The 108,996-nt window shown below is 68.1% G+C and carries 82 protein-coding genes and 3 pseudogenes (1 of these 85 running past the window's edge); 44 read left to right on the top strand and 41 right to left on the bottom strand.

All coding sequences use genetic code 11. The annotated features are described in order from the left end of the window. Positions 1-236 (top strand): annotated as a pseudogene (locus SAZ01S_RS01385) (hypothetical protein); the annotation flags it as partial. A gap of 81 nt (positions 237-317) precedes the next feature. Here the strand turns inward: SAZ01S_RS01385 and SAZ01S_RS01380 are convergent. From SAZ01S_RS01380 to SAZ01S_RS01365, 4 genes are all read right to left on the bottom strand, one after another. Further along, positions 318-587 (bottom strand): hypothetical protein, encoded by a 270-nt coding sequence (locus SAZ01S_RS01380; RefSeq protein ID WP_084579258.1) that lies wholly within the window; start codon positions 585-587, stop codon positions 318-320. Positions 588-598: 11 nt separating this feature from the next. After that, the gene (locus tag SAZ01S_RS01375; RefSeq protein WP_084579256.1) at positions 599-1,546 is read right to left on the bottom strand and encodes an ATP-grasp domain-containing protein; all 948 of its coding nucleotides are present in this window, start codon (positions 1,544-1,546) and stop codon (positions 599-601) included. Continuing rightward, on the bottom strand, positions 1,543-2,436 hold the full coding sequence (locus SAZ01S_RS01370; protein WP_084579255.1) for a hypothetical protein: 894 nt from the start codon (positions 2,434-2,436) through the stop codon (positions 1,543-1,545). The genes SAZ01S_RS01375 and SAZ01S_RS01370 overlap by 4 nt, the downstream gene beginning before the upstream one ends. A 90-nt stretch (positions 2,437-2,526) precedes the next feature. Next, positions 2,527-4,398: a M6 family metalloprotease domain-containing protein gene (locus tag SAZ01S_RS01365; RefSeq protein ID WP_084579253.1), complete on the bottom strand. Its 1,872-nt coding sequence runs from the start codon at positions 4,396-4,398 to the stop codon at positions 2,527-2,529. A 301-nt stretch (positions 4,399-4,699) separates the two neighbouring features. Here SAZ01S_RS01365 and SAZ01S_RS01360 point away from each other — a divergent pair. Beyond that, positions 4,700-4,935 (top strand): annotated as a pseudogene (locus tag SAZ01S_RS01360) (hypothetical protein); the annotation flags it as partial. 21 nt (positions 4,936-4,956) lie between these two features. Here SAZ01S_RS01360 and SAZ01S_RS01355 read toward each other — a convergent pair. The 4 genes from SAZ01S_RS01355 to SAZ01S_RS01340 form a co-directional block, all read right to left on the bottom strand. After that, the gene (locus SAZ01S_RS01355) at positions 4,957-5,310 is read right to left on the bottom strand and encodes a response regulator (RefSeq protein WP_167693026.1); all 354 of its coding nucleotides are present in this window, start codon (positions 5,308-5,310) and stop codon (positions 4,957-4,959) included. Next, complete coding sequence (locus tag SAZ01S_RS01350; RefSeq protein WP_245824485.1) at positions 5,279-8,638, bottom strand: CheR family methyltransferase; 3,360 nt, start codon at positions 8,636-8,638, stop codon at positions 5,279-5,281. Before SAZ01S_RS01350 ends, SAZ01S_RS01355 begins: the two co-directional genes overlap by 32 nt. 83 nt (positions 8,639-8,721) lie before the next feature. Continuing rightward, complete coding sequence (locus SAZ01S_RS01345) at positions 8,722-9,279, bottom strand: PAS domain-containing protein (RefSeq protein WP_084579251.1); 558 nt, start codon at positions 9,277-9,279, stop codon at positions 8,722-8,724. A 135-nt stretch (positions 9,280-9,414) separates the two neighbouring features. Then, entirely contained in the window at positions 9,415-11,310 is a 1,896-nt protein-coding gene (locus SAZ01S_RS01340) for an NPCBM/NEW2 domain-containing protein (RefSeq protein ID WP_084579249.1), read from the bottom strand. A gap of 117 nt (positions 11,311-11,427) precedes the next feature. Between SAZ01S_RS01340 and SAZ01S_RS01335 the strand changes: the two genes are divergently transcribed. Continuing rightward, positions 11,428-12,954: a tryptophan halogenase family protein gene (locus SAZ01S_RS01335; protein WP_084579247.1), complete on the top strand. Its 1,527-nt coding sequence runs from the start codon at positions 11,428-11,430 to the stop codon at positions 12,952-12,954. Here the strand turns inward: SAZ01S_RS01335 and SAZ01S_RS01330 are convergent. Further along, positions 12,951-14,315: a cation:proton antiporter gene (locus SAZ01S_RS01330; protein WP_084579245.1), complete on the bottom strand. Its 1,365-nt coding sequence runs from the start codon at positions 14,313-14,315 to the stop codon at positions 12,951-12,953. The two genes, SAZ01S_RS01335 and SAZ01S_RS01330, sit on opposite strands and share 4 nt — an antisense overlap. 197 nt (positions 14,316-14,512) lie before the next feature. Here SAZ01S_RS01330 and SAZ01S_RS01325 point away from each other — a divergent pair, with 197 nt between their 5' ends. The 3 genes from SAZ01S_RS01325 to SAZ01S_RS01315 are packed head-to-tail and all read left to right on the top strand — an operon-like array spanning position 14,513 to position 15,520. Further along, on the top strand, positions 14,513-14,731 hold the full coding sequence (locus SAZ01S_RS01325; protein WP_084579243.1) for a type II toxin-antitoxin system Phd/YefM family antitoxin: 219 nt from the start codon (positions 14,513-14,515) through the stop codon (positions 14,729-14,731). Continuing rightward, a complete protein-coding gene (locus tag SAZ01S_RS01320) occupies positions 14,732-15,220 on the top strand; it encodes a PIN domain-containing protein (protein ID WP_084579241.1) in 489 nt (162 codons plus the stop codon). It begins immediately after the preceding gene. Between the two features lie 51 nt (positions 15,221-15,271). After that, the gene (locus tag SAZ01S_RS01315; RefSeq protein WP_084579239.1) at positions 15,272-15,520 is read left to right on the top strand and encodes a glutaredoxin domain-containing protein; all 249 of its coding nucleotides are present in this window, start codon (positions 15,272-15,274) and stop codon (positions 15,518-15,520) included. A gap of 35 nt (positions 15,521-15,555) precedes the next feature. Here SAZ01S_RS01315 and SAZ01S_RS01310 read toward each other — a convergent pair whose 3' ends face one another. Continuing rightward, positions 15,556-16,245, bottom strand: coding sequence for an alpha/beta fold hydrolase (locus SAZ01S_RS01310; protein ID WP_084579237.1), 690 nt, complete (start codon positions 16,243-16,245; stop codon positions 15,556-15,558). Positions 16,246-16,456: 211 nt separating this feature from the next. On the opposite strand from SAZ01S_RS01310, the gene SAZ01S_RS01305 reads away from it, so the two are divergent. The 3 genes from SAZ01S_RS01305 (at position 16,457) to SAZ01S_RS01295 (ending at position 19,357) form a co-directional block, all read left to right on the top strand. Beyond that, positions 16,457-16,726, top strand: a complete 270-nt coding sequence (locus SAZ01S_RS01305) for a hypothetical protein (protein ID WP_084579324.1) — start codon at positions 16,457-16,459, stop codon at positions 16,724-16,726. Between the two features lie 196 nt (positions 16,727-16,922). After that, entirely contained in the window at positions 16,923-18,236 is a 1,314-nt protein-coding gene (locus tag SAZ01S_RS01300) for an MFS transporter (protein WP_084579235.1), read from the top strand. After that, a complete protein-coding gene (locus tag SAZ01S_RS01295) occupies positions 18,233-19,357 on the top strand; it encodes a glycoside hydrolase family 68 protein (RefSeq protein WP_084579233.1) in 1,125 nt (374 codons plus the stop codon). Before SAZ01S_RS01300 ends, SAZ01S_RS01295 begins: the two co-directional genes overlap by 4 nt. On the opposite strand, the gene SAZ01S_RS01290 is transcribed toward SAZ01S_RS01295, so the two are convergent. After that, complete coding sequence (locus SAZ01S_RS01290; RefSeq protein WP_084579231.1) at positions 19,354-20,379, bottom strand: LacI family DNA-binding transcriptional regulator; 1,026 nt, start codon at positions 20,377-20,379, stop codon at positions 19,354-19,356. The genes SAZ01S_RS01295 and SAZ01S_RS01290 overlap by 4 nt on opposite strands. A gap of 152 nt (positions 20,380-20,531) precedes the next feature. On the opposite strand from SAZ01S_RS01290, the gene SAZ01S_RS01285 reads away from it, so the two are divergent. Then, the gene (locus tag SAZ01S_RS01285) at positions 20,532-23,018 is read left to right on the top strand and encodes a TonB-dependent receptor domain-containing protein (RefSeq protein ID WP_084579322.1); all 2,487 of its coding nucleotides are present in this window, start codon (positions 20,532-20,534) and stop codon (positions 23,016-23,018) included. 60 nt (positions 23,019-23,078) lie between these two features. Here SAZ01S_RS01285 and SAZ01S_RS01280 read toward each other — a convergent pair whose 3' ends face one another. Next, complete coding sequence (locus SAZ01S_RS01280; protein WP_084579229.1) at positions 23,079-25,148, bottom strand: M13 family metallopeptidase; 2,070 nt, start codon at positions 25,146-25,148, stop codon at positions 23,079-23,081. Positions 25,149-25,292: 144 nt separating this feature from the next. On the opposite strand from SAZ01S_RS01280, the gene SAZ01S_RS01275 reads away from it, so the two are divergent. Next, entirely contained in the window at positions 25,293-25,682 is a 390-nt protein-coding gene (locus SAZ01S_RS01275) for a nuclear transport factor 2 family protein (RefSeq protein WP_084579227.1), read from the top strand. 9 nt (positions 25,683-25,691) lie between these two features. On the opposite strand, the gene SAZ01S_RS01270 is transcribed toward SAZ01S_RS01275, so the two are convergent. Further along, on the bottom strand, positions 25,692-26,636 hold the full coding sequence (locus SAZ01S_RS01270; RefSeq protein WP_084579319.1) for an NAD-dependent epimerase/dehydratase family protein: 945 nt from the start codon (positions 26,634-26,636) through the stop codon (positions 25,692-25,694). A 95-nt stretch (positions 26,637-26,731) separates the two neighbouring features. On the opposite strand from SAZ01S_RS01270, the gene SAZ01S_RS01265 reads away from it, so the two are divergent. From SAZ01S_RS01265 to SAZ01S_RS01260, 3 genes are all read left to right on the top strand, one after another. After that, entirely contained in the window at positions 26,732-27,637 is a 906-nt protein-coding gene (locus SAZ01S_RS01265) for a LysR family transcriptional regulator (protein WP_084579321.1), read from the top strand. 47 nt (positions 27,638-27,684) lie between these two features. Then, positions 27,685-27,846: a hypothetical protein gene (locus tag SAZ01S_RS23900; protein ID WP_167693025.1), complete on the top strand. Its 162-nt coding sequence runs from the start codon at positions 27,685-27,687 to the stop codon at positions 27,844-27,846. Between the two features lie 105 nt (positions 27,847-27,951). Next, a complete protein-coding gene (locus SAZ01S_RS01260) occupies positions 27,952-30,363 on the top strand; it encodes a TonB-dependent receptor plug domain-containing protein (RefSeq protein ID WP_139809876.1) in 2,412 nt (803 codons plus the stop codon). A gap of 124 nt (positions 30,364-30,487) precedes the next feature. Here SAZ01S_RS01260 and SAZ01S_RS01255 read toward each other — a convergent pair whose 3' ends face one another. Next, the gene (locus tag SAZ01S_RS01255) at positions 30,488-31,204 is read right to left on the bottom strand and encodes an alpha/beta hydrolase (RefSeq protein ID WP_245824475.1); all 717 of its coding nucleotides are present in this window, start codon (positions 31,202-31,204) and stop codon (positions 30,488-30,490) included. A 410-nt stretch (positions 31,205-31,614) separates the two neighbouring features. Further along, positions 31,615-32,559 carry a polysaccharide deacetylase family protein gene (locus tag SAZ01S_RS01250; RefSeq protein WP_084579223.1) on the bottom strand — a complete coding sequence of 315 codons (945 nt, stop codon included), beginning with the start codon at positions 32,557-32,559 and terminating at the stop codon, positions 31,615-31,617. 144 nt (positions 32,560-32,703) lie between these two features. Here SAZ01S_RS01250 and SAZ01S_RS01245 point away from each other — a divergent pair, with 144 nt between their 5' ends. From SAZ01S_RS01245 to SAZ01S_RS01215, 7 genes are all read left to right on the top strand, one after another. Further along, entirely contained in the window at positions 32,704-34,104 is a 1,401-nt protein-coding gene (locus SAZ01S_RS01245) for a M20/M25/M40 family metallo-hydrolase (RefSeq protein ID WP_084579221.1), read from the top strand. Positions 34,105-34,231: 127 nt separating this feature from the next. Beyond that, the gene (locus SAZ01S_RS01240; protein ID WP_084579219.1) at positions 34,232-35,143 is read left to right on the top strand and encodes an ABC transporter ATP-binding protein; all 912 of its coding nucleotides are present in this window, start codon (positions 34,232-34,234) and stop codon (positions 35,141-35,143) included. After that, positions 35,140-35,892 carry an ABC transporter permease gene (locus SAZ01S_RS01235; protein WP_084579217.1) on the top strand — a complete coding sequence of 251 codons (753 nt, stop codon included), beginning with the start codon at positions 35,140-35,142 and terminating at the stop codon, positions 35,890-35,892. The genes SAZ01S_RS01240 and SAZ01S_RS01235 overlap by 4 nt, the downstream gene beginning before the upstream one ends. Beyond that, positions 35,889-36,983 carry a sensor histidine kinase gene (locus tag SAZ01S_RS01230; RefSeq protein ID WP_139809874.1) on the top strand — a complete coding sequence of 365 codons (1,095 nt, stop codon included), beginning with the start codon at positions 35,889-35,891 and terminating at the stop codon, positions 36,981-36,983. The genes SAZ01S_RS01235 and SAZ01S_RS01230 overlap by 4 nt, the downstream gene beginning before the upstream one ends. Further along, the gene (locus SAZ01S_RS01225; protein ID WP_084579213.1) at positions 36,980-37,591 is read left to right on the top strand and encodes a response regulator transcription factor; all 612 of its coding nucleotides are present in this window, start codon (positions 36,980-36,982) and stop codon (positions 37,589-37,591) included. The genes SAZ01S_RS01230 and SAZ01S_RS01225 overlap by 4 nt, the downstream gene beginning before the upstream one ends. 60 nt (positions 37,592-37,651) lie before the next feature. Beyond that, on the top strand, positions 37,652-38,044 hold the full coding sequence (locus tag SAZ01S_RS01220) for a DUF4174 domain-containing protein (RefSeq protein ID WP_084579211.1): 393 nt from the start codon (positions 37,652-37,654) through the stop codon (positions 38,042-38,044). Between the two features lie 123 nt (positions 38,045-38,167). Continuing rightward, positions 38,168-39,013, top strand: a complete 846-nt coding sequence (locus SAZ01S_RS01215; protein WP_084579209.1) for a hydroxypyruvate isomerase family protein — start codon at positions 38,168-38,170, stop codon at positions 39,011-39,013. 42 nt (positions 39,014-39,055) lie between these two features. Here the strand turns inward: SAZ01S_RS01215 and SAZ01S_RS01210 are convergent, their stop codons facing one another. Continuing rightward, positions 39,056-41,113 (bottom strand): M13 family metallopeptidase, encoded by a 2,058-nt coding sequence (locus SAZ01S_RS01210; protein ID WP_084579207.1) that lies wholly within the window; start codon positions 41,111-41,113, stop codon positions 39,056-39,058. 141 nt (positions 41,114-41,254) lie between these two features. Between SAZ01S_RS01210 and SAZ01S_RS23470 the strand changes: the two genes are divergently transcribed. Together SAZ01S_RS23470 and SAZ01S_RS01200 are read left to right on the top strand one after the other, a co-directional pair. Further along, positions 41,255-42,337: a helix-turn-helix domain-containing protein gene (locus SAZ01S_RS23470; RefSeq protein WP_167693024.1), complete on the top strand. Its 1,083-nt coding sequence runs from the start codon at positions 41,255-41,257 to the stop codon at positions 42,335-42,337. A 91-nt stretch (positions 42,338-42,428) separates the two neighbouring features. Beyond that, positions 42,429-43,928 carry a DUF4403 family protein gene (locus SAZ01S_RS01200; RefSeq protein ID WP_084579315.1) on the top strand — a complete coding sequence of 500 codons (1,500 nt, stop codon included), beginning with the start codon at positions 42,429-42,431 and terminating at the stop codon, positions 43,926-43,928. Here SAZ01S_RS01200 and SAZ01S_RS01195 read toward each other — a convergent pair. Then, positions 43,899-44,996, bottom strand: coding sequence for a lactonase family protein (locus tag SAZ01S_RS01195; protein WP_084579205.1), 1,098 nt, complete (start codon positions 44,994-44,996; stop codon positions 43,899-43,901). The genes SAZ01S_RS01200 and SAZ01S_RS01195 overlap by 30 nt on opposite strands. An 88-nt stretch (positions 44,997-45,084) precedes the next feature. Between SAZ01S_RS01195 and SAZ01S_RS01190 the strand changes: the two genes are divergently transcribed. Beyond that, on the top strand, positions 45,085-46,065 hold the full coding sequence (locus tag SAZ01S_RS01190) for an SDR family oxidoreductase (protein WP_084579203.1): 981 nt from the start codon (positions 45,085-45,087) through the stop codon (positions 46,063-46,065). 22 nt (positions 46,066-46,087) lie between these two features. Here SAZ01S_RS01190 and SAZ01S_RS01185 read toward each other — a convergent pair whose 3' ends face one another. Beyond that, on the bottom strand, positions 46,088-48,040 hold the full coding sequence (locus SAZ01S_RS01185) for an energy transducer TonB (RefSeq protein ID WP_084579201.1): 1,953 nt from the start codon (positions 48,038-48,040) through the stop codon (positions 46,088-46,090). Between the two features lie 97 nt (positions 48,041-48,137). On the opposite strand from SAZ01S_RS01185, the gene SAZ01S_RS01180 reads away from it, so the two are divergent. From SAZ01S_RS01180 to SAZ01S_RS01170, 3 genes are all read left to right on the top strand, one after another. Beyond that, positions 48,138-48,539 (top strand): TlpA family protein disulfide reductase, encoded by a 402-nt coding sequence (locus SAZ01S_RS01180; RefSeq protein WP_084579199.1) that lies wholly within the window; start codon positions 48,138-48,140, stop codon positions 48,537-48,539. Between the two features lie 114 nt (positions 48,540-48,653). Next, positions 48,654-50,321: a DUF1800 domain-containing protein gene (locus SAZ01S_RS01175; protein WP_084579197.1), complete on the top strand. Its 1,668-nt coding sequence runs from the start codon at positions 48,654-48,656 to the stop codon at positions 50,319-50,321. A gap of 11 nt (positions 50,322-50,332) precedes the next feature. Beyond that, positions 50,333-51,700 carry a DUF1501 domain-containing protein gene (locus SAZ01S_RS01170; RefSeq protein WP_084579195.1) on the top strand — a complete coding sequence of 456 codons (1,368 nt, stop codon included), beginning with the start codon at positions 50,333-50,335 and terminating at the stop codon, positions 51,698-51,700. Here SAZ01S_RS01170 and SAZ01S_RS01165 read toward each other — a convergent pair. The 4 genes from SAZ01S_RS01165 to SAZ01S_RS01150 form a co-directional block, all read right to left on the bottom strand. Then, the gene (locus tag SAZ01S_RS01165) at positions 51,697-54,027 is read right to left on the bottom strand and encodes a glycoside hydrolase family 95 protein (protein ID WP_084579193.1); all 2,331 of its coding nucleotides are present in this window, start codon (positions 54,025-54,027) and stop codon (positions 51,697-51,699) included. The genes SAZ01S_RS01170 and SAZ01S_RS01165 overlap by 4 nt on opposite strands. Positions 54,028-54,059: 32 nt before the next feature. Further along, positions 54,060-55,598: a glycoside hydrolase family 43 protein gene (locus SAZ01S_RS01160; RefSeq protein WP_174596065.1), complete on the bottom strand. Its 1,539-nt coding sequence runs from the start codon at positions 55,596-55,598 to the stop codon at positions 54,060-54,062. Further along, a complete protein-coding gene (locus SAZ01S_RS01155; RefSeq protein WP_084579189.1) occupies positions 55,598-57,244 on the bottom strand; it encodes a glycoside hydrolase family 43 protein in 1,647 nt (548 codons plus the stop codon). The genes SAZ01S_RS01160 and SAZ01S_RS01155 overlap by 1 nt, the downstream gene beginning before the upstream one ends. Before the next feature lie 153 nt (positions 57,245-57,397). Then, positions 57,398-58,108 carry an alpha/beta fold hydrolase gene (locus SAZ01S_RS01150; RefSeq protein ID WP_084579187.1) on the bottom strand — a complete coding sequence of 237 codons (711 nt, stop codon included), beginning with the start codon at positions 58,106-58,108 and terminating at the stop codon, positions 57,398-57,400. A 92-nt stretch (positions 58,109-58,200) separates the two neighbouring features. On the opposite strand from SAZ01S_RS01150, the gene SAZ01S_RS01145 reads away from it, so the two are divergent. Genes SAZ01S_RS01145 through SAZ01S_RS01135 form a run of 3 tightly spaced genes read left to right on the top strand, consistent with a single transcriptional unit; the run spans position 58,201 to position 61,165 of the window. Then, the gene (locus SAZ01S_RS01145) at positions 58,201-60,258 is read left to right on the top strand and encodes a hypothetical protein (protein WP_245824473.1); all 2,058 of its coding nucleotides are present in this window, start codon (positions 58,201-58,203) and stop codon (positions 60,256-60,258) included. After that, on the top strand, positions 60,255-60,758 hold the full coding sequence (locus SAZ01S_RS01140; protein ID WP_084579185.1) for a TadE/TadG family type IV pilus assembly protein: 504 nt from the start codon (positions 60,255-60,257) through the stop codon (positions 60,756-60,758). The genes SAZ01S_RS01145 and SAZ01S_RS01140 overlap by 4 nt, the downstream gene beginning before the upstream one ends. Beyond that, positions 60,755-61,165: a TadE/TadG family type IV pilus assembly protein gene (locus tag SAZ01S_RS01135; protein ID WP_084579183.1), complete on the top strand. Its 411-nt coding sequence runs from the start codon at positions 60,755-60,757 to the stop codon at positions 61,163-61,165. Before SAZ01S_RS01140 ends, SAZ01S_RS01135 begins: the two co-directional genes overlap by 4 nt. Positions 61,166-61,206: 41 nt before the next feature. Here SAZ01S_RS01135 and SAZ01S_RS01130 read toward each other — a convergent pair whose 3' ends face one another. After that, positions 61,207-62,325, bottom strand: coding sequence for a collagen-binding domain-containing protein (locus tag SAZ01S_RS01130; protein ID WP_084579181.1), 1,119 nt, complete (start codon positions 62,323-62,325; stop codon positions 61,207-61,209). 727 nt (positions 62,326-63,052) lie between these two features. Here SAZ01S_RS01130 and SAZ01S_RS01125 point away from each other — a divergent pair. From SAZ01S_RS01125 to SAZ01S_RS01115, 3 genes are read left to right on the top strand one after another with little or no spacing between them, the layout of a single operon-like run. Beyond that, the gene (locus SAZ01S_RS01125) at positions 63,053-63,382 is read left to right on the top strand and encodes a hypothetical protein (RefSeq protein WP_218017990.1); all 330 of its coding nucleotides are present in this window, start codon (positions 63,053-63,055) and stop codon (positions 63,380-63,382) included. Positions 63,383-63,384: 2 nt separating this feature from the next. Further along, positions 63,385-64,434 (top strand): multidrug transporter subunit MdtN, encoded by a 1,050-nt coding sequence (gene mdtN / locus SAZ01S_RS01120; protein WP_084579179.1) that lies wholly within the window; start codon positions 63,385-63,387, stop codon positions 64,432-64,434. Further along, positions 64,421-66,253: an FUSC family protein gene (locus SAZ01S_RS01115; RefSeq protein ID WP_084579178.1), complete on the top strand. Its 1,833-nt coding sequence runs from the start codon at positions 64,421-64,423 to the stop codon at positions 66,251-66,253. Before mdtN ends, SAZ01S_RS01115 begins: the two co-directional genes overlap by 14 nt. Positions 66,254-66,257: 4 nt before the next feature. Here SAZ01S_RS01115 and SAZ01S_RS01110 read toward each other — a convergent pair whose 3' ends face one another. Beyond that, on the bottom strand, positions 66,258-67,073 hold the full coding sequence (locus SAZ01S_RS01110) for a hypothetical protein (RefSeq protein WP_084579176.1): 816 nt from the start codon (positions 67,071-67,073) through the stop codon (positions 66,258-66,260). A gap of 192 nt (positions 67,074-67,265) precedes the next feature. Here SAZ01S_RS01110 and SAZ01S_RS01105 point away from each other — a divergent pair, with 192 nt between their 5' ends. Further along, a complete protein-coding gene (locus tag SAZ01S_RS01105; protein WP_084579174.1) occupies positions 67,266-70,028 on the top strand; it encodes an ATP-binding protein in 2,763 nt (920 codons plus the stop codon). A 76-nt stretch (positions 70,029-70,104) separates the two neighbouring features. After that, positions 70,105-70,626, top strand: a complete 522-nt coding sequence (locus SAZ01S_RS01100; protein ID WP_174596064.1) for a hypothetical protein — start codon at positions 70,105-70,107, stop codon at positions 70,624-70,626. A gap of 15 nt (positions 70,627-70,641) precedes the next feature. Here the strand turns inward: SAZ01S_RS01100 and SAZ01S_RS01095 are convergent, their stop codons facing one another. Both SAZ01S_RS01095 and SAZ01S_RS01090 read right to left on the bottom strand, forming a co-directional pair. Further along, a complete protein-coding gene (locus tag SAZ01S_RS01095) occupies positions 70,642-71,604 on the bottom strand; it encodes a 3-hydroxyacyl-CoA dehydrogenase NAD-binding domain-containing protein (protein WP_084579172.1) in 963 nt (320 codons plus the stop codon). Between the two features lie 126 nt (positions 71,605-71,730). Continuing rightward, a complete protein-coding gene (locus SAZ01S_RS01090) occupies positions 71,731-73,290 on the bottom strand; it encodes a TolC family protein (RefSeq protein ID WP_084579170.1) in 1,560 nt (519 codons plus the stop codon). A 219-nt stretch (positions 73,291-73,509) separates the two neighbouring features. On the opposite strand from SAZ01S_RS01090, the gene SAZ01S_RS01085 reads away from it, so the two are divergent. Both SAZ01S_RS01085 and SAZ01S_RS01080 read left to right on the top strand, forming a co-directional pair. Next, positions 73,510-74,952 (top strand): carboxylesterase/lipase family protein, encoded by a 1,443-nt coding sequence (locus tag SAZ01S_RS01085; protein ID WP_084579168.1) that lies wholly within the window; start codon positions 73,510-73,512, stop codon positions 74,950-74,952. An 84-nt stretch (positions 74,953-75,036) separates the two neighbouring features. After that, a pseudogene (locus tag SAZ01S_RS01080) lies at positions 75,037-75,598 on the top strand (IS5 family transposase). Between the two features lie 95 nt (positions 75,599-75,693). Here SAZ01S_RS01080 and SAZ01S_RS01075 read toward each other — a convergent pair. Continuing rightward, on the bottom strand, positions 75,694-78,729 hold the full coding sequence (locus SAZ01S_RS01075) for a TonB-dependent receptor domain-containing protein (RefSeq protein ID WP_084579166.1): 3,036 nt from the start codon (positions 78,727-78,729) through the stop codon (positions 75,694-75,696). Positions 78,730-79,311: 582 nt separating this feature from the next. Here SAZ01S_RS01075 and SAZ01S_RS01070 point away from each other — a divergent pair. The 4 genes from SAZ01S_RS01070 to SAZ01S_RS01055 all read left to right on the top strand — a co-directional run bounded on the left by SAZ01S_RS01070 (position 79,312) and on the right by SAZ01S_RS01055 (position 86,701). Next, positions 79,312-82,059 carry a TonB-dependent receptor gene (locus tag SAZ01S_RS01070; RefSeq protein ID WP_084579164.1) on the top strand — a complete coding sequence of 916 codons (2,748 nt, stop codon included), beginning with the start codon at positions 79,312-79,314 and terminating at the stop codon, positions 82,057-82,059. A gap of 258 nt (positions 82,060-82,317) precedes the next feature. Further along, on the top strand, positions 82,318-85,098 hold the full coding sequence (locus SAZ01S_RS01065) for a TonB-dependent receptor (protein WP_139809870.1): 2,781 nt from the start codon (positions 82,318-82,320) through the stop codon (positions 85,096-85,098). A 93-nt stretch (positions 85,099-85,191) separates the two neighbouring features. Then, entirely contained in the window at positions 85,192-85,695 is a 504-nt protein-coding gene (locus tag SAZ01S_RS01060) for an RNA polymerase sigma factor (protein WP_245824472.1), read from the top strand. After that, positions 85,688-86,701, top strand: a complete 1,014-nt coding sequence (locus tag SAZ01S_RS01055) for a FecR family protein (RefSeq protein ID WP_139809868.1) — start codon at positions 85,688-85,690, stop codon at positions 86,699-86,701. The genes SAZ01S_RS01060 and SAZ01S_RS01055 overlap by 8 nt, the downstream gene beginning before the upstream one ends. Before the next feature lie 27 nt (positions 86,702-86,728). On the opposite strand, the gene SAZ01S_RS01050 is transcribed toward SAZ01S_RS01055, so the two are convergent. The 8 genes from SAZ01S_RS01050 to SAZ01S_RS01015 are packed head-to-tail and all read right to left on the bottom strand — an operon-like array spanning position 86,729 to position 95,427. Beyond that, complete coding sequence (locus SAZ01S_RS01050; RefSeq protein WP_174596063.1) at positions 86,729-87,349, bottom strand: ParB-like protein; 621 nt, start codon at positions 87,347-87,349, stop codon at positions 86,729-86,731. After that, positions 87,346-88,983 carry a SulP family inorganic anion transporter gene (locus SAZ01S_RS01045; RefSeq protein ID WP_245824471.1) on the bottom strand — a complete coding sequence of 546 codons (1,638 nt, stop codon included), beginning with the start codon at positions 88,981-88,983 and terminating at the stop codon, positions 87,346-87,348. Before SAZ01S_RS01045 ends, SAZ01S_RS01050 begins: the two co-directional genes overlap by 4 nt. A 49-nt stretch (positions 88,984-89,032) precedes the next feature. Then, positions 89,033-89,989, bottom strand: a complete 957-nt coding sequence (locus SAZ01S_RS01040; RefSeq protein WP_084579157.1) for a DUF1861 family protein — start codon at positions 89,987-89,989, stop codon at positions 89,033-89,035. 34 nt (positions 89,990-90,023) lie between these two features. Continuing rightward, positions 90,024-91,082: a glycoside hydrolase family 130 protein gene (locus tag SAZ01S_RS01035; RefSeq protein WP_218017989.1), complete on the bottom strand. Its 1,059-nt coding sequence runs from the start codon at positions 91,080-91,082 to the stop codon at positions 90,024-90,026. A gap of 22 nt (positions 91,083-91,104) precedes the next feature. Next, positions 91,105-91,956, bottom strand: coding sequence for a carbohydrate ABC transporter permease (locus SAZ01S_RS01030; RefSeq protein ID WP_084579155.1), 852 nt, complete (start codon positions 91,954-91,956; stop codon positions 91,105-91,107). After that, positions 91,953-92,834: a carbohydrate ABC transporter permease gene (locus SAZ01S_RS01025; RefSeq protein ID WP_084579153.1), complete on the bottom strand. Its 882-nt coding sequence runs from the start codon at positions 92,832-92,834 to the stop codon at positions 91,953-91,955. Before SAZ01S_RS01025 ends, SAZ01S_RS01030 begins: the two co-directional genes overlap by 4 nt. Continuing rightward, positions 92,831-94,117, bottom strand: coding sequence for an ABC transporter substrate-binding protein (locus tag SAZ01S_RS01020; RefSeq protein WP_167693023.1), 1,287 nt, complete (start codon positions 94,115-94,117; stop codon positions 92,831-92,833). Before SAZ01S_RS01020 ends, SAZ01S_RS01025 begins: the two co-directional genes overlap by 4 nt. Further along, positions 94,114-95,427, bottom strand: a complete 1,314-nt coding sequence (locus tag SAZ01S_RS01015; protein WP_139809866.1) for a hypothetical protein — start codon at positions 95,425-95,427, stop codon at positions 94,114-94,116. The genes SAZ01S_RS01020 and SAZ01S_RS01015 overlap by 4 nt, the downstream gene beginning before the upstream one ends. A gap of 120 nt (positions 95,428-95,547) precedes the next feature. On the opposite strand from SAZ01S_RS01015, the gene SAZ01S_RS01010 reads away from it, so the two are divergent. The 3 genes from SAZ01S_RS01010 (at position 95,548) to SAZ01S_RS01000 (ending at position 100,546) form a co-directional block, all read left to right on the top strand. After that, a complete protein-coding gene (locus SAZ01S_RS01010) occupies positions 95,548-96,621 on the top strand; it encodes a LacI family DNA-binding transcriptional regulator (protein ID WP_084579147.1) in 1,074 nt (357 codons plus the stop codon). Further along, on the top strand, positions 96,618-97,703 hold the full coding sequence (locus tag SAZ01S_RS01005) for an ABC transporter ATP-binding protein (RefSeq protein WP_084579145.1): 1,086 nt from the start codon (positions 96,618-96,620) through the stop codon (positions 97,701-97,703). Before SAZ01S_RS01010 ends, SAZ01S_RS01005 begins: the two co-directional genes overlap by 4 nt. A gap of 152 nt (positions 97,704-97,855) precedes the next feature. Continuing rightward, positions 97,856-100,546 (top strand): TonB-dependent receptor, encoded by a 2,691-nt coding sequence (locus tag SAZ01S_RS01000; RefSeq protein WP_084579143.1) that lies wholly within the window; start codon positions 97,856-97,858, stop codon positions 100,544-100,546. 63 nt (positions 100,547-100,609) lie between these two features. Here the strand turns inward: SAZ01S_RS01000 and SAZ01S_RS00995 are convergent, their stop codons facing one another. The 6 genes from SAZ01S_RS00995 to hcp form a co-directional block, all read right to left on the bottom strand. After that, complete coding sequence (locus SAZ01S_RS00995; protein WP_084579141.1) at positions 100,610-101,743, bottom strand: hybrid sensor histidine kinase/response regulator; 1,134 nt, start codon at positions 101,741-101,743, stop codon at positions 100,610-100,612. Next, positions 101,730-102,305: a chemotaxis protein CheB gene (locus SAZ01S_RS00990; protein WP_084579139.1), complete on the bottom strand. Its 576-nt coding sequence runs from the start codon at positions 102,303-102,305 to the stop codon at positions 101,730-101,732. Before SAZ01S_RS00990 ends, SAZ01S_RS00995 begins: the two co-directional genes overlap by 14 nt. Next, entirely contained in the window at positions 102,302-103,141 is an 840-nt protein-coding gene (locus tag SAZ01S_RS00985) for a CheR family methyltransferase (RefSeq protein WP_084579303.1), read from the bottom strand. The genes SAZ01S_RS00990 and SAZ01S_RS00985 overlap by 4 nt, the downstream gene beginning before the upstream one ends. Beyond that, the gene (locus SAZ01S_RS00980) at positions 103,138-106,581 is read right to left on the bottom strand and encodes a response regulator (RefSeq protein ID WP_084579137.1); all 3,444 of its coding nucleotides are present in this window, start codon (positions 106,579-106,581) and stop codon (positions 103,138-103,140) included. The genes SAZ01S_RS00985 and SAZ01S_RS00980 overlap by 4 nt, the downstream gene beginning before the upstream one ends. A gap of 138 nt (positions 106,582-106,719) precedes the next feature. After that, a complete protein-coding gene (locus SAZ01S_RS00975) occupies positions 106,720-107,418 on the bottom strand; it encodes a GAF domain-containing protein (RefSeq protein ID WP_084579135.1) in 699 nt (232 codons plus the stop codon). A gap of 122 nt (positions 107,419-107,540) precedes the next feature. Next, a protein-coding gene (gene hcp, locus SAZ01S_RS00970; protein ID WP_084579133.1) for a hydroxylamine reductase crosses the window boundary here: on the bottom strand, positions 107,541-108,996 show its 3' portion. It continues 185 nt past the right edge of the window; 1,456 of the gene's 1,641 nt are visible here — the last part of the coding sequence; the start codon falls outside the window, past its right edge; it ends in the stop codon at positions 107,541-107,543.

The raw sequence follows: 108,996 nt of genomic DNA, 5'->3' as shown, positions 1-108,996 counted from the left end.
GGAGAACGAAGATAGGTTCTTCTCCGTGCAGGTTGGTATTACTGGCCGTGGGTGCCACTGCCGTCATGCGGCACATCAAGGGCACGCCTACGCCAATGGCCGACTGGATCCGGAAGCGCAGCGAGAAAAAGCCCTTCCGCGGGGTATCCGTGGCGTTTTCCAACGAACTTGCCCGGATCGCGTGGGTCTTGCTGACCGGCAAGGAGCCTTATCCGCCGCATCATTTGGCGGCCTGACGAAACACAATCGCGCTTGAACTGGACCTGACTCCTCGCATCGACTCACGCGGCGCGTCGCCGCGCCCGGTCCAGCGCCGATCAATCCTCGACGAAGGCGACTCCGGGGCCTGCCATCCGGACCCTCCAACGGACGGTTCCGTCGGGAGCGGTAGCCGCCGCGCTCCCCTCGCGGGCGAGGAATGTCAGCTCCTCGCCGACCAGGCGGGCGAACATGTCCGGCCATTCGCCCTGCCGGCAGCTCTCGGCGATCCGTACGGTCAGCCTGACGAAGCCGGGACGATTTGCGTCGCGCTCGCGCCCGCGAAGGGTACCCTCGATCACTGCATGATTTTCGACAATCTGTACCATTGGAGTATCCATCAGGCGGCCGCCCGCGATGTCTCGGGCGCCAAGTGACGCACGATCGCGTCAGATATAGGCAGCCCGCTTTCCTCCTGAAAGTAGCTGTAGCCTGGCGAGGGGTTGACCTCGAAGCAGAACCACTCGCCGGAAGGGGTGCGGCGCAGGTCAACGCCCGCGAACCCCAGGCCGAGGTCGCAAGAGAGCGCGACGCATCGTCGGGCGACCTGTTCGGGGAGCGTGAGCGGGCGCATTGTCGTCGTCAACCCGTCGCGGACAGCGTAGCGGTAGTCGATTGCATCAGAGACGATCTCGGCGGCATGACAATCCTGCCCGACGACATGGACCCGTACGTCGGTTCCCGGGACAAGCGCTTGGAACTGCGTGGGCAACGCGCGCAAGGCATGGGGCTGTGGTCCGCTGGACGGGCTCCATTCGCGCACGATCGAGCGCACGCCGCTGACCGATTTGTAAATAATCCGACCATGACGCCGCCAGAAGGCGAGCATAGCTGCCGGATCGTTGGTGATGAGCGTTTCGGGAACCGCGAACCCGGCGCGGCGAATGATCTGCGCCTGAAAGGGCTTGGACGTGTTGCTGCCCATCGCCGCCGGGCGGTTGAGGACTGGGCAAGGCGCAACATCCAGCAATTCGTGCAGCAGCGCGAGCGCTGCGACTATCCTGCGGCGGACCGACGGGTCCGGCGCACCTCGCCCGTCGGCCCGGGCCTCCGGCAGCACGGCGGTCTCGACAAGCCGGGCATAGATCCCGGAGAGCCGGTGCAGCGGAACTTCGGCGCCCGCAAGCCACAGCGTGCCGCCGATCCCGTTTGCGCCGGTTTGCAGCTCGATATCAAGCTGTTCGGCATGGCGCTGGTTGCAAACCAGATGCGGAATCCCGAGGCGCTCGGCCGAGTCGATGGCGAGCGCGAGCGGTCCTTCTGAAGGGATTCCGGCGAACAGGATCATTGTGAGCCTTCCGTGCCCACCACTTCCAATGCGGTACTGCAGTCACCCACGCTCCGCAGCAGTCGATCGGCGATTCCCGTGATGCTCCCGAGTCCAAGCTGCGGGGGCATCGGATCGGCTGCCATGAAGCGCCAATCCGCGTTGCCGAACCGCCCAAGCTCGACTGCCAGGATGTCGGCACCAACCGACTGCGCCAGCCGGCCCGCCGCGCTAGAGAGAGAGGTGGGCACGTGCGCCGACTCGGGCGGGGGGTGAGCGATGCCGCCGACGACCTCGATCCGGATGACCTCGTCGGGTACCGCGGCCTCGCCATATGGGCGGTTGAGCCCACCCGCATCCCACGCCGGATCGGCGAAGAGGGGCACGAGATCGCGACGCTCGACCATGCCTGGGAGCCGCCCTTCGCCCGCTGCGTGCCGGCGGCGGCGTGTGCTGCTCCCCGTGCGTGCCGGCGCTACCGCAAGCCCGGCCGCCTGCGCTGCCGCCAGCCACTGCCAGGGCCGTAGCGCAGGCCCGGCAAGCCCGCTTGCGGTCGCGGCGTTGATGCAGCAGTCGGTCGGGCCGGCGAGCCAGCTCATCAGCAACGCATGGAACTCGGCTCGGGCATAGTCGCGATCGGCCATAGTCATGCGGGTGAAAAGTAGGGCAGGTTCGTAGCGAAGACGATTGAGGACCGCGGTGCGCGCGCCGCGCAGCGCCCTGCCGGCACCGTCGCGCACTTCCGTTTCGGCGCCGTCGCTCCCGACCCGATGACACCAGTGCGCGGCAGCGAGGTCTTCGAGCCGCGCGTGCCGGATCGAGAGCGTCGTACTGCGGGCGCCCAGCATTTCCGCCACTGCGACGAGCACGGGGTCAAATGCGCTTCCGAGCAGAAGGATATCGGGTGTCATCTGGATGCGGCCCCTGCCAGAGCTTGCGCGAGGACTCGCCAGGCCCGCCCCCGCCCCTGCAAGCGAGGGGGGGGGGGCGGCTGGTGGGGTTCAGCGGCCGGTGTCGAACAAGCGCTTGGCGCCCGGCGTGCCTGCCGACATCTCCTGGTGGATCGCCTGGTCGGGTTCGGCAGCCAGCGCGCCGTGGCTCAGGTCCGGCCGAAGCTCGGCACCGATGAATGGCTTGTCCGGACCCGTACCCGCCAGCGCGCTCTCGAGCGCGGCGACCCGTGCGGTCAGTTCCGCGATGGTCGACCCGCTCTCGGGATTGCCGGGCAGACCGGGAAGCTTGTCGGTCGGCTTGTTGTTCTCGACCAGCGTCTTGTCCGGAATTTTGTCGGCTGCGATGCTCTTGTCGACCGGATGCTTCTCGATCGAATCCTTGTGCAGGTCCTTCGCTAGCTCCTTGTCCTTGTGGAGATCCTTGACGATCTCCTTTTCCTTTGTACGGTCCTTGAGATCTTTGCCGAGTTCCTTGTCTTTGTGGGTGTCCTTGGCATCCTTGGCGAGAGACTTGACCGAACATTTCACCTGCATGTTGACAGTCATCACCGAGCCGGCGGCGGGAATGCCGGTCACCGCCACGCAGGTCGTCGCACCGGCGTAGGATTTCGAGTTCGGGGTTGAGGTGGCGTTGAACGCGGTCTTTCCGGTGCTGCCCGGCCAGCAATCGCCAGCGTCGCCGCGATTGTGGTTCAGTTCCAGATCGCGTTTGCCGTCGGCCTGCATCAAGGCGACCCAGTAGTGATTCTCGTCCCTGTTGCTCGTTTGGTTCTCGTCGACATGCCAGATGAGCAGCCCGCTGCCGGGCAGCGACACGTCGAAATCGCCGGTTGCCTCGCGGTTCTCCACCAGGAAGTATTCCTTCCCCGCGGCGCCGTCCTTCCACAGCCGGTGGACGGTGTGGCCGGCCTTGACGTCCTGCACCGCGACCGATCCGTTGGCGGTGCGGTTGTCGACGGCGACCCATCCCTGGTTGGCCTTGCACCAGGCCGAGGGATGGACCGGCTTATCGCCGCCACCGCCCCAGCTGCCGGACGCCATCAGGCACCAGTTGCCAATACCTTCCGAGGAATAGTCGGTATCATAGAGATCGGGGAAGCCGAAAAGCAGGTGCCCGAGCTCATGGGCGCAAACGCCGATCCTACAGTCCTCGGGGACCGTGAGGTAGCCGTAGACCTTGGTCGAATCGACGCTGCGCGCCCCACCCTCTATCGTCCACTTGTGCGACCAGATATCACCGGGGTTGCTGTTCGTCTCGGCGCCGGTTCCGGCATGCACGACGATGAAAGCATCGACATAGCCGTTCCCGTCGTTGTCGAACGGGGTGAAGTTGACGCTAGGATCGGCCGCCTTGAGCGCATCTAACGCCATTGTCTGGGCGTTGGGCGCGACGTTGCCGAGCCCCGATGCGCCGTGCGAGTAGGCCGCCAGCGTCTGCGGCATGCGGAACGGTCCCACGACGTCGCCCTGGACGTCGACGAGATTGTTGGTGACCTCGCGATAGTACTCGCGCACGCTTTTCTGGGCGCCGCCTAGGCCGAAGAAGAGATCGCGGAAGTGGGCCTGGTTCTGGGTCATGTGCTTGTCGGAGAAATCGACGAGGACCACGATGACGCGCAGCGTGCCGCGCAGCGGCGCGCGGTCGGCCGCAGCGGAGCGGATCACGCTCGGCGCCGTCCCGAGCGGGAAAGCATCGGGCGGAACGATCACGCCATCGTTGAGCCCCAGGATGGTCGGCTCGGCCGCTTTCAGCATGAATCCGGCGGGGAAGCCGCCTGTTGCATTCAGGCTGGCGACGGCCTTCTTGATCTTCTCTCGGAGATCGGGATGCGGGGCGACTGCGCAACGCTCCCCGTCGTCAGAAGCCGCAGCTGCGCGGAGAATCGATGCATAGTCATTAAGAAGAGAAAGTCGTTCCATCGCAAGCTCCTGTGGCAAGAAGGCGCGACCGGGTTTGATTTTCTCATCGTAAATGGAGCCGTAGTTCGCACTACGGCCAATATTATACGAGTCTATAACGACTCGGCTTGACCGACGTGAGCTTACATCATGGGAAGATGCAGTCAATCCTGGCCCGTGCATTGTTCTGGAAGCGATGGTGCGCGTCTGTAATGCCGCAATCCACACAACGCGCATCGATCGGGTACGGTAACTCTCGCTTAAAGGTCTAGGTGTTTGGTCGCAGCATGTGATGGTGTAGATTTATTGCCATCGCAGCGGGATGGACAGGACAATCAAGAAAGCGACCACCAAGACCTTCCATTACGCATCGATCCAGGAACTGCGGCGACACGTCACGGACCGGCTGATTGCCTACAACTTCGCCAAGCAGCTCAAGGCTTTGAAGTTCAGGACGCCCTATGACGCCTCAACGCGCTATGGAAATCAAAGCCCGCCATCGCATGCTGGCACCAAACACTTGGACAGGGAGCCGCAACCCTGTCGTCGACGGTATGACTTGATTGCCCGCAGCGATCCTCAGCCGGCGAGCACCTTCTCCACCGCCGCCCGCAACGCGCTGGGCGAGCAGGGCTTGGAGCATACCTGCGCCTGCGGATAGCGACCGCGCAGCGAGGTCGCGTCGGCATGGCCCGAATGGAAGATGATCGGCACCCCGGCGTCGCGCAGCACGTCGGCGGCGGGGAAGACTTCGCCGTCGGTCAGGCGCACGTCGAGGATCGCGCAGCCGGGGAGGTGGTCGGCAACTGCCTGCAGCGCGTCGGCGACCGAGACATAGGGGCCATCCACCGCGAACCCTGCCTCTTCCACCACGTCCTGTACGTCGAGCGCCACGAACAGCTCATCCTCGATGAGCATCACCGTCTTCGTCATTCGCAAGCACTTTCGCGGGCAGATGGATGTGAATGGCGAAGACCTTGTCTTCCGCCGTACGCGTGACCGTCACGCCGAGCTGGCGCGACGAGGTTTGTACCAGAACCGTGCCGAAGCCGGTGCCGGTTGCAACCGAAACGGGCCGATCTCCGACCTCGCGCCAGTCGAGACGCACGCCGTCGGCCGCGGTATCCCACGTGATCGAGAGTTCCCCCCGAGTTGCGCCAAGCGCCCCGTATTTGACTGCGTTCGTCGCCCATTCGTGCAGCATCAACGCAAGCGGCGACAAACAGGTCCGATGAATTTTCACCGCCGGGCCTTCGATGCGGATCTTCGCGTGGTGCTGGTACGGCGCGAGCGTCGTCGCCACCAGTTCCGCAAGGTCGATCGACTGCAGCGCCCCGGCGGGGGCGGCGAGCGAATGCGCCCTCCCCAGCGCCGCGATGCGCTCGCGCAGATCGTTCGCATAGCGGCCGACATCGTCATAGCTGCGCGCACCGGCCGAGATCATGCCGCTGACGATTGCAAACAGGTTCTTCACCCGGTGGTTCATCTCGCGCAGCATCAGCTCGCGGGTTTCGGCCAGCTTGTACTCGGGGGTGACGTCGATCGAGACGCCGACCAGCCGGCGCGGCCCACTGTCGCCCACCAATCGGCCAAAGGTCTTGATGCGGCGGACATCCTCGCCATCAAGGATACGATAGCTGATCTCGAGATCGTGGCCTTTGGCGATCGCCTCCGCCAGCGCGGTTTCGAACAGCGGCCGGTCGTCGGGATGGAGCCGCGCGAGCCGCGCCTCGGGATCGTCGGCCGCCACTTCCGGGCCGATGCCGAGTACCGCACGGGCATGGGCGTCGGCGACCGTCTCACCGGTGTCGACGCGATATTCCCACACCGCGATGCCGCCGGCCTGGATCGCCATGTCCATCCGCTCGCGCTCGGCCGCCAGCGCGCGTTCGAGCGACAGCGCGTCGGTGATGTCGGTCAGCACCAGCGTCGCGCCATCGGTGCTGCCATTCTGCGCGCGATAGGGCAGGGTGCGCATCGATAGCGTGCGGCTGCCGTCCTGGGTGCTCACCCGCCGCTGCAGCGGGCCCGCGCCGGCGATCACCGCGCGGGCATCGGCGAGATAGTCGCTATCGGCGAGGCGGCTGGCGACATCCGCCAGCGGCCGGCCGCGATCGCTCGGCTGGAGCGGGAACAGCGCGGTCGCGGCGTCGGTGAAGCTGCGGATCCGCAGCGCGCCATCGAGCACCACCACCGCCAGATCGGTCGATTCGAAGAAGTTGCGCAGATCCGAATTGGCGACGGTGAGCTGGTCAACCTTGCTCTTCAGCTCGTCGTTGACCGTGGACAGCTCCTCGTTGGTCGACTGGAGCTCCTCGTTCATCGACATCATTTCTTCGTTGGAGCTCTTCAGCTCCTCGTTCGCGGTCTCCAGTTCCTCCACCGTGGTACGCAGGCGGTGGCGGGTGACGCGCAGCTCGTCCTCCAGCGCATCGAGATGGTCGTCGCCGGCATCGAGCTCGGAGGCTTCGTCGTCGAGCGCGGGGCGAAACGGTGCGGTCTCGCGGAAGACGAACAGCAGCGTGCCGTCGGGCAGGGGGTCGCACACCACGTCGATCTGCTGCACGCCATATTCGGATTCCACGGTGACGTCGCGGGCGACCACCCGCTTGCGCTGGTCGCGGCCGGCACGGAGCAGCGGGCCGAGCACGTTGCGCAGCCCCGGGCGCGCGAGGCCGATCGCGCTCGAGCCGCCGGTGCGGGTGACCGGAAAGTCGAAATAGCGGCCCAGCCGGCCATAGGCGGCGAGGATCACACCTTCCTGATCGAGCACGAGACTGGCCGGCGCGTAGCGATCGACGAGCCGGCGGACCGCCGCGGTCTCCTCGCCGGTGGTGCGGCCGCTGTCACGCCGGTGCGCGCCGTCGCGCGGGCTGCGCGCGCGCCCGTTGCCGGGCAGGTCGATCGGGTAATTGGGCGCGCCGGGCGAGCGCTGGAAGATGCGCGCATAATGGTCGATGGCGGGGAACAGATGGTCGAACCGCCCGATGCTTTCCGACGGGCCGAGGAACAGATACCCCTCGGGCCGGATCGCATAATGGAGCAGCGGCATCACCGATTGCTGCAGCCGATCGTCGAAATAGATCAGCAGGTTGCGGCACGAGACCAGGTCGATGCGCGAGAATGGCGGATCCTTGACCAGGCTGTGGTTGGAAAAGCGGATCATGTCGCGGATCTGCGGCGCGATCGTGAACCGTTCGGCATGGGGCAGGGTATAGCGCTCGCGCATCGCCGGCGGCAGGTCGACCAGCGCCGAGGCAGGGTAGATGCCGTTGCGGGCGATCTGCAGCATCTGCTCGTCGATATCGGTCGCGAAAATCTGCACGCCGTTCGGCGACTGCCCCAGCTTGCGCGCCGCTTCGGCGAACAGCATGGCGATGCTGTACGCCTCCTCGCCCGAGGAGCAGCCGGGCACCCAAATGCGGATATCCTCATCGCCGTTCCAGCCGCGGACCAGCGGCTCGATCACTTCGCTGCGCAGTCGTTCGAACAGGTCGGCATCGCGGAAGAAGCGGGTGACGTTGATCAGCAGGTCGCGGAACAGCGCCTCGCATTCGTCGCTGTCGGTCTTGGCGCGGGCGAGATAGGCGCGCCCGCTGGCGATGCCGAGCACGTGCATCCGCCGCTCGATCCGCCGGATCAGCGTGGTGCGCTTGTAGCCCGAGAAATCATGCCCGATCGCGTTGCGCAGCACGCGGCAGAGTTCGTCGACATGATCGGCGACCAGCGATGCCTCTTCCTCCTGCGCTGCGTCGCCGCCGCGATGGAAAAAGGCGTGGAGGCAATCGAGCATCTCCGCCGGCGGCTTGACGAAATCGACCAGGCCGGTGCCGACCGCGGAGAGCGGCATGCCGTCATAGCGCGCGCTTTCCGGCGTCTGGACGAGGCACATGCCGCCATGTTCCTTCACCGCGCGCAGCCCGATCGTGCCGTCGGCGCCGGTGCCCGAGAGGATCACGCACGCCGCATTGCCCTGCTGGTCGGCAGCAAGCGACAGGAAGAAATCGTCGATCGGCCGACGCAACCCACGCGGCTGGGCGAATTCGGTCAGCTCCAGCCGGCCGCCGCGGATCGCGAGGCCATGGCCCGGCGGGATGATATAGACCTTGTCGGCCTCGATCGCCTCGCCGCCTTCGCACTGGAGTACTTCGAGATTGGTCTGCCGGTCGAGCAGCTGCGCCAGCATGCTCTCATGGTTCGGGTCGAGATGCTGGACGATCACGAACGCCATGCCGGTCGGCGCGCGGGCAGGGGCCAGCATGTCGCGCAACGCCTCCAGTCCGCCGGCCGACGCGCCGATCCCCACCACGGGCAGCACCGCGGCGCCGATATCGGCGGGGGCGTTCACAGGAAGCTGCTCGTATCGAGATCGGCGAGCGTCATCTTGGCCTGCGCAATCGTCGCGGCGGTATTGGCGATGGTGATCAGCGTTCCCTCCACCGCGATCCCGCTTTCGGCAACCACCGGCGCGAGGCGGGCGATCGTCTGGCCCAGCGCCGCATCATAGTCGGCGAGCCGTTCGGGCTGCGAACGGCTGATGTCGAACTGCGAGGCGAAGATATAGCGCACCTCGCCGGTGAGCGCGCGCAGCTTCGACATGTAGAGCAGGTTGACGAAGGGCACGCCGTCCTTGCGGAAATTGACGAGCGCCGTGCGGACATTGGCCTGGGCATCGTCGCCGAGAAAGGCGCGGAGGCGCGCGCGTGCCTCCCGGTTGTCGCTGGCGCCCTGGAGGAATCGGCAATTCTGCCCGGCGATCTCGTTCGATGCATAGCCGGTGAGGTCGCGAAAGCGCTGGTTGGTGAGCAGCAGCGGATTGTCGCCCGCCGCCTCACCAAGCGACAGCGCGACGGGCGAGCTCTCGAAATAATCGCGGAGCGCGGGGGGAAGTTGCGGGGTCATGTCTGCTCGTGCCTCGATAGGGAAGCAGAACGACCTGTCCCGAAAACTGATCCACGATAGGCCCGATCCCGCGTCGAGACAAGCCGACACCGCCGCACTGGGGGCGCTTAGTAGTTGATTTCGCTATCGTTATGATCAGCGGTGCAAGGCTGCGTCGCCCCAGACCACCGGCAGCCGCTCATTGGCCGCACCGGTCGACCGCGCCACCAGCTCGACGAGCTTCACACCGGCGATGTTGGCGGTCAGCGGCTGGGCAGGGGCGCCGCGCCGCACGGGCTTGCTGGTGGCGAGGAGCCGGCGGTCGCCATAGACCTGGAAGGTGACGCCGCGCGCCGCATCGGTCGCCGAGTCATCGACGCCGACCGAGACGGTGAACTGGCGATATCCGGCGTTGCGCACCTCCAGCCGCGAATTGGCGAGGACGCCCAGGCCCGCGGTGAAATGCTTGCCGGCCACCGCGAGCTCGCGGCCATAGGGCGTCGCATCGGCCTGGGCGCCGCCCCAGCCGGCATAGAGCGGCCGCTGGCCGGCGCCCCGCGTGCCGCTCCACGACACGATCGCGCGGTGGATGCTCGGATCGGCCATCGGCGCGGTCACCCCGTCCACCGCCGGGTTCACGCTGCCGGGCAGTTCGGACAGATAGAAGCCGTCCGCCAGCAGCCGCGATCCGCGAGCGCGGAACACCAGCGTCTCGTGCGGCGCGAGCCGGAACTTGCGCTCGCCCTGAAAGCTGGATCCGGCGCCGGTCCACAGATCGGTGAGCGTCACCGCCGCATCGCTGCGCAGCTTCAGATGCTGGGCGGTGAGGATCGCCTCGGTCGGGGCGGCGGTGCGGTTGAACAGCGCGACCGCCTTGTCGCCGTCCGCCAGCGTCTTGACGAGGATCTGGAAATCGTCGGTGTCGAAGGCGAGCACGGCCTGGTTGCCGGCCGGATCCTGGTCGATCGCGATCAGCGCGGCATTGCCGAAAATGTCCATCAGCGCTTGCGGGGTGGCGCGCAGGTCGGCGCCGATCAGCAGCGGCGCGGACACCATCGCCCAGAGCGCAAAGTGCGAGCGCGCCTCGGTGAGATGATCGGCGTCGAACTCGCCCTTGCCGATGAACAGCATGTCGGGATCGTTCCACGAGCCGGGATGGGCGTAGAGCGGGCGGCGCGCGGCGGTATCGAAATTGGTGAGCAGCCGGGTCCAGTGCGGGGTGATGTCGTCGCTGGTGCGCGAGATGTTCCCCACATCCTTCGCCCAGCTGCGCACGTCGGCCGAGCCCCAGATGCACAGCGACAGCAGATAGTCGCCGTCCGGATCGGCGCGGACCAACGCCGCTTTCACCTGTTCGAACATCGCCCGCACCGCGGGAATGTTCGAGCGGTTGACGCTCTCCAGGTCGAGGATCGGCGCGAGCGCGCGGTAGCGGCCGGTGCGGACCAGCGGGCTGTCCTCGCCGTAGGCGCGCAGGCCGCAGCCATCGATCTTGATATAGTCGAAGCCCCAGTCGCCGAAATAGAGCGCGATATCCTGATCGATATGGCCGTAGAGCCCGACTTCGCGCTCGGTGACGCTGCCGCGCGGCAGGTTCGGCTCGTTGGGGCCATAGGCCTGGGCGCAGGTGTTGCGGCCGAGATCGGTATAGATGCCCGCCTTGAGCCCCATCGCGTGGAGCCGGTCGGTGAACGGCTTGAACGAGGTGGCGCCGTCCGGCGTGGCGGCGGAGGGAAACTTGTCGGCGCGCACCAGCATCCGGCCATCGGCGCGGCGATGGTCCCACCAGCCTTCGTCGAGGTTGATGTAGCGATAGCCCTTGGCGGCGAGGCCGGTGTCGACGATCTTCCGGGCCGAGGCGAGCACCTTCTCTTCGTCGACATCGGTCGCGAAGGCGTTCCAGCTGTTCCAGCCCATCGGCGGCGTGGGCGCCCGCCCGTCGGTGTTGGCGGACCAGCGGCCGGTGGGCGCGAGCGGATCGCGCGGAGCGGCCTGTGCGCTCGCCGAAGCCAGCAGCAGCGCCATCATGCCCGCCAACGCCTTGATCGCCATGCCTAGCATCTCCCCTCGTTTATTTGTCGGACTAACCGGGCCGATAGCGGCGAGGCAAATGCTTTCGCACCGTCTACGACCATTGCCCCCCGCTGCGCCGCGCCGTAGCTAGGGCGCATGAACCCTGTGCGGCGGATCCTGATCCTGGGCGGCGGCACCGCGGGCTGGCTCACCGCCGCCTATCTCGCCCGCTATCTGGACATCGCCCATCAGCGGCGGTTCGCGATCACGCTGCTCGAATCGCCGGCGCTCGGGATCGTCGGGGTCGGCGAGGGCGGTTTTCCCACCATCCGCGAGACGCTGCAGTTCCTCGGCATCGACGAGCGCGAATTTGTCCGCACTGCCAGCGCGACGTTCAAGCAGGGCATCCGCTTCGACGACTGGCTGCATGCGCCGGGTGCGGACGGCAGCCGCCACCGTTTCCTCCATCCGTTCGAAGCGCCGTTCCACACCGAGGGCGCCGGGCTGGTGCCCTATTGGCTGCTCCAGCCCCCGGCGACCCGCCCGCCCTTTGCCGAGGCGATGACGATCCAGAACCGGGTGGCGGCCGCCGGGCGCGCACCCAAGCGGGCCGACGAGCCGGGCTTTGGCGGGCCGCTCACCTATGCCTATCATTTCGATGCGGTGCGGCTGGCGCAGCTGTTGCAGGATCGGGCGATCGAGCTGGGGGTGACCCATCTCGAGGGCGAGGTCTTCTCGGCCCATACCGATGACGAGGGCGCGATCGACCGGATCGAGACGCGCGAGCATGGCAGCCTGCAGGCGGACCTCTATATCGATTGCTCGGGCTTCGACGCGGCGCTGATCGGCAAGGCGCTGGGCAGCCCGTTCACCACCGTGCGGCATCAGCTGTTCACCGATCGCGCGCTCGCCTGCAAGCTGCCCTATGGCGATCCCGATGCACCGATCGAGACCGCCACCATCGCCGCCGCGCATGCGGGCGGCTGGACCTGGGACATCGGCCTGCAGCATGCGCGGGGAATCGGCTGCGTCTATTCCTCGGCGCATCTCGACGACGATCGGGCGGCGGCGATCCTCGACGCGCATCTCGGCGGCGTTGCGCACGAGGCACGGCTGATTCGCTTCGAGCCGGGCTATCGCCGCGCGCCCTGGGTGAAGAATTGCGTTGCGGTGGGCCTCTCCGGCGGCTTCCTCGAGCCACTGGAGGCAACCGGCGTCGTGCTGATCGAGGCGGCGGCGGCAATGATCGCCGAGCTGTTCCCCCATGCCGGGCCGGTCGATGCGCCCGCCGCGCGGTTCAACGCGCTGATGACGGCGCGCTACGAGCGGATCGTCGACTTCCTCAAACTCCACTACTGCCTCAGCCGTCGCGAGGAGCCGTTCTGGCGCGACAATCGCGATCCGGCGACCATCCCCGACACGCTCCGCGCGCTGCTCGACCAATGGCGCCATCGCCCGCCGAGCCGGTTCGACTTCCTGCTCGACGTCGAGAGCTTCGCCTTCTTCAACTACCAGTACATCCTCTATGGGATGGACTTCCGCACCGACCTCTCGGGTGCCCGCGACGGGTTTCCGCATGCCGACGCGGCGGCGCGCCAGTTCGCCCGCATCCGCGGCTTCGGAGCACAGGCGGTGGCGGACCTGCCCGCGCATCGCGAGCTGATCCGCCAGCTGTCCGGCTAGACCGTCGCCAGCTGGCCGTCGATCGCGTCGAGCTCGCCGCTCGCCCGTGCCTTGCGGCCATAGACCGCCTCGAACAGCGGGGTCGCCATCACGGTGGTGACGATCGCCATCAGCACCAGCATCGAGAACAGCGTCGGGCCGATAATGCCCTTCTGCAGGCCGATATTGATGATGATCAGTTCCATCAGCCCGCGCGAGTTCATCAGCGCGCCGATGCCGAGCGCGGTGCGGTTGTCCTCGCCGGCCACGCGCGCCGCCGCCCAGCAGGCGCCGAACTTGGCGAGCACCGACACGGCCAGAATGCCGAGCGCGATCAGCAGCAGCGACGGCGAATTGACCATGTCCATCCGCGTGTTGAGCCCCGAATAGGTGAAGAACATCGGCAGCAGCAGCACCACGGCGAGCGGCTCCACCTTGCGCTTCAGTTCCTCGACGAAGAGCCCGCGCGGCATGCACACGCCCATCAGGAAGCCGCCGAAGATCGCATGGATGCCGATCGCGTCCATGACGAAGGCGGACATGCAGAACAGCATCATCGTGACGGCGAGGACGGCGCTGGTCATCTCGCCCCGCGCCTCGACGATCCGGCCGAGCGGGGCGAGCAGCCGCCGCCCGAACAGCAGCATGAAGCCGGTGTAGAGCACCGCGCCGCCGATCGCGAGTACCGCCACGCCGGGGCCCGCCCCGAATGTCGCCAGCACCAGCGCCAGCACGCACCAGGAGGCGGCGTCGTCGAACGCGCCGGCGGTCAGCGACAGCGTGCCCAGCGCCGAATTGGCGAGGCCGCGCTCGTTGATGATCCGGGCCAGCATCGGGAAGGCGGTGAGCGCGATGCACGCGCCCATGAACAGTGTCGCATTGGCCTGGCTGATGCCGGGCGTGAACAGCCCCGGCACGGTCAGCAGACTGGGAGTGATCAGCGCGGCGAGGAGGAACGGCGCGGCGATGCCGGCTGCCGAGACGCCGGCGGCGCTCTTCGCCTTGGACTGGAAGTGATCGAGCCGCAGGGTGAGCCCGACCATGAACATGTAGAGTCCGACGCCCAGCTGCGCGCCGGCATAGAGGACGTTGCGCGTTTCCCTGGGGAAAATCGCCAGCTGCAGATCGGGGGCGATCAACCCGAGCAGCGAGGGGCCGAGCACGACGCCGGCGATCATCTCGCCGACGACCTGGGGCTGCTTCAGAAACTTCTGTCCGAGCCAGCCGACTACCCGGCAGGCGAGCAGGATGATCGCCAGCTGGAGAAAGAAATGGATGCTGAAATCGCCCGGCGCATAGCTCTTGACGGCGTGCACGGCAGGACCGTGCGGATTCAGGACGTCGGTAAGCGCGTGCCAGGCGCCGATCAGCAAGTCGTTCATCGCAATCCCCTCTTGCGCCCGGCATCTGCTGCGCCGGGGCGAGCCGCAAGGGACCGTGTCCGGCCCGCGCGAGCAAGCGGAAACAGCGCGGTCGCCTTGTTTTTCGGGGGCAGTGGGCCGAACTGTTGCAGGGTCTCCACAGAGTAGGTACGTACCTACACTATAGCGCTACCATTTCTCTGCGCAGAGGCTCCGCGATGAAGGTGATCACCAGCCGCGAATTCAACCAGGACGTGAGCGCGGCGAAGCGATTCGCCCGGACCGAACCGGTGTTCATCACCGATCGTGGCAAGCCGACGCACGTGCTGATGAGCATCGCCAGTTTCCGCGCGTTCAGCGGCGAGCGGGAAAGCATCGTCGATGCGCTGGCGGCGGCGGAACCGTTCGATCTCGACCTCGAACCCGGCGGCTGGTGAATGTATCTGCTCGACACCCCGGTGTTGTTCGAGCTGCGCAAGGCGCGCAGCGGCGGCGCGGATCCGCGCGTCGCGGCCTGGGCAGGTGACGTGCCCCGGGAGCAGCTGTTCGTCTCCGCGCTCGCGCTGGCGGAGATAGAGGCACTGGCGGCGCGTGCGCCGCGCGGCGAGCAGGCCGGTGCGGTCCGCCGCTGGATCGACGACCAGCTGGTGCCGGCATTCGGCAACCATGTGCTGCCGGTCGATACGGCGGTCGCGCGACGGCGCGGGCAGGTGGGGCTGGCGAGCGACCGCCGCGCGCTCGTCGCGGCGACCGCGCTGGAACATGGGCTGACCCTGGTGACCTTCGACGCCGCAGCCTATCGCGGCGTGCGGCTCAAGCTGTTCGACCCGCGCCGCTACGACCCTGATGCTGCCGTCGACGATTGGCGCGCCGCCGCCGCCCGCAGCGGTCCGCTCTGGTTTCGCAACCTGTTCCTGCGAAGCTGAGCCGGTGCAACCCGCGCGGTTGCCAAGCATTTGCGTTACAAGGAGATTGGCATGGCGGACGAGAAGCAAGCAACCCTGTATCGCATGGTGCTGCCGGACCATGTCTGCCCGTTCGGGCTGCATGCCCGCGACCTCCTGCTCGAGCGCGGCTACAGCATCGACGACCGGGTGCTGCGCACGCGCGAGGAAGTCGAGGCGGTGAAGGACGAGTTCGGCGTCGCCACCACCCCGGTGATCTTCCTGGGCGACGAGCGGTTCGACGGATCGGACGCGCTCGAACGCGCCCTCGTGACGCGCTAGGCGACCTACTTCCGGCAAGAAGGCCGCCCTGGCGCTCAGGCGATCGCGGCCGCCGCTTCGAGGATAACCGACGCCACCGCCTGGGGCTGTGACAGCAGCGAGAGATGGCCGGCGGCGAGTTCGGTTGTCGTCGCCTTCATCCGCGCGGCGAATTCGCGCTCGAGCTCCACGCTGACCACCCGGTCCTGCGTCGACACCAGATACCAGCTCGGGCGGGTCTCCCAGGCGGCCTGGCCGATCACGTCGCCGAAGGTGCTGGACGGCAGCGGCGGCTGGACGACCGCAAGCACGCGCGCCTCGGCCTCGGGCAGGTCGTTGGCGACATCCTCGATCCAGCCTTCGGCGCTGAGCGTCAGATTGCCCTTGCCGTCATCCTGGATTTTGCCGAGCGCCGGTGGGTTCGGATATTTGCCGACGAGCGGTCCCAGCGCCTCGCCCGCCGCCGGCGCAAAGGCGGCGACATAGACCAGCGCCTTCACCTTGGCATCGTTGCCGGCCTCGGTGATGACGGCGCCGCCCCAGCTATGGCCGACCAGCACGACCGGCCCTTCGACGCTGTCGAGCGCCTGCTGCGTGGCGGCGACATCGCCCGCGAGCGACTGGGTGGGATTTTGCACCGCGATCACGCGATGTCCTGCTTCGAGCAGGATCGGGATCACGCGCTGCCAGCTCGATCCGTCGGCCCAGGCGCCGTGGACGAGGACGATGGTGGGAGAGATAGCCATGCAGAAGCACTCCAAGGAACGATGCTCATGGTCTAAGTCTCAGTGACGAGAGAAGATTGTCGGATCACATGGTTTCTTGGCGGTTCCTGCGCGGGTTCGGTTCATCCCGTTTGTCGCGTGCCGTTCGGAACAAAGCGCGACGTCGTTGATTTCCGCTCCCAACGCGTTTCCGCAACGATTTTTCGACTGAACCAAGAAAAGGGCAATGAAGATGAAGAAGATGCTCGTGCTCGGCGCTGCCGCCGGCCTGATCGCGCTTTCGGCCTGCAACAACACGCCGCGCGAACAGGCTGCCGACAATATCGAAGCGAATGCCGAGAACGTCGCGGACAATCTGGAGGCGCAGGCCAGCAACGCCAGCACCGACGCCGCGCACGACAATCTGCAGAACCAGGCCGATGCCGTCCGCGCCGAAGGTGACGCAAAGGCCAAGGACATGCGCACCCACGACGCCGACACCAATCTGCACAACGGCATGTAAATACCGGCTCCCGTTCGGTAACGGAGCGGCTGCTGGCACGCAGGCAGCCGGTTCCGGAAAAGGGCGTCCGCGATCGCGGGCGCCCTTTTTCGTCCGGTTTGACGCAACATGGTATTGCAATCGATTGTTGTTCCTGTCCGCATTTTGCGCCATAAGGCATGCGAGAACCGAAACGGTCTGGCGGAGAGGCGCGACGATGAACCCCGGCGGTAGCAAGCCGCGCCTGTCCCTGTGGCGCATCCTGGAGATGAACCTGGGCTTCCTGGGTCTGCAATTCAGCTTCGGGCTGCAGCAGGGCAACATGGCGCCGATCTACTCCTATCTCGGCGCCTCGGAGGCCTCACTGCCGCTGCTCCAGCTGGCAGGCCCGATGACCGGGCTGCTCGTGCAGCCGCTCATCGGCGCGATGAGCGACCGTACCGACAGTCGCTGGGGGCGTCGCACGCCCTATTTCCTCGCCGGCGCGGTGCTGTGCGCGCTGGGGCTGTTCCTGATGCCGCTCAGCAGCTCGATCGTCATGGCGGTGTCGCTGCTCTGGCTGCTCGATGGCGGCAACAACATTACCATGGAGCCCTATCGCGCCTATGTCTCGGACCGGCTGGATCCAAGCCAGCATGGTCTCGGCTTCCTCACCCAGAGCGCATTTACCGGGCTGGCGCAGATGCTCGCCTTCCTCACGCCGTCGCTGCTCGTCTGGGCGGGGATGAGCCAGGACTGGGTCGACGCGCACCACATTCCCTATACGGCGCGGATCGCCTTCATGGTCGGCGCGGTGCTGGCGCTGGGGACGATCCTCTGGTCGGTGCTGCGCGTGCCCGAACTGCCGCTGACCCCGGCCGAGCGTGCGCATATCGCCGCGCAGCCGAAATCGCTCGCGGCGACGCTCGGCGAGATCGCCGCGGCGATCCGCGACATGCCGGTCGCGATGCGCAAGCTCGCGCTGATGAGCCTGTTCCAATGGTATGCGATGATGGCGTACTGGACCTATGTCATCCTCGCCATCGCCCGCTCGGTCTATGGCACGGCGGAATCGACCGCACCGGGCTTCCGCACCGCGGTGTTGACCAATGGCGAGATCGCCGCCTTCTACAACGCGGTCGCCTTCGTCGCGGCCTTTGCGATGGTGCCGATCGCCCGGCGCATCGGCGCGGCGCGGCTGCACGCGCTCTGCCTGGTGTGCGCCGGGCTCGGCATGTTGTGGCTCCCGCAGGTGCACGAAAAGGCGTTGCTGTTCGTGCCGGCGATCGGGCTCGGGCTCGGCTGGGCCAGCATGATGGGCAATCCCTATGTGATCCTCGCCGGATCGATCCCGCCCGCACGGACCGGCGTCTATATGGGCATTTTCAACATGATGATCGTTATCCCGATGCTGCTTTTCTCGGTTACCTTGCCCTTCCTGTACGAACCGCTGCTGGGCGGCGATGCGCGCAACGTGCTGCGCCTGTGCGGGCTGCTGCTGTTCGGCGCGGCGCTCGCCGTCTGGACCGTTCGCGAGCGTAGGCCGGCATGAGGCCATGGGCAGAATGGACGCGTGACGCCGTTGCCGGCATCGCGACGCAGACCGGCGCCGCGCTGCCGGTGCTCGCGCCCGGCGCGACCTCCCCGGTGGCGGGCATGGACCTGTGGGACATGTGGCCGATCGCAGATGCCGATGGCCGCACCGTGCTGCGCGACGGACGCAGCTGGTGGTTCTTCCTCGCGGCGCCGCGGCTCGACGATCCGGAGGGCCGGCATGACGTCGCGCGGATCCGCCTGACCAGCCATGGCGCGACCGGCTGGCACGACCATGGCGATGCGTTTCCGGACGGCTTCACCCCCGGCGCACGCGAATGGTCCGGCTCGGCGGTTCTCGACGCGGACGGCGTCACGCTCACCCAGTATTTCACCGCGGCTGGCCGGCGCGGCGCCGGAATCAGCTTTGAGCAGCGGCTGTTCGCCAGTCGCGGGCGCTTTCTGTGCGACGGTGGGGCCGCGATGCTCGCCGACTGGTCGGTGCCCGAGGAAATCGTCGCTGCGGACGGCGCGTGGTACACGGTGGCGAACGAGACGGTCGCGCCGCCGCACGGCATCCAGGGTTTTCGCGATCCCGGCTATTTCCGCGACCCCGCCGATGGCGCCGATTATGTGCTGTTCACCGCCAACGCCGCCTGGAGCAAGGATCGGGTCAACGGCGTGATTGGCATGGCCCGGCGACAGGATGGGGCGTGGCAAGCGGAGGCGCCGCTTCTCGCCGCCATAGGCGTCAACAGCGAGCTCGAACGGCCGCATATCGTCGTGCAGGGCGGCCGCTACTATCTGTTCTGGAGCACCCAGGCGCGGCGCTTCGCTGCCGGTCTTGTCGCGCCGACCGGGCTTTACGCGATGGTGGCGGACGCGATGGCGGGCCCGTGGCGGCCGGTCAACGGCACCGGGCTGGTCGCCGCCAATCCGCCCGAGGCGCCGACCCAGGCCTATTGCTGGTGGGTGACCGGGGAGGGCATGGTGCTGAGCTTTGTCGATTATCCGGGCGTCGGCCCCGGCGACACGGCGGCGCTTGCCGATCCGGCCGGGCGCCGCCGCCGGTTCGGCGGCACGCCGGCGCCGTTCTTCCACCTGGTGTTCGACGGCGATCGCGTCGCCATCGCGCCTTAGGCGGAGTCGCGCACGACCAGCTCCGGCGGCATCACCAGCGACGGCGCGTCCTGCCCGGCGATGCGGGCGAAGAGCCGCTCCACCATCGCCCGTGCGCCGCGGGCGATGTCCTGGCGGACGGTGGTCAGCCGCGGCACCGTCTGCAGTCCGAGCGGCAGGTCGTCATAGCCGACCACCGGCACGTCGCCGGGCACCGTCATGCCCTGGTCGGCGAGCACGCGCAGCGTCGTCATCGCGATCATGTCCGATCCTGCGGCAATGCCGTCGATCCGGGCGAGGTGGCGAACAAGATGGGCGGCGATTTCCTGCTCCATCATCTCGGAGGCGAGATGGGTGTCGAGCTGGAGCGGCTCGGGCAGCCCGGCCGCTTCGGTGGCGGCGCGGACGCCTTCGAAGCGCTCGCGCAGCTCGGGGGCGCGCAGCTCGCCCAGAAAGGCGATGCGGCGCACGCCGCGGGCGATCAGATGCTCGGCCGCCAGCCTGCCGCCTGTCATGTTCTCCGTGCCGACCGTGCAATGCACCTGCCCCGGCTGACAGCTGCCCCAGGCGACCAGCGGACGATAGCGCCGGGCGACGCGCTCAATCGCCTCGAACTGGTCCGACTGGCCGATCAACAGCACGCCGTCGAGCATGCCCGAATCGACGATCCGCTCCAGCCAGTCCTCGGCATCGGGGATGATGCGGGAGAGCATGACGTCATAGCCGTTTTCGGTCAGCGCGTCGGCGAGATGGCCGAGGATGGTCATGAAGAACGGGTCGGAGAGATGCTGGCGCCGCTCATGCCCCAGCGGCACCACCACGCCGATCACGCCGGTCTTCTGCGTGCGCAGCCGTCGCGCCATCTGGTTGACGCGGAAATCATGGGCGGCGGCGAGCGCCTGGATGCGCTGGCGCGTCTCCGGATTGACCAGGCTGCTGTTGGTCAGGGCGCGCGAAACGGTGCCGGCGGAAACCCCTGCCAGGCGGGCAAGGTCGGCAAGCGTACGGGCTGGCCGGTCGCTGGGCGGTGCGTCGTTGCTCACCGCATCGGTTTGAGCCGGTTCGCAGGAAACCGCAAGATCGGACCGCTACGGACAAATACGAGGCTTGTTGCAATCGATTGCAATGCGAGATACAACCAGTGGTGAAGGGCCCCGAGCAGGAGGGCCCGGTACCGGGAGAGAGGCTTATGGCCATGTCTGTGCGCGCCAACCGCGTTCGCCGGCTGCTGCTGATCGGCAGCATGCTGGCAGTCCCCAGCGTCCCCGCCTTGGCGCAGGACGCGACGCCGCCCCAGGAGGCGGAGGCATCCAGCTACACCGAAATCGTGGTGACCGCCGTGGCACGCGGCCGCGACCGGCTCGACACCGCGGTCTCGACCAGCTCGCTCAAGGCCGACGACATCCAGAAGGCGGCACCGCGCTCGGTCGCGGAAATCTTCCGCAGCCTGCCGGGCATCCGCTCGGAAAGCTCGGGCGGCGAGGGCAACGCCAATATCTCGATCCGCGGCCTGCCGATCGCCTCGGGCGGCGCCAAGTTCCTGCAGCTGCAGGAAGACGGGCTGCCGGTACTCGAATTCGGCGACATCACCTTCGGCAATGCGGACATCTTCCTGCGCGCCGACCTCAACCTCGCGCAGGTGGAATCGATCCGCGGCGGCTCGGCCTCGACCTTCGCGTCGAACTCGCCGGGCGGCGTGATCAACATGATCTCCAAGACCGGCGACACCGAAGGCGGCGCGGTGCAGGCGAGCACCGGCCTCGACTATAAGGACTATCGCCTGGACTTCGATTACGGCGCCAAGCTCACGGACAGCGTGCGCTTCCATATGGGTGGCTTTTACCGCCAGGGCACCGGCCCGCGCCGCATCGGCTATGACGGCAACAAGGGCGGCCAGTTCAAGTTCAACGTCACCAAGGAATTCACCGGCGGCCATATCCGGCTCTACGGCAAGTTTCTCGACGATCGCGCGGTGGGCTATCTGCCGATGCCGGTGCGGGTGACCGGCACCAACGCCAACCCGACCTATCAGGACCTGCCCAACTTCCGCTCGAACCGCGACCAGCTGCTGACGCCGAACTTCACCCGCAATGTGACGCTGGACGGCAACAACAACCTCGTTACCGACGATGTCCGCGACGGGCAGCATCCGCTGGTCAAGTCGATCGGCTTCGAGGGCGAGACGACGCTGGCCGGCTGGGTGGTTACCGATCGCTTCCGCTATTCGGACATTTCCGGCCGCTTCATCGCGAACTTCCCGGCTTCGGTGGACAGCGCCAGCGCGATCGCGACCTCGATGGGCGGGGCGGGGGCGACGCTCGCCTATGCCAGCGGGCCGAATGCCGGCAAGGCGATCACCGACCTCGCCGGGCTCAACGGCAACGGCCTGCTCGCGCAGATCGTGGTGTTCGACACCAAGCTCAACGGCCTCGACAACATCACCAACGACCTGCGCGCCAGCCGCGCGTTCGACGTCGGCACCGGCAAGCTCACCGCCACCGCCGGCTTCTACAAGTCGCGCCAGACGATCGATACCGACTGGTTGTGGACCTCGATCCTCACCGACGTACGCGGCGGGGGCGATGCAGCGCTGGTCAATGTCCGCCGCGCGAACGGCACGGCGGTCACCCAGGACGGCTTCTACGGCTATAGCGCCGCCTATTTCGGCGGATGCTGCCGGCGCAGCTACAAGGTCGACTATAACGTCAACGCGCCGTTCGCCTCGCTCAACTATCAGGTCGGCAAGGTGTCGATCGGCGGCAGCGTGCGCTATGATTTCGGCGATGCGAGCGGCTCGATCGCCGGCGCCGATCTCGGCGGCGGCCGGGTCGGCACCACCAGCCGCGACATCAATGGCGACGGCGTGATCTCCGATGCCGAGACGCGCGTCGCGGTGATCCCGCTGACCAGTCCGGCCCCGATCAATTACAGCTACCATTACTGGAGCTATTCGGCGGGCATCAACTATCGCTTCGTCGACTATATGTCGGTGTTCGCGCGCTACAGCCGCGGCGGCCGCGCCAATGCCGACCGGCTGTTGTTCGGCCCCGCGGTGAGCACCACCGACGGCCATCTGGTCAGCGCCGCAGCGGCGGTCGACTTCGTCAACCAGGCGGAACTGGGCGTGAAGTACCGGCAAGGGCCGCTGACGCTCAACCTCACCGGCTTCTGGGCGCGGACCGAGGAGCAGAATTACGAGGCGACGCGGCAGGTGTTCATCGACCGGACCTATCGCGCCTATGGCCTCGAGTTCGACGGCGCGGTGCGGCAGGGGCCGTTCAGCCTGACCGCGGGCGCCACCTGGACCCATTCCCGCATCGTCGCCGACGCGCTCAACCCGGCATCGGTCGGCAACACGCCGCGGCGCCAGGCGAGCCTGATCTTCCAGGCGACCCCGCAGGTCGAACTCGGCCGCGCCGCGATCGGCGCCAACGTGATCGGCACGACCAGCAGCTATGCGCAGGACAACAACCAGCTCAAGCTGCCGGGCTATACCCAGGTGAACGCCTTTGCGCAGTTCCGGCCGATGCCGAAGCTGCTGCTATCGCTCAACGCCAACAACCTGTTCAACGTGCGCGGCTTCACCGAAGCCGAGGAAGGCGCGATCCCTGCGAACGGCATCGTCCGGGCGCGCTCGATCAACGGCCGCACGGTCAGCGCTTCGGTGCGGATCGACTTCTAGTCCCCCCCGGAGGGCGGCCGGAGGATACCCCCCCTCCGGCCGCCTCGTGACCATTTCCGCTTACCAGATCCGGACCCGGTCGGCCGGGGCCAGATACTGTTTCTGGCTCGGATCGATGTTCCAGGCAGCATACCAGGCATCGACGTTGCGCAGCGGGTTCACCGCACGGATCTGCCCCGGCGAGTGCGGATCGCTGACCAGCTGCTGGCGCAGCGCCTCGTTGCGGAACAGCGTGCGCCACACCTGGCCCCAGCCGAGGAAGAAGCGCTGGTCGCCGGTGAACCCGTCGAGCACCGGCGCCGGCTTGCCGCCGAGCGAGGCGTGATAGGCGTCGAGCGCGATCATCACGCCGCCGAGATCGCCGATATTCTCGCCCATCGAGGCGCGACCGTTGATGTGGACGCCGGGCAGCCCCTCGAAGCTGTACGCCTCATATTGCGCGCCGAGCCGCACCGCCTGCGCCTCGAACTTGGTCGCATCCTCGGCGGTCCACCAGTCGCGCAGCACGCCGTTGCCGTCCGACTTGCGGCCCTGGTCGTCGAAGCCGTGGCTGATCTCGTGCCCGATCACGCCGCCGATGCCGCCATAATTGACCGCGTCGTCGGCCTTGGGATCGAAGAAGGGCGGCTGCAGGATCGCCGCCGGGAACACGATCTCGTTCTTCACCGAGTTGTAGTAGGCGTTGACCGTCTGCGGCGTCATGCCCCACTCGGCCTTGTCGACCGGGCCGCCCAGCCGGTTGCGGCGATAGTCCCATTCGAAGCGGCCGGCGCGCTCGGCATTGCCGACCAGATCGCCGGGGCGCACGTCGAGCTTGGTGTAATCGCGCCACTTGCTCGGATAGCCAACCTTGACGGTGAAGCCCTGCAGCTTGGCGAGTGCCTGCTCCTTGGTTGCCGGGCTCATCCAGGCGAGGTTCTTGATGCGGCCGGCAAGCGCCACGCGCAGATTGCCGACCAGCACGTCCATCTTCGCCTTGCTCTCGGGCGGGAAATAGAGAGCGACATAGTCCCGCCCGACACCTTCGCCGATCGCGCGTTCGGTGAACGAGACCGCGCGCTTCCAGCGCTCACGCTCCTTGGGCTGGCCATTGAGGAACTTCGAGCGGAAATCGAACTGGGCGGTGGCGAAGCGCTTCGACAGCATCGGGGCGATGTCGTCGGCGATGCGGAAGGCCTGCCAGGCCTTGAGCGTATCGAGATCGGTGTCGGCGAAGACCTCGGCGATCTTCGGTACCGCGCTGTTCTGCGCGACGATCACGCGGCTCGCCTTGGTAAGGCCGGCGGCCTGCCAGAACGGATCCCAGGCAAAGCCGGGTGCCTGCGCCTTCAGCTCGGCGATGGTCACCGGGTTATAGGTCTTGTCGCGGTCGCGGCTCTGCGCGCGGGTCCAGTGCGCCTGGGCGATGCGGGTTTCCATCGCCACGACCTTGTCGGCCGCGCCGGCGGCGTCGGGCCATCCGGCCATGCCGAGCAGCTGGGCGACATACTGGCGGTAGCGCGCCACCTGCGGCGCGAACTTCGGATCCAGATACAGCTCGCGATCGCCAAGGCCGAGGCCCGACTGGCGCAGGCTGAGCGCATAGACATCGGGCTGCTTGGGATCGTCACTGACGCCGACGCCGAAGAAGCTGGCACCGAACCCGCCGAACGAAGCACCCATCGACTGCGCCAGCGCCGCCTTGGTCTTCGCGGCACGGATCGGCTGGAGCCGTTCGACCAGCGGCTGCGCATCGCGCTTCTCGATCGCTGCCTCGTCGAGGAAGTCGCGATAGAGGATCGCCGCCTTGCGCCGATCCGGATTGGCGGTGTCGGTGGGGCTATAGCCCTGGATCAGGCTGCGCAGCCGCATTTCGGAAAGGTCGCGCAATACGATGAAGGCGCCGTAGGTGGAGCGGTCGTCGGGGATCGTGGTGCGATCGGTCCAGCTGCCGTTGACGAAGCGATACCAGTCATCGCCGGGCTTCACGCTGCGGTCCATGCCGGCGATGTCGAAGCCCCAGCTGCCATAACGGGTCGCCTCGGCGCTGGGCGCGGCGGGCGCGGTCTGGTCGGGCTTGCGGCTGAGGGCGGGGGCGGCGATCGCCGCGATCGACAGGGTGGAGGCAAGGAGGATGTGCTTGAGCGCCAAAGGAAACTCTCCAGATCAGGGCGTTAGATCGTGGGGCCGCACTCTACACGCGCGCGGACGGCTGGCAATCCGTCGCCCGGTGCCTTCGCTTCACCGCAGGCATGCAGCTTTGCGCGTATAGGCTGGACGGGATAGAGGGCGGCGATGCACGCTGGACCAGAGCTCGCCATCCGCACGGCCCGCGCCGCCTTCAACCGCGCGCTCGCGGCGGGCGATCTTGCCGCGATCGGGCCGCTGCTCGCGCCGGACGTCGTGCTGGTCGCCGGCACCGACAGCGCGGTGATCCACGGGCGCAAGGCCCAGCTCCAGGCGTGGAAGCGCGAATTCGCTGCCCGCGAGCGCACCCTCTACAGCCGCCTGCCCGAGGCGATCCAGGTCTCGCCGATCGCCCCGATCGCATTCGAACATGGCGCATGGCAGGGCGTTTCCGCCGGCGACGGAAGCGTGCAGGCGAGCGGCAGCTACACCGCCAAGTGGCGGATGCACGGGACGACGTGGCTCATCGAAGCCGAGCTGTACCTTACCCTCGCCTGACGTTCCCGCCTATCGACAGCCAAGACCGTCGAGCGTCGCCGCGATCGCCGCAGGGAGCGGCGTGCGGGGCTCGGCGCCCAGCGTTTCGACCAGCCGCGCGTTGCACAGCCGGATCGGCTGCTCCCAAAGATAGCGCATCTCCATCAGCTCGCGCGGGGTGGTCATGGCGAGCGCGGCGAGGCGCAGCTGCCACCAGGGCAGGGGCCGGATCGGCACCGCCGGATCGCCGAGCATGCGCGCGGTGGTTTCCGCCATCTGCCGCCCGTCCGGATCCCAATGCCCATCCATGTGGAAGCGGGCGAAGGCGGGGAGGGCGGGATGGTCGAGCAGCCGCGCCATCGTCTCGGCGACGTCGGGCAGATAGGCCCATTGATGGCCGACGCCCCGCCGACCGGGCAGGCGGATCACCCGCGGGCGGGCCCCGGCCGTCACCATGGCCTGCCCGAACCAGTTGTTGGCCGCGCCCGGACCGAAATAGTCGCCGGCGCGGACGATCAGCACCTTCGCCGCGCTGGTTTCCGCCGCCAGCCGGAGCCGCTGTTCGAGTTCCACCCGGATCGCGCCCTTGCGGGTCTGCGGATGCTGCGGTGCCTCCTCGTCGAGGATCGGGAAAGCGTCGGGGCCGAAATTATAGACGGTGCCCGGCAGGACGATTCGTGCGCCGGTCGCCACGGCGGCGCGGATGGTGTTGTTGATCATCGGCAGTACCAGCGTCGCCCAGTTGCGATAGCCGGGCGGGTTGACGGCGTGGACGATCGCCTCCGCATCGCGCGCGGCGGCCAGCACCGCCGCCGGGTCGAGCGCATCGCCGACAAGCTGTTCGCAGCCTTCGAGCGACGGCGATGGCTTCCGGGTGAGTGCCTTCACGTGCCAGCCGCCCGCCAGCAAGCGCTGCCGCATGGCGCCCCCGATGCCGCCGGTCGCGCCGAGGATCAGGGCCGTTCGTTTCGTCATGTTCGCCTCCATATGTTGTGGAGCCGATGTGCCGCTGGTGACGTGGAAGGAAAATTGCCTAACTGCGGCGACCTGATATACGGAAATAGGTGAGCATGGAGCCGAGCTGGGACCTCTACCGCAGCTTCGCCGCGGTGCTGCGCGAAGGATCGCTGTCGGCCGCCGCACGTGCGCTCGGCATGACCCAGCCGAGCATCGCCCGGCATATCGACGCGCTGGAGGCGGCGACCGGCGCCACGCTGTTCGTGCGATCGCAGCGTGGCCTGTCGCCGACCGATCATGCACTCGCGCTCCAGCCGCATGCCGATGCGCTGGTCTCGGCCGCCGCAGCACTGCAGCGGGCCGCGCACGGCCGCCCGGATCTGCCCGAGGGGGTGGTGCGGATCAGCGCCAGCCAGGCGGTGGGCGTGCTGCACATGCCGGCGATCCTCGCCCGGCTGCGCCAGGCCTATCCGGGGCTGGTGTTCGAGCTGTCGCTGTCCGACGCCCTGGACGATCTGCTGCAACGCCGCGCCGACATTGCCGTCCGCATGACCGAGCCGGTGCAGCAGGCGCTGCTCGCGCGGCCGGTGGGCAGCGTGGTGCTCGGCTTCCATGCCCATCGCGATTATCTGGCGCGGCGCGGCATCCCCGCCACGCTGGCCGATCTGCACGGGCACGACCTGATCGGCTTCGACACCGAGACGCCGTTCATCCGCGCGGCGATGCAGTATCTCCCGGGGTTCGACCGCGCCTCGTTCGCGCTGCGGGTGGACAATGATGCCGCCCAGTTCGCGGCGATCCGCGCCGGCTTCGGCATCGGCATCTGCCAGACCGTGGCGGCGCGGCGCGAGCCGGCGCTGGTACCGATCCTCACGGACGCGTTCCAGCTGCCGCTGCGCATGTGGGTGGTGATGCACGAGGACCTGCGCCACGGCGCCAGATACCGCGCGGTGTTCGACGCGCTCGCCGAAGCGCTGGCGGCGATCGCTGCGGAACGAAACGCGCCGGGCACGGGTTGAACCCAGCGAGACCGCCGAGCGCGGCATCCTTCTCCCGGAGAATCGCCATGCCGAGTTCGCGCGCCTTCTTCGAACGCCGTGCGCAGGAAGAGCGCGCCCGCGCCGCTTCGTGCGGAAATCCAATCGTTGCCGCGGCCTTCCGCCGTCGCGCCGAGGCATTGCAGCGTCGTGCGAACGCACAGTTCGAGGACGTGGCCGAACTGCTCTGACCCGCCGCTACCGGCGCTTGGCCGCCCCGAACCTTTTCTTTCCTGCATTCCTACTCCGAAGATGGGAAATGCGGCGTTGACGAGAAAACAACGAAGGGGATGAACATGGGTAGATTCCGCCAGGCACTGCTGGTCTCGGCCGCCGCCGTCGCGATCGCTTCCACAGCGGCGCGTGCGCAGCAGGCGGAGAGCGCCGCGCCTCAGGCCGACGCTGCCCAGCAAGGTGGCGGCGACGAGATCGTCGTCACCGGCACCCGCACCGTGGGCCGGTCGCGGCTCGATACCGCGTCGCCGGTCGACGTGCTGAGCAGCCAGGCGCTAAGCCGCCAGGGCACCACCGAGCTGGGCGCGGCCATCGCCGCGGTCGCCCCGTCGATCGACTTCCCGCGCCCCTCTGCCACCGACGGCACCGATGCGATCCGCCCGGCGACGCTGCGCGGGCTCTCGCCTGACCAGGTGCTGGTGCTGGTCAACGGCGTGCGCGTGAACAGCTCGGCACTGCTCAACGTCAATGGCTCGGTCGGGCGCGGCTCGGCGGCGGTCGACCTCAACACCATTCCCACCGCGGCGCTGGAGCGCATCGAGGTGCTGCGCGACGGTGCCTCGGCGCAATATGGCTCGGACGCGATCGCCGGCGTGATCAACCTGCGCCTGCGCGAGGCCCGCTCGGGCGGCGCGGCGTCCGCGACCTACGGCATCTACCACACCGACATCAACACCGCGCGCGGCAGTCGCAGCACCACCGGCGAGCCGACCTTCACTGCCTCCGCCTGGCAGGGCTTCGGCCTGGGTTCGGATGGGTTCGTCACGATCACCGGCGAATATGTGAACCGCAAGCCGACCAACCGTGCCGATTTCGACCCGCGCGTGACGCCGACCCAGGTGACCGGCCGCTTCGGCGATCCGCAGGTCGAGCAATATACCGGCACGATCAATGCCGGGAAGGGCATTGGCGGGGGCTTCAGCCTCTATGGCTGGGGCAGCTATCAGGATCGCGACACCCGCAGCGCGGCGTTTCCGCGCCTGGCAAGTGCTACGACGACGCTGGTCGGCTATCCGAACGGCTTCCTGCCGATCATCAACACCAAGTCGACCAATGCCGTGGGAGCGGTGGGCGTGAAGGGCGATGTCGGGGCGTGGGGCGTCGATCTGCACGTCGGCTATGGCCGCAACAAGATCGCCTATCGCACCCGCAACTCCGCCAACTATGCGTACGGCGCGGCAAGCCCGAAGGATTTCTACGACGGCGCGGTGATCTTCGACCAGTGGGTCGCGGGGCTCGACGTGCGGCGCAAGTTCGATGTGCTCCAGTCGCTCAACCTCGCTTTCGGTGCCGAGGGGCGCCGCGAGGGCTACAAGATCACCCCGGGCGAGCGCGCCTCCTACGACGTGCCGGAGACCGGTGCGGTCGCCGGGCAGTCGCCGGGCGCGCAGGGCTTTGGTGGCTTCGCGCCGGTCAACGCCATCCAGCGCTCGCGCCGCAGCGTGTCGGGCTATGTCGATCTCGAAGCGCAGGTAACGCAGGCATTGCTGGTCGACGTCGCGGTGCGTGGCGAGCATTATTCGGACTTCGGCGATACCGCCAACGGCAAGGTCTCGGCGCGGTACGACATCGCCAAATGGTTCGCGCTGCGCGGCACCGTCTCGACCGGCTTCCGCGCGCCGAGCCTGCAGCAGCAATATTTCACGTCGGTCGCGCAGGTCGTGCAGAACGGCACGCCGGTCCTCACCGGCACCTTCCCCTCGGTTGCACCGGTGGCGCAGGCGCTGGGTGGCAAGCCCCTCCAGCCGGAGAAGTCGACCAATATCTCGTTCGGCACGGTGATCCGCGCCGGCGGCTTCGACCTGAGCGTCGATGCCTATGAGATTCGCCTCCGCGACCAGCTGGCGCTGTCGGAGAACATCCAGTCGAGCTTCAGCCCGCAGGTGGCGGCGATCCTTGCGCCGTTCAACGTGCCCTCGGCGCGTTTCTTCATCAACGGCTTGCGCTCGCGCACCCGCGGAATCGACGCGGTGGCGCACTACCGGATCGGCAACCCGACCGATACGGCGGGCGCGTTCGACTTCACGCTGGCGGGCAACGTCAACGAGATCGTCGTGACCCGCGTGCCGACGAGCACCGCGACGGTGAACCCGGCGCCGGTGCTGTTCGCGCGCAGCCGTGTGCTGACGATCGAGCAGGGCACCCCGGGCGAAAAGGTGACCGGCACGATCGACTGGGCCAGGGGCCCGATCGGCCTGACGCTGCGCGAGACCTATTATGGCGACGTCAACCAGCCGGGCACCACGCCGGCAGCCGATATCCACACCGGCCAGCATCTGATCAGCGATCTCGAGCTGCGCTACGAGCCGCGCAAAGGTGCCCAGATCGCGATCGGCGCGAGCAACCTGTTCGACGTCTATCCGGACCGCACCATCGCGACGAACAACTCGACCGGCGTGGTGGGCTTCCCGTCCTATTCGCCGTTCGGCTTCAACGGACGCTATCTGTACGCGCGTCTTGGCGTGAATTGGTAGGCGCAAGTGCGGGGCGGAGAAACCCGCCCCGCCCTGAAAGTTAACATAATCCTTGTTATCAGCTCTCTGCTCTGGACGTATTGCTGGGTGGCAAAGGCAGGAAGGCCGAGCGACCCGAACCGCGTCACAGCAGGCCCAGGTTCTGCAGCCATTGCTGGACCTGTCCCGGCCATTCGCGGGAGATCGGATCGGCGGTTGGCCGCATCCCGAACGCGTGGCCGCCCGTGGCATAGATGCGGATATCGACGGGGACGCCTGCATCGCTGAGTGCCAGCGCGTAGGCCAAGGGTTGCCGAACGGCATCCATGGGGTCGTTCATGGCGTGCAGGATCAGCGTCGGCGGTGCCTTCGGGCTGATCGTCACCCAAGGCTTGAGTTCGAGGCTGTTCCTGCCCTTGCTGTCGTCGAGCATGCGCGCCGTGTAGGCGACGATGGCGAAATCGGGGCGCGGCGATTGGTGATCGGCGGCGTCGGCGAGCGGATAGGTGCGTGCGTCGGTGTTGCTCATGCTCGCCGCGAGATAGGCCCCTGCCGAGAAGCCGATGACGCCGATCTTGTGGGGATCGATGCCATAGGACGGTGCCTGCTGTCGTAGCAGGCCCATCGCACGTTGCGCGTCTTCCAGACCCAGAAGGATCTTGGGGCGCCGTTGCTTGCCGTTCTCCGTCGGCCATAGTTGCGGCACGCGGTACTTCAACACGGCGCAGGTCATGCCTCGCTGCACCGCCCAATCGCAGATTTCCGTGCCTTCCAGGTCGAGCGCAAGGACTTCGAATCCGCCGCCCGGAAGCACCAGCAATGCCGCCCCGCTGTTGCGGCCCTTCGGGCGGTACACGGTCATGGTAGGGCGGGTAACGTAGCTCGCCCAATGCCATGGGCGTCCGGTCACAAGGCCGGTACCGTTCCCGAGGCCCTCCGGACGATCGCCCGAGTCCGGCTTTTCCAAGGGCGTGTCCGGCGACCAAAGCGGGATCTGAACACCCCCTTCTGTCGGCTGCCAGACACCCGGTCGCTCGTTCTTGGGAAGCACCGCTTTCTCGGGCGCCGCGGCGGGCTTGCCGCTCTGCGCGCAGGCCGCGCCAGCGAGGGGGATTGCGAGCAGAGAAGCCAGGACACATCGGAGCCACGACACATCTTCTCTCCCGAACGAGCACCACCGGCAGCAAGCATGCGCGGCCGGTCCTCGACGCGCAACCGGCGGGATGGCGGAACGGCACCGGGAGTGACAGGCGTCCCATCGGGACCGATGGCCTATAATCCCAGCGCGTCCATGCGAGGGGCTTCATAGTCGCCATCCTCGCCGGGATAGCGCAACAGCTTGTCGAAGCGCCCGTCTGCCTTGGCTGCGGCCCACACCAGGCTTTGTCCTGCGGGCAACGTGTTCGGCTGCATCCGAAGCACCGGGGAAGCGAACGCCTTCTCTGCATCGACAAGGCGCCAGCCGCGCGCCCTGAACATCGCCAGGGCGTCGCCGAGAAAAAGTCCCGTGGTCAGGCGATGGTGCAGCAGGATGGTATGATCGATCGAATGGCCGAACAGCGCGTTGGCGAGGCCGTCGTAGAAGGTGGCGCGGTCCCAGAGATGATCGAGGTAGAAGCGGCGATACGGTGCAATCGCGCTGCCGGCATTGGCCTGCAGGCGCGCTTTCAACCGGTTGTCGATGTACCAGTCCGAGGTATCGATCGTCACCGGGGCGTTGCGGTAGCCATGGCGCGCGAGCAGCGCGCGCATGCCGTCGCGTGCCTCCGCTGTCTTGCCCTCGGCAAGATAGGGAAATCGGAACAGCTTGCGGAAACCGGGATAGCCGGACAGCAGGGGTTCGCACTTCAGGATATCGTCCATCAGCGCGTCCGGCTGCTGCGCGTCGAAGGACCGGTGCGAGAAGCTGTGATTGCCGAGGATATGACCGTCGTCGGACCAGCGCCGAAGGACGCGCGGCGCAAGCTTTTCGTCGACATATTTCCCGGCGACGAACCCTGCGGCCTTGACCTGGTGGCGCTGCAGCGCGGCCCGTATCGCCGTATCGCGATCCTCGCCGCGCAAGACTGGCGTGTCGGTGAGGTCGAAATCGTCGATGGTGATCGCAATGCCGGGGGTACGGGCACGTCGTCCGCCATGCCCGCCTGCCCCGCCGGCGGCGAGACCGGCAACGAAGAGCCCGGCGATCAGGGTCCGGCGGTCGGAGTCGAGAGCCATGGCCGCTTATGGGGGGGCGGAATCGCGGCGGCAACATCGAACGCGGCGACGGGGGCCTTGCCAAGCGTGTGCCCGGCGGCGGCGATTGACGCGTGCTTCGCACGCGCTACGCTGCTGAATCCATGATCCATCGGGGGGATTTGCATGCGGTTCTGTCTTCACGTGGCCATGGCGGCGCTTGCCTTGGCGTCCGGGAGCGGTGCCGCGCACGCCCAGCAGCACCCCCAGGCCGAGGCCCAGGCGCTCGACTTGCTCAAGCGCGGCATCGCCTTCCGCACCGTTGCGGGGCCGGGCAACCAGACGCCGGCCTATGCCGCCTATCTCAAGCAGGTGCTGGTCGCCGGCGGCTTTGCCGATAGCGACGTCGAGATCGTGCCGGTGGGCGACACCGCCTATCTGGTCGCCCGCTACCGCGGCACCGGCAAGGCCAAGGGCGGGGCAAAGCCGCTGCTGATCTCCGGCCATATGGATGTGGTGGAGGCCAAGCCCGCCGACTGGACGCGCGATCCGTTCACCGCGGTGATCGAGAACGGCATGATCTATGGTCGCGGCGCGGCCGACATGAAGTACGACCTATCGACGATGGTCGCGACGCTGATCGACCTCAAGCGCACCGGTTTCCGTCCGGCCCGCGACATCGTGCTGCTGCTTTCCGGCGACGAGGAAACCAGCATGAAAACGACCGCGCTGATGGCGGATCGCTTCGCCGATGGCGAGATGCTGCTCAACGTCGACGGCGGCGGCGGCGCGCTCGATGCAGCCGGCAAGCCGACCTATTACGGCATCGACGGCGCCGAGAAGACCTATGCCGATTTCGAGCTGACCGTCACCAATGCCGGCGGCCATTCGAGCGCGCCGCGGCGTGACAACGCCATCTACGCGCTCGCCCATGCGCTGACCCGCATCGAGGCGTACGCTTTCCCCGGCGAGATCAACGCGATCACCCGCGCCAGCTGGGAAGCCGAGGTGGCGCAGGCCGAACCGGCGCGCGCCGCCATGATCCGCCGGTTCCTCGCCAACCCGCAGGATGCCGAGGCGCTTGACGCACTCCGCGCCGAGCCCAGCCTGATCGGGCAGACCGGCACGACCTGCGTCGCGACAATGCTGAGCGGCGGGCATGCCACCAATGCCCTGCCCCAGCGTGCCACCGCCAACATCAATTGCCGCATCTTCCCGGGCACGCCGGTGGAGGCGGTGCGCGAAACGCTGGTCAAGGCGGCGGCAGAGCCCGGTCTCACCATCCGCACGCTCGACAGCGGCACCGTCGCCAGTCCGGCCTCGCCGCTGCGTGCCGACCTGATGGGGGCGGTGACCAGCGCGATCCACGCCCGCTTCCCCGGCGTGGCGGTGGTCCCGGGCATGAGCACGGGTGCCAGCGATTCGATGTGGTTCCGGGCCAAGGGCGTGCCCAGCTATGGGATCAGTCCGATGTTCGTCACGCCGGGCCAGAGCTTCGCCCATGGGCTGAACGAGAAGTCGCCGCTGAGCGAGATTGCACCGTCGATCACCTATTATCGCAGCGTGCTGACGGCGCTGGCGAAATAGGCGCTGTGGCGGGCGGGCGGCGGCGCGCGTCGCCCTGCCCGATGACATGCCGGGCGGGTGACATCTGTCACTGTGCGAACGCCTGCCTCCGCCGCAAAACAAGGTCGTTCTTCAAGGGAATCGACCGATGCCAGACGATCTCGCCGCCGTTGCCCAATTGTCGCAGGTATCGAAGCGGCTGGGTGGCAGAACCGTGCTTCCCGCGCTGGACCTCGTGCTTCGCGCCGGCGAAGTGACCGCACTGCTCGGCCCGAACGGCGCCGGGAAGACCACGTCGGTCGCGCTGCTGACCGGCCGGTTGGCGCCCGATGCGGGCAGCGCGACGCTGTTCGGCCTCGACCCGCGCCGCCCCGCCGCGCGGCGCCGGCTGGGGGTGATGCTGCAGAGCGCCGGGCTGCCCGACGTGCTGACGATCGGCGAGCTGGTGACGCTGCATTCCGGCTACTACCCCGATCCGCGACCGCTCGACGAAGTGCTGGCGCTTGCCGGGATCGGCGATCTCGCCGACCGCCGCTGCGGCACGCTTTCGGGCGGCCAGGCGCGGCGGGTGCAATATGCGCTGGCGATCTGCGGCCGCCCCGACCTGCTGGTGCTCGACGAACCGACCGCCGCGATGGACCGGGGATCGGCACGCACCTTGTGGAGCACGGTACGCGATCTCGCCGACAGCGGCGTCGCGGTGCTGCTGACCAGCCACGACCTTGCCGAGGCCGATGCGCTGGCCGACCGGGTGCTGGTGATGGAGGCCGGCCGGATCGTCGCCGACGATACCCCCGCGGCGTTGCGGGCGCGCGCAGGCGGATCGGTGATCCGTTGCCGCAGCCGCCTGGTGCCGCCCGCCGCGGCGCTGCTGCCGGCGGCGCGCGATGCGGCGATGGACGGGGCGGATCTGCGGATCGTCACCGCCGATGCGGCGGCCACCACCCGAGCGCTGCTCGATGCCGATCCCGAGCTTTCGGCATTGCGGATCGCCGATGCGACGCTCGAGGATGCAATCGCCGCGCTGCTGACGCCGACCGAGCAGAGGATCGCCGCATGACCGCCCTCGCCCTTCCCGACGGTGTCTGGCACCGCGAGGCGCTGACCGAGGTCAAGCGCAGCCTGCGCCTGCCGCAATTCCTACTGCCGACGGTGCTGACCCCGGCCGGCTTCTATGCGCTCTTCACGCTCGCCTTGCCGCACGATCCCGCGCCCGGCTTCGCCGCGGCGACGCTCGCCGGCTATGGCGTGTTCGCGGCGACCGGCCCGGCGCTGTTCGGCTTCGGTGCCGGCGTGGCGGTGGAGCGCGAACAGGGGCTGATCGAGCTCAAGCGCGTGTCGCCGATGCCCGCAGGGGCGTATGTGGCGGCCAAGCTGGCGGCGGCGATCGTCACCACCGCGTTCGCGCTGATGCTGATCGACGCCCTGTCGATCGTCGCCGGCGTCCGGCTGTCCCCTGCTACTTGGGCGCTGCTGACCCTGCTCCATCTCGCCTCGGCCGTTCCGTTCGCGCTGATCGGCTTCGGCATGGGGATGCGGATGACCGCCAAGGGTGCGGTGGCGGTCGCCAACGCGCTGTTCCTCGGCTGCTCGGTGCTGGGCGGCCTGTGGGTGCCGAGCCGGCTGCTGCCCGGGTGGATGCAGATGGTGGGTGCCTGGACGCCCTCCTATCATCTCGGCCAGCTCGCGCGGTGGATTATCGGCGCCGACACGATCGGCACGCCCGGGATACACGGCGCGGCGGTGCTGGCGATGACGGTCGCGGGGGCGGCCTGGGCCTGGACCGGCTGGCGGCGCAGTCCCGCTTGACCGCCCGGCCCGACATCCACGAAGCTGGCGCCATGCAGACGCCCTATGATCGATGGCGCGACGTTCGCTGGCCGTGGCTCGCCTATCTGATCTTCGTGCCGTTCCCGTGGCTGTGGGCCAAGCCGAGCGCCGCGACCATCCTGTGCGCCGCGGTGGCTATCGGCACCTTCCTGCCGATCTATTTCATCGCCTTCCGGCTGCGTGGATGGCGGCTGCTGGTGACGGCCGGGGCGATGCTGGCGATCAGCGTGGCGGTGGCACCGCTCCCGCTGGGCTGGACGACCTTCGCGATCTACGGCGCGGCGACGATCGGTCGGGTCGCGCCGCGCCGCCAGGCCCTGCTGGGGACCGCCGCCATCGCTATTGTCGTTGCGGTGACGGGAATCGTGCTTGGGCAACCCGTGCTGTGGTTCGCCCCCGGCGTGCTGTTCGTGGTGATGACCGGTGTGCTGACGGTGTCGCAGACCGCCTTTGTCGAGCGGACCCAGGCGCTGCTCGCAACGCAGGAGGAAGTGCGCCGCCTTGCCGGCACCGCCGAGCGCGAGCGGATCACCCGTGACCTGCACGACGTGGTCGGACGGACGCTGACCCTGGTGGCGCTCAAGGCCGATCTGGGCGTGCGGCTGATCGACCGCGATCCCGCGACGGCCAAGGCGGAGCTGGAGGCGATCGCGGCGGCGGCGCGCTCGGGGCTGGCCGAGGTGCGGGCGGCGCTCACCGGGCAGCTGGGCGGCACGCTGGCGACCGAGGCGGCGGCGTCGCTCGCTGCGCTGGAGACCGCGGGGATCGAGCCGATCGTCACCGGCGACCCCGGCACCGTGCCGGCCGATGCGGGTGCGATCCTGGCGATGACGCTGCGCGAAGCCGTCACCAACGTGATCCGCCATGCCGGCGCCCGGCGCTGCGCGATCGGTTTCGAGGCGGGCCCGGGCAATGCGCGGCTGGTGGTGCAGGATGACGGCGTCGGCCTGTCCTTCCGCGAGGGCAATGGGCTGCGCGGCATGCGCCAGCGGCTGACCGCGGCGGGCGGGCGGCTGGAGCTGCGGGCGCTCGGGCCCGGGACCCGCCTCGAGGCGAGCGTCCCGGCATGAGCGCGATCCGGATCGTCCTTGCCGAGGACCAGACGCTGGTGCTTGGGGCAATCGCCGCGCTGCTGGCGCTCGAGCCCGATTTCGCCATCGTCGGTCGCGCTGCCGATGGCGATGCGGCGCTGGCGCTGGTGCGGACGCTGCAGCCCGACATCCTGCTCACCGACATCGAGATGCCCGGGCGCACCGGGCTCGATTGCGCACAGGCGCTGGCGGCGGAACGGGCGCGGACCTCCGTGATGATCGTCACCACCTTCGCCCGGCCGGGCTATCTCGCCCGCGCGCGGGCGGCCGGCGTGCGCGGCTATCTGCTCAAGGACGCGCCGATTGAATCGCTCGCGGCGGCAATCCGCACGGTAGCCGCCGGCGGCCGGGTAATCCCGGCCGAACTCGCCGCCGCCGCCTGGGAAGCCGGCAGCGATCCGCTGACCGACCGCGAGCGCGATGCGTTGCGCCTCGCCGAGGAAGGCCTGTCCAACAAGGACATCGCCAGCCGCCTGGGCCTGTCCCCGGGCACCGTGCGCAACTACCTGTCGGACGCGGCGGCCAAGCTGGGCGCGGCGAACCGGATCGAGGCAGGCCGCACAGCGCGGGCCAATGGCTGGCTTTGATCGCGAAGGTCGGCGGCGCGGCGACGAAACATCGTGCCGGCCGGGGCGTTGTGGAACTTGATGGTGCTCCACCCGCTCCTCCTCTTGTCGCTGCTGGCGGCGCCGGCCACCGACGTCGCCGCGATGCGGTGGGAGAAGCGCGTGCTGCTCGTCCGCGCATCCGGTGCGCACGATCCATCGCTGCTGGCCCAGCGCCGGATCCTCCAGCGCTGGCGGACCGGTGCGGCCGAGCGCGATCTCGTTCTCGTCGAAGTGCAGGGCGAGACGGTAGTGGGCGCTAGCGACACCGCGGCGCGGCTGCGCCGGCGCTACCGCCTGCCCGACACCGGCTTCATGGTCGTCCTGATCGGCAAGGATGGCGGGGTGAAGCTGCGCCAGTCCCGGCCGATCGCTGCCGCCGCGCTCGAGGAAACGATCGACGCCATGCCGATGCGGCGCAGCGGCAAGCGTTAGGGGCCCCGGCGCGCGAGCGCCGATCGCGCTTGCTGGCGCCGTCGTTCCTGGCCTAGCCTGTTCGAGGACGCGGCTGCACCGCGCCGCACGTCGCCCCGGCGCGTGCCATGCAGGAGAGACAGCATGATCACGCGGCGCCATGCCATCGCTTCGTCGCTTGCGGCATGGGCAACTGCCGGGATGGCGGCGGCCCCTGCCCTCGCCGCCGCCGGCCGGCTGAAGCAGTCGGTGAGCCGCTGGTGCTATCAGGACATGCCGCTCGATGCCCTGTGCGCCGCCGCCGCGAAAATCGGGCTGCAGGGAATCGATCTGCTGCAGCCCGCCGATTATGAAACGCCGCGCCGCTACGGCCTGCGCTGCACCATGGGCTATGCCGCGGACGTCATGACGATCCCCAACGGACTCAATCGCCGCGAGAATCACGCGGCGATCGAGCAGGCCTTCCGGACCGGCATCCCCCAGGCCGCAAAGGCCGGCGTGCCCAACGTCATCGCCTTTTCGGGCAACCGCCGCGGCATGTCGGACGCGGAGGGTGCCGAAAACACCATTGCCGGGCTCAACCGCCTCAAGCCGATCGCCGAGGACCACGGCGTGACGATCTGCGTCGAGCTGCTCAACAGCAAGCGCGACCATCCCGACTATATGGCGGACCACACCGCCTGGGGCGTTCGCGTCGCGCGCGCGGTCAATTCGCCGCGCGTCAAGCTGCTCTACGACATCTACCACATGCAGATCATGGAAGGCGACCTGATCGCCACGATCCGCGAGAGCCTGCCCTGGATCGGTCATTTCCACACCGGCGGCGTGCCCGGGCGGCACAATTTGGACGCGACGCAGGAGGTCAACTGGCGCGCGGTGGCCCGCAGCATCGCCGACCTGAACTTCACGGGCTATGTCGCGCACGAGTTCGTGCCGCAGGGCGATCCGCTGACTGCGCTGGCGGAAGCGGTGCGGATCTGCACCGTCTAGGCTCGACGCCTCGCCGGGACCGGCCCGGCGAGGCGCAGTGCATCACCAGATGCGGACGCGCTTCTCGGGGGTGAGGTACAGCTTGTCGCCCGGGGCCGGCTTGAACGCGCCGTACCAGGGATCCATGTTGCGGACGACCCAGGTGCGCTGCTCGGACGGTGCGTGCGGATCGGTGAGCAGGCGCTGGCGCAGGTTCGCCTCGCGATAGTTGCGCCGCCACACCTGTGCCCAGCCGAGATAGAAGCGCTGGTCACCCGTGGTGCCGTCGATCACCGGTGCCGGCTTGCCGCCGAGCGACTTGATATAGGCATCGTGCGCGACCGAGAGGCCGGCCAGATCGGCGGTGTTCTCGCCCAGCGTCAGCCGGCCGTTGACGTGCATGCCCGGCAGCGGCGTGTAGGCGTCGTATTGTGCGGCGAGCGCGTCGGTGCGCTGCTTGAACGCGGCGACGTCGGCGGGCGTCCACCAGTCGGTCAGGCGGCCTTCCTTGTTGTACTTGGCGCCCTGGTCGTCGAAATGGTGGCTCAGCTCGTGGCCGATCACCGCGCCGATGCCGCCATAGTTGATCGCCGGATCGGCCTTGGGATCGAAGAAGGGCGGCTGCAGGATCGCCGCCGGGAAGACGATCTCGACCATGCCGAAATTGGCATAGGCGTTGATCGTCATCGGGGTCATGCCCCATTCCCAGCGCTGCAGCGGCTTGCCGAGATGGCCGACATTGTCCTGAAACGCCCATTCGTTGGCGCGCTGGGCGTTGCCGAATGCGTCGCCGGCGACGATCTTCAGCGCCGAATAGTCGCGCCAGCGATCGGGATAGCCGATCTTCGGGGTGAAGGCGGCGAGCTTCTCGTGCGCCTTCACCTTGGTTTCGGGCGCCATCCAGTCGAGCTGGTCGATCCGCGCGTCCATCGCGGCGATCACGTTCTTCACCAGCCGGTCGGCCGCCGCCTTGGTTTCGGGCGGGAAGAACTTGGCGACATAGATCTTGCTGACGTCGTCCGAGAGCGCGCCGGTGGTGAAGCCCACCGCCCGCTTCCAGCGGACCTGCTGCTCGGGGGTGCCCGACAGCGTGGTGCCTTCGAAGGCGAAGACTTCCTTGTCGATCGCGCTGGGCAGGACGTCCGAATAGCTGCTCAGCGAGCGGACGATCAGCTGGTCGCGCAGCACCGCGATGGGGGTCGTGGCAACCAGCTTGGCGATGCCCGCCACCGCGCTCGGCTGGGCGACGATCACGCTGTTCACCGGCGCCCCCATTCCCTTGAAGAAGGCCGCGAAATCAAAGCCCGGCGCCTGCTGCGCGAGCTGGGCGACGCTGAGCTTGTTATAGGTCTTGTTGGCGTCGCGGCTGTCCGCGCGCGTCCAGCTGACCTTGGCGATCTCGGTCTCGAAGGTAACGATCGCCGCCGCGCGGGCGGCGGCATCGGGCTCGCCGAGCAGCGTGAGCAGGTTGGTCAGGTGCTTGAGATAGGCCGCCTTGGTCTCGGCAAGCTTCGCATCGGTGGAAAGATAATAGTCGCGGTCGGGGAGACCGAGGCCGCTCTGCGCCATGCTCAGCGCATAGATCTCCGGCTCCTTGTCGTCCTGGCCCACATAGGCGCCGAACGGGACCTGTACGCCGTTGCGCGCGGCCTGGGCATAAAGCGCGGGCAGCGCGTCCTTGCTGGTCACGCCCTTGATCTGGTCCAGCCACGGCTTGATCGGCGCGAGGCCCTTGGCATCGATCGTCGCGGTGTCGAGATAGGTGGCATAGGCGGTGCCGATCTTCGAGCCGGCCTTGGCCTTCTCGGCTTCCAGGATCGCGTGCGTCCGCTCCTTCGACAGGTCGTCAAGCAGGTTGAACGCGCCGTAATTGGACTGGTCGGCAGGGATCGGCGTGTTCTTGGCCCAGCTGCCATTGGCATAGGCGTAGAAGTCGTCGCCCGGGCGCACCGAGCGATCCATGCCGCCGGTGTCGAAGCCATAGCTGCCATAGGCCGGCTTGTCCGCAGACGCTGGGGCCGGCGTCGTCGTCTGCGCGGAGACCGCGGTCAGGCCGTACAGCGCAGCCCCGAGCAGGATCGGCGAACCGAAGACGGTGGTAGCAAGCAGCGTACGGCGCATGGGGACTCCTGGGAAAGATTATGTCGCTGTCTTAATCGATCACTACGCAGCGTCAACGCGCTTGGCGGTGCTCGTCGCGCTGCCAGCCTCGACCCCGCAGCCGCCTTGCGCTCGGCACAATTTTGCGCTTGCTGGAACATCGTGAGCGTTTCGCAGCCAGAATCATCCGGATCGATTGGTGCGGGCGCGCCGGTAGCGCGGTTCGACGTGTCGAACACGCCGCCCGCGCTGCGCTTCGACCGGTATGCGGAATCGATCGATCCGATCTTCGACGTTCGGCGCGACGCGGTGGCGGCCGACTTCAGCGTCGGACTGGAGGCGTTCAACGCCGGGGCCGTGCTGATCGGCCGATCCCGCATGTGGGGCGCCGAGTTCCGCTATGAGCGCAGCGCCCAGAAGGTCGCGCAGAGCGGCGTCGAGGCGGTGCTGGTGCAGATCATCACCCGCGGCGGCGATACGCGCCTGCATGACGGCGAAGCGATCGCGACCCGCCCCGGCGACATCTGCATCGCCGACATGACCCGGCCGTTCGGCACCCGCACCGATGGCTGCGAGAATATCAGCATGATCGTCCACCACGGTGCGCTGGGGCTTGGCGAGCCGCATCTCGACCGGCTGCACGGGGTGGTGCTGCCGCGCGACTCGCTCGCCGCGCAGCTGCTGGGCCAGCATGCCCGGATGCTCGTCGACCAGCTGCCGCAGGCGAGCCAGGAGGAGGCGCTGGCGGTAGCGCGTGCCACCGGGCTGATGCTCGGCGGCCTGCTCGCGCCGGTCGCCGAGGAGCGGGGTCCAAGGGCGCCCGTCGCGGTGGCGGCGCTGTTCCGGATCAAGCGCTTCATCCGCGCCAACCTCGCCCATCCCGAGTTGGGCCCGGACATGGTCGCGCGGGCGATGGGCATGTCGCGTGCGTCGCTGTACCGCGCCTTCGCGCCGCTCGGCAGCGTCGGCGACTTCATCCGCCGGCAGCGGCTGGAGCGGGTACTGAGCGACCTGGCGGATCCGGGGCAGCGCGGCAAGTCGATCGCCGAGATCGCCTATGGCTGGGGCTTTGCCGACTGGTCGACCTTCTCGCGCGCGTTCAAGGCGGCGTTCGGGATGACGCCCAGCGAGGCGCGCGGCGGCACCGCCCCGCTTGCCCTGCCCGCGCAGACGGCGGCGCCCGCCGGCGAGGTCCTGCTGCCCCACTGGATCCGCACGATGGACATGCTGCGCCTGCCCGGCTGAGGCGCGCGTGCGACTTCTGCGCCGTTCGGAACGCATCCGCCTCCCGGGCGGTTCTGGTCCCTTGTTCCGGAAAGGCAACAAGGGGAAGGCGATGCGCGGACGGTTCTGGTCGGCGGGCATGCTGGCGTTGGCGCTGACCGCCTGTTCGGGCGATCGCGGCGGCGGTGCGCCGCCGCGCGCCAAGGATCGCATCCAGGTCACGCCCGAACTCTCCACCCTCACGCTGCCGCTCGAAGCCAATCTCGACGATCTCGCCGCGACGCTGGAGCGCGCGGTACCCCACCGCCTCTGGGGCATCGATGCCCCGGACCAGCCCTGCGTGCCGTCGAAGAAGCTGGACCTCGGCATCGCCAAGCTGAAGACGCCGACGATCACGTGCCGCATCGTCGGCGAGGTGACCCGCGGCCGGATGACGATCGGCGGCAGCGGCCAGACCATCCGGCTGGCCATGCCGCTCCATGCCGTGGTGCGCGCCGAGGATATCGGCGGCGTCCTCAAGCGCGAGACCGCGACCGCGGACGCGATGGCGCACGCGGTGATCCACCTCGCGCTCGGGCCCGACTGGAACCCGCGCGGCAGGATCGCGATCGACTATGCCTGGGCCGATGCCCCGCATGTCGACATCCTCGGCCAGCGCATCGAGTTTACCGACAAGGCGGACGAGAAGCTCGCGCCGGTCATCGCCAGTCTGGAGCGCGAGCTGCCGGGCGAACTGCAGAAGCTGGGCGTCCGCGCGAAGATCGATGCGGCCTGGCGCTCGGCGTTCACGACGCTGTCGCTCAACCGCGAGAACCCGCCGGTGTGGATGCGGGTGACGCCGAAGCAGCTGCGCTATGGCGGCTATGCGATCGCCGGCAAGCGGCTCGAACTGCGGCTCGGCATGGAAGCGACCACCGAGACGTTCGTAGGCCCGCGCCCCGCCGATCCGGCGCCGACGCCGCTCCCGCCGATGCAGCCGTTGCAAGGATCGATCGGCAAGGTCTCGCTGTTCCTGCCGGTGATTGCCGACTATCGCGAGCTGGAGCCGGTGCTGATGAAGGCGCTGGTCAAGCGCCAGGCGCGGCCGTTCCAGGTGCCCGGGGTCGGTGCGGTGCGGGCGAATTTCGAGCGCGCGACGATCTATGGCACCAAGGGCGGGCAGATGGCGGTCGGCCTGCTCTTCTCGGCCGAAGATGCGGCCGGGCGGATCGGGCGGACGCGGGGCACGGTGTGGCTGACCGCGACGCCGGTTAACCTGCCCAATTCCCGCCGCGTCGACTTCCAGAATCTGGGGGTCAGCGGCACCACCGACATGACCGGCGGCGACCTGATCCTCCAGCTGATGAACGCGCCCGGGATGAGCAGCTTCATCGCCGCGGCGCTGACCCAGAATTTCGAGCGCGACTATGCCGAGCTGCTCGGCAAGGTCAGCCGCGCGATCGCCAGCCGCCGCGAGGGCGTGCTGCGCATCGACGCGACGATGGAGCGGACCCGGACGGGCACGCTCCAGGCCTCGGGGCAGGGGCTGTATCTGCCGGTCTGGGCCGAGGGCAGTGCCGCGGTGCGGCTGGCGGGGCCGACCTCAGGCGGAGAGAAACACCACGCCCGGTAGCGCCACGCCCTTGGCGGCGGTGCCGAGACGACCATCGGCGCCGATCGCCAGCCGGGCGATGTTGCCGGAGCGCTCGTTGGCGACGAGCATCTCGCGGTCGCCCTCGCGGAGCAGGAACAGCCGCGGCCAATGGCCGCCGCAGCCGGCGTGCTGGAGCGGCGTGAGCCCACCGTCGGGCTGAATCGCGAACACCGCGATGCTGTCATGCCCGCGGTTGGAGAGGTAGAGCCGCGTGCCGGCTGCATTGACCGCGATATGCGCGGCGGCGGAAGTGCCGGTGAAGCCCTTGGGCAGCGTCGACAGCGTGGCGACCGCGGTGAAGCGCCCGTCGGGAAGCGCACGGAGCACCGTCACCGTGTTGGCAAGCTCGGTGACGAGATAGGCGATCGGCAGCCTGGGATGGCGGGCGAGATGGCGCGGGCCGGCGCCCGGCTCGGTACGGTAAGCGATGCTGGTATCGACCGTGCCGGCGGTGCCCAGCCGATGGAGGAACACCGCGTCGGCACCCAGGTCGACCGAATGCAGCCGGTCGCCGTTCCCCGCGAAGCCGACCCAATGCGCGTGCGGCCCCGCCTGGCGCTCGCGGTTGGGGCCGCTGCCCTCGTGCTGGATGCGGCGTGCCTCGCCGACCAGGCGGCCGGTGCGGTCGAGATCGAACAGCGCGACGCTGCCGCTCGAATAATTGGCGATCGCCAGCCGTCGGCCGTCGGCGGAGAGCGCCGCATGGCATGGGTCGGCACCCAGCGTCGAGGCGGCGCCCAGCTTGGCGAGCCCCGCCGAATAGATGCCGACGCTGCCCTGGGTCTGCTCGTCGAGTAAGTACCGCACACCCGTTGTCGCCGATCGGACGCCGAACGAGGCGTTGCGGATCTCCGCATGCGCCGCCCCCGCCTGCCAGCCCGCGGGGCCGCGGGTGAGCGGCACCAGGCCGGGGCCCTTTTCGTTCGCATAGGTGCCGGCGATCAGGCGCTCGCCGGTACGGGCGAGCAGCGTCGTCGGGCAGGTGCCGACTGCGACGGCGGCGCCGACCAGCGCACGGCGCGTCAGCGGGGGGACAGAGATGGTCATATCCTATTGAAGCCTTTCGCTTTCTTGCCGTCAACGCTGAACCTTTGCGGCCGCCGCGCGCTGAACCCGCGCAACAGGGAGCAGCGTCATGACCGATCAACCGAGCCGCCGCGATCTTCTGAAGGGTGCCGCTGCCGCCGGCGCTGCTACTGCCGCCGGACCGGCGCTGGCGCAAGCCGCGAGCGGCAGCCCGGCGCCCGACCCGCAGACCAAATTTACCGACAAGCCGTTCCCCGAGCAGCGCCAGAAATGGCCGGCGCTCCAGCGCGAGATGACCCCGGTGCCCGATTGCGGCGAGCGCAGCTATCGCGGCTCGGGCAAGCTCGCCGGCCGCAAGGCGCTGGTGACCGGCGGCGATTCCGGTATCGGCCGCGCCGCGGTGATCGCCTTTGCCCGCGAGGGGGCCGATGTCGCGATCAACTATTTCCCGAGCGAGGAGCCGGACGCGCAGGACGTCGCCAAGCTGCTGCGCGCCGAAGGGCGCAAGGTGGTGCTGCTGCCCGGCGACCTGACCGACCAGGGCTTCTGCGTCGATCTCGTCGGCCGCGCCAACCGCCAGCTCGGCGGGATCGACATTCTGGTCAACAACGCCGCCTATCAGCAGTCGAAGAACTCGATTGCCGAGATCAGCTTCGAGCAGTTCGACCGGACGCTGAAGACCAACCTCTATGCGATGTTCTGGATCACCAAGACGGCGATCCCGCTGATGAAGCCGGGTGCGGCGATCATCAACACTGCCTCGGTGAACTCGTTCGCGCCGGAGAAGGAACTGCTCGACTACGCCACCACCAAGGGCGGCATCGCGATCTTCACCAAGGCGCTGGCCAAGCAGCTCGCCAAGCAGGGCATACGGGTCAACGCGGTGGCGCCGGGGCCGATCTGGACGCCGCTCCAGGTCGCGGGCGGCCAGCTGCCGGGCAAGATGGGCGAGTTCGGCCAGGACACACCGCTCGGGCGCGCCGGCCAGCCGGCCGAACTGGCCCCGCTCTATGTCGCGCTGGCCTCGAGCGAGTTCAGCTACACCGACGGCAGCGTGTTCGGCGCGAACGGCGGTACCGGCGCGGTGTGACCGCGCCGGTCAGCCCGCGCGATCAAATGCCGATCCGGAAGCTGATCGGCGCATCCTCGGCGGTGCAGGCGACCCCGTCTTCCGGACGATAGCTGCTGGTGTAGCGAAACGACTTGGCGACGCCGGTGGCGGCGTCGTCGAACACGAAGGCCGGATAGGCGCTCACCACCCTAGGGGCGATCGTCCGGCCATCGGTGGCGACGTCGAACTCGGTACGCACCCAGCCTTCAAACCCCATCTGCTGCGCTTCCTTGGGGAAGGCGTTGGCGAGATTGCCGACCCCGCGCACCGCCGGCTTCAGGCCCAGCAATGCGCATTGGCGCGTGGTCAGTCCGGTTTGCGCAAAGGCCTGTTGGGCGGCCGCGAGATCGCCCTTCGACGCGGCAATGTTGGCGCGCTGGAGCAGCGCCGCAACCTTGAGCGGGTGACGCTCCGGCAGGCCCGGCGCTGCCACTACGTCGGCGAGCAGCGCATCGGCATCGGCAGGGCTGTGCCGGCGGAAGCCCGGCATCGAGAGGCGCAGCCGCAACGTTGCGGCCGCGAGCGGATCCGCCTGGAAGTCGGGGCGCGCCAGCAATGCCCGCAGCGCCGCCGCGGTGCCATGCTCGCCGCGCTCGGCATGCTCGATCGCGACATAGGCACGCGCGCTTGCCGGCGCGTGCAGCGCTTCGCTGAGCGTCACCGCTTCCGCGAGCAACGCCTTGCGGTCGGCCTCGCCGACGATGCTGTTTTCGCCGAGCGCCACCGCCGCGGCGAGCATGCCGGCGCGATCCTGCTTGGCCCGTGCCGCCGCCAGCGCCGCGCGCTCGAGCGGGGCCGCCTTGGCGTCGGGCATGTCGTGCCATCCGGTAGCGGCGACGCCCTGCGTCTCCAGCCAGTCGGCGAAGGCGGTGCGCAACGGCTGGTTCAGCCCCGGACGCTCGCTGCCGGTAGTGCAGCGCAGCTCCATGCGGGTGGTCCAGCGGAACATCGCCGGGATCGCACGCGCGTCTTCCGGCTTCCACGACCAGCCGGCGACGGCGCGGGCAAAGGCAACGGCGGCAGGGCGGCCCGCCGGGGTGTAGATCGGCAGCACGCCCTGGACGTGGCCGTCCTCGGCGAGCGAGAACTGGATGACTGCCATGTCCTCGGGTTTCAACCCGGTGGCCTCGCCGCAGGGCGGCAGTTCCATGTCGCGGGCGCGGGCGAACGGCGAATCGAGGAAGCGGCCAGCACCGGTATAGGCGAGATACTTGCGCGCGGAATCGCGATCATGGTTGAGATAGGCGGCGATGGCGAGGTCCGACCGCGTCGCCAGATCCGAAACGCCGACCTTGAGCGTCAGGCCGCCCTGCTTGCGCAGGCTGTCCTTGAGTTCGGCATAGGCCTGCTCCGCCTTGCCGGCGTTGAGCAGCGCGCGGGCATATTGGGTCTGCACCGCCGCCTGTGCCTTGCGGTCGAGCTGGGGATCGGCGGCGGCGATGCTGCGCGCCTCGGCGGCGTAGCGCACCCCCTCGCCGTCCTGATCGAACATCGTCACTTGCGACAGCGCCATCAGCGGCTGGACCCGATTGATGCCGGTCGTGCCTTCCAGCGCCAGCCGATACTCGGCGGCGGCGGCGGGATAATCGAACCGCAGCATGGCGATCCTGCCAAGCGCGAGATGCGCCTGCTGCACCTCCTCGGCAAAGCCGGCCTTGGCGGACAGCACCGGCAGTCCGCGCCGGATCGCCGCCTCGCCTTCTTCCGCGCGCTCGAGCTGTGCGAGGCAATAGCCCTTGCGCACGTCCACCGCGGCGCGGACAGTGGCGCTCGCCATCGCCTTGGCGTTCTTCTCGATCTCCTCGAAGGCCTGCACCGCCTCGCCGCACGCCCCGTCGGCCGCCGCCTTGGTCGCGCGATCGAACAGCTGCTGCAGCGTGGGCGCGGCGCCCGCGACTTGCGGCGTCGCCTGCGGACTAGTGCCCAGCAATAGCGCGAGAATCACCGCTTGCATTATGCTACTCCTCCCCCAGGAGACGAACTCAAATCACGATATGGGCACGATGTCGAGGCACCTGCGTGCGATCCTTCACAGGTTTTGGACGCGCCCGTTGCTTGCGCTGCTCTTGCTGGGCAGTCTGGCGGGCGCGGCCGAACCGCCGCGCTACCCGCCCGACAGCATCCTGCTGTTCGTCGCCGCCTGGTGCGCGCCGTGCCAGGGCGAGCTTGCCCGGCTCGCCGAGATCAGCCGCGCCGCCCGGCCGTTCCGGGTCCTCGTCGTGCCGTTCGATGACGGCAAGGGAACGCGCGCGATGCTCGATGCGGTGCCGGTGGCGCAACGCCTGGTCGTCGATCGCGCAACGCAGCGTCGGCTGGTTACGGAGGTCGAGCGCCGGAGCGCCGGCCTGCCGTTCAGCCTCGCAATTGACCAGGAGGGCCAGATTTGCGCCGCACAGGCCGCGTTGCTGGACGGCGCCGCGGCTGCGGCACTGGTGTCTGCCTGCCGGCGGTAACCTCGCATTAACCATAATCGCGAGCCGCAACTTAACCTTATCTCCTTAATAATAATCGCGTTTCCAGGCGCGATCGAAGGAGCCGGGGGTGTGTCTAGCGTAACGAAACGGGCCATGGCGGCGGCTGCCGCGATGGCGCTGGCGGCCCTTGCGGCCTGCGATGGTGGCGGCAGCGGCGGATCGGCCGGTGGCGGTCTGGTCTCGGCACCGCCGACCCCGACCCCCAGCCCGGCCGCCGTCGCCGCGCTCGACGACAGCGTACGGCTCGCCCAGCAGGCCAGCTTCGGCCCGACCGCGACGCTGGTCGATCGCATCCGCACGCTCGGCGTGAACGGCTGGCTCGACGAGCAGTTTGCGGCGACCGGCAGCACCTATGCCGATCTCGCCACCGATGTGCGGACGAACTTCTGCGCCACGGGCGACAATGCCTGTGCGACGATGCGCTTCTCGCGCACGCCGGTGGCGATGCGCTTCTATGCCGATGCGATGTCGGCGCCGGACCAGCTGCGGCAGCGCGTCGCCTTCGCGCTTTCCCAGATGATCGTCGCCTCGGAGGCGGCGGTGCGCTCGACGGCGGGCATCGCCGGGTTCAACCAGCTGTTCCTCACCTACGCCTTCGGCAATTACCGCGAGCTGCTGCTCGCGGTGACGATGAACGGCTATATGGGCGACTATCTCGACATGGCGGACAGCCGCAAGGGCACCCCGTCGGAGAATTATGCCCGCGAGTTCCTCCAGCTGTTCACCATGGGGCCGGACCAGCTGGCGATGGACGGCACCCTCCAGCGCGACGCAAGCGGCGGCCCGGTGCCCAACTACACCGCCGACGATATCCGCGAGGTCGCCCGCGCCCTCACCGGCTGGACCTATGCCCGGGTCGACAATGCGGCGATCACCGACGGGCAGGCGATCGCCTATGCGCAGCCGATGATCGCGGTCCCCAGCCGCTACGACGCCGCCGAGAAGCGCTTCCTCGGCACCAGCGTCGCCGCCGGAGCGTCGCAACAGGCGAGCGTGGCGGCGGTGATCGATGCCGCGTTCAACCATGCCTCCACCCCGCCCTTCGTCGCGCGGCACCTGATCACCCATCTCGTGACGCCCAACCCCTCGCCTGCCTATATCGGCCGGGTCGCCGCGGTGTTCGCCAACAATGGCAGCGGCGTGCGCGGCGACCTCAAGGCGGTCGTCCGTGCGATCCTCACCGATGCCGAGGCGCGCGGCGCGCGGGTCAACAACAGCGGCAAGCTCAAGGAGCCGGTGCTGGCGATGACCAGCCTGGCGCGTGCGATCGGCTTCACCACCGACGGCTATGTCTTCCAGAGCCGCGACGCGACGCTGGGGCAACCGGTGATGCGCGCGCCCTCGGTGTTCAACTTCTATCCCGATGACTATCCGATGCCGGGGAGCGCGACGCTGCGCAGCCCGGCGTCGAAGCTGCTGACCAGCAACAACCAGCTGCGCTTCCACAACCTCGCCTATGACTGGACGGTGAGCGGCGACGCCACCCGCACCGAATATGCCGCCGTGGCCACCCTGCCCGGCACCTCGGGCTCGGCGCCGGCTTGGGCGGATTGGGAAGCCTTTGGCGACGATGTCGACGGCATGGTCGATCGCATCAACCTGCTGCTGTTCGCCAAGGCGCTGACCAAGGCGCAGCGCGATGCGCTCAAGGCCGCGGGTGTGGCGATCACCAACGCCGATCCCAAGCTGCAGGCCCGCAAGCGGGCGCAGATGATGCTCTATGTCGCGGCCACCAGCCCGATGTTCCTGGTCGATCGCTGAGGAATTTGCCCATGACGCTTTCCCGTCGCGATTTCGTTCGCCTCACCGCCGGCACCGGCGCGCTCGCCGCGCTGGGCCAGTTCGGCCGCACCGCCGCCATCGCCGCCCCCACCGGCAGCTACCGTGCCATGGTCGGGATCTTCCTGTTCGGCGGGAATGACGGCTGGAACATGGTGATCCCCACCGATGCCCGGCACAGCGCCTATCTGACCGCGCGCGGCAGCGTCGGCATCGCGCGCACCGCGCTCACGCCGCTGACCAACAGCGCCTATGCGCTGCACCCGGCGATGGCCGCGCTGCGGCCGGTCTGGGACGAGGGGTCGCTCGGGCTGGTGCTCAACACCGGCACGCTGTTCGCCCCGCTCACCAAGGCGACCTACCAGACCCGCGCCGATCTGCGCCCTGCCAATCTGATGAGCCATTCGGACGAGCAGGATCATTGGCAGGGCCTGCGCGCCCGTGAAGCGAGCCGCGACGGCTTTCTCGGCCGCATCGCCGACAAGATGCCAGGCGGCACGCTGCCGCCGGTGATGTCGCTCGCCGGCTCGACGGTGGCGGTGCTCGGGCGCCAGACGGCGCCGCTGATCCTGCCGACCGGCGGTCTGCCCGGCCGCAGCGGCTATAGCGCGGGCAGCAGCGCCAAGAACGCCGCGATCACCGCGCTCGCCACCAGCGCCGATGGCAGCGCGGTGCTGGACGGCGTCGCCCAGGCGATGACCACCAACTATGATCAGGCCGCCACCGCCAACACCATTCTCGCCGGCACCGCCGCGACCGACGCCTTCTTCACCAACCCGACGACCGGCGCGGCGCTGACCAGCGATCTCGCCAAGCAGCTGATGGTCGTCGCGCGGATGATCGCGGCACGCGGCACCCTCGGCCATGCGCGGCAGAACTTCCTGGTCAGCCAGGGCGGGTTCGACACCCATTCCAGCCAGGTCCAGGCCGGCAACACCGCCGCCGGGCTGCACGCCGGCCTGCTCGGCGACCTCGCCATGGCGATGGCGGGGTTCCACAAGGCGATGGGCTCGCTGGGCCTCGCCGCCAACGTCACCAGCTTCACGATGAGCGATTTCGGACGCACCTATCTCGGCAATGGCCAGGCGGGCACCGACCATGCCTGGGGCAGCAACCATCTGGTGATGGGCGGCGACGTCGCGCCGGGTGCGGTGCTCGGCCGCTATCCCGACCCCGTGCTCGGCGGTGCCGACGACATCACCAAGGAAGGCCGGTTCGTGCCGGGCGTGGCGCAGGAGGAATATCTCGGCGCGATCGCGCGCTGGCACGGCGTCGCCGATGCCGACCTGCCCTATGTCTTCCCCAACTGGTCGACCTGGAGCAGCGCCGGCCGCGGCCCGCTGGCGCTGTTCCGCAGCTAGCCGAGCTTCGGCCCCTCCAGCACGAGGCGGCGGCCGGCGACCAGCCGGACGGTGCGCCGCTCTCCACCGCATCGCACCTCGCGTGTGCCGCTCCGCTCGGGCAGCAGCACGGCACGGGCCAGGCGTCCGTCGCGCCAGTGGAGATCGACCGTGCAGGCGCCGCGGGCGCGCAGGCCGGTGGCGCTGCCCGTCGGCCAGGCTGTCGGCAACGCCGGGAGCAGCTCGATCGTGTCGCCCGCGCTGTAGAGCAGCATCTCGACAATCCCCGCCGCGCCGCCGAAATTGCCGTCGATCTGGAACGGCGGGTGCGCGTCGAACAGATTGGGATAGGTGCGCTCCGGCCCCAGCAGGAAGTTGAGGATGGCATGCGCGCGGTCCCCGTCGCGCAGCCGCGCCCAGAGGTTGATCCGCCAGGCCGTCGCCCAGCCGGTCGCGCGATCGCCGCGAGTCTCGAGCGAGCGCCGCGCCGCTGCAGCGAGATCGGGCGTGCCCGCGACGCTGATCTGGTGCGAGGGATAGAGGCCATAGAGGTGCGAGACGTGGCGATGCTGCTGTTCGGGGGCATCGGCGTCCCAGTCCTCCTGCCATTCCTGCAGCTGGCCCTGGCGGCCGATGCGATAGGGCGCCAGTCGGGCGGCGGCGGCGCGCAGCTCCGCGACCATGCCGGAATCGATCCCGAGGATCGTCGCCGCCTTTGCGGTCTGGGCGAACAGGTCGCGCAGGATCGCCATGTCCATCGTCGGCCCGGCGCACAGCGCGCCACCATGGCCATGCTGGTTCTCCGGGCTGATTGAGGGGTTGGTCACCAGATGGCCGGTGCGCGGATCCTGCACCAGCGTATCGAGGAAGAACCGCGCCGATCCGGCCATCAGCGGGTAGACCGAGGCGAGGAACGCTCGGTCGCGCGTATAGTCATACTGCTCCCACAGATGCGTGCAGAGCCAGGCTCCGCCGGTCGGCCACATGCCCCAGGCGGCGCCGTCGATCGGCGCGGTGGCGCGCCAGCCATCGGTGTTGTGGTGGCACACCCAGCCGCGCGCGCCGTACATCTCCCGCGCGGTGCGCGCGCCGGTGATCGCCAGTTCACGCACCAGCGTCACCAGCGGCGCGGCGCATTCGGTGAGGTTGGTGCTGTGGGCGGGCCAATAGTTCATCTCGGTATTGATGTTCACCGTGTATTTCGAGCCCCAGGGCGGGGCGAGGCTGTCGTTCCACAGCCCCTGCAGCGTCGCCGGCTGGCCGCCCGGCTGCGAGCAGGCGATCAGCAGGTAGCGAGCATAGGCGAAATAGAGCGCGGCGAGCGCCGGATCGGCGCGGGTCTGCGATTGCCGGACGCGCAGGTCGGTCGGCTCTGCCGCCGCTTCCGTCGTGCCGAGATCGAGGGTGACCCGCCGGAACAGCCGGCGATGCGCCGCGCTGGCATCGGCCGCGATCCGCTGGAACGACTTGCGCCGCGCCGCCGCCAGCGTCGCGGCCGTCAGCGCTTCGGGGTTGCCCGAGACATCGTCGAAGCGGCGGAAGCTGGTCGCCATGGCCAGCAACAGCGTCACTGAATCGGCGCCGCGGACGGCGATACCGTGATCGCTCGCCGCAACCCGGCCGCCCTCGGGCTGCACGAGCAGTCGTGCGGCGAAACGCAGGGCGCCGTCGACCCCTGCGGACGCGCCGTTATGGCCGGTCAGCAGCAGCTGGTCCGGGCTTGCCGCTGCCAGGGTGGCACCCGCATGCGGGCTGTCCAGCGCGAGATCGAGCTCGAGCTTGCCCTTGCCCGATGCCTCGATCCGCACCGCGATCAGCTGATCGGGCACCGAGGCGACCACCCGGCGCACATGCTCGACGCCGTTCGCGGTGAAGCGCGTCGTTGCGACTGCCGCATCCAGATCGAGCTCGCGGCGATAGCCCTGCGCGTCGCCCAGGCCCGGGGACCGCAGCAGGAGATTGCCGAGCGCCTGGTACGGCATCTGCGTCTTGGGGCGTCCGAGCAGCGCGTCGTTGGTCAGCGCCTCGGCCTCGGCAATCTTGCCGTCGAACACCAGGGCGCGGACCTTCGCAAGCGCCTCCCGGGCCTTCGGATTGACCGGATCATAGGGCCCGCCTGCCCACAGCGTCCCCTCGTTGAGCTGGAGCCGCTCGACATCGGTGCCGCCGAACACCATCGCGCCGAGCCGGCCGTTGCCGACCGGCAGCGCCTCGGTCCATTTGGTCGCGGGCTGCCGGTACCAGAGTAGCGGCGCCGCCGCCGGGGCCTCGGTTGCTGCTGCCTCCAGCGACAGCGCCATCGGGCCCGCGGCGAGCGCGGTCATGGTTTCGCGACGGGTCCAGTCCATGGCGATCCTCTCCAGTCGATGGCGTGCCCGTTCTAGAAGCGGGACAGCGTGAAGCGATCGATATCCAGTGCGCCGCCGTTCGTGCCCGGGTTGAAGCAGGACAATGCGAACTGTACGCCCTGGAAAGTGCCGCTCCGCCAGTCATAGACCAGCGGCACCGTGCCGCCGAGCGGGGTGAAGCGCCGGCCATCCTCGCTGTACGAGAGCAGCGCGGTCGCGGCGGTGAAGTCCATGTCGGTGCGCAGCCACAGGCGCGGCGCCCGGGTCGGGACCGTCGCCACGCGCACCTCGATCTTCGGCCCGCCGGCGGTGGATTCGGTGACCCGCATCGACAGGGCCCGGCTGCCGTCCGGCTGGCCGACCACCGCGATCTCGGCGCTGAACTTGCCGAAGGTGCCGAAGCCGCAGACATCGCCCGGCCGAATGCCGGCGGGATCGACCACGACTTCCCCGCGCGCGCGGGGCGCCTGCCCCTTCTGCACCAGCGTGTTGCGCGCCCACCAGAGCTGGTCGGCGGGCGCCGCGCGCAGCCGCAGCCAGCCGCGCCGGGCGGTAAGCGACCAATAGCGATCGAGCGGATTGTGGTTCCACTGCCACTGGCGGCCGAGCGTGGCGGCCGCGAAGTCGTCCGACGCGGGCGGTTCGAGGAAGCGACGGCCCTGGATCGGCTTGCGCGCCCGCTCGGGCACCCGGCCGGGCGCAGCGGGGGTGCCCCAGACCGGCCAGCCGTCGCGCCAGAAGACCGGGCTGATATTGGTGACGCGGCCGATCGGGCCGGAATCGCGCATCACGAATCCGACGTCGCGGCCATCGGCAAGGTCGACCAGCGCGCCCTGGTGACCGCCGGTGGTGTCGTCGATCTGCGGCCGGGTCTCCCATGGTCCGTCGAGCGTGCGCGCCCGCGAGACGGTCAGCGCGAGCTTGTTGGGGATCGAATTGAATAGATAATACCAGCCGTTGCGCTTGAGCAGCTTCGATCCCTCGGCACCCTTGTTGTAGTAGATCACCCGGCTGGCGGTGATCCGCGACAGGGTCTTGTCGAGCGTGTGGAGCGTGATCGTGCCGTCGGTGCCGATCGAGGTCAGCAGATAGACCTGCCCGTCATCGTCGAAGAACAGCGCGGGATCGAAGGCGGCGCGGTCGAGCGCGACATAGGTCCACGGCCCGCGCGGGCTGGTGGCGCGGTAGATGCGGGTGTTCTGCCGGATCGGCGTTACCGCCAGATAGAACATGCCGGCATGGTAGCGAAGGCTCGGCGCATAGACTCCGCCGCGATAGGCGCCGCCATCCTGCAGATCGAAGGCGGCGAGACCGTCGAGCCGGGGAATGACGTGGCTCAGGATGTCCCAGTTCACCAGGTCGCGCGAGTGGAGCAGCGTCAGCCCCGGCACATTGGCGAAGGTGGTGCTGGCGAAATAGAAGTCGCTGCCGACGCGGATGATGTCGGGATCGGGATAGTCGGCATTGAGCGGCGGGTTGCGATAGCTGCCGTCGCCCTGGTCCGAGCGCCAGACCTGCGCGGCGGCGGTGGCGGGCAGCAGCAGGGCGGCGGCGAGCAGTGCGCGCCGCATCACCGCGTCACCGCCATCGGGCCGATGATCGTGCCGACGAACCCGCCGGCTTCATGGGTGCTGAGGAAGCGGCCGTCGACGTCGTATTTCAGCGTCTTGAGGCCGCTGCCGGCGCGATAGTCGAACCGAATCTTGCCGCCGCGGAGGACCAGGGTCAGCGTCACCGGCGCCGTTCCCGGCAACGGGGTCGAGGCGACCAGCTGCTCCGCGCCCTTGATGGTGGTGTAGAGCGCCAGCGTTCGGGTGCCGGCCCTGCGGGTGAGCCCGAAGAACAGATGGTTCTGGTCGCTCTGCACCGCCGCGAGGCCGGCGCGATCGCCGTCCTTCACGGGCGTATAGCGCACCGTCACGCTGATATCGGCGTTGGCGTGCTGCTGGCGGCGGCCGACAAAGCCCGGCACCTGCTGCAGGTCCCCCAGCGGGGCACCCCTGGTGATCACCAGCGCGCCACGCTCGACCTTGTAGAAGGGCGTCTTGGGTGTGCGGATGCCGACCCACTGCATCGACAGGCGATTGCCGGCGAAATTGTCGACATAGCGGAAGTCGCCGCTGGTCGGCAGCGCCGGCGCGGCCTGCGTGGGAAGGTTGGGCGCCTTGCCGACCAGCGGCACCGGCGTGCCGTGCGGCAGGATCATCGGCCAGCCGTCCGCCCAGGTCACCGGCAGCAGGAAGGTCTCGCGGCCGGTGTTGTAGAAGTCGTCGGCATAGGGGCGCACGCCGAGGAAGGTCGCCCACCAGTCGCCCTTCTGGGTCTGCACCAGCGTCGCATGGCCGGTGGAGGTGACGGGGTCGGGCCGCTTGGGGTCGAGGTCGCGCTGGGTCAGGATCGGATTGCCGGCGAAGGGCAGATAGGGCCCGCGCAGCTCCTTCGATCGGAACACCACCTGCGAGTGGTTGACGCTCGTCCCGCCCTCGGCGGCGGTGAGATAGTACCAGCCGTCCTTCCTGAAGATATGCGGTCCCTCGATCCACACCGGCTTCCTGGCGATGTCGACGCCGCCGTTGATCAGCTGGGTGCTGGGGCCGACCATCTTGCCGGCGCGCCAGTCATATTCCTGGATCCAGATCGCGCGGTGGCCGTCATAGCGCGGCGGCTCGTCCGGCGCGCGGTTGTTGACGATATAGGCCCTGTCGCCTTCCCAAGTGATCGAGGGATCGATGCCCTCGAATGGCAGCCAGATCGGATCGGACCAGGGGCCGCGTGGATCCTTGGCGGTGATCACGAAGTTGCCGCGGCAGCCGACGCAGGTGTTGACGATGTAATAGGTGCCGGCGTGATAGGAAATGTCCGGTGCGAACACCGCCTGCGAGGTGCGCATGCCGGTGAAATCGAGCTGGCTCGGCCGATCGATCGCGTTGGCGATCTGCGTCCAGTGCACCAGGTCCTTCGAGTGGAAGATCGGGAGCCCAGGATAATGGGCGAAGGACGACAGCACGAGATAATAGTCGTTGCCGACGCGGGTGACCGAAGGATCGGGATAATAGCCCGACAGGATCGGGTTGCGATACTCGCCCGGTCCCGGCCTGGCCGACTCCATCGCATGCCCGACATAGCGGAAGTCGCTGAACCGCGCGGGCGCCTGGGCGAGTGCCGGCGCCGCCGCACTGGCCAGCATCGCCGCCACGACCATCGTCGAAATCTTCATCGCATCCCCTCGCATCCGCTTTTGCGGCATTGGCTTTTGGCGACCGTTCGCACCGGTGTCGGCGCGAACAGGTAGCGCTACCATAAGGCGGTGAACGCGAATGACTACCCACAACCTGCACACGCAGGCGGCCCGATGCCAAAAGCGCTGGGTCTATGCGGCGGCGAGACCGCTTTCCGCCAGCCACGCGCGCAGCACCGCCGTGACCGCATCGGGTGCCTCGACCGGCAGCATGTGCCCGGCGCCCGGCAGGATGCGAATCGTGGCATGGGGGGCGAGCGCGTGCATCGCCGCGTGCTGCGCCGGCGGCGACCAGCGATCCTCATCGGCGGACAGCAACAGGACCGGGCCGCCATAGCCCGCCAGCACGGGGCCGGCATCGGCGCGGCCGAGCAGTGCGGCGATCTGCCCGAGATAATCCTCCAGCGCCTGGCCTTCGACCATCGCGCGCAGCGACGGCATCAACGCTGCGATCCGCGCGGGTGCCGCGCCCATCATCGGCGGCAGCCATGCCTCGGCCAGCGCGGCCATGCCCTGCCCCGTCGCGATGTCGATCATCCGCTGCCGCCCGGCCGCCTCGCCTTCCGCCGGTGGGTGGACGCCGGTATTGGCGAGCACCAGTCCGGCGATCCGGTCGGGCGCCTGCCGAACCGCCTCGAGCGCGACCCGGCCGCCCATCGAATGGCCGACCAGCACGAGTGGCCCTGTGGTCTGCGCCAGCACCGATCGCGCCATCGTCTCCAGCGAATCGAACCCCGGAAAGGCGAAGATCGGGCCGGGCAGCGCGTCCGCTACGGGCGCCCAGACCCGCGCGTCGCTGAGCAATCCGCAGAGGTACACGAGCGTCGGAGAGGGTGTGGACATGGACAGGAAGACCTCAGCTTCTGCGGCAACAAACAAGCTTTCTTAGGAGCGCGTTAACGGAAAAGCGAGGCATGCTGCCGTAGGGAGGCGACATGAACCTGTCGCTGCCCCTCGTCCTCGCGCACGCGTTCCGTGGGTTCGCCCGGGACGTGCGCGGTGCGGTGGCGGTGATCGGCGCGCTGTCGCTGACGAGCGTGCTCGGCGTGGCCGCCATCTCGGTCGATCTCGCGCGCGGCTATAGCCAGATGATCAGCAACCAGCGCACGGCAGACGTCGCCGCGCTGGCGGCGGCGCTCGCCTATCAGGGCGCCAATTCGAGCGAGGCGATCCTCCAGCCCACCGCCCGCGACCTTGCCGTGGCGAATGGCATGACCAACGCCGTGGTGACCGCGAGCGTGGTGAGCGATGTGCCGACCGCGGGTGCCAAGGCCGTTAAGGTCACCGTCACCACCCCGGTTCCGTTCGCGATCGCGACGGCGCTCGGCTATCGCGGCAGCTACAATGTCGGCGCCACCTCCTATGCGGCGCTCAGCACGGCGAGCCCGATCGCGCCGCCCTGCATTCTGGCGCTCGCCTCCACCGGCACCGGCATTTCCACCAGCGGCGGCGCGACCATCGACACGCCGGACTGCTCGGTCGCGGCGGTTGCCGACATTGCCAATAACGGCACGCGCATTTCGGCGAAGAACATCGTCTCGGGCAGCGGCAGCATCAGCAACAATTACGGCACGCTTTCCGCGACGCTGATGCGCTATGCCGGCAGCTTCACCAATCCGGACTGGAACACCAACGTTCCAACCAGCGACAAGCGCGTCAACGCCGCCACGCCGCTCGCCGATCCGCTCGCCAACAACACCGATCTCGCCAGCGCCCGCCAGCTCATCGGCACCAGTACCGCCCCCAACGCGATCGGCAACCCCACCACGCCCGCCGCGGCGGACTGGGTGATCGGCTGGACGCCCTCCAGCAACGTCGCCGGCTACCGGAACGCCAACTCGGCCAACTATGTGATCCCGGCCGGCAACTACACCATCGGCCGGCTGACCATCGACGGCGGGCTGAACGTCACGTTTCAGAGCGGATCGACGATCACCGTCGCCAATGGCGTGTCGATCGGCGGCGGCTCGACGGTGAAGTTCGGGAACGTCAATCTCTCGGTCAATGGCGGCTTCAACAGCGGCTCGAGCGGCGTGACGATGGGCGATGGCAGCCTGGCGATCGGCAGCGGCACGATCACCTTTGCCGGCACCAACAGCTTCGGCGCCGGGCCCGTGACGATCAACGGCACCGTGTCGCTCAGTGGCGGGACGACGCTCACGCTGGGCGCCGGCAACCACAGCTTCGGCGCGATCAGCATCGGTGGGGGCAGCTGGCTGAAGATGGGCGCCGGCGATCTCGACGTTCGCTCGGGCATCAGCGTCGACGGCAGCTCCACGCTCGCGGCGGGTGCGGGCGCCTATCGGATCGGTGCGGATTCGAACGGCAAGGCGATCACGCTCTCGGGCAGCGCGGTGATGCTGATGGGGGACGGAACCTTCAGCGCGGGGGGCGACATCAACACTGCGGGCGGCAGCCGCATCGTCTTCGGCCGCACCGCCAACCATCTGATCAAGGGCAACCTCACCGTCGCCGGCTCGGCGCTGTTCGGCACCAGCCGCTACACGATCGCGGGCAACTTCACCAACGGCACCGGGGGCACCACCTGGCCGTACACATCGAGCGTGACCAACCAGACCTATGGGTCGACGCTCGAAGGCGTGAGCGTCTCCGGGTACGACATGGCGGGCATCAACGTCTCGTTCATCCTGTCCGGCACGCTCAACCTCGCCGGTGGTGCCAAGACCTATCTGACCGCGAGCACGACCAGCGTCAGTGGCGGCGCCCTCGCCGACCTGCTGATCGACAGCCTGACCGGCAGCGCGACCAGTTGGGCGGCGGGCTCGCAGAACATCTTTGTCGGCGCCGTCCACCTGCCCAATTCGGATCTCACCATGTCGGGCGGCAACACCACCTTGTCGAACGGGCAATGCTTCATGCTGATCGCGCGGACGATCAGTGCGACCGGCGGCGCGGCGGCCGGATCGGCCTGCACGAGCATCACCGGCAGCGGCAGCAGCGGCACCAGCACGACGATCGGGCTGGTACGATGAGGCGCTTCGTGGATAACCGAAACGGCGAAGAGGGCGCGGCGACGATCGAGTTCGCCTTGCTCACCCTGTTCTTCTTCGTCTTTGCGCTGCTGGCGCTGGATGTCGCGAGCTATTTCGTCCAGCGCAGCCAACTGGCGGCGTCGGTTTCGGCGGCGTCGGTCTCCGCCTTTGCCAACCGCACGTCGGTGCCGTTCCAGACCCTGCCGACCTATGTGCAGAATGCCGCCAGGCTCACGACCGCGCCGCAGGTGAGCATCGCCTGCAACGGCGTCGCCAACGCTTGCGTCAACACCAGCCGCAGCTGTGCCTGCCTGTCGACGAGCGGCAGCTATGTCGGCGCGACCTGTGGCGGCAGTTGCGGCGCCGGCACCACCACCGGCTCGACCGCGGGCTATTACCTGACGATTACGGGCTCAACCCAGTACCGCGCGCTGATGCTGCCACGGGGAATGCTGAACGGCACGCAGATCACCCAGTCCGTAACGGTGCGGCTGCAATGAAGCGAATGTCGCTGCGGGAAGCGGTGCGCGGTGCCACGGCGATCGAATTCGCGCTGCTCGCACCGGTGTTCCTGATGCTGCTGTTCGGCATCATCGAGATCGGCCGGCTGATCTGGGTCAAGCAGGTGCTGACCGAGACGGCCTTCAGCGCGGCGCGTTGCGCTGCGCTTGCCTCGCCGTGCAAGACGACCGCCGATGTGCAAAGCTATGCGGTGGCGCGTGGGCTACGCTGGGGGCTGCGGGTCGATGGAAGCCAGACGACCTATACCGCCAGCACGACCTGCGACGGCAATAGCGGCAGCGTCCAAGTGACGATTCAATATGCCTTTGCGTCGCCGCTCGCCGGCTTCCTGCCGGCGCTGCCGACCAGCGTGCAGGCGCATGGGTGCTTCCCGAAACTGTCGTGAAGCAAAAGGGGGCCGACACGAGCCGGCCCCCCAGCGACGGATCAGGCGGCGACGGCCATCCGGTCGCGGCGACGACGGGCGATGGCGCCCATGCCGCCGATGCCGGCGAGCAGCATCGCCCAGGTCGCCGGCTCCGGCACGCCCGAGGGCGGCGGCGTGATGTTGGCGCCGGCATAGGTGCCGAGGTGGATTTCGCCGTTCAGCGTGAAGTTCTTGGCAACGATGCTGCCTTCCAGCGCGCTGCTGTTCGTAACATTGGCGAAGGGCGCCAGGATGCTGCCGTGGAAGCCCTTCAGCGACAGGCTCTGCGCTTCGTTGAAGTTCCAGATGACCGACTGGTTGAGCGACTTGTCGTTGACGTTGCCATTTTCGGTCAGGTTGGTGCCGAGCACGTTGATGATCGTCGTGATGCCGCTCGGCGCTCCGACGAACAGCTTGTCGAAGTTCGAGTTCGAGCTGGTGAACGCCGCCTCGGTCATGGTGAAGACCGCATAGCCATTCTGTGCACCGGCGAAGTTCAGCGCGCTGTTGGTCGAGGTGATCGTCGCCAGCGACGGCAGGTTCGCCAGCATGGTCGACAGGCTGGTCAGGTTGGTCTTGAGATCGGTCAGCTTGGCGCCGAGATCGGCCGCTACGTCGTTCGCGCCGCCCGCGGCGAGGCTCGCGTTCTTGACGGCGCCGTTGATGCCACCGACGGCCGTGCCGCCATATTGGACACTGTTGTTGTTGATGTTGAACTGCTGGGTGAGGTTGCCGCCGACGATCAGCGAGCCGTTCACCTGACCGTTGGTGTTGAAATCCATGCCGCCGACATTGCCGCCGATGCGGCCCGTCGTGCCGACGATGCCGTTCCCGCCGTTCGGATAGCCGGCCTTGAGGCGGAACGAACCGGTCGCGTTGCCGACCACGCTCAGCACGTCGAACGACGAGGCGGCGGCGCCCTGGTTCGGATTGCCGATGCCGAAGTTGGTGAAATTGTTGGATTCCAGCGAACCCGCGAAGGTGCGGCCTTCGACTTCCTGGCTGTTGGTGGTCAGCTTGTCGAACACAACGAGATTGAGTTCGCGCATGGCCTGGAGACCGGCTGCCGGATCGGGCGCAGCAACGGCCGGCGACGCTGCGAGAACGGCCGCAACGGCCAGGATCGACGATAGACGCATGAAAGCCCCCTCTTCAGAGTCGCAGTGTGAAAAACCAGCAGCCATACTGGCCGACCGATTCGAACCAATGCGGATCAAGTAATCGACAGAGCTTGCGAGAACTATTGACAATATCGGGTGCCTTTACCGATTTGGGACAATCGAGGCGCAGAGCGGGAAGAAGAGCCCGCTGCAGTCCGGTAGCAAGCGAACGCCGCGTGCCACCTTTTCTCACCGCGTTGGAACATGCCCGCGACACTAGCGGCAGCGTCCCCGATACGACTGTCGGCGCGCGGCGCATGCAATGCTTTGTTGTCGCGATAGCATCCAGCGTGAGGACACTTCCTCGGCGTTCCCCGCCGTCAATGGCGTATCGTCCGTGTCAAACGATGGTTCTTCCTCTGCCATCCGCATCCCGCACGACGTGACGGCCGGACCACTGCTCGCAAGCGCCCCGCGATGCCGCCGTGCTTCTCCCCTCCAGGAGCAGGCCGGATCCACATCGTTGGGGGGTAACGCGCACCCGGCCTGCTTCGGCGGCCGCCGATACGGATCAGCCCGGCCGCCGACATCCGGCCCGATACCGCGAAGGGCAACATCGGTCGACGCTGTACGCTCCAGCTTCTCCGAGCCGGAGCCATCCTGTCTCCTACCCGCCCGCACGCGGCCAGGACGTTAGCCTGTGTGAGGCCCGCTGCCGCACCCATGCTCACTTCCGATCCGTCGCGCTCCCACGCGAAAGGCGTCTATGCGCTATATCGGAGACGGCAACGTGCGTGCCAGCACCATCGGGACCCGGCTGGCTGTGCCGGGCGGCATCGCACTGCGCTGCGGTGCCGCGTTGCTGGTGATGCCAGCCGGTGGCTGTGCCCGCGGCGCGCCTTCGCTGGTGTTCTTCGGCGCCTATTTTCCCCTCTGGCTGGCCTGCATGGTGATCGGCGCAACGGTCGCGGGCGTCGCGCGAGCGCTGATGGTGGTTTCCGGCCTGTCGGAGCGGCTTCCCTATCAACTGCTGCTATGCACGGCGATCGGCACGTCCGCCGGTCTCCTCGTCGCCATGCTGTGTTTCGGGGTCTGAACATGCACGCGGAAGGAAAGCGCCGTTTCGGCATCGGCGCGCGGCTGGTGTCGCTCACCATCATCGCACTGGCGGTTGTGCTCGGCATCATCGTCTGGCAGCGCAACGACGCCCGTCCCTCCACCGACGATGCGACGATCGACGCCGACGTGGTGCACGTGGCGGCGACGGTCGGCGGCCGCATCGTCGAGATTGCCGTGGCCGAGAACGACCTCGTGCGCCCCGGCCAGCTGCTGTTCCGCATCGATCCGGTGCCCTATCAGCAGGCGGTCGCCCAGGCCCGCGCCGATCTGGCGATGGCCCGCGCCACCCACGTCACCCAGGGCAAGGCGGTTTCGACCCAGCGCACCGCCGCCACGGTTGCAGGCGACCAGATCGCGCGTGCCGAGGCCAATCTGGCGCTCGCCCGGCGCACCACCGCGCGGCTGCGCCCGCTGGCCGAGCAGGGCTTCGTCCCGCACCAGCAGCTCGACCAGGCAGAAACCACCGAGCGCGACGCCGTGACCAGCCTGCGCCAGGCCCGCTCGCAGAGTCAGGGCGCCACCGCCGCGATCGACGACACCGCGTCTTCGGCTGCGGCCATCCAGGCACGCGAAGCGGCGCTCGCGATCGCCGAGCATGCGCTCGCCAATACGGTCGTGCGCGCCGAACATGCCGGCCGCGTGGTTGGCCTCACCGTGCTGTCGGGCGAGATGGTCGCCCCCGGCCAATCGATATTTACCCTGGTCAACGCCGACGAATGGTTCGCGGTCGGCAATTTCCGCGAGACCGAACTGGCCAAGATCACGCCCGGCGACTGCGCGACCGTCTACGCGATGATCGATCGCCGGCAGGCGATCCGCGGCCAGGTGACGGGGATCGGCGCCGGGGTCCTCGATACCGACCGGGTCAACCTGCCGCGATCGGTGCCCTATGTGGAGCGCTCGCTCAACTGGGTGCGCGTCTCGCAACGCTTCCCCGTCCGGGTCCGCCTGGTCGCCCCGCCGGCAACGCTGATGCGGCTCGGCGCGAGCGCGGTCGTCCAGGTCCGGTCCGGCCGTGCCTGCCACTAGCGCGGCCGATCACCCGCTGGCCGGTGCCTGGGTGGCGCTTTGGGCGAACGAGCCCGGCCGCCTCGCCTTTGCCTTGCGGCTTACCCTGGTCTGCTGCGCCACCACGCTGATCAGCCAGTGGTTCGAAATTCCCGAACCCGCGCTCACCGTGTACCTCGTCCTGTTCCTAAACCAGCCCGAGCGCATGCGCAGCATCCTCCTCGCCGTGGTGATGCTGGCCTTCATCTCGGTGCTGATCGCGCTGCTGCTGCCGCTCACCGGGTTCCTGATAGACCGGCCCTTCTGGCGCGTGCTGGCGATGGTCCTGCTGTCCTTCGGCCTGGTCTTTCTCGGATCGGCCAGCCGGCTCAAGCCGTTCGCGGCGACGATGGCCTTGATCACCGCCTATGTGCTGGCGCTGCTGGGAGGCCTGCCCGGCGGCGAGCTAGCAACCCGCGGGCTGCTCTATGCCTGGCTGTTCGTCGCGGTTCCCGCCGGCGTATCGCTGCTCGCCGATCTGGTGCTGGCACCCGCGCCACGCGACCAGCTGGGGGCGCTGCTCGCGCGGGCGCTCGTGGCAGGGGCGGACCTCCTGGGTCGACCCGACGCGGCGTGCCGCCAGCGCTTCGAGAGGGCCCAACAACAGGCAGTGCTGGGCACGGCGCCGCTGCTGAAACTCGCGCGGACCGAGGCCACGTTGCCCCCGGCCGACGCCGATGCCTTTCGTACCGGCGCCGCGGCGACGATGCAGATCCTCGCCGCGATCGACCTGCTCGACCGCCATCCTGAGCCCAGCAAGCACGATGAAATTGCGGCCGCGCTGGTCCCGACGCTGCGGGCGATGGCCGCGATCCTGGCCACCGGTCGTTATCCCGTCGCGATTGATCCGCCCTGTTGGCCGGAGGGCATGCCGAGCGACCTAGCGCTGGTGCTTGCCACGCTGTCTGAAGCGCTTGCCCAGTTCACCACCGCGCCACCCCCGCCGCCCGCACCCGTCGCACACAAAGGCGGCTTCTTCGTGCCGGACGCGTTCAGCAACCCGGTGCATGTCCAGCACGCACTGAAGGTGACGCTGGCAGCGATGACCGGCTATTTCCTGTACGCGCTGTGGGACTGGTCGGGCATCCACACCGCGATGATCACCTGCTATATCGTCGGGCTCGGGACCGCGGCGGAGACCATCCAGAAGCTGTCGCTGCGCATCACCGGTTGCCTGGTCGGCGCTGCGCTCGGCTATGCGACGATCGTGTTCGTGCTGCCCTCGGTCACCTCGATCGCCGGGCTGCTGGCGGTCGTCGGCATCGGCTTATTCCTCGCCTGCTGGGTGGTGGCGGGCGACGCGCGGATCTCCTATGCCGGGCTCCAGATGGCCTTCGCCTTCCTGCTGTGCACGCTGCAGGGCAGTGGCCCGGGCTTCGATCTCACCATTGCGCGCGACCGGGTGATCGGCGTGCTGCTCGGCACCGCCCTGTCCTATCTGGTTTTCACGCGGCTCTGGCCGGTGTCGGTGACGCGCCGGATCGATCCCGCGCTCACGCGCCTGATCGCGGTCGTGCAGCAGAGCGCGGCGATCGGCGTCTCGGCGCGTCAGGCGCTCGCGGCCCAGGCGATGGCGATGACCGTCGAACTCGGCCGCTGGCTCGACCTCACCGCGTTCGAACCGCGGCCGCTGCGACCGGCGCGGGCCAGCGTCGAGGCGCGGCGTGGGCTGCTGCGGCGAATCGAACGGCTGCACGCGCCGCTGCTCCTGGGCGACGCCGGCGCGCCGGCCGAAGTGGACGCGATCGCGCAAGCCGCGGCGGCGTTCGAGTGCGGCCCGCCGCCGCCCGCTGGCGCGTAGCGCTTCACGCAGGCTCGATCACCGCTTCCGGCAGCCGCGCCAGGATTTCCGCCGCGATCTGCTCCTGTAGCGCGAGGTCGTCCTCCCCGGTCATGTCGATGCGGTCCGACCACAGGATCTGCCCCCAGCGGTTCGAGAGCTCGACCGACGTCCGCCGCACCTCCTTGGCCCGGCGGACCGTCCCGTGCAGGACGAAATCGGCGCCGACCTGCGCGGCTACATCGTCCAGCGAGTAACGGGACGCGCGGAACTGGAACATGATGGCCCGCGCTGCAACGCGCAGCCGCGGCGTGCGCTCGGCCGAATAGATCAGCTCGTCGGTAATCCCTGCGGCGAAGGACAGCTCGAGAGCGCACAGCGCGGTGAACGGCAACACCGCCAGCATCGGCGGCAGCACCAGCCCGGACGGCGAGGACGCCGCAAGGCCGTCGCCCTCCTCCCGCAGCAGGAAACACGGCGCATAGCTGCCTGTGGGGATCGTTACGATCACCGTGTCTGACCTGCCAGGCCCGGCATAATAGGTGGCGAGCTTGCGGCGTAGGCGCCGCGCCTCCACCCGCACGGTGGAATCGATTCGTGGATCATAGTCGATCACGCCGCCGTACAGCTCGATCCCGATCACCAGCTCCTTCAGCGTCGCGGCACGCCCCTCCAGCGCTTCCTCGACGACGAAGCGCAGAAAGGAAAACAGCTTGCCCGATCCGGCGAACGCGCGGGTGCGCAGGCGCTCCAGCTGGGCGCGGATCGCCTCCGGGGTGGGTTGGGTACTGGACGATTCGACGCCGGCACGGGCCGGCGCGGTAGCATCTGCGCGGCGCATACTCAGTCTCCCTTGTCTTGTTTTTGGCGGGGCCTTACGCGAGTCACGGATCGCCCCCCTCCGCAGCAGGTAAATACGCCCCGTTGCCGGGATTCCCGACTTAACAGGTGTGAAGAGCTGCTAATTCGCGATATGACAGCGCTAACGGTCGAGGGGGTGAGCTTGGAGAGAGCGGCTGTTGGTTGAGGGGTTATGACCGAGCGCATACTGCGCTTCGGCGCATTTGAACTTCGCCCGGAACGGGAACAACTGCTGAACGGCGGCGTCCGTGTCGGTCTTGGATCGCGTGCCATTGCGATTCTTGCGCTGCTCGCCGAACATGCCGGCGAAGTTCTGTCGATCCAGGAAATCACCGAGCATGTCTGGCCGAATCTGTTCGTCCAGGAGAACAACCTTCGCGTCCACATGAGCGCGATCCGCCGCGCGCTGCGCACGGCGCACGACGGCGATGTCGAGATCGTCAACATCCCCGGACGCGGCTATCGCCTGAGTGCCGATGTGGTGGTCGAGCATGCCGGCGAGGACGTGCTTGACGCCCCGCCCCCGCCCAGCTTCCGCCCGCTGCCGCTGCCCTTGCAGATCAACCGGCTGATCGGACGCGACGACAAGGTCGCCCAGGTGGTCCAGACGTTGCGCGAGCACCGGCTGGTCACCATCGTGGGCGCCGGTGGCATCGGCAAGACCAGCGTTGCGCTCGCGGCGCTGGACGTGCTCGGCGAGGGGACCCCCACCTGCTTCGTCGACCTGACCAACTGCAGCACCGTCGAACATGTCGCCGCGGCGGCCGCGACCGCGCTGCAAAGCCCGATGGGGCGTGACACCACCCCTTCGGTACTCGTCGACCACCTCCGCGCGTCGGAGCTGATCCTGCTGCTCGACAATTGCGAACACCTGCTCAAGGTCGTCGCCCATGTCGCGGAGGTGCTGCTGCGCTCCTGTTCGCAGGTGAAGCTGCTGGCGACGAGCCGGGAGCCGCTGCGCGTGCCGGGCGAGATGCAGGTCCGCCTCCAGCCGCTGCCGGTGCCGGCGCCGACCGCCACGCCCCAGGCGATCGCCGACAGCCCCGCGGTCGCGCTGTTCAGCGAGCGGCTGGCCGCCGCCGCCGGAGGCTTCGCCGTCGACCCGCACAATGCCCGGCAGATCGCGACGATCTGTCGCGCGCTAGACGGGTTGCCGCTCGCGCTGGAGCTTGCGGCAGCGGCGGTGCCGGTGGTCGGGCTCGAGGCGCTTGCCAGCGGGCTGACGCAGCGTTTGTCGCTGCTGGCGTTCGGTCGGCGCACCGTGGCCCGCCATGAGACGCTGGAGGCGATGCTCGACTGGAGCTTCGAGCTGCTCGACCGCGATGAACGCGCCGTGTTCGGGTGCCTGAGCTGCTTCCGTTCCAGCTTCGATCTCGCCGCCGCCGTGCAGGTGGCGGCGCTGGAGGAGGGCGAGGAAACGCGCACCGGGCAGGCGGTGCTGCAGCTGGCGGCGAAATCGCTGCTGGTCGTGGAGCCCTCGGCGCACGGGGTCGCGTACCGCCTGCTCGAGACAACCAAGGTCTATGCACGCCGCAAGCTCGACGAATCCGGCCAGGCGGGAATTGCCGCACGGCGGCACGCCAGCTGGGTGGGCGGCGTGCTTGCCCGCGCCCAGACCGATTGGCTGCGCCTTGATCGGGTGGCGTGGTGGGAGCGCTACGGACACACGATCGACGATGTGCGCGCGGCGCTGGCCTGGTCGCTGGACGCAGGCGGCGACCGGCGGCTCGGCATCCGGCTGACGATCGCGTCCGCGCCGCTCTGGCTCGGCGTGTCGCAGTTCGGCGAGTATAATGCGTGGCTGGTGCGCGCGCTCGACACGCTCAACGCCCTGGGCGAGGGCGGTGGGCAGGAGGAGATGCAGCTGCAGATCGGCCTGTGCGTGCTGCACTACAATGCCGATCGGCCCGGTGAGGCGTTCGTTCGCGCCGCCAGCCAAGTGCTGCGGATCGGCGAGCAGATCGGCGATCCGCTGGGCCGGGCAACGGGGCTGTGGCTGCTGTCCGGCCACCGCACGATCATGGGCGATCATCAGGCGGCGCTGGAGCTGGCGGAGCAGATGCTGGGTCCCGCTCCGGCCGGGCTGGACGCGGATCTGCAGGCCTTTGCCCGGCGGGTCATCGCGATCATGATGTTCCGGGTGGGGCGTGTGGGCGAATCGACCGCGATCAGCAGCGACGTCGTCGCCAAGCTCACCGGCCGCGGCGCCTATTCGGCGGCGCTGCGCTACGATCATTCGACGGTGTCCCGCGGCAACCATGCCGTGGCCCTGGCGGTGCAGGGTCGGCTCGAAAGCGCCAAGGCGATGATCATGGAAGCGGCGGTCGATGCGCACCGGCTGCGCAATCCCAACTCCTTCTGCTACCTGCTGGCCAGCGCCGCCTGCCCGATCGCGCTATGGCTGGGCGACGACGAGCTGGCACGGCATTATGCCAAGCTGCTGACCCACAATGCCGAGGCCAACTACTTCACCTATATGGCGGAACTTGGCGCGTGGTTCTCGCGGATCGCCGACCTGCGCCTCGGCAAGCCGCCCCACCCGCTCGCCCTGGACAAGCTGCGGCCGCCGCTGCCGCACGACCGGGACGTGTTCATCACCACCTGCACGGCGCTGTGCGATGCCGAAAGCGTCGCGCGGGCCGATACCGCCGCACCCAACTGGGCCACCGCCGAGATCCTGCGCGCGGACGGCGAAGCCCGGCGGCGAACCGGCGACCGGGCGGCTGCCCGCGCGCGGTTCGAGCAGGCCCTTGCCCTGGCCGAAGCGCAGGGCTGCGGGCTCTGGGCATTGCGCGCCGCGACGTCGCTGGCGCGGCTGGCGGAACCGGAGGAGGTCTCAGCTCTCCTGGCGCCGGCGCTTGCTCGGATCGAGGGCGAGGAGCATTTTGCCGATGTGCGCGCGGCGCGCGCGCTGCTGGCGGAGCCGGTCGGCTAACGGGCGCTTACCTCTTCCCGGGGGACGGCCCCCGTACCAGGATGGGAAGACATGCGACGACTGCCGATCGGGAGCAATGCTGGAAACGATTCTCCGACTGATGACCACCGGCGGCGTTTTCGTGGGCGTGGCGGCCGTCTATGCAGCATTGCGCAACCATACGCGCCAACTCAACGCACAGATCTTCCTTTCCTATTCGGACCGGATGCAGACCGTCCGGCACATCCTGCGCACCGAATTGCTGCCGATCTGGACCGCCGAGCTCTCCGAAGCGGAGACGGCCGGCGTCCTGCCAAGCTTGCTGCAGGTGATGCACATCATCCGCGAGCTGTATGAGCTGAAGGCGCAGGGCTATGTGGCGGCGCGGACCTGGGCGATCTGGTCGCGCGACATCGATCGCTTCCTGACCACGCCGATCGTGCGTGGCCTGCACAGCGAGATTCGGCACGAATTCCACGGGCACGACGACTTCATCGCCTGGATCGAGCGGCGCCGGGAAATCGCCTCGGCCGATCCGCGGACGCGGCAATGGGCCGCGCTCGCAGCAAGCCGCTGGGGCCCCGGTCGTCGCGGGCGCTCGCGCCGTCGACATTTGTGAGGCAGACCGTCCGGGTCAGCGGACGACGGGGACAAGCGGCTCCGCGAGCGCATTGATCACCGCCACCTCCTTGGCGTCGCGGGTCGCGGTGAGGTCTGCGATCGACCAGGCGCCGTAGGAATCGTCCGCCTGCAGCAGGATCAGCGCCTTGGTCTGTTCGTCCAGCCGCGGCGTACCCAGGCTCGCCCAGAGGCGCTCCACCAGCGGCCCCAGACGCTCCACGGACTCGGGCAATCCCCCGGCATCGCCGCCCAGATGCAGGGACAGGAACGGCCCGGCGGTCGCCCACCGCACGCCGACCGAGGTCGTGACGATGTCGTCCAGTTCCTCGACGGTCACGACGCCGTTGCGCACGAGAGACACGCATTCGCGGAAGATCGCGGCCTGAAGCCGATTGGCGACGAAGCCGGGGATTTCCTTGCGGATCACCCGCGTCACCTTGCCCAGTGCATCGTAGAAGGCGACGGCGCGCGCGATGACCGCGGGATCGGTCGTCGGCGAGGGCACCAGCTCGACCAGCGGCATCAGGTGCACCGGGTTGAACGGGTGCGCGATGATCAGCCGGGTCTGGTCGTGCATCTCGGTCTGCTGCAGCGACGCCGGCAGCCCGGAACTGGAGCTGCACAGCAGCGCATCGGCGGGCGCAGACGCTTCGATCAGTTCCCACACCGCCTGCTTGAACCCCGGGCGCTCGGGCCCGCATTCCTGGACGATGAAGGCGTCCGCGACGGCATAGCCATTGTCGCGCTCGAACCGGATCCGCGCGGCAGGATCGAACGGGGCATGGCCGAGCGCCACGAGCGACGGAATGGCCGCCGCGATCATCGCCATCGCCTTGCGTTCGATGTCCGGATCGGGATCGCTGATCACCACCTGCAGGCCGTGCGCCGCGAACAGGGCGGCCCAGGAGGCACCGACGACGCCGCCGCCGATGACCGCCGCCGTCTTGCCGGTATATTCGAGCAACGCCGAGTCCACGATGCTTCTCCTGCCCCCAGGCTAGCACGCCACGAGCGTCCGCGCTGCATCCACGCCGAAGTAGAGCCCGCGGCGGCGAGCCCCATGTAAGCTGCCGCTAGTGGGGGTGAGCCGGCGGGCTAACAGTCACTCCGGTGCGCCGTCGAGCGAGCCGGTGGCGAGCGCCAGCGTCGCCGCATTGCGCAGCGCGGCGGCCTTCGCGTCGGTGACCGCGTTTTCCGCCGAGAGCAATTGCTGGCGGGCCAGATTGACGTCGGTGATCGCCCCCACGCCGCTGCGATAGGCGGCAAAGGCGGCGTCGAAGCTGGTGCGAGCCGCGGCATAGGCTTCGCCCGCGGCGGCGTTCGCCTCGAGCGCCGATCGCAAGGCATTCTCCGCCGTGACGATTTGCAGGACGGCGCTGCTTCGGGTCGCCTCCAGCGATGCGTTCGCCATCTCCACCCGGTTGCGCGCCTGCGCGAGTCGCGCCGCACGCGTGCCGCCGTCGAACAGCGGGACCCGGACGCCCAGCATCAGGCTGCCGCTGGTCCGGTGGTCGGAAAGGTTGAGCGTCGGCTCCGCGCCCAGGCCGGGCAGCGAGGTCAGATCGTGGTTGCCGCCCGAATAGGCCGCCGTGCCGGACGCGAACACCTTGGGCAGGAAGTCGGCCCGCGCGGCCCGCACCCCTGCCTCGCTCGCCTTGCGGTTCGCCAGTGCCGCCAGCATGTCGGGTCGGCGGGAGAGCGCCTTGCCGACCGCCTGCTCCGCCCGGTCGGCCAGGCCCGTGGGCAAGGCGCGATCGCTGGAATCGGCGACCTGGAGGTGGGTCAGCGGCGACAGGCCGATCGCGGTGAGCAGATGGAGCCGTGCATCCTCGGCGGCGGCGTGGGCCTGGACGGCCGCGAAGCGCAGCTGCGCGGTGGCTTGGCGGGTCTGCGCCACCTCCATCACCGTGCCGACCCCGCGTTCGCGCCGCGCTTCGGCGGCCGCCTGGACCGCAGCCGCGATCTCGACAGCCTGATCGGCGGTGCGCGACCGGGCGCGGGCCGCGCCGTCGTCGTAAAAGGCAAGCGCCACCTCGTGGGTCACGCGCTGATGCTCGGCGGTGAAGGCGATGTTGGCGACGATCGTCTGTTGCCGCGATGCCTGGACCAGCGCGTCGCGCGCGCCGAAATCGAACAACAGCCATTCGAGCGAGAGCGCGACGACGCCGCCGGTCGAGCTGCTGTCGCCGCCGCCGGTCAGGCCCAGCCCCGACACGGTGGAGTCGCTCGTATGCAGGCGGCCGACGCCGGTTGCCGAGAGCTTGGGGCCGGTGCTGCTGCGAACGATCCCGGTGGTCAGCGCGGCATTGCGCGCCTCGTACCAGGCGATCCGCGCGCGCGGATTGGCGCTGTGCGCGAGGTCGAGCAGCTCGGCGAGATTGTACAGATGCTGCGGATCGGTCTCCGGGGCCGCCGGCAAGGCCGCGAGCGCCGGGTTCTCAGGGAGCACAAAGCTGCCGGCCGATGCCGGCGCGTCTGCCGCCTGCCCCGCCACCATTTCGCCGCTCGCGCTGGTGGCCGGCGTCCAGGGCCGATCATAGCTGGTCGGGGCGAGCCGCTCGCTCGACGTCGCGCAGCCGCCCAATGTCAGCGCCGACACCGCGGCGAGCCAGGCATGCGCGGGCCGATATGCCGCCGGATCGAGCGAAGAATGGCGGTGCATGGCGGTCGCGCCGGTCCTTTCGTGCGGTTCGCGGGCGCCCGGCCGCGCATGGCGCGCGCCAAAGGCAGTGGTCGCGCACCGGTAGCCGGGCCGACGATAAGGGGGAGGTGAGCAGCCGTGAGCGCACCGTCTGCGTAGCGCCATCGAACATGCTTGGTCCCGGCCCTCACTTCGCTCTACAAAGCGCTGCAAATCCGGTGGTTGAGGAGAGATGTGGAGATGAAGGCTTGGACGATGGCGCTGGCGTGCGCCGCCACGGCGTGCGCGACCCCGGGCGCATCGATGGCGCAGACCCGCGGTCCGGTGATCACGGTCGAAACCGGCAAGCTGCAGGGCAGCATCGATGCAGGCGTGGCAAGCTGGAAGGGCATTCCGTTCGCCGCGCCGCCGGTCGGTCCGCTGCGGTGGCGGGCGCCGCAGGCGCCGGCGGCCTGGTCCGGCACGCGCGCGGCGTCCGCCTACAGCCATGACTGCATGCAGAAGCCGTTCCCGAGCGATGCCGCCCCGCTGGGAACGACCCCGGCCGAGGACTGCCTGTACCTCAATGTCTGGAAGCCCATGGCGCGCACGCCGGGCGGCAAGCTGCCGGTGATCGTGTGGATCTATGGCGGCGGCTTCGTCAATGGCGGCGCCTCCCCGCCCACCTATGCCGGCGCGAACATGGCCAGGCAGGGGGTGCTGTTCGTCAGTTTCAACTACCGGCTGGGTCGGTTCGGCAGCTTTGCCCTGCCCCAGCTCAGCCGCGAGAACCCTGATGGCATGCTCGGCAACTATGCCTTTATGGACCAGATCGCCGCGCTCCAATGGGTGCGGAAGAACATTGCGGCCTTTGGCGGCGACCCCGCCAATGTGACCATCATCGGCGAGAGCGCCGGCGGCATGTCGGTCCACGCGCTGGTCACTTCGCCGCTGGCGCGCGGGCTGTTCCACAAAGCCGTGGTGATGTCCGGCGGCAACGCCCAGACCGCGGCCAGCGCCAGCCTGCAGGATGCCGAGGCGATCGGCGAGAATCTCGCGCGCGCGCACGGCATCGATCCCGCCGCGCCCGATGCGCTCGCCCGCCTGCGCGCGCTATCGGCCGAGGAGGTGACCGACGGCCTCAGCATGATCGAGCTGTTCGCCCCCAAGCCGGGGCCCCGCACCTATGGCGGCCCGATGCGTGACGGCATGCTGCTGGTCGACCAGGCCAAGGCCTATGCCAGCGGCAACTTCGCGAAGGTGCCGATGCTGATCGGCGCGACCAGCGCAGACATGGGCGGCAAGACCGGCTTCATGATCGCCGGCGCGCGCGACGCCAGCGCCATGGCTGCGGCGCAGAAGGTGCCGGTCTGGGAATATCGCTTCTCCTACGTCGCGGAGTCGATCGGCAAGCCCGGGGCCGGGCACGCGACCGACATCCCCTTCTTCTTCGACAATGCCGCGATCAAATATGGTGCGGCGACAACGCCCAGGGACGGGCAGGTCGGCAAGACGATCAGCGCCTATCTCGTTCATTTCGCCCGCGCCGGCGATCCCAATGGCGGCGGGCTGCCGCACTGGCCGCGCTTCACCGTGCAGGGCGACGAGCTCCTCGACTTCGCCGCCGACGGCAAGGCTATCGCTGGCCGCGATCCCTGGGGTGCGGAGATCGACGCCGATCGGGCGCGGGCGACGAAGCCCTAGGCGCGGATCGACATTCGCGATTCCCAAACGAGTTGATCGCTGATTCATAGGGATCCGTGTTGAGACGCGGGGCAAGTGATGGCGGTGAAGCGGTACGAACTGAGCGATGCGCAATGGCAAAGGATCGCATCGCTGTTGCCGGGCAAGGTGGCTGATCCCGGGCGCTCCGGCACCGACAACCGGTTGTTTGTGAACGGATGGCAGGCGGCGACCGGAAAAGGGGGGCGTGCGACCAGGCGCTGGGGCGTTCCCGAGGCGGACTGACGACCAAGGTCCACATGCTGGCCGACGCCCTCGGCCGCCCGCTGCGTTTCATCCTCACGCCCGGCCAGACCGGCGACATCTCCCAGGCCCCGGCTCTGCTCCTTGGGCAAGAGGGCGAAGCCGTACTCGCCGACAAAGCATAGGACAGCAATGCCTTACGTGCCATCATTGCCAATATGGGCGCCGAGGCCGTCATCCCCTCAAACCGCTGTCGCAAGATCGTCATCTCCCATGACACGATCCTCTACAAACAGCGCAACCGCATCAAACATGCTTCGGCCGCCTTAAGCACTTCCGACGTTTCGCGACACGCTATGAGCGTCGCACCATCCACTTCGCCGGCTTCGTCCATCTCGCCGCCACCATGATCTGGTTACGGTGAATGTCGATCCGCGCCAGGAGATCGGCGATGCCATGCCTACTCCTGCGCAACCACCGCAGGAGCAGGCATGTATCGTACCCTGTCGGGCTCCTGCCTTAGAACTTCACCTCCGCAGTGATGCGATAGCTCCGCCCGAACACCGCATCGAACTCCTTGTTCGAGCTGAATTCGGGAACCGGGCCGGCATAGGTGACGCCCATGTTGAACACGTTGTTCACGATCCCGCGCAGCCGGAAATGGTCGTTGACGATCACGCCCAGCGAGGTGTTCGCCATCCAATAGGGCGAGACGCCATAATATTGGTAGCTGCTCGCCGGGCTGTTCGGATCCACCTTGGTGGGGCCGTCATAGCGCACCGTCCACGACCAGTCGAACCGCTTGGTCTGCCAGTCGATCATGGTGCTGACGGCATCCGCCGGCTCGCCGATCGCGTCATGTGCATCTTGCACGCTGCCGGTCCCGACGATCGACTGGTTCTTGAACTCGTGGAGATAGTTCGAGCTGATGTTCAGCACGCCGGCTCCCTCCGGAAGGCCGAGGCGGCTCAGCTTCAGCGTATAGCTCGCCGAGGCCTGCAGGGCCCGATAGTTCTGCGAGGCGATGTTGAGGAACGTGTCGGAGAAGCTGGTGATCTGGTGAGAGGTCGGATCCCGCGTAAACGCCGAGCAGAAGGGCGAGTTCGGGTAGCTCGACGAGTCGTAGCAAGCCTGCATGATGCTCTCGATGCCCGGCTGGACGATCTCGTTCTTGATGTCGACATGGATATAGTCGGCGGTGAGGACGAGGCCCGGCACGAACGGCACCGCATAATTGGCGCCCACGGTCCAGCTATTGGCGACTTCGTTGTTCAGGTGCGGATTGCCGCCGCCCAGGCCCTGTGCCGTCGAGTCGACGATCTGCGAGCTGAACCCGGCGGGCACGCCCGCCGCCGCGCAGTTCTTCGCACGGTTCGCGGGGCTGACGCCACCCGTGATGAACCGAGAGTCGCACGGGTCGTTGCCGGTTTCAAATACGGTGGCGATCGGCGCGAAGGATTCGGTCGTCGACGGCGCACGGAAGGAGCGCGTGAAGTTGCCGCGCAGCGTCAGCCCCTTCACCGGCGACCAGTTGCCACCGCCGGTATAGGACCAGAAGCCGCCGTTCAGCGAGTTGTCGGTATAGCGCGCCGCACCGTGCAGCGTCAGTTCGCGCAGCAGTGGGATATGCATGTCGGGCGACAGCAGCGGCAGGGTGACTTCGGTGAAGGCTTCATGCGTATAGTAGGAGCCGCTGACCGGCGCGATCACCGCATATTGGCTATACGCGCCCGAGAAATAGGTGCCCGGATCGAACGCCTGGCTCTCGCGACGGATTTCGCCGCCGACCACCGCCTGCAGATCCCCCGCTGGCAGATGCGCCAGCGAGCCCTTGACGTCGAGCACGGCGTCGAACTGCTTGTTGACCTGGCGGCTGATCGCCGGCGCGTTGATGTAGTTCAGCGCCGCCTGGCTGACATTGCCGTTGCCGAAGATGTTGAGCGGGGCACAGCTGCTGCTCAGCGTCGCGATCGGCGCGTTGGTATAGTTGGGCGCGCAGATGATCTGGCCATTGGGCCCGGTCACCGCGTTCAGCGCGTTCTGGATGTTCTGCCAGACCAGACCCACCTGGCTCGACGTGGTGTTGACCTGGCCATAGGTGACCGTGCCTTCCCAGGTGAACTTGTGCGAGCCGATCGCGAAGTCGCCGTCGAGCCCGGCGACGCCGCGGGCCAGCGACGATCGCGAGCTGAACGCGCCGGCGAACAGATCGGTGTTCGCGCGGGCGAGGTAGAATTGGTTGGTCGGCTGCCCCGCCGCCGCCAGCGACGCCTGGATCGTCGCCTGATCGGCGGCGCTCAGGAACGGATTGGTCGAGGACAGGATGTAATTCCCGGCCGGATCCCCCGCGTTCCCGAACAGCGCCGTATTGTAGAGCGTCTGGTCTGCGCGATTGGTCGCGATGTCGCGGCTGGCCCAGGCCTCGGCGTGAAACCGCAGATGCTCGCTGAAGTCATAATGCCCCATCAGCACGCCCTGGATGCGGTTGCTGTCGGTTAGCAGATTGCCATAATCGGCCGTGCGGAAGCCGTCGCCCCCGGCCTCGGTCGAAACGCTGCCGGTCACCGTGCCGTGCTGGAACGGAACCAGTTGGCCCGCCTGGTTGAAGAAGAGTGCCTGGCCGGCGGCGTTGGTGATGGCCTGATAGGTCGCGCCGCCCGCGGACAGGTGGTTGAACGGGATGTTGTCGAGCGCGGCCGGGATGCCGGTATTGGAGACGACGGAGAAGCGCCTGCCGCCGAAATAGACGATGTTCGACGGGCCCGTGTCGCTGGTCGTCTTGCCGAAGAAGGGCCTGTCCGCACCGGTGACGTAGCGAGACGCGGTCGTCAGCCCGTCCTGATGGTCATAGAACAGGTTGAACGTGATGTTGCCGCGACCGTCGCCGAAATTCTTGCCGGCGAGCAGCGAGACATTGCTGTTGCCGCCGTCGCCCTTTTCGGAAATGCCGTTGCTGGCGGTAACGTCGATCCCATCGAAATTCTTCTTGAGGATGATGTTCACGGTGCCCGCAATCGCATCCGAGCCATAGATCGGCGCGCCGCCGACCGACACGACGTCGATCCGCTCGACAAGCGCCGGGGCGATCTGGCCAAGGTCGACGGGCGAGCCGACCGAGGCGCCGAACACGCTGGAGGTCGCGCCAGAGACGAACCGCGTGCCGTTGACCAGCGTGAGCGTGCGTTGCGACCCGAGATTATAGAGATTGCTGAACGACTGGCCGGCGCCGAAGCTGCCCTGGCCGCCGACCGTGCTGTTGGCGGGGACGCCGAATTGCGGCTGGTTGGTCAGAGCCTGGATGATATTGGTGAAGCCCTGATTGGCGATGCTGTCGCCCGTGATCGCCACTACCGGTTGGTCGGCGACCTTGCTGCTGATGCGCGTGCCGGTGACGACGATCACGCTGGCGTCATCCCTAGCGCCGGTTGTGTCCTCTTGTGCTGATGTGCTGGCAGCGCGGTCCTGGGCGCTGGCGGATGTCGCAGCGACAAGTGCCATCGCCATGGCCGAACCGGTGGTGAGGAGTTTGCCGTAATTGAGGATCATCTGTCCCATCTCTCGTTAATTCGTCGAGATGAAGGATCCGAACCCTCCCGCCTTGTGTCCAATTAAAATAGTTTAATATTCCGTTTGGCGCGCAGCTGTGACATTTTTGGGACGCTTTATTTCGACATAATCTCGTATTTTGCACCACAGTAATATATTTTCTGGCGTGTTAAGGGAGCGGGCTATTTGCAGATGCTTCTGGTCTCGCCTGAGCAGGGCGGTGTGTGCCAGCCCGACAGCGGACGGCCGTAGCCCCTGCCGGCACACGCGTTCGGGCACCCGGAAAAGCATTCAAATTCGTTCCTGATACGAACGGTCGCGTTAGAAGAAATGCATGCGATGTGGTGCCAGGGCTGCCGCAGGTGCGACAAATAGCGATGGAATTTAAACTATACGTTACTGGTTCACCGGCGAGTATAATTCATCAGCAGGACTTTCTCCATAGCATATGTAACAAAAATGTAACTATAGTCACAAAACTTTTACAATTTTTCTTTGTCCCCGTTGGGCGCACGCCGCCCTCTACCCGGTCGAACCGCGCACGCCGCGCGGGACACACAACGATCGCATCCACGGGGGTTATCGAAGAACATGTTGAACAAGCGCACCCTTTGGCTGGTGACGACGACGCTCGCCTGCGTCGCGCAGCCCGCCCTGGCGCAGGACCAGCAGGCCGCTGCCGACGGTCCGCAGGAGATCGTCGTCACCGGCTATCGCGCGAGCCTCGAGCAGGCCCGCGACATCAAGCGCAAGTCGGCGATCATTCAGGACTCGATCGCGGCCGACGACATCGCCGCCTTCCCCGACCTCAACCTCGCCGAGGCGATCCAGCGCCTGCCGGGCGTCGCGATCAACCGCGAAGCCGGCGAAGGCCGCCGCATCAGCCTGCGCGGCCTCGGTCCCGATTTCACCCGCGTTCAGCTGAACGGCATGGAAGTGCTGGGCAATGTCGACTCGCCGCAGGACAGCCGCGGCCAGAACTCGCGCGACCGCGCCTTCGACTTCAACCTGTTCGCCGCCGAACTGTTCAACCGCGTCGATGTCGAGAAGTCCTATCAGGCGATCCAGACCGAGGGCGGCCTCGCCGGTACCGTCGGCCTGCACACCGGCCGTCCGTTCGACTATGCCGGCACCAAGGCGGTCGTCTCCGGCCAGCTCGGCACCAATACGCTGACCAAGGACGCGCAGCCGCGCTTCACCGGCCTGCTTTCGAAGAACTGGGGCAATTTCGGCGTGCTGATCTCGGGCGCCTATAGCCACCGCAACACCCGCGAAGAGGGCTTCGACACCTATCGCTGGCGCCGCAACAAGGCCAACGGCAGCGACATCTCCGCGCTGACGGCGGACCAGCAGGCCAAGATCAATTCGGGCGACCTGCGTTTCGCGCGCGGCAACCGCCTGTCGGTGTGGGACAGCACGCAGGACCGCCTCGGCCTGACCGCCGCGATCCAGTGGAAGCCGAGCGACAAGATCAACCTCGCGCTCGACGGCCTGTACGGCCAGTTCAAGGCCGATCGCTTCGAGACCCACCTCGCCTCGCGCGGCGGCGGCGGCTCTACCTGGCTGGGCGGCGCGCAGACCTTCGCTGGCGTGACCTACAAGAACTCCAAGATCAACCAGATCCACTGGAACGACCAGAACGAAGTTGACTATCTCGACGTCGACGGTGCCAATACCGCGACCGAAACCCGCAACCAGACCACCAAGAACATCTTCAAGCAGCTGGTGCTGAGCGGCGACGCCGAGCTCAGTGACAAGCTGAAGTTCTTCTTCACCGGCGGGGTCGAGCGCTCGAGCTACGACATGCCAATCAGCGACAAGTTCTACCTCGAAGCCTATGGCGGCGTGACCTCGGATTATCGCGGCGGCACCTATTCGCTGGTCAACACCTACAAGTGGGACACCGCCAATCCGGCGCTGTGGCACGCCCACAACCTGATCATCTCGTCCAACTACCAGGATTCGGCATTCGACACCGCCAAGGGCCGGTTCGAATTCGCCGTCACCCCCGACGACAAGCTGTCGTTCGGCGGCGAATGGCGCCGGTTCGAGAATAGCGGCTATAGCCGCGGCGGGCAGCTCAATGTCTACCAGACCGAGTTCCAGACCGGCAAGGTCAGCGCCAACATCGCCAACTATGCCCAGGTCTATACCGGCTATAAGGGCCAGAACTGGGTGGTGGTCGATTACAACAAGGCGCTCAGCCAGCTCGACATCGATCGCAACGCGTTCCTTGGGCCGCAGCTCAGCGTCTATGGCGTCGAGGAGCGCACCGGTGCTGCCTTCGCGCAATATGACTGGGACCACCATCTCGGCGCCCTGCCGTTCCGGGGCAATATCGGCGTGCGCTATTATCGCACCAATCTGACCTCGACCGGCGAGTCCGGTGGCTTCGACAGCAAGGGCAATCCGATCGGCACCGGCACTGCCGATATCAGCAAGCACTATGACGGCGTGCTGCCGGCGATGAACCTGACGCTGGAACTGCAGAAGGGCCTGCAGCTGCGCTTGTCGGCGGGCAAGAACATCAACCGTCCGACGCTGAGCTCGCTGGCGGCCAACGCCTCGATCACGCTCAACGACGACGGCACCTACAGCCTGTCGGTCGGCAACCCGAATCTGCGGCCGTACAAGTCGACTGACCTCAACCTGTCGCTCGAGCATTATTTCGGCCGGGTGGGCTATGTCGCGCTGGGCGGCTTCTACAAGCATCTCGACGGCTTCATCGCCACCCGCGCGCTGTCGAACGTGCCGTTCAGCAGCACCGGCCAGCCGACCTCGCTGGCGCCGAACCTGACGCCCAGCACGATCATCCAGACCTATTCGACGCCGGTGAACCTCAGCGGCACCGATCTGGTGGGGATGGAACTGGCCGGCCAGGCCGACTTCACCTTCCTGCCGGCGCCGTTCGATCATCTCGGCGCGACCGGCAACCTGACGCTGCTCGACGCAAAATATGATTACCGCCAGATCTATGGTTCGGATGCGATCCGCACCACGCTGGAGGGTCTGAGCCACGTCAACGCCAATGCGACGCTGTATTATCAGGACCGTAAGTTTGATGCGCGCGTCTCGCTCAACTATCGCAGCGGCTATGTGTACAGCGCCTCGCCGGTCTCGACGAGCCTCGGCAAGGACCAGGACCTCACCGGTTATGCCCCGACCACCTATGTGGATGCCTCGGCGCATTACAACCTGACCGACAAGGTCCAGCTGACCTTCGACGCGATCAACCTGACCAACCAGCGCGAGAAGCAATATTCGGACAGCACCCAGCGCCTCTATGTCGTCACCCGTTCGGGCACGACGGTGATGGGCGGCGTCCGCCTCTCGTTCTGATCTCTGCCCGGGGCGGGACGGCGCTGCCGTTCCGCCCCGCTCCCGGGCGGCGTCCGGGTCAACAATTTGTCATGATCGACTGATAGCCGCGCCCGCGGAGGCAAAGGTTTGCGCGGGCGTCGGCAATCGTACCGGTGGGTTTCTGGGGCGGCGCTGATCCTGGGATCGCTTTCGCCCATCGCCGCACCGTGCCAGCCGCAGGCGCCTTCCGCCGCGCAGAGAATCCACTTCGACATCCCGCCCGGCCCACTACCGGAGGTGCTGCGCGCCCTGTCGCGGCAGTCGGGCGTCGAGATTCTCACTACCCAGCCGTCGACAGTTCGGGTGCCACACCCGATCCGTGGCCGCATGACGCTGGCGGCGGCGATCGCCCGCGCCCTCGCCGGCCTGCCGCTCGCCGCGCGCGCCGCCGGGGGTGGCTATGTCGTGGTACCCGGCGTCGCAGCGCCTGCCGCCGAACCACCACCCGCGCCCGAACCGCCGCTGATCGTCGTCACCGGCTATCGCGAGGCGGTGCGCCAGTCGATCGCGCTCAAGCGCCGCGCGACCGGCGTGCGCGAGGCGACCCGCGCCCAGGACATCGCCGAGTTCCCCGATCGCAATGTCGCCGATGCGTTGCAGCGGCTGCCCGGCGTGGCAATCAGCCGCGACAATGGCGAGGGCCGGCAGGTCTCGCTGCGCGGGCTGGGCCCGCTGTTCACCCGCACCACGCTGAACGGCGTCGACGCGCTCGCCACCACCGCCTCGGGGCTCGACAATCGCGGATCGGTGAGCCGCGAGCGGCGGTTCGACTATTCGGTGTTCGAAGCCAGTCTACTTTCGCAGGTGGTGGTGGAGAAGGCCTGGGCGGCGGACGCCGATGCCGGCGGGATCGGCGGTACCGTGGCACTCCAGACGGTCCGCCCGTTCGACCGGCCGGGGAACGAGACGCTGGTGTCGCTGCGTGCCCGCTCCGGCGGCAACGGCATGACGACGACGCCGCAGGGCACCGTCGTGTTCTCGCGCCGCAGCGCGCAGTGGGGCGTGCTGGTCGCCGCTTCGTTCAGCAGCAACCATATCGCGGAGTTCGGCTACCGCAACTGGGACTGGGTGCCGATCACCTTCGGCGCGGCCAATCTCGGCCCGGAGATTGCGCCCGAGCAGCGCGCGCGGCTGACCGGCGCCTCGGGAAGCCCGGTCTATGGCCCGCGCGCGGCGACCTATTCAAGCTGGTTCAACCGGCTCGATCGGCGCAACCTCGTCGCGGCCGTCCAGCATGCCGGCGACGACGGGTCCGAGCTCGCGCTGGACTGGGTGCATGCCGCCCTCGCCGATCACCGCGACGAACGCTCGCTGGCGGCAGCGGGCGACAACGGGCTGACCGGCGATGTTACCGGCACCCAGCGGCTGCTCGCCGCGACCATCGTCGGCGATACGCTGGCGGCGGCGCGCTACTCGGGCGTCGACCTGCGCACCGAAGCCAAGAAGTCGGAGGACCGGACCCGCTTCGATCAGGCGGCGCTGTCGCTGCACAAGCCGATCGACGCCGTGACGAGCCTGCAGCTTGCGCTGGGCTATAACCGATCGGTGTTCCACGGGCCGGTGTTCGACAAGGCGTTCCTGCAGGCGAACAACCAGCGCTTCGCCACCATCTCCACCGGCGCCGCCCCGCAGAATTCCTATGGCTTCGATCCCGCCGATCCGGCCGCGTGGAGTCTGATGCGTGCCGATGCGCGCGAGGATGCGATCGACAACAGCAATGGCGAGGCGCGGCTCACCCTCGATCGCACGCTGGCGCCGGAGTTCACGTTGCGCCTTGGCGGCAGCTGGCACCGCTTCACCAACAGCGGCTACCAGCGCCGCACCCGGGTGGATTATCCCGACGGGGGCCCTGTCGTGGAGGAGGTGTTCGATGGCGCGACGATCGCGCCCTATGTCGTCGCCGATGTCGACGCGACCTATGCCGCCCTCGGCCAGCGCCGCGACCTGACCGCCGCCGACAACGTCCCCGGCACCGATTACCGGCTGCGCGAAGAAAGCAGGGCGGGGTTCGCCCTGCTCGACTGGGACGGCCGCCTCGGCACGCTCCCGCTACGCGTGCGCATGGGACTGCGCTATGAGGCGATCACCACGCGCTCGACGGGCGCCGCCACCAGCGACCTGCTCGCCGCACCGGTGACGCACGTCACCGAAAGCCGGGCCTGGCTTCCCTCGCTGGAGGCGCGGCTGACGCTGCGCCCCGACCTGCTGCTGCGCGCCACCGCCAGCGAGAACGTCAACCGGCCCGATCTCGCCGATCTGCGCGCGGCGGCGGTGGTGTCGGTCTCGCCGTTCGGCGGCACGATCACCACCGGCAACCCGGATCTGAAGCCGTTCCGCGCGCAATCCTTCGATCTCGCGCTGGAGCGCTACGGCGCGAAGGGCGGCCTGATCGCGATCGGCGTGTTCTACAAGCACATGAACTCGTTCATCACCTCGGCGACGACGGTGCAGCCCTATGTCGCCACCGGCTATCCGCTCGCCTTCCTCTTCCCCGGGCAGAGCGCGACGACGCTGTTCAACGTCATCCAGCCGTTCAACGGCGGTGGCGCGGCGATCCTGGGGGCGGAGCTGGCGGTGCAGCAGGAACTGCGCTTCCTGCCCGCGCCGCTCGACCGGGCCGGCGTGCAGCTGAACGGCACCTATGCCGATGGACGTTCCGACGTGGTGTATGCCGGCGTGCCGGTGCGGCTGACGCTGATCGACCTGTCGCGCTGGCAGGGCAATGCCACGCTCTACTATACCGGGCGCGGCTGGGATGCGCGCGTGGCGCTCGCCTATCGCGACCGCTACCGCACCGCGATCGGCAACAGCGGCAATATCGGCGAGTGGATCGCGCCTGCCGCCACGCTGGATGCCGCCGCGCATCTTGCGCTGGGCAAGCGGGCCAAGCTGGTGCTGGAGGCGCAGAACCTTACCAACGCCCGCATTCTCCAATATACCGATCGCGACGCGCGCCGGCTGCTGGCCATCACCCATAGCGGGCGCGTGCTGAGCGCGGGAGTTCGCTATGCGTTTTGAAGGCGGTGCTGGCTGGGGAGCGGGCGAATGTCCCCGTTTCGGTGCGCCGCGACTCTACCCTTCTGTAACGGCCGGGCCGGGACGATGCGCCTGATGGACGCGGCCGATCTGCTGGCCGAGCATCGGACGCGCCTGACCGCCTATGTCCGCAAACGGCTCCGCGATTCGGAGCAGGCGGACGATATCGTGCAGGAGACGTTCGTGCGGGTGGTGGAACAGGAGCGCAAGCAGCGGATCGAGCAGCCGCTCGCCTATGCGTTCCGCGTGGCGGATTCGATCCTGTTCGCCCGTGCGCGCAAAGGCGTTGCGCAGACCGAACCGCTCGATGCCGAACTCGCCTGCACGCTGCCGCTGCCGGAAGAGGTACTGGAATATCGCCAGCGCCTCGAACGGTTCGAGGCAAAGCTGGCCGATCTGCCGCCGCTGCGCCGCGAGGTTTTCGTGAAACGCCATCTCGACGGCAAGTCCCGCGCCGAGATCGCCGAGGAATTGGGGTTGAGTCTGGAAGCGGTGAAGAAGCATCTGGTGCGCGCGATGATCGACCTGGCCGAATGCGGCGATCTCGATGGCGTGGAAGGCAGCGTGTCGCATGGTTGACGCACACACGCTGGAAACCGCGGCCGATTGGGCGGACCGGATCGACGAGCTCGATCCCGCCGAGCGGCGCACGCTGATCGCGTGGCTGAACGCGTCCGACGCCAATCTCCGCGCCTTCACGCAGATGCACGACCTGCTGCGCGATCCGGCGCTGCTCGAAGTGCTGGAGGCGGCGACGCCCGCGCCGGTAGCGCCGCCGCTGCCCGAGGCGGTACCGCTGCGGCGGCGGAGCGATCGCCAGCCGCGCCCGGCGCTCCAGCGCGCGCGGGGTTTGCGCATTGCGGCCGTGGCGGCGGGGCTTGCCGCCGTGGTTGCGGTGCCGCTGCTCTGGCACGAGGCCGCACCGCCTGCGCCGAAGGTCGCGGCAGCCCCCGGCTTTCTCTACAGCAGCGCGGTCGGCACGGTCGAACAGCTGCGCCTGCACGACGGATCGCAGATCACGCTGGATGCGGCGTCGGCCGTCCGCGTCGCCTTTGCCGACCATGCCCGGCCGGTGACGCTCGAGCGCGGGGCAGCGCGGTTCGAGGTCGCGCACGATGCCAGCCGTCCCTTCTCGGTGCAGACCGCACGTGCGCGTTTCACGGCGCTCGGCACCAATTTCAGCGTCGACCAGTTGCCCGGCGAAGTCGAGCTACGCGTCTATCGCGGCCGGGTGCGGGTCGACCAGCCCGGGCGGGCGCCGATCGTGGTAACCGGCGGCGAGTGGACCAGCGTGGGCACGGCGCCGCTTCGGGTACAGCACTTCGACCCCAAGGAACCGAGCTGCCTCGATTCGTTCTGGCTGAGCGCCGAGGGCATGCGCCTCGATGCGGCGCTGGCGCATATCGGTCGCTACAGCGCCGTGCCGATCCGCCTTGCCGATCCGTCCCTGGGGGCGACGCGGCTGAGCGGCCGCTTCCGGCTCGACACGCCGGAGAAGAGCGCGGCAACGATCGGTGCCTTGGTCGGCCTCACGCCGCGGCGGCAGGACGGTGCGATCGTACTGGGGGCGCCAAACGGACGTTGAGGCGGCCTGAATCCGAGCTTGGCGTGTTCAGCCGAGATGCGGACCGGCCCAGCCGGGTAGATGCGCGGCCTTGTGCTTGCGTGCTAGGTGCACGGCCTTGAGGACGGCGTCCTCCCAATCCTTCTCGAGGCGCTTCGCATCGATCCGTCGCCGGAAGAAGTCGGCCCAGAGAAACTCGGCGAACGGTGCCGGGCTCTTTGCATAGCCGCCCGCCGCGAGCACGGCACCGGCGAGCGAGCGATAGGGATCGTCGCGCAGGTCCTCGATACGGCGCGGCAGCTTGGCATAGTCGCGGCGCACGCCCTCGGCATCGAACGGATGCAGCCAGCTGCGATTGTCCATCAGCGTCAGGAACTCGCCGGCGGCGAGATGCGAGAGGTCGGCGAGGACGCTGGTGAGGACATGTTCCTGCCCCTCCTCGTGCAGGGCCAAAGCGAGATGGTGGTGATCGACCAGCCAGGGCCGCCCCTTGGGGCCAAGGACCACCGGGATCATGTGCCGGCCGAGAAAATCCGGTCCTTCCTCCAGGCAGCGCGCGCGCCATTGCCGGCGCTTTTCCTCGACTTCGCGGCGCCCCACCGTCATCTGCGTCGGCCGCAGCGTCTTGATCGGGGTGGGGGTGAGCAGCGGGCGATAGTCGTGTCTCATGCGACAGGCTCCTTAGCGGCGATCGTTGCGGCGGCGGCATCGGCGACACTGTAGAAGCTGCGGGCCTCCAGGCCCTGGGCGCCTGCGGCGCGGAACAGGTCGCGGACATGGTCGCGAACCCGGGCGAGCCGCAGTTGGGCGCCGCGTGCCGCCATCGTCCGATCGAATTCGACCAGCGCGTCGAGCGCGGTGCTGTCGAGATCGAAGCTGTCCTCGAGGCTGACCACCACGATCCGCGTGCCGGCCGGGGTCTGCTCGGCCATGGTGCTCAGCACCCGCTCGGCATTGGCGAAGAACAGCGGTTCGCCTGCGCGCCAGATCGTCATGCCGGGAGGCACGCGCGCATCGGGGTGGCGTTCGAGCGAGACGAAGTCGTGGCTGTCGCCCAGCTGGCCCAGCCGTGCGATGGCGGGGGTGGAGGCGCGGTGCAGGAACGAGGCGATCGAGAGCAGAATCGCGAGCAGCATGCCGTTGACCACGCCCAGCGCCAGCACGCCGATCACCGCGCCGGTGCCGATCAGCATGTCGCGCCGCAGCCGGAACAGCCGTACCAGCGGCGCCGGATCGAGTGCATGGCTGAGCGCGGCGACCACGACCGCGGCCAGCACCGGCTCGGGCAGATGCGCGATCAACGGCCGCGCGACGATCACCAGGGCCGCCAGCGCTACGCCGGCGATCGCCGCCGCCCAGCGCGACCCGGCACCCGCCGCCTCGTTGGCGGAACCGGCCGAAAAGCCGGCACCCACCGGCATGCCCTGCACCAGCCCCGCGGCGAGATTGGCGACGCCAAGCCCGGCCAGCTCGCGATCGGGCCGCACCGTGTCGCCATGGCGCAGCGCGAGGGTACGGATCGTCCCCCAACTCTCGGCGAACAGGATCAGCACCAGCGGCGCGGTGAGCTGTGCGACTCGCATCAGCGCCGCGCCGTCGAGGTGCGGCAGCTGCGGCATCGACAGCGCCACCGTGATCGACCCAACGACGGCAACACCGTGCGCGGGCAGGTCGAACGCAACTGACGCGGCGATGCCGGCGGCCAGCACGATCAGGGCGCCGGGCAAGGCGGGCCATCGCCGCAGCAGGAACAGCCCGGCAAGCGCCGCGAGCCCGGCGAGCAGGCTTGCCGCGTTGGTGCGGGGCAGCGCGTGGACGAGGTCGAGCGTCAGCGTCGCGACGTCGCCGACCAGCCCGTGCAGGCCCAGTATCGTCGGCACCTGCCGCAGCACGATCGTGATCGCGAGGCCGAAGGCAAAGCCGCGCAGCACCGGACGCGAGACGAAGCCGGCAAGCGCGCCGAGCCGCAGCAATGCCGCGAGCAGGAACGCGGCGCCGACCATCAGGATCACGATTGTCGCAAGGGCGTCGCGGTACGCTCCGAGGGGGGCAAGTGTCGCCAGTGCCGCCGCGAGGATCGCCGCCGAGGAGGAAGTGGCCGAGACGATGGCGAACCGGCTCCGGCCCAGCGCCAGATAGGCGAGGCAACCGACAACCCCGGCAAGCAGCCCGCGTGCCGGCGAGAGCCCGGCGATGCCGGCATAGGCGACCGCTTCCGGCAGCATCAGCGCGGCGACCGACAGCCCCGCTGCAACATCTCCCCTGGCGAAGCGCTCGCCCCCCTGCCCTGCCATCGTCGCCATCGGGCCACCCTAGCAAGGCCGCTGCGTCGTGGCGACGCTCGCGCGACGGCTAGGCCGGGCCCGGCTGGTGCAGCAGCGGCACGCCGAACGGATCCGGGATGTCGACCCATTGGGCTTCGGCATCGGACGTGCCGGCATAGAGGCGGAAGCCGCCGTTCCGCGGCTCGACGCCGGAGGAAAAGACCACATCGACGAGATCCGTCCGTTTCGCCGGGCCGGGCGCGAATTGGCGGCGGCTCGCGATCACGCGGTGGTTGCGCCACGAACGCCGCGAAGGATCGAAGACGAACGCGGTGGCGTAATAGCGCCGCTCGCCGTCGGCATCGTCGTCCGCGAAATAGGCGGCGTGGGCGATCACGCCGATCTCGCCGGATTGCAGCAGATGCGCTTCGTTGGCGCCGCCCCAGTCGAGCGGGTGGAACATGTCCGTGATCAGCGGCGCGGCTTCGATCGCGGCCTCGCTCAGCGCATCGAGGCTGTCGACTTCGGTGTAGCCGATCATACCGCGCTCGCCGATCAGGCCGCGCGGACGCGTGAAGATGCCGACGCGCCCGTCGACGAGTTCGCGCAGGCGGATGTCCTTCATGCCGAGCGGTCCCTCGAAGCAGCGCCGCAGCTGGAACAGGTCCGGTCCGCGGTAGAAGACGGTCCGCCAGCTGAGGCCATAGGCAGCAGGGCTGGTTTCTACCCCCCCGAAGACGAGCTCTCCGCCGATCGTGGTTATGAAGGGATCCTGCAGCCGGAACCGGGGGGCGCCCGCGACCGGATACCAGGCATCGCCGCGCGCCTCGAAAAAGACCGCGGTCGATTCCTCGCTGTCCCGCCGTTCGACACGGCCCGCGATCACGCGGCGCCCCCCGGAGCGGAACGGGGTGCTGGGATTGTAGACGTCGCAGCCCTCGACGTCGGCGAAGCGCAGCTTGCCGGTCGGGCAGGATGCGTGCGCTGCCGCGAAGGCTTGGTAGAGGGTATCGATCCGCGTATTGGCGCGGCGGTCCACGATCATCTGCCGTTCTCCGTGGTCATGGTGTGGCTGCGCATCAGAGGCCCATCGCCGCCCAGAGATCGGCCAGCGCGACGGTGCCGAGCGCCATCGTCTGGTCGGCGGCGCCGTAATAGACCCACAGCGTCTCGTCGCGGATCAGCGCGCCACAGCTGAACAGCACGTTGTTGAAGAAGCCGCTCCGCTCATACTCATGCTCGGGCGTGCCGAGCGGTGTGACGAGGCGCGCCCTGACGATGCGGGGATCGTCGAGGTCGAGCAGCAATGCGCCCAGGCTGTAGCGCTGCTCGGCATCCACCCCGTGGTAGATCTGCAGCCAGCCGCGATCGGTTTCCAGCATCTGCGCGCCGCCGCCGATCTTGGCGCTTTCCCAGCCATCACCCACGCGGCCGGCCAGATGGGCATGGCCGCCCCAGTGCAGCAGGTCCGGCGACTGGGCGATCCAGATTTCCGGCGTGCCGAGGTGCAGCGGCGCGGGACGATGCAGGCACCAGTAGCGGCCACCGACCCGCCGCGGGAACAGGCAGACGTCGCGATTGTCGGGTGCGAAGAGGATGCCGAGGCGCTCGACCGCGGTGAAGTCGTCGGTCACCGCCAGTGCGGTGGTGATGCCAAGGTCGGATACGGCGGTGTAGTTGATGTAGATGCGCCCCTCGATCGCGGTGAGCCGGGGATCCTCGCAGCCGAACCGCTCCTCACGGGTGGCGGGGAAGAGGAAGGGCGCGTCGTCGACCACGAAGTCGGTGCCGTTGCGGCTGCGGGCAATCCGCAGGTGGGACAGCGAGGTGAGATAGACGCGGCGCGGATCGGCACGGAGACGAACCATGCGCGGATCGGAAAAGTCATAGGCCGGATCGTCCGCGCGGAATCCACGCACCGCGCAGGTCCACATGCCGCCATGTTCCTCGAGCACCGGCACCTGCACTTCGCTCGGGTCCGTGCCCGCCACGCTTTCGGCGATGCGCAGCAGCAGGATCGTCTCCTCGCCGCATTGCACGACGCCGGCGTTGAACGCGCCATCCACCTTCCAGCCCTCCCGGCTGGGGCGGACATCTCCGGGCGTGACGATCGGGTTGCCGGGCCAGCGCTTCAGCATGCGAACTCCTTGGGTATCGGGGTTATTTGAGGGTGAGGGACATGCCCTGGAGGAAATGGCGGCGGAACAGCGCGAACAGCAGCACCAGCGGCAGCGTCTGCAGCACCGCGCCGGCCATCACCGGGCCGACATAGCTGCCATATTGCTTGCTGAACGTTGCCAGCAGCACCGCCAGCGGCATCCGCTCGGTGTCCGAGATGGCGATCAGCGGCCAGAGGAAATTGTCCCAGGTGCCGGTGAAGGTGAACAGCGCGACGATGGCGATGATCGATCGGTTGAGGGGCACCACCACCCGCGTCACCGTCTGCCAAAGGCTGGCGCGATCGAGACGGGCGGCGTCGAGATACTCCTCGGGGATCGCCTTGAACGACTGCGCCATCATGTAGATGCCCCAGCCGGACATCATCGACGGCAGGATCAGCGCCCAGAGCGAATTGAGCAGCCCCAGTTCCTTCACCAGCACGAACAGCGGCAGGATGAACATGCTGGTCGGGATCACCATCTGCAGCAGCAGGAAATCGCCGAACAGCGTGCGGCCCGGGAAGCGCAGCCGCGCCAGCGCATAGGCGATGAAGGCCGAGGACAGCAGCACCGAGGCGGTGACCGCGCCGGTGACCAGCGCCGAGATCGCCAGCGCCTTGAGGAAGGGCCGTCCGAGCTTGTCGGCGGTCGCGAACAGGAAGCGGAAATTGTCGAGCGTAAAGTCGCCCGAGAACAGCCCGCCGGCATAGATCTGCGCGGTCGGCTTGAGCGAGGCCGCAACCATCCAGGCGAAGGGATAGAGCCAGGTCAGCGCCAGCGCGTAGATGGCGATCGTCAGCATCCAGCCGCCGGGGCTGCGCGAGCGCAGCAGGGCGCGCAGCCGCCGGATCATGCGAGCGTCACCTTGCGCTCGAACAGCCGCCGCGCGACGACGATCAGCAGATAGGTCGCGGCCGAGACGAGGATGCTCATCATCGCGGCGTGGCTCGGCTGGAGTCGGCGGAAGGCAGTCTCGTAGATCATCATCTGCGGCGTGACCGTGCTGTCTGCCGGACCGCCGCCGGTGATCAGGAACGGCTCGGTGAACAGCCCGAACGACACCAGGATGGCGAACACCAGCACCATCATCAGCTGCGGGTTGAGCAGCGGCAGGGTGATGCGGAACAGCCGGGTGAGCGGGCCGGCATGGTCGAGCCGGGCGGCGTCGTACAGCTCCTTCGGGATGGTGAGCAGGCCCGAATAGAGGATCAGCCCGTAATAGCCGACGAACTTCCACGCGACGACCAGCGCGATCGCCAGCATCGCCAGCTGCGGGTCGGTCGTCCACGGAATGGCGATCCCCGCCCAATCGAACAGCAGCCGGTTGAGCGGGCCGGTCGCGCTGAAGATCTTGGTGAAGACCAGCGCCATCGCCACGCCCGACGAGACGTTGGAGAGCAGGAAGCACAACGCGATGAAGGCCTTGCCGCGACCGACATGCTGCAGCCCGAACGCCACCACCAGCGCGCCGACAAAGGCGAGCGGCACGTAGAGCAGCAGGAAGCGCAGCACGTTCCACAGCGCCTGCAGGAACATCGGGTCGCGCAGGGTCAGCAGCAGGTTGCGCGGGCCGGTGAACACCGGCGTGTCGAAGAAGCGCCACTGGGTGACCGACAGCTTGGCCAGCCAGAAGAAGGGATAGGCCCAGAACACCGCGGTGAACAGCAGATAGGATCCGGCGAGCGCCAGCCCGATCCAGGCCTCGCGCGAGAGATGCGGGCGCCGGTTCATGCCTGCGCCTCGAGCAGCCGGTCGGTCCGCGCGACCGCCTCGGCCAGCGCCGCGGCGGGATCGCGCCGCCCGGTCATCAGCGGCTCGACGAGCTGGGCGGTCATGATTTTCTGGATGTCGATCGAATATTCGGAAAGCGCCGGCGGCTTGGCGCTGGCGACGTGCGCGGCATAGGCGGCGGCGATCTTGTTGGTGCGATAATAATCGGCGAAGCGCGGGTTCTGGAGCAGGTCGCCGCGCGCGGGCGACAGGCCGGTGCGCCGCAGCCACAAGAGGTTGAGGTCCTCGTCGCCGAGTACCCAGGCGAGGAAGTCGAACGCCGCGGCGGTGACCCGGCTGGTCTTGAAGACTACCACGCCCTTGCTGTCCGAAAAGGTCGAGGCCGGGCCCGGGCCCGGCGCCTCGGCGATCATCGGGCCGACGACGATGCGATCGAGCGTCTCGGGATAGAGCTTGGCGAACCGCTCGACGTCCCAGGGGCCGCGCACCGCGCCTGCCGCGAGGCCTGAGACCAGCGGCTCCTCGGCGTCGAAGTCGAGCGCGGTCCAGCGCTGGCGGAACATCCGGTCGATGAAGCCGGCCACCTCCCGTCCGGCGGCGTTGTTGTAGAGCGCGTGGCGGCCCTGCAGATACGGCTGTCCCTTCGAGGCGGCGTAATAGAGCGAGATGAAGTCGAACCAACGGTCCGCCCAGGACCGGCCCGAGACGACCTGCATGCCATAGCGCTGCCCCGGCCGGCCGTAGCGCGCGCACAGCGCATAGACCTCGTCGTAGCGGCGCGGCGGGGCGGACAGGCCGTTCGCCGCGAGCAGGTCGGCCCGCCACCAGAGCAGGGTCGGGCTCGAATAGATCGGCAACGCGGCGACCATGCCCTCCTGCGTCCAGCCCGGCAGGATCGCCTGCATGTGCCGCCGCGCGACCAGTTCGGCATAGCCGGGCATCGCCGCAAGGTTGACGACCTGGCCGAGGGCCGCGAGCTGCACCGCAAAGCCGGCGAAGACGTTGGTGCACAGGTCCGGCTCGGTGCCCGCGACCAAGGCCGACAGCACCGTGTCCTCGGAACTGCCGGCGGTGGGAATGGTGGTGAACTGCACCGGCAGTCCGCGCCGCGCCGCGTTCCACCGCGCCACCGCGATCTTCCAGAAGCCCTCTTCCGCCTCGTTGGGCGCGACCCACAGCCGGATGCGGTCGGCCGGCCGCACGCGGCGCGACGGACCGCAGCCGCCGAGCAGCGACAGCCCGCTCGCCAGCGCTCCGGCCAGAAGGGCGCGCCGGGCGATCACGGCAGCGGCGTTCCCGACAGCGCGACGAAGCTCAGCAGCCCCTCCACCGTCGATTCCGCGCCGGCATTGGGGTTGGGCAGCAAGGGCGCGTCGATTCCGTCGAGCACCCGGCCGCTTGCGGCATCATAGATGGGCTGGCGCGCATCGTTGGTGCCCGAGAACCAGCTCGCCAGCGCCCGCGCCGTCTTGCGATAGCGGCCGCGCCTGGTCTGGTGATAAGCCTCCATCGAGGCGAGGATCATCGGGCTGAGGCCATAGGCGATCTGCGGGAAACGACCTGAATCGATCTGCTCGATCTTGCCGGCCGATTGCCGCACCGAGAAGCGCGCGAGCATGCCGTGTTCGAGCAGATAGGGATAGAAATGGTCGACCTCGGCCAGCCCGCTGGCAACGAAGTCCTTGCGGCCGAGCAGCTTGCCCAGGCGCAGCAGCGCATAGGCCTGGGCATTGCCCCAGCCATGCCATTCGTTGCGCCAGCTGAGATGGGCGCCGTAGGGAAAGGAGGTGGCGTCGCCGGCGCGCATCTGCATCATGCCCTCGCCCAGCCGGACCAGCAGCGCGCGGGTGCCGGCATCGCCGGTGCGCTGATAGTGGCGGGCGAGCCCGAGGGCCGCGGTCGAGGCGGCGTCGGCGCCCGATCCGTACGGCAGCCAGGTGGGGAGCGAAACGCCCTCCACCGAATCGAGCGTCTGCCGCGCCGGCAGGTCGTGCTGGAGGTTGGCGACCAGCCGGTCGCTGGCCTTGCGCGCCCGCGCGGCGAGTTCGGAGTCGGCGGGCAGCCGCGTCAGCACGGCTTCCAGCCCCCAGAGTGCGCGCAACGACCACCAGCTCAGCTCCGCCACCGAGGTGCGATAGTCGCGGTTGATCCGCCCGTCCGACCAGATGAAGTTATGGAAATAGCCGTTGTCCGCCTGCATCTGCAGCACGAAACGCGTCATCAGCTCCATTTGCCGCATCTGCGCGGGCGGCAGCTTGGGCAGGGCGGCAAGCAGCACGAGCGCCCGCGCCGCATCGTCGACACAGGCATAGCCCTCGCGCGGCTCGATCGCGAAATGGAAGTCGGGTGCCTCGCTGTAGATGTTGAGCACGCCCACCGTCTCGCCGGCGATGCGGGTCTCGGCGAAAAGGTGGTCGAAATGCGAAAGCGCTGCGACGGGCGCCCGCGCCGCCGCGGCAGCCGGCGGGCGGCCCATCGCCGCACCGCTCGGCACCACCGCCACCGCGAGCAGGGGTACCAGCAGGGCCAGCTGCCTGGCGTTTCGGAAAATGGCAGGAAGCCGGGATGCCCGGCGGGCAGAAACGCACGACATCGGCAGCTGAAATCCTCTCCCGCCCCTGCTGTGCAGGTGGCTTGTTGAACGTTAAACAAACGTGATTGTGCGTGTCAAGGCAAGCGTCTAGGATCGCCGAAACAGTAGTTGGAGAAGAGGATGGTGCGGGCCAAGCGAGCCACCCTGAAGTCGATCGCCGCCGATCTGGGGGTGACGCATACCTCCGTCTCGAACGCCTATAACAACCCGGCCAAGGTCTCCAAGGAGCTGCGCGAGCGGATCATCGCCTATGCCCGCTCGGTCAACTATGACGGTCCCGATCCGGCGGCGCGCTCGCTGCGCACCGGGCGGTGCGGCGCGATCGGCGTGCTGTTCAACGACCAGCTGAGCTACGCCTTCACCGACGCGCACGACATCGCCTTCCTGCGCGGCATCTCGTCGGTCTGCGAGGAGGAAGGCGCGAACATCGTGTTGATCCCGCTGAAGAACAAGCGGCCGGAATCGCAGGAGACGCTCACGGCCATTGTCGACGGCTTCATCCTCAACGCGCCCTATAAGAGCCATCCGACGATCCGCACCGCCCTGTCGCGCGGCCTGCCGACGGTGGTGGTGGATTTCGATGCGCCCGAGCTTGCCAGCGTGCTTACCAATGATCGCGAGATGATGCGCGACGTGCTGGCGCATCTGCTGGCGCTGGGCCACCGCGAACTGGCCATCGTTACCTTCCCGCGATCGGAGGACAATGGCGAGATCTTCGCGCTCGACCGCGAGGTGCCGGACGAGAGCTATGTCGTGAACCAGCGCATCCAGGGCTGCCGCGATGCGCTTGCCGAGGCGGGGATCGATCCTGCCGCGGTGCTGGTCTGCGAGACGGTGAACAGCGAAGACGGTGGGGCGCGCGGCGCCGAGCGCCTGCTCGCGCGCCGCCCGGACCTTACCGCTTTGGTGTGCTTTTCCGATCGGCTCGCGCACGGCGTGCTCCAGCATTGCCGGGCCAGCGGCATCGACGTGCCCGGCCGCATGTCGGTCACCGGGTTCGACGGGCTGGAGCCGCCCGATCGCCATCCCGACGCGCTGCGGCTCACCACGGTGCGTCAGAACGCCTATGCGAAAGGGCGGATGGCAGCCGAGATCCTGCTCGGCGAGGGCAGCCGCGCGCCGCGGACGGTGCATATCGATGCGGCGTTTATCCCCGGCGACAGCACCGCACCGGCCTGGAGCGCCGCGCAATGACCGCGCTGACGCTGGCCGGGCTCACCAAGGCCTATGACGGCGCCGCGACGATCCGCGGCATCGACCTGGAGGTGCAGGCAGGCGAGTTCGTCGTGCTGGTCGGCTCCTCGGGCTGCGGCAAGTCGACCGTGCTGCGGATGATCGCGGGGCTCGAGGCGGTGACCGGCGGCGCGATCCATATCGACGGTCGCGACGTGACCCATGTACCCGCGGCGGACCGCGGCGTCGCGATGGTGTTCCAGTCCTACGCGCTCTACCCGCATATGAACGTGCGCGAGAATCTGAGCTTCGGGCTGCGCAACATGCGGGTGCCGCGCGACCGCATCGCCGCGCAGGTGGCGCATGCCGCCGCGATCCTCGAACTGGAGCCGCTGCTCGATCGGCTGCCGGCCCAGCTTTCCGGCGGCCAGCGCCAGCGCGTGGCGATCGGCCGGGCGATCGTGCGCGATCCCTCGCTGTTCCTGTTCGACGAGCCGCTGTCGAACCTCGATGCCGATCTGCGGGTGCGCATGCGGCACGAGCTGGCCCGGCTGCACCAGCGGCTCGGCAGCACGATGCTCTATGTCACCCACGACCAGGTCGAGGCGATGACGCTGGCCGATCGGCTGGTCGTGCTCGACCAGGGCCGCATCTCGCAGGTCGGCACCCCGCTCGAAATCTATACGCGCCCGGCGAACGTCTTCACCGCCGGCTTTATCGGCAGCCCGCGCATCAATCTGCTGCCGGCCAAGGTGGTCGCCCGCCAAGGCGGCGAGATGCTGCTCGAACTGCCCGGCGGGCTGCGATTCGCGATGCCCGCCAGCGAGGCGATCGCGGTGGGCGCCGCCGTTACCGTCGGCCTCCGCCCCGAGCATGTGCGGCTGGAAGCCGCGCCCAAGTCGCTGGCACTGCCGCTGACGATTCAGGCGGTGGAGGCACTCGGCCATTCGACCTTCCTGTACGGCGAGATGGCCCCGATCGGCGAGTTCCGCGCCAAGCTGGACGGCCATCACAGCGTCCCGGTCCCGGCCGCGATGACGGTATATGCCGACGTTCGCCAGCTGTTGCTGTTCGGCGCCGACGGGGAGGCAGTCCCCCTCTAACCAGGCCGTTGCAAGTCGCTGAAAGGCGAAATGTTGCCCGCTTGTACATTGCAAGGTTGATCGTTAAACAAAGGGTACAGGAGAATGTGCCGGTCGACCCGATCCGCATCGATGGACGGGCGTTCACGGCATCGAGGGAGAGGACCAGACCTATGCCGAACGGGCGTACCCATTTGCTTGCCGTCACCGCCATGGCGACCATCCTGGCCGCGACGGCGCCTGCCTATGCCGATCCGGAACCGGGCGCGCAGGCACAACAGAATGTGCCGGCTTCCGCGGCACCCGATACCGCCACCGAGGAGACGATCGTCGTCACCGGCCTGCGCGAGAGCCTGCGCCGCGCGGTGGACATCAAGCGATCGGCCGACAACATCGTCGACTCGATCGTCGCCGACGATATCGGCAAGCTGCCCGACCAGAACATCGCCGAGGCGATCCAGCGCATCCCGGGCGTGACGATCTCGCGCGACAATGGCGAGGGCCAGTTCATCACCGTGCGCGGCCTCGGGCCGGCGTTCAGCACCGCGCTCTACAATGGCCGCATCCTCGCCACCGAGAACCAGGGCCGCGAGTTTAGCTTCGACATCCTGCCCGCCGAACTGATCAACCGCGTCGACGTCTCCAAGACCCCCACCGCCGCGCAGGTGGAAGGCGGCATCGCCTCCACCGTCGACATGTACACGGCGCGCCCGTTCGACTTCAACGGCAGCAAGGTCAGCCTCTCGGCCCAGGCCAATTACGACAAGCTGCGCGGCCAGGCCTCGCCCCAGGCTTCGGGGCTGGTCAGTACGACCTTCGGCGGCAGCAATTTCGGCGTGCTCGCGGCCTTCTCCTATATCGACCGCAAGATCGAAGGTCGCCGCATCTTCACCGATGGCTGGGAAGCCAATCAGAGCCTTGATACCAACAAGGACGGCAAGGCCGATTACACCGGCGTGTCGCTGCCCACCTATGTCGAATGGGGGGTCAACCGCACCAACCGCAAGCGCCTGTCGGGGCTGGCGACGGTGCAGTGGAAGCCGAGCAACGCGCTGCAGGTGACGCTCGACGGGCTCTATTCGAAGCTCGACGTCAACGACGACAACAAGGTGTTCTTCGTCTATGGCGGCCCCGGCGACATCACCGCGGCGACCGTCGACTCGAACAAGACGGTGACCAGCTATACCGGCATCGCCTCGGGCCCGACGATCACCAACCAGGTCCGCCCGCGCCTCGCCAAGACCTACCAGACCGGCCTGAACGTCGAGTGGAAGCCGTCGACCCGGCTGTCCGGGTTCATCGACCTGTCCTGGTCCAAGGCGCAGGACGATACCGGCGGCAACCAGGCCTGGTTCGAAACCAACCTCGCGACGCCCAGCTATTCGCCCGCGGCGGTGAAGTTCAACATCGGCGGCAACGGCCTGCCGGTCTATACCGGCCTGGGCAATATCCTCGACACCTCGAACGCCAAATCCGGCTATCTCACCTTCGAAGGCGTGAGCGTCGAGGACGAGATCTACCAGATCAACTCGCGGCTGAAGTGGCAGATCGAAGCGGGTCCGCTGCGCGCACTGACCGCGGGCATCAACTATTCGGACCGCAAGAAGTCGCGCTTCTCGTACAAGACGCCCGGCGAGGTGCAGTGTGCGCTATGCGGCGTCTCGGTGCCGCAAAGCGTGTTCGGCCAGCCCGCGGAAGCAACGAACTTCCTCGGCAGCGGCATGTTCACCAGCGGCTTCCCGACCTATTCGATCCGCGACCTGCAGGCCTATCTGCTGTCCGACGCGGCGATCAACCAGACCGCCAACCCGGCGGCGACCCGCGCGATCCTCGCCGCCAATGGCGGGGGCTTCGGCGTGGCGCTGGTGCCCGGCAACAGCGGCGCGGCACAGGAGCGGACGATCGGCGGCTATGTCGAAGCGTCGCTGGGCGGCCATTTCGGATCGCACCCCTGGTCGGGCAATATCGGCGTGCGGGTCACCCGCACCAAGGTGACGTCGACCGGCTTCGGGCAGGAGATCCTGAGCATCACCACGCCGCCTGGGCTCGATCCGATCGTCAACCTGTCGGACCCGCAGCCGATCACCGCGCGCGGCGACTATACCCAGGTGCTGCCGAGCGCGAACTTCAAGGTGGACCTGTTCAAGGACGTCGTGCTGCAGGCCGCCGTCGCCAAGACGCTGACCCGTGCGACGCTGAGCGACCTGCTGCTCATCCGCAACATCAACCCGCGCCCGCGCGAGCGCGCGATCACCGACGGCAATCCGGGCCTCAAGCCGATGATCGGCTGGAACTATGATGCCGCGCTTACCTGGTATCTCGATCGCGCGAGCTTCCTCAGCGTCGCGGTGTTCGCCAAGGATCTCAAGGATCTTTCGGAGACGGTAACCAGCACGGTCCAGATCCTGGGGCTCGACTTCCGCCGCACCCGGCCGGAGAATATCGGCAGCCGCAGCTATTATGGCGTCGAGTTCTCGGGCCAGTACACCTTCACCGGCCTGCCTGCGCCGCTCGACGGGCTGGGGGTGCAGGCGAACATCAGCCTCGTCGATCCGGATGCGACCACCTACAATCTCGTCGGCTTCTACGAGAAGGGGCCATTGCAGATGCGGCTGGCCTACAACTACCGCAATGCCTATCGCGCGACCGATGCGGGCAACCGCGGCCAGCCGGTCGACGTCGCCGCCTATGGCATCTGGGACGCGAGCATCAACTATGCGCTCAACGACCATGCGACGGTGTTCGCCCAGGGGCTGAACCTGTTCAACGAGAAGACCTTTCAATATTCGGTCTATCCCGAACGGGTGATCACCTACGAGACCTACGGCCCGCGCTATGCGCTGGGCGTGCGCGTGAACTTCTAGGCCGAAGGCGGGCACCGGATCTGCCGCGCGGGCGCGGATCCGGTGCCTACCACAAGCATCCCGTCAATCGGCGCAGGGCAGCAGCACGAGGAAGGTGGAGCCCTGCCCCACCGCGCTTTCCTTGAGTTCGATCACGCCGCCGTGCAGCGTGACGAGCTGCCGAACCAGCGCCAGCCCGATGCCGAGCCCTTCGGACTGCCCCTCCCCGCGATCCACCTGCGCGAACAGCTCGAAGACCTGACCCTGCATCTCCCGCGGAATACCGACACCGGTGTCGGCGACCTCGATCGCGGCATAGGCGCCCTCGCGCCGCACGCTCAGATGGATAGCGCCGCCCGCCGGCGTGTATTTCGCGGCATTGGAGAGCAGGTTGCTGACCACCTGCGCGATGCGCGCCTGGTCGGCCTGGAGCCAGATCGGCGCTTCGGGCAGATCCACCGTCAGGCGGTGGCCCTGCGCGTCGATCTGCGGGCGGCTGAGCTCGATCGCCAGCGCCACGGCATCGGCGAGATCGATGTGCTCGGTGCGCAGCACGATCTTGCCCTGGTCGATGCGCGCGACATCGAGCAGGTCTTCGATCAGCCGGGTCATGTGGCGGATCTGGCGATCCATCCGCTCGCGCACTTGCTCGGCCCCCGCGTCGTCGGCCCGGCGCTTGAGCAGATGCAGCCCGGCGCCGAACGCCATGATCGGGTTGCGCAACTCGTGCCCCACCATGCCCAGAAACGCGTTCTTGCGCCGGTCGGCGAGCCGCAGGTCTTCGGTCAGTCGCGCGAGTTCGTCGCGCTGCGCGACGATCTGCCGACGCTGCTCGTAGAGATCGAAGAACACGTTGCTTTTCGAGCGCAGGATGCCCGCGTCGATCGGCTTCTGGAGAAAATCGACCGCACCCGCCTCATAGCCGCGAAAGCGGCGCTGCGCGTCGGCGCTGCCGGCGGTGAGGAAGATGATCGGCACGTGCCGGGTACGTTCGTTGCCGCGCAGGAACTCGGCGAGCTCGAAGCCGTCCATGCCGGGCATCTGCACGTCGAGCAGCGCCAGCGCCACGTCGTGGACGAGCAGCAATTCCAGCGCCTCGTCGCCCGAGCGCGCCTTGAGGCATTCGAGGCCGTCGCGCCGCAGCAGTGCCTCCAGCGCCAGCAGATTCTCGTCGAGATCGTCGACGAGCAAGAACTTGACCGGGTCAGGGGCGGACATGGGATGGGGCCAATCGTACGAGATGGGGGGCAATGGCGTCGATCGCCAGGCGGGTAGCGTCGGGGCACAGCGCGAGCCCGGCCGCCGGCATCGTCGGCACGCGGGCGGTCTCGGGATCCTCTACGATCGCGGTGCCGCCGGCGCGGGCAACCGCGCGCAGTCCTTCGGCGCCGTCGTTGTTGGCGCCGGTGAGCAGCACGGCGATCAGCCGGCGCCGCAGCGCGTCGGCCGCGCTTTCCAGCAGCACGTCGATCGAGGGGCGACTGTGGTTGACCGGATCGTCGGCGGACAGCGCCATGCTGCCGTCCGGCTCGACGAGCAGATGATAGTTGGCGGGCGCGAAATAGATGGTGCCGGGCTCGGGCAGCTGCTTGTCCTCGGCTTCGCGCACCTGCATCGCACAGCGCGCCTCGAACAGTCCCGCCAGGCCATGGTCATGGTCGGGCGGCACGTGGACGACGATCAGTACGGGGCGCGGGAAGTCCGCCGGCAGCGCCGGCAGCAGCGTGAGCAGCGCCTGGACGCCCCCCGCCGAGGCGCCGATGACGACCATGCCGGTCATCGCTCGCGCCGCTGGTAGATCTTCTCCTCGCGGACGAAGTCGGCAAAGCCGGCGGCATGGTCGGAAAAGCGCAGGCTCTCCTTGCGGCCGAGACCCAGGAAACCGCGGCGGACGAGCGATTCGTCGAACAGCCCGACGGCGCGCTCCTGCAGATCGCGATCGAAATAGATCAGTACGTTGCGGCACGAGATCAGGTGCATCTCGGCGAACACCGAGTCGGTCGCCAGGCTGTGATCGGAGAAGACGACATTGGCGCGCAGGCTGCTGTCGAAGATCGCGCGATCGTAATCGGCGACATAATAGTCGGAAAGCGAGGTGCGCGCGCCCGATTTCTGGTGGTTCTCGGTGAACTTGCGGATCTGGTCGAGCGGATAGACTCCCGCCTCGGCAGCCTTGAGCGCCTTGGGGTTGATGTCGGTGGCGTAGAAGATCGTGCGCTGCTCCAGCCCCTCCTCCCGGAACAGCATGGCGAGCGAATAGACTTCCTCGCCATTGCTGCACCCGGCGATCCACACCTTGAGCGAGGGATAGGTGCGCAGGTGCGGGATCACCTTCTCGCGCAGCGCCCGGAAATAGCTGGGGTCGCGGAACATCTCGCTCACCTGGACGGTGAGATAGTTGAGCAGCTTGGCCAGCATCTCCGGCTCGTGCAGCAGCCGGTCCTGCAGGGCCGAGAAGCTGGCCATCCCCAGCCGTCCGCGCGCCTGGATCAGCCGCCGCTTGATCGAGGCGCGGGCATAATGTCGGAAGTCGTAGTGGTAGCGCCGGTACAGCGCCTCCAGCAGCAGCTCGATCTCGATATCGTCGACATCGGGTTCGGGAGTTTCGTCGTTCATCGCGGCATCCAAACGCGGACGAGCGACAAGAGTTTATCGACGTCGATCGGCTTTGCCATATAGTCGCTGGCGCCCGCCTCGATGCAGCGTTCCTGGTCGTCGGGCATCGCCTTGGCGGTGAGCATGATGATCGGCAGCCTGGCCCAGCGCGGATCCTGGCGGATCGCGCGGGTGGCGGTGAGGCCGTCCATCACCGGCATCATCACGTCCATCAGCGCGAGATCGACCCCCTTCTCGGGATCGCTCACGGCCTCGGCCAGCGCGTCGAGCGCCTCCTGGCCGTTGCGCGCGATGCGAACCTGCACGCCGCGCGGCTCCAGCACGCTGGTCAACGAATAGACGTTGCGGACATCGTCCTCGACGATCAGCACGCGCCGCCCCTCCAGCACCGCATCGCGGCGGCGGGCGGCCTGGATCATCTCCTGCTGCGCGCTCGGCAGCTCGGCCACCACCTGGTGGAGGAACAGCGAGACCTCGTCGAGCAGCCGCTCGGGCGACTTGGCGCCCTTGATGATGATCGAGCTCGAATAGCGCCGCAGCTTCTGCTCGTCGTCGGCGCTGAGGTCATGGCCGGTGTAGACGATGACTGGCGGGAAGCTGTGCGACCCGTCCTCCTCGCTCAGCGTCTCGAGCAGCGAATAGCCCGAGGCGTCGGGCAGCGACAGGTCGAGCACCATGCAATCGAAGGTCTGGCTGCGCAGCATCTCCAGGCATTCGGCGGCGGTGCGCACGCCGACCGTCTCGACGTCATCGGTCTGGAGCAGCCGGGCGACCGCGTCGCGCTGGACGTCGTCGTCCTCGACGATCAGCACGCGGCGGACGCGGCTGGCGGTGCGTTCCTGCAGGTTCTGCAGCACCTCGGCGAGCAGCTCGCGCTTGATCGGCTTGATGTGATAGCCGACCGCGCCGAGCGACAGCGCCGTCTGGCTCTGGTCCGCGGCCGAGATGACGTGGATCGGGATGTGGCGGGTGCTGTCTTCCTGCTTGAGCTGGTCGAGCACGATCAGCCCGGACTGGTCCGGCAGGCCGAGATCGAGCACCACGGCGCTCGGGCGATAGGTGCGCGCCAGCTGCAGTGCCTCGTCCGCCGTGCTGGCGATGAGGCACTGGAAGCCGAGCTCGCGCGACAGGTCGCAGACGATCGAGGCGAAGACGGGGTCGTCCTCGATCACCAGCAGATGGCGTCCGCCCGGCACCAGCCGCTCGCGATCATCCTCCAGCACCCAATCGGCTGCGGCGGCAGCACGGCGCGGCGGCGCGGGCGTGGCGACGGGAGCCGACTGGGCAACAGGCTTGGCCGGAGCAGGCGCCGTCGGCAGCGTGCGCGGGGCGACTGCCTCCGCGTCGTAGCTGACCGGGAGCGTCAGCGTGAAGGTGCTGCCCTCGCCCGCCCGGCTCTCCAGCGTGATCCCGCCGCCGAGCAGCCGCGCCAGCTCGCGCGAGATCGACAGGCCGAGCCCGGTGCCGCCATAGCGCCGGTTGATCGTGCCGTCGGCCTGGTGGAAGGCCTCGAAGATCAACTTCTGCTGCTCGGGCGCAATGCCGATGCCGGTGTCGCGCACCGCGAAGGCGATCCGGTCGCCCGTCGCGCGCACCTGCAGCTGCACCGAGCCCTTTTCGGTAAACTTGAGCGCGTTCGACAGCAGGTTCTTGAGGATCTGCTCCAGCCGCATCCGATCGGATTCGATACCCTTCGGTGCCGTCTCGTCGAAGACGATCTCCAGCCCGATGCCGCGTTGCTCGGCGATCGGCTGGAACAGCTGGCGAAGATCGGTGCCGAGCCGCGCCAGACTCACCGGCTCGGGGCGGATGTCGACATGGCCGGCCTCGATCTTCGACAGGTCGAGAATGTCGTTGATCAGCGTGAGCAGGTCGTTGCCCGAGGATTCGATCGTGCGCGCGAACTTCACCTGCTCGGCGGTGAGCGTGGCGGGACCATTGTCGCCGAGCAGCTTGGCGAGGATCAGCAGCGAGTTGAGCGGCGTGCGCAGCTCGTGGCTCATGTTCGCCAGGAAGTCGCTCTTGTACTGGCTGGCCTGTTCGAGCTCACGCGTCTTGACGAGCAGCGCAGCGCTGCCGCGTTCGAGCTCGTCGCGCTGGTTCTCCAGCGCCTGGGCCTGCTCCTCGAGCTGGCTGTTGGTCTGCTCCAGCTCGACCTGCTGCTGCTCCAGCATCGCCTGGGATTCGCGCAGCGCCCGGCCCTGCTCCTCCAGCTCCTCGTTGTTGACCTGGAGCTCCTCGCTCTGGGTCTGCAGCTCGGCGGCCTGGCGCTGGGTTTCCTCCAGCGCATCCTGCAGCTGGGCGCGGAAGCGCGCGGAGCGCAGCGCCACGCCGATCGCCGGCGAGGCGCGCTCCAGCAGCTCCAGCATCATCGGATCGGTGGGATAGAAGAAGCCGAGCTCCAATACCGCGTTGACGATGTCGTCGGCCTTGGCGGGCACGATCATCAGGTGGCGCGGCTTGTCGCTGCCGAACGCCGAACCGATTTCGAGATAATGGTCGGGCACGTCGTCGAGCAGGAGCGGCTTGCCCTCGGCGGCGACGCGGCCGAGCAGCCCCTCGCGTAGCCCAAACGCCTCGGGCACGTCGGCGTCGCCGGGCACGCCGAGCGTTGCGACGCGGCGGAACACCCCGGCCTCGCCCTTGAACAGCGCGCCCGCCTGGAAGCCCAGCTTGTCCGCCAGATAGCCGAGCACCGCCTCGGCGATCTCCTCCACCGATCGATCGCCGCGCACCGCCGCCGAGATGCCGAGCAGCCCGTTCTGTAGCCATTCTTCCCGGGCGCGGGCGCGCAGGTTGCGCTGGACCAGCACGAAGATCATCAGCGTCAGCGCGGCGCCGATCAGGCTGGAAACGAGCCCGCTGGCGATCGCCGCCTGCGAGGCGGCCGCCATGTCGTCAAGCCGTTCCTGGCGGAGGCGCCCCTCCTCCTGCGCCATCACGGCGAGTTGGGCGCGGATCGCGTCCATGCTGTTCTTGCCGGCGCCGGTCTCGACCACGGCGAGCGCCTCGGCGAGGCCCTTGGTCCGGCGCAGATCGATCGTCTCGCGCAGCTCGGCCAGCTTGGCGCCGACCTGGCGGCGCAGCTGGACGATATTGCTCTGCTGCACCGCATTGTCGCTGACCAGGTCCTGGAGATGGTCGAGACGGGCGTCGAGCGTCTCCGTCGCCTTGGTATAGGGCTCGAGATAGCTTTGGCCGCCGGTCAGCAGAAAGCCGCGCTGGCCGGTTTCGGCATCCTGAACGGTGGAGAGCAGCTCGTCGAGCGCGATCAGCACGGTATGGCTGTGCCGGATCGCCGCATCGCTTTCGCCAAGCGCCCGTACATTCCGATAGGCGATCGCGCCGCTGATCAGGAAGAAGGCAAGGCCGAGGACCAGCCCGAGGGTCGTCCAGGCGGCGCGGCCGCCGGAGTCACGCAACAAATTCCGACGCTTCATGCACTCGATCCCGAAAATGCCCCGCGATCCGCATAGTGCGTCGGGAAAGTAGAGCAAGCGTCCTGACGGACAGGCGGAACGTACGGAATCGGGAACGCGGCACCTGCCCGGGCCGCATTGAGGCTCGAATGCCGTCGGCTAGCGGGTTCTCGACCCGACGTCTCCAGTCCCGGCACCGCCGCGCGCGGTCCCCGGCTGCCAATGGGGTTCGAGCATCGCCTCGAGCCAGCGCAGTTCCGCGTCGAGCACCGCGACCACGGCGTCGTCGCCTTCGGCAACCGCAAATCGCATGCGATCGGACAGCTCCGCAATGGCGTATTGTGCATGGGCCAAGGCATTGGGCGCGCGATCGATGACCGCGGTCGCATTGCCGGCGAGCGACGCCAATACTTCCAGTGACGCGGCATTGACGCTTCGCGGCTTGGAATCCAGCAGACACAGCGTGCCCAGGGCAAATCCGTCACGGGTGACGAGCGGCGCCGCATAATAGGCGCGCACATTCATCTCGATGACCGCCGGCGCGAACTTGAACCGCGGCTCGCTCCACGCATCGGCGACGCAGAGCGGGGCGAAGCCGGGTACCTTGATAGCCGCGTCGCAAAAGCTGTTCGGGCGTGCGAATTCGCGCGGGTCAAAGCCATAGGCGACCGCGAGCCACAGCCGGGATCGGTCGACGATCGAAACCGCCGCGTAGGGAAAGCGCGTCTTCGTGGCCGCCTCTTCGACGATCTCCGACAGCGCGGCGTCGCCCTGCATGCCGAAGACTCCACTGGTGAGCACCCGCGCCTGGCGTCGTACCTCGGCAAGTCTCGCATCGGCGTTCTCGACATCGCACATGCAGCATACCCCTCTTCAGGAGAACTTTAGGTTTACAGTGCTTTGCGCTGCAACGTTAAAACGTTTTCCATGCCCGGGTCCGCCCGACGCGCCCGCCTATCGGTGCGTCGGGCGGGCGCCGCTCAGGCGGCCTGCAGCATCTGCTGCAGGTCGGCCTGGGCATCCCCGGTCGGGCGGATGTCGAACTTGTCGACGAGGATGCCGAGCACCTCCGGTGTCAGGAACTGCGGCAGCGTCGGGCCGAGATAGATGCGGCGCAGCCCCAGGTGGAGCATCGTCAGCAGCACCGCGGTCGCTTTCTGCTCGAACCAGCTGATCGCATAATGGAGTGGCAGGTCGTTGACGCCGACACCCAGCGCCTCCGCCACTGCGGTGGCAATGCGGATCGCCGAATAGGCATCGTTGCACTGGCCGATATCGAGCACCCGCGGCACGCCGTTGATGCTGCCCAGATCCTCGCGGTTGAAGCGGAACTTGCCGCAACCGAGCGTCAGCACCAGGCTGTCCCGCGGCGTCGCCATGGCCAGGTCATGGAAATAGTTGCGGCCGGGTCGCGCCCCGTCGCAGCCGCCGATCAGGAACAGGTTCTTCACCGCACCCTTGCCGATCATGCCGAGCAGCGTGTCGGCAACACCCATCACCGTGTTGCGGGCGAAGCCGATGGTGATGGTCTGCGCCGGCGCATCCTCGGCGAAACCGGGTTGGGCCAGCGCGCAGGCGATCGCCGGCGCGAAATCATGGTCGGTGAGGTGCGGCAGCCCGTTCCAGCCCACCGGCCCGGCGGTGAAGATGCGCTCGCCATAGCCCTTGAGGTTCGGGTTGATCAGGCAGTTGGAGGTCATCACGATCGCCCCCGGAAAGGCATCGAAATCCTTCTGCTGGTCCTGCCAGGCGCCACCGTAATTGCCGGCGAGATGCGGGTATTTCTTCAGGCCCGGATAGGCGTTGGCGGGCAGCAGTTCGCCATGCGTATAGACCAGCACGCCGGTCCCTTCGCTCTGCCGGAGGATGGCCTCCAGATCGCCCATGTCGTGGCCGGAGACGAGCAGGCACTTGCCCGCGCGCGGCGTCATCCGCACCGCGGTCGGCTCGGGATGGCCGAAGCGGCCGGTATTGGCCGCGTCGAGCAATTCCATCACCTTCAGGTTGAGCGCCCCGATCGCCAGCGCGTTGGTCAACAGCGCATCCACGTCGGTCGGATCGGTGGCGAGGAAGGCGGCGATGCGGTGGAACGCGGCGCTGACCGCCCCATCCTCGAAACCGAGCACGCGGGCATGCTCGCCATAGGCCGCGGTGCCCTTCAGCCCGTACAGGATCAGGTTGCGCAGCCCGATGATGCTCGGCCCGTCACGATCCAGGAAGCGCTGGATCGCCGCGAACGGCGCCGCTGCCGCCAATTCGGACGGGGTGGTGCCGGGGTTCCAGCCGGCGGTCTCGGGAAGCGCGGAGAGATCCGCGCCGGCCGCCTCCGCCAGTAGTCGCGCCCGCTCGCGCATCGAAAGCGCACGCGCGATCAGCGGCACGAAGCGCGTGTCGTCGAAATTGACGTTGGTCAGCGTCGTGAACCAGGCGTGCGGC

It is taken from the genome of Sphingomonas azotifigens NBRC 15497 (assembly GCF_002091475.1).
Taxonomy (GTDB): Bacteria; Pseudomonadota; Alphaproteobacteria; order Sphingomonadales; family Sphingomonadaceae; genus Sphingomonas; species Sphingomonas azotifigens.
The sequence above is the reverse complement of the archived record's forward strand: the minus strand, read 5'-3'. Positions and strand labels throughout refer to the sequence as shown.

Coding starts and splice junctions, on each gene's coding strand:
- SAZ01S_RS01310 (WP_084579237.1), bottom strand. CDS start 16,245: ATGGCTATCTCTCCCACCATCGTCCTCGTCCACGGCGCCTGGGCCGAC.
- SAZ01S_RS01265 (WP_084579321.1), top strand. CDS start 26,732: ATGGAGCCGAGCTGGGACCTCTACCGCAGCTTCGCCGCGGTGCTGCGC.
- SAZ01S_RS01175 (WP_084579197.1), top strand. CDS start 48,654: ATGGCGGCGGCTGCCGCGATGGCGCTGGCGGCCCTTGCGGCCTGCGAT.
- SAZ01S_RS01260 (WP_139809876.1), top strand. CDS start 27,952: ATGGGTAGATTCCGCCAGGCACTGCTGGTCTCGGCCGCCGCCGTCGCG.
- SAZ01S_RS01150 (WP_084579187.1), bottom strand. CDS start 58,108: ATGTCCACACCCTCTCCGACGCTCGTGTACCTCTGCGGATTGCTCAGC.
- SAZ01S_RS01315 (WP_084579239.1), top strand. CDS start 15,272: ATGGCGGACGAGAAGCAAGCAACCCTGTATCGCATGGTGCTGCCGGAC.
- SAZ01S_RS01165 (WP_084579193.1), bottom strand. CDS start 54,027: ATGGACTGGACCCGTCGCGAAACCATGACCGCGCTCGCCGCGGGCCCG.
- SAZ01S_RS01275 (WP_084579227.1), top strand. CDS start 25,293: ATGCACGCTGGACCAGAGCTCGCCATCCGCACGGCCCGCGCCGCCTTC.
- SAZ01S_RS01125 (WP_218017990.1), top strand. CDS start 63,053: ATGCGCTATATCGGAGACGGCAACGTGCGTGCCAGCACCATCGGGACC.
- SAZ01S_RS01035 (WP_218017989.1), bottom strand. CDS start 91,082: ATGCTGAAGCGCTGGCCCGGCAACCCGATCGTCACGCCCGGAGATGTC.
- SAZ01S_RS01270 (WP_084579319.1), bottom strand. CDS start 26,636: ATGACGAAACGAACGGCCCTGATCCTCGGCGCGACCGGCGGCATCGGG.
- SAZ01S_RS01355 (WP_167693026.1), bottom strand. CDS start 5,310: ATGACGAAGACGGTGATGCTCATCGAGGATGAGCTGTTCGTGGCGCTC.
- SAZ01S_RS01335 (WP_084579247.1), top strand. CDS start 11,428: ATGAACCCTGTGCGGCGGATCCTGATCCTGGGCGGCGGCACCGCGGGC.
- SAZ01S_RS01245 (WP_084579221.1), top strand. CDS start 32,704: ATGCGGTTCTGTCTTCACGTGGCCATGGCGGCGCTTGCCTTGGCGTCC.
- SAZ01S_RS01210 (WP_084579207.1), bottom strand. CDS start 41,113: ATGCGCCGTACGCTGCTTGCTACCACCGTCTTCGGTTCGCCGATCCTG.
- SAZ01S_RS00975 (WP_084579135.1), bottom strand. CDS start 107,418: ATGTGCGATGTCGAGAACGCCGATGCGAGACTTGCCGAGGTACGACGC.
- SAZ01S_RS01255 (WP_245824475.1), bottom strand. CDS start 31,204: ATGACCGTGTACCGCCCGAAGGGCCGCAACAGCGGGGCGGCATTGCTG.
- SAZ01S_RS01305 (WP_084579324.1), top strand. CDS start 16,457: ATGAAGAAGATGCTCGTGCTCGGCGCTGCCGCCGGCCTGATCGCGCTT.
- SAZ01S_RS00980 (WP_084579137.1), bottom strand. CDS start 106,581: ATGAAGCGTCGGAATTTGTTGCGTGACTCCGGCGGCCGCGCCGCCTGG.
- SAZ01S_RS01135 (WP_084579183.1), top strand. CDS start 60,755: ATGAAGCGAATGTCGCTGCGGGAAGCGGTGCGCGGTGCCACGGCGATC.
- SAZ01S_RS01040 (WP_084579157.1), bottom strand. CDS start 89,989: ATGATCGTGGACCGCCGCGCCAATACGCGGATCGATACCCTCTACCAA.
- SAZ01S_RS01075 (WP_084579166.1), bottom strand. CDS start 78,729: ATGGGACAGATGATCCTCAATTACGGCAAACTCCTCACCACCGGTTCG.
- SAZ01S_RS01370 (WP_084579255.1), bottom strand. CDS start 2,436: ATGACACCCGATATCCTTCTGCTCGGAAGCGCATTTGACCCCGTGCTC.
- SAZ01S_RS01190 (WP_084579203.1), top strand. CDS start 45,085: ATGACCGATCAACCGAGCCGCCGCGATCTTCTGAAGGGTGCCGCTGCC.
- SAZ01S_RS01195 (WP_084579205.1), bottom strand. CDS start 44,996: ATGACCATCTCTGTCCCCCCGCTGACGCGCCGTGCGCTGGTCGGCGCC.
- SAZ01S_RS01015 (WP_139809866.1), bottom strand. CDS start 95,427: ATGTCGTGCGTTTCTGCCCGCCGGGCATCCCGGCTTCCTGCCATTTTC.
- SAZ01S_RS01100 (WP_174596064.1), top strand. CDS start 70,105: ATGCTGGAAACGATTCTCCGACTGATGACCACCGGCGGCGTTTTCGTG.
- SAZ01S_RS00995 (WP_084579141.1), bottom strand. CDS start 101,743: ATGTCCGCCCCTGACCCGGTCAAGTTCTTGCTCGTCGACGATCTCGAC.
- SAZ01S_RS01200 (WP_084579315.1), top strand. CDS start 42,429: ATGCGCGGACGGTTCTGGTCGGCGGGCATGCTGGCGTTGGCGCTGACC.
- SAZ01S_RS01160 (WP_174596065.1), bottom strand. CDS start 55,598: ATGCGGCGCGCACTGCTCGCCGCCGCCCTGCTGCTGCCCGCCACCGCC.
- SAZ01S_RS01340 (WP_084579249.1), bottom strand. CDS start 11,310: ATGGCGATCAAGGCGTTGGCGGGCATGATGGCGCTGCTGCTGGCTTCG.
- SAZ01S_RS01045 (WP_245824471.1), bottom strand. CDS start 88,983: ATGGCGACGATGGCAGGGCAGGGGGGCGAGCGCTTCGCCAGGGGAGAT.
- SAZ01S_RS01225 (WP_084579213.1), top strand. CDS start 36,980: ATGAGCGCGATCCGGATCGTCCTTGCCGAGGACCAGACGCTGGTGCTT.
- SAZ01S_RS01240 (WP_084579219.1), top strand. CDS start 34,232: ATGCCAGACGATCTCGCCGCCGTTGCCCAATTGTCGCAGGTATCGAAG.
- SAZ01S_RS01105 (WP_084579174.1), top strand. CDS start 67,266: ATGACCGAGCGCATACTGCGCTTCGGCGCATTTGAACTTCGCCCGGAA.
- SAZ01S_RS23900 (WP_167693025.1), top strand. CDS start 27,685: ATGCCGAGTTCGCGCGCCTTCTTCGAACGCCGTGCGCAGGAAGAGCGC.
- SAZ01S_RS01215 (WP_084579209.1), top strand. CDS start 38,168: ATGATCACGCGGCGCCATGCCATCGCTTCGTCGCTTGCGGCATGGGCA.
- SAZ01S_RS01010 (WP_084579147.1), top strand. CDS start 95,548: ATGGTGCGGGCCAAGCGAGCCACCCTGAAGTCGATCGCCGCCGATCTG.
- SAZ01S_RS00985 (WP_084579303.1), bottom strand. CDS start 103,141: ATGAACGACGAAACTCCCGAACCCGATGTCGACGATATCGAGATCGAG.
- SAZ01S_RS01350 (WP_245824485.1), bottom strand. CDS start 8,638: ATGCTGGCCCCTGCCCGCGCGCCGACCGGCATGGCGTTCGTGATCGTC.
- SAZ01S_RS01140 (WP_084579185.1), top strand. CDS start 60,255: ATGAGGCGCTTCGTGGATAACCGAAACGGCGAAGAGGGCGCGGCGACG.
- SAZ01S_RS01300 (WP_084579235.1), top strand. CDS start 16,923: ATGAACCCCGGCGGTAGCAAGCCGCGCCTGTCCCTGTGGCGCATCCTG.
- SAZ01S_RS01320 (WP_084579241.1), top strand. CDS start 14,732: ATGTATCTGCTCGACACCCCGGTGTTGTTCGAGCTGCGCAAGGCGCGC.
- mdtN (WP_084579179.1), top strand. CDS start 63,385: ATGCACGCGGAAGGAAAGCGCCGTTTCGGCATCGGCGCGCGGCTGGTG.
- SAZ01S_RS01235 (WP_084579217.1), top strand. CDS start 35,140: ATGACCGCCCTCGCCCTTCCCGACGGTGTCTGGCACCGCGAGGCGCTG.
- SAZ01S_RS01145 (WP_245824473.1), top strand. CDS start 58,201: ATGAACCTGTCGCTGCCCCTCGTCCTCGCGCACGCGTTCCGTGGGTTC.
- SAZ01S_RS01380 (WP_084579258.1), bottom strand. CDS start 587: ATGGTACAGATTGTCGAAAATCATGCAGTGATCGAGGGTACCCTTCGC.
- SAZ01S_RS01295 (WP_084579233.1), top strand. CDS start 18,233: ATGAGGCCATGGGCAGAATGGACGCGTGACGCCGTTGCCGGCATCGCG.
- SAZ01S_RS01000 (WP_084579143.1), top strand. CDS start 97,856: ATGCCGAACGGGCGTACCCATTTGCTTGCCGTCACCGCCATGGCGACC.
- SAZ01S_RS01365 (WP_084579253.1), bottom strand. CDS start 4,398: ATGGAACGACTTTCTCTTCTTAATGACTATGCATCGATTCTCCGCGCA.
- SAZ01S_RS01005 (WP_084579145.1), top strand. CDS start 96,618: ATGACCGCGCTGACGCTGGCCGGGCTCACCAAGGCCTATGACGGCGCC.
- SAZ01S_RS01155 (WP_084579189.1), bottom strand. CDS start 57,244: ATGAAGATTTCGACGATGGTCGTGGCGGCGATGCTGGCCAGTGCGGCG.
- SAZ01S_RS01025 (WP_084579153.1), bottom strand. CDS start 92,834: ATGAACCGGCGCCCGCATCTCTCGCGCGAGGCCTGGATCGGGCTGGCG.
- SAZ01S_RS01330 (WP_084579245.1), bottom strand. CDS start 14,315: ATGAACGACTTGCTGATCGGCGCCTGGCACGCGCTTACCGACGTCCTG.
- SAZ01S_RS01110 (WP_084579176.1), bottom strand. CDS start 67,073: ATGCGCCGCGCAGATGCTACCGCGCCGGCCCGTGCCGGCGTCGAATCG.
- SAZ01S_RS01185 (WP_084579201.1), bottom strand. CDS start 48,040: ATGCAAGCGGTGATTCTCGCGCTATTGCTGGGCACTAGTCCGCAGGCG.
- SAZ01S_RS01070 (WP_084579164.1), top strand. CDS start 79,312: ATGTTGAACAAGCGCACCCTTTGGCTGGTGACGACGACGCTCGCCTGC.
- SAZ01S_RS01085 (WP_084579168.1), top strand. CDS start 73,510: ATGAAGGCTTGGACGATGGCGCTGGCGTGCGCCGCCACGGCGTGCGCG.
- SAZ01S_RS01345 (WP_084579251.1), bottom strand. CDS start 9,279: ATGACCCCGCAACTTCCCCCCGCGCTCCGCGATTATTTCGAGAGCTCG.
- SAZ01S_RS01055 (WP_139809868.1), top strand. CDS start 85,688: ATGGTTGACGCACACACGCTGGAAACCGCGGCCGATTGGGCGGACCGG.
- SAZ01S_RS01250 (WP_084579223.1), bottom strand. CDS start 32,559: ATGGCTCTCGACTCCGACCGCCGGACCCTGATCGCCGGGCTCTTCGTT.
- SAZ01S_RS00990 (WP_084579139.1), bottom strand. CDS start 102,305: ATGACCGGCATGGTCGTCATCGGCGCCTCGGCGGGGGGCGTCCAGGCG.
- SAZ01S_RS01030 (WP_084579155.1), bottom strand. CDS start 91,956: ATGATCCGGCGGCTGCGCGCCCTGCTGCGCTCGCGCAGCCCCGGCGGC.
- SAZ01S_RS01285 (WP_084579322.1), top strand. CDS start 20,532: ATGTCTGTGCGCGCCAACCGCGTTCGCCGGCTGCTGCTGATCGGCAGC.
- SAZ01S_RS01375 (WP_084579256.1), bottom strand. CDS start 1,546: ATGATCCTGTTCGCCGGAATCCCTTCAGAAGGACCGCTCGCGCTCGCC.
- SAZ01S_RS01050 (WP_174596063.1), bottom strand. CDS start 87,349: ATGAGACACGACTATCGCCCGCTGCTCACCCCCACCCCGATCAAGACG.
- SAZ01S_RS01325 (WP_084579243.1), top strand. CDS start 14,513: ATGAAGGTGATCACCAGCCGCGAATTCAACCAGGACGTGAGCGCGGCG.
- SAZ01S_RS01060 (WP_245824472.1), top strand. CDS start 85,192: ATGGACGCGGCCGATCTGCTGGCCGAGCATCGGACGCGCCTGACCGCC.
- SAZ01S_RS01090 (WP_084579170.1), bottom strand. CDS start 73,290: ATGCACCGCCATTCTTCGCTCGATCCGGCGGCATATCGGCCCGCGCAT.
- SAZ01S_RS01170 (WP_084579195.1), top strand. CDS start 50,333: ATGACGCTTTCCCGTCGCGATTTCGTTCGCCTCACCGCCGGCACCGGC.
- SAZ01S_RS01130 (WP_084579181.1), bottom strand. CDS start 62,325: ATGCGTCTATCGTCGATCCTGGCCGTTGCGGCCGTTCTCGCAGCGTCG.
- SAZ01S_RS01220 (WP_084579211.1), top strand. CDS start 37,652: ATGGTGCTCCACCCGCTCCTCCTCTTGTCGCTGCTGGCGGCGCCGGCC.